Annotated in this window: 114 protein-coding genes, 1 tRNA gene, 1 other RNA gene and 2 riboswitches (2 of these 118 cut by a window edge); of the genes, 92 read left to right on the forward strand and 24 right to left on the reverse strand. The window is 45.4% G+C overall.

All coding sequences use genetic code 11. The features are described from left to right. From lplA to CXF70_RS14555, 7 genes are all read left to right on the forward strand, one after another. Positions 1–539, forward strand: partial view of a lipoate--protein ligase gene (lplA, locus tag CXF70_RS14525; protein ID WP_101803269.1) — the 3' portion only. Its footprint begins 454 nt before the window's first position; only the last 539 of its 993 coding nucleotides appear in the window; its start codon lies beyond the left edge, outside the window; it ends in the stop codon at positions 537–539. 72 nt (positions 540–611) lie between these two features. Then, positions 612–1,316: a response regulator transcription factor gene (locus CXF70_RS14530; protein ID WP_084242566.1), complete on the forward strand. Its 705-nt coding sequence runs from the start codon at positions 612–614 to the stop codon at positions 1,314–1,316. Beyond that, entirely contained in the window at positions 1,316–2,311 is a 996-nt protein-coding gene (locus CXF70_RS14535; RefSeq protein WP_101803270.1) for a sensor histidine kinase, read from the forward strand. The genes CXF70_RS14530 and CXF70_RS14535 overlap by 1 nt, the downstream gene beginning before the upstream one ends. 10 nt (positions 2,312–2,321) lie before the next feature. Further along, the gene (locus CXF70_RS14540; RefSeq protein ID WP_084242564.1) at positions 2,322–3,095 is read left to right on the forward strand and encodes an ABC transporter ATP-binding protein; all 774 of its coding nucleotides are present in this window, start codon (positions 2,322–2,324) and stop codon (positions 3,093–3,095) included. Beyond that, the gene (locus tag CXF70_RS14545) at positions 3,067–5,004 is read left to right on the forward strand and encodes an ABC transporter permease (RefSeq protein ID WP_101803271.1); all 1,938 of its coding nucleotides are present in this window, start codon (positions 3,067–3,069) and stop codon (positions 5,002–5,004) included. Before CXF70_RS14540 ends, CXF70_RS14545 begins: the two co-directional genes overlap by 29 nt. A gap of 100 nt (positions 5,005–5,104) precedes the next feature. Beyond that, on the forward strand, positions 5,105–6,661 hold the full coding sequence (locus tag CXF70_RS14550) for a fatty acid--CoA ligase family protein (protein WP_101803272.1): 1,557 nt from the start codon (positions 5,105–5,107) through the stop codon (positions 6,659–6,661). Positions 6,662–6,822: 161 nt separating this feature from the next. Then, positions 6,823–8,799: a S9 family peptidase gene (locus CXF70_RS14555; RefSeq protein ID WP_101803273.1), complete on the forward strand. Its 1,977-nt coding sequence runs from the start codon at positions 6,823–6,825 to the stop codon at positions 8,797–8,799. A 487-nt stretch (positions 8,800–9,286) separates the two neighbouring features. Here the strand turns inward: CXF70_RS14555 and CXF70_RS14560 are convergent, their stop codons facing one another. After that, positions 9,287–10,063: an enoyl-CoA hydratase-related protein gene (locus CXF70_RS14560; RefSeq protein ID WP_101803274.1), complete on the reverse strand. Its 777-nt coding sequence runs from the start codon at positions 10,061–10,063 to the stop codon at positions 9,287–9,289. A gap of 102 nt (positions 10,064–10,165) precedes the next feature. Between CXF70_RS14560 and CXF70_RS14565 the strand changes: the two genes are divergently transcribed. Together CXF70_RS14565 and CXF70_RS14570 are read left to right on the forward strand one after the other, a co-directional pair. Next, entirely contained in the window at positions 10,166–11,782 is a 1,617-nt protein-coding gene (locus tag CXF70_RS14565) for an ABC1 kinase family protein (protein WP_101803275.1), read from the forward strand. Positions 11,783–11,947: 165 nt separating this feature from the next. Then, positions 11,948–12,313, forward strand: coding sequence for a YhjD family protein (locus CXF70_RS14570; protein WP_101803276.1), 366 nt, complete (start codon positions 11,948–11,950; stop codon positions 12,311–12,313). Here the strand turns inward: CXF70_RS14570 and CXF70_RS14575 are convergent. Next, positions 12,310–12,861, reverse strand: coding sequence for a competence protein ComK (locus tag CXF70_RS14575; RefSeq protein ID WP_101803277.1), 552 nt, complete (start codon positions 12,859–12,861; stop codon positions 12,310–12,312). The genes CXF70_RS14570 and CXF70_RS14575 overlap by 4 nt on opposite strands. A 178-nt stretch (positions 12,862–13,039) precedes the next feature. On the opposite strand from CXF70_RS14575, the gene CXF70_RS14580 reads away from it, so the two are divergent. The 4 genes from CXF70_RS14580 (at position 13,040) to CXF70_RS14595 (ending at position 19,532) form a co-directional block, all read left to right on the forward strand. Next, positions 13,040–13,279, forward strand: a complete 240-nt coding sequence (locus tag CXF70_RS14580; RefSeq protein WP_084242556.1) for an IDEAL domain-containing protein — start codon at positions 13,040–13,042, stop codon at positions 13,277–13,279. Positions 13,280–13,419: 140 nt separating this feature from the next. Then, on the forward strand, positions 13,420–15,402 hold the full coding sequence (uvrB, locus tag CXF70_RS14585) for an excinuclease ABC subunit UvrB (RefSeq protein WP_084242555.1): 1,983 nt from the start codon (positions 13,420–13,422) through the stop codon (positions 15,400–15,402). A gap of 5 nt (positions 15,403–15,407) precedes the next feature. Continuing rightward, the gene (gene uvrA / locus CXF70_RS14590) at positions 15,408–18,290 is read left to right on the forward strand and encodes an excinuclease ABC subunit UvrA (protein ID WP_101803344.1); all 2,883 of its coding nucleotides are present in this window, start codon (positions 15,408–15,410) and stop codon (positions 18,288–18,290) included. A gap of 75 nt (positions 18,291–18,365) precedes the next feature. After that, positions 18,366–19,532 carry a DUF4097 family beta strand repeat-containing protein gene (locus CXF70_RS14595; protein WP_101803278.1) on the forward strand — a complete coding sequence of 389 codons (1,167 nt, stop codon included), beginning with the start codon at positions 18,366–18,368 and terminating at the stop codon, positions 19,530–19,532. 62 nt (positions 19,533–19,594) lie between these two features. On the opposite strand, the gene CXF70_RS14600 is transcribed toward CXF70_RS14595, so the two are convergent. Both CXF70_RS14600 and CXF70_RS14605 read right to left on the reverse strand, forming a co-directional pair. After that, positions 19,595–20,209, reverse strand: a complete 615-nt coding sequence (locus CXF70_RS14600; protein ID WP_101803279.1) for a YIP1 family protein — start codon at positions 20,207–20,209, stop codon at positions 19,595–19,597. Between the two features lie 138 nt (positions 20,210–20,347). After that, the gene (locus tag CXF70_RS14605; RefSeq protein ID WP_101803280.1) at positions 20,348–20,782 is read right to left on the reverse strand and encodes a DUF1801 domain-containing protein; all 435 of its coding nucleotides are present in this window, start codon (positions 20,780–20,782) and stop codon (positions 20,348–20,350) included. A gap of 214 nt (positions 20,783–20,996) precedes the next feature. Here CXF70_RS14605 and hprK point away from each other — a divergent pair, with 214 nt between their 5' ends. From hprK to CXF70_RS14710, 20 genes are all read left to right on the forward strand, one after another. Further along, positions 20,997–21,923: an HPr(Ser) kinase/phosphatase gene (gene hprK, locus CXF70_RS14610; protein ID WP_084242551.1), complete on the forward strand. Its 927-nt coding sequence runs from the start codon at positions 20,997–20,999 to the stop codon at positions 21,921–21,923. Between the two features lie 21 nt (positions 21,924–21,944). Next, a complete protein-coding gene (gene lgt / locus CXF70_RS14615; protein ID WP_101803281.1) occupies positions 21,945–22,808 on the forward strand; it encodes a prolipoprotein diacylglyceryl transferase in 864 nt (287 codons plus the stop codon). Positions 22,809–22,850: 42 nt separating this feature from the next. Continuing rightward, the gene (locus CXF70_RS14620; RefSeq protein WP_101803282.1) at positions 22,851–23,786 is read left to right on the forward strand and encodes a nucleoside recognition domain-containing protein; all 936 of its coding nucleotides are present in this window, start codon (positions 22,851–22,853) and stop codon (positions 23,784–23,786) included. Continuing rightward, positions 23,783–24,436, forward strand: a complete 654-nt coding sequence (gene ppaX / locus CXF70_RS14625) for a pyrophosphatase PpaX (RefSeq protein WP_101803283.1) — start codon at positions 23,783–23,785, stop codon at positions 24,434–24,436. The genes CXF70_RS14620 and ppaX overlap by 4 nt, the downstream gene beginning before the upstream one ends. Then, positions 24,433–24,954, forward strand: a complete 522-nt coding sequence (locus tag CXF70_RS14630; protein WP_101803284.1) for an acyltransferase — start codon at positions 24,433–24,435, stop codon at positions 24,952–24,954. The genes ppaX and CXF70_RS14630 overlap by 4 nt, the downstream gene beginning before the upstream one ends. A gap of 488 nt (positions 24,955–25,442) precedes the next feature. Next, positions 25,443–26,606 carry an ATP phosphoribosyltransferase regulatory subunit gene (locus CXF70_RS14635; RefSeq protein WP_101803285.1) on the forward strand — a complete coding sequence of 388 codons (1,164 nt, stop codon included), beginning with the start codon at positions 25,443–25,445 and terminating at the stop codon, positions 26,604–26,606. Continuing rightward, positions 26,599–27,213 (forward strand): ATP phosphoribosyltransferase, encoded by a 615-nt coding sequence (gene hisG / locus CXF70_RS14640; protein ID WP_084242545.1) that lies wholly within the window; start codon positions 26,599–26,601, stop codon positions 27,211–27,213. Before CXF70_RS14635 ends, hisG begins: the two co-directional genes overlap by 8 nt. Before the next feature lie 8 nt (positions 27,214–27,221). Continuing rightward, entirely contained in the window at positions 27,222–28,502 is a 1,281-nt protein-coding gene (gene hisD / locus CXF70_RS14645) for a histidinol dehydrogenase (RefSeq protein WP_101803286.1), read from the forward strand. Then, on the forward strand, positions 28,502–29,089 hold the full coding sequence (gene hisB / locus CXF70_RS14650; protein ID WP_369916950.1) for an imidazoleglycerol-phosphate dehydratase HisB: 588 nt from the start codon (positions 28,502–28,504) through the stop codon (positions 29,087–29,089). Before hisD ends, hisB begins: the two co-directional genes overlap by 1 nt. Then, positions 29,086–29,739 (forward strand): imidazole glycerol phosphate synthase subunit HisH, encoded by a 654-nt coding sequence (gene hisH, locus CXF70_RS14655; RefSeq protein WP_101803287.1) that lies wholly within the window; start codon positions 29,086–29,088, stop codon positions 29,737–29,739. Before hisB ends, hisH begins: the two co-directional genes overlap by 4 nt. Beyond that, on the forward strand, positions 29,708–30,436 hold the full coding sequence (hisA, locus tag CXF70_RS14660; protein ID WP_101803288.1) for a 1-(5-phosphoribosyl)-5-[(5-phosphoribosylamino)methylideneamino]imidazole-4-carboxamide isomerase: 729 nt from the start codon (positions 29,708–29,710) through the stop codon (positions 30,434–30,436). The genes hisH and hisA overlap by 32 nt, the downstream gene beginning before the upstream one ends. Beyond that, positions 30,430–31,182, forward strand: coding sequence for an imidazole glycerol phosphate synthase subunit HisF (gene hisF / locus CXF70_RS14665; protein WP_101803289.1), 753 nt, complete (start codon positions 30,430–30,432; stop codon positions 31,180–31,182). The genes hisA and hisF overlap by 7 nt, the downstream gene beginning before the upstream one ends. Continuing rightward, entirely contained in the window at positions 31,179–31,805 is a 627-nt protein-coding gene (gene hisIE / locus CXF70_RS14670) for a bifunctional phosphoribosyl-AMP cyclohydrolase/phosphoribosyl-ATP diphosphatase HisIE (protein WP_101803290.1), read from the forward strand. The genes hisF and hisIE overlap by 4 nt, the downstream gene beginning before the upstream one ends. 80 nt (positions 31,806–31,885) lie before the next feature. Beyond that, entirely contained in the window at positions 31,886–33,412 is a 1,527-nt protein-coding gene (locus CXF70_RS14675) for a tetratricopeptide repeat protein (RefSeq protein WP_101803291.1), read from the forward strand. Positions 33,413–33,480: 68 nt separating this feature from the next. Next, positions 33,481–34,434 carry a thioredoxin-disulfide reductase gene (gene trxB / locus CXF70_RS14680; protein WP_084242538.1) on the forward strand — a complete coding sequence of 318 codons (954 nt, stop codon included), beginning with the start codon at positions 33,481–33,483 and terminating at the stop codon, positions 34,432–34,434. Between the two features lie 986 nt (positions 34,435–35,420). After that, positions 35,421–35,909, forward strand: coding sequence for an NUDIX hydrolase (locus CXF70_RS14690; protein WP_084242623.1), 489 nt, complete (start codon positions 35,421–35,423; stop codon positions 35,907–35,909). Next, the gene (rapZ, locus tag CXF70_RS14695) at positions 35,899–36,780 is read left to right on the forward strand and encodes an RNase adapter RapZ (protein WP_101803293.1); all 882 of its coding nucleotides are present in this window, start codon (positions 35,899–35,901) and stop codon (positions 36,778–36,780) included. The genes CXF70_RS14690 and rapZ overlap by 11 nt, the downstream gene beginning before the upstream one ends. Positions 36,781–36,784: 4 nt before the next feature. After that, positions 36,785–37,780, forward strand: a complete 996-nt coding sequence (locus CXF70_RS14700) for a gluconeogenesis factor YvcK family protein (RefSeq protein WP_084242536.1) — start codon at positions 36,785–36,787, stop codon at positions 37,778–37,780. Between the two features lie 23 nt (positions 37,781–37,803). Continuing rightward, positions 37,804–38,754 (forward strand): DNA-binding protein WhiA, encoded by a 951-nt coding sequence (gene whiA / locus CXF70_RS14705; protein ID WP_084242535.1) that lies wholly within the window; start codon positions 37,804–37,806, stop codon positions 38,752–38,754. 75 nt (positions 38,755–38,829) lie between these two features. Further along, a complete protein-coding gene (locus CXF70_RS14710; protein WP_084242534.1) occupies positions 38,830–39,087 on the forward strand; it encodes an HPr family phosphocarrier protein in 258 nt (85 codons plus the stop codon). Positions 39,088–39,129: 42 nt separating this feature from the next. Here CXF70_RS14710 and clpP read toward each other — a convergent pair whose 3' ends face one another. Next, the gene (gene clpP, locus CXF70_RS14715) at positions 39,130–39,744 is read right to left on the reverse strand and encodes an ATP-dependent Clp endopeptidase proteolytic subunit ClpP (protein WP_084242533.1); all 615 of its coding nucleotides are present in this window, start codon (positions 39,742–39,744) and stop codon (positions 39,130–39,132) included. Positions 39,745–39,912: 168 nt separating this feature from the next. Between clpP and CXF70_RS14720 the strand changes: the two genes are divergently transcribed. The 15 genes from CXF70_RS14720 to CXF70_RS14790 all read left to right on the forward strand — a co-directional run bounded on the left by CXF70_RS14720 (position 39,913) and on the right by CXF70_RS14790 (position 54,514). Next, positions 39,913–39,984: transfer RNA gene (locus tag CXF70_RS14720), tRNA-Arg, on the forward strand. A 444-nt stretch (positions 39,985–40,428) separates the two neighbouring features. After that, the gene (locus CXF70_RS14725) at positions 40,429–40,659 is read left to right on the forward strand and encodes a glutaredoxin family protein (protein ID WP_101803294.1); all 231 of its coding nucleotides are present in this window, start codon (positions 40,429–40,431) and stop codon (positions 40,657–40,659) included. A gap of 107 nt (positions 40,660–40,766) precedes the next feature. Beyond that, positions 40,767–41,810 (forward strand): sugar-binding transcriptional regulator, encoded by a 1,044-nt coding sequence (locus tag CXF70_RS14730; RefSeq protein ID WP_101803295.1) that lies wholly within the window; start codon positions 40,767–40,769, stop codon positions 41,808–41,810. A gap of 1 nt (position 41,811) precedes the next feature. Then, a complete protein-coding gene (gene gap, locus CXF70_RS14735) occupies positions 41,812–42,819 on the forward strand; it encodes a type I glyceraldehyde-3-phosphate dehydrogenase (protein ID WP_101803296.1) in 1,008 nt (335 codons plus the stop codon). Positions 42,820–42,933: 114 nt separating this feature from the next. Beyond that, positions 42,934–44,118: a phosphoglycerate kinase gene (locus CXF70_RS14740; protein WP_199172845.1), complete on the forward strand. Its 1,185-nt coding sequence runs from the start codon at positions 42,934–42,936 to the stop codon at positions 44,116–44,118. 47 nt (positions 44,119–44,165) lie between these two features. Beyond that, positions 44,166–44,927: a triose-phosphate isomerase gene (gene tpiA, locus CXF70_RS14745; RefSeq protein ID WP_101803298.1), complete on the forward strand. Its 762-nt coding sequence runs from the start codon at positions 44,166–44,168 to the stop codon at positions 44,925–44,927. Then, a complete protein-coding gene (gene gpmI / locus CXF70_RS14750) occupies positions 44,920–46,452 on the forward strand; it encodes a 2,3-bisphosphoglycerate-independent phosphoglycerate mutase (RefSeq protein WP_101803299.1) in 1,533 nt (510 codons plus the stop codon). The genes tpiA and gpmI overlap by 8 nt, the downstream gene beginning before the upstream one ends. Before the next feature lie 15 nt (positions 46,453–46,467). Beyond that, the gene (gene eno / locus CXF70_RS14755; protein ID WP_084242526.1) at positions 46,468–47,763 is read left to right on the forward strand and encodes a phosphopyruvate hydratase; all 1,296 of its coding nucleotides are present in this window, start codon (positions 46,468–46,470) and stop codon (positions 47,761–47,763) included. A 103-nt stretch (positions 47,764–47,866) separates the two neighbouring features. Beyond that, positions 47,867–48,094: a preprotein translocase subunit SecG gene (secG, locus tag CXF70_RS14760; RefSeq protein ID WP_008429540.1), complete on the forward strand. Its 228-nt coding sequence runs from the start codon at positions 47,867–47,869 to the stop codon at positions 48,092–48,094. A 501-nt stretch (positions 48,095–48,595) separates the two neighbouring features. Next, the gene (locus CXF70_RS14765; RefSeq protein WP_101803300.1) at positions 48,596–49,342 is read left to right on the forward strand and encodes an alpha/beta hydrolase; all 747 of its coding nucleotides are present in this window, start codon (positions 48,596–48,598) and stop codon (positions 49,340–49,342) included. A 23-nt stretch (positions 49,343–49,365) separates the two neighbouring features. Further along, positions 49,366–51,687 carry a ribonuclease R gene (gene rnr / locus CXF70_RS14770; RefSeq protein ID WP_101803301.1) on the forward strand — a complete coding sequence of 774 codons (2,322 nt, stop codon included), beginning with the start codon at positions 49,366–49,368 and terminating at the stop codon, positions 51,685–51,687. Positions 51,688–51,738: 51 nt separating this feature from the next. After that, positions 51,739–52,203 carry an SsrA-binding protein SmpB gene (smpB, locus tag CXF70_RS14775; protein ID WP_101803302.1) on the forward strand — a complete coding sequence of 155 codons (465 nt, stop codon included), beginning with the start codon at positions 51,739–51,741 and terminating at the stop codon, positions 52,201–52,203. A gap of 87 nt (positions 52,204–52,290) precedes the next feature. Continuing rightward, positions 52,291–52,644: a transfer-messenger RNA gene (gene ssrA, locus CXF70_RS14780) on the forward strand. Positions 52,645–52,789: 145 nt separating this feature from the next. Then, positions 52,790–53,332: a dihydrofolate reductase family protein gene (locus CXF70_RS14785; protein WP_101803303.1), complete on the forward strand. Its 543-nt coding sequence runs from the start codon at positions 52,790–52,792 to the stop codon at positions 53,330–53,332. A gap of 111 nt (positions 53,333–53,443) precedes the next feature. Further along, entirely contained in the window at positions 53,444–54,514 is a 1,071-nt protein-coding gene (locus tag CXF70_RS14790) for an aldo/keto reductase (RefSeq protein WP_101803304.1), read from the forward strand. A 75-nt stretch (positions 54,515–54,589) separates the two neighbouring features. Here CXF70_RS14790 and CXF70_RS14795 read toward each other — a convergent pair whose 3' ends face one another. After that, positions 54,590–55,384 (reverse strand): alpha/beta fold hydrolase, encoded by a 795-nt coding sequence (locus CXF70_RS14795; RefSeq protein WP_233208654.1) that lies wholly within the window; start codon positions 55,382–55,384, stop codon positions 54,590–54,592. 202 nt (positions 55,385–55,586) lie between these two features. Here CXF70_RS14795 and CXF70_RS18260 point away from each other — a divergent pair, with 202 nt between their 5' ends. The 3 genes from CXF70_RS18260 (at position 55,587) to CXF70_RS14805 (ending at position 58,762) form a co-directional block, all read left to right on the forward strand. Beyond that, complete coding sequence (locus tag CXF70_RS18260; protein ID WP_158241205.1) at positions 55,587–55,733, forward strand: hypothetical protein; 147 nt, start codon at positions 55,587–55,589, stop codon at positions 55,731–55,733. Positions 55,734–56,191: 458 nt separating this feature from the next. After that, positions 56,192–57,688, forward strand: a complete 1,497-nt coding sequence (locus tag CXF70_RS14800; protein ID WP_101803305.1) for a glycine betaine uptake BCCT transporter — start codon at positions 56,192–56,194, stop codon at positions 57,686–57,688. A 198-nt stretch (positions 57,689–57,886) separates the two neighbouring features. After that, on the forward strand, positions 57,887–58,762 hold the full coding sequence (locus tag CXF70_RS14805) for a 5'-3' exonuclease (RefSeq protein ID WP_101803306.1): 876 nt from the start codon (positions 57,887–57,889) through the stop codon (positions 58,760–58,762). Between the two features lie 353 nt (positions 58,763–59,115). Here CXF70_RS14805 and CXF70_RS14815 read toward each other — a convergent pair whose 3' ends face one another. From CXF70_RS14815 to CXF70_RS14825, 3 genes are all read right to left on the reverse strand, one after another. Next, positions 59,116–59,631: a C39 family peptidase gene (locus tag CXF70_RS14815; protein WP_084242622.1), complete on the reverse strand. Its 516-nt coding sequence runs from the start codon at positions 59,629–59,631 to the stop codon at positions 59,116–59,118. A gap of 33 nt (positions 59,632–59,664) precedes the next feature. Next, positions 59,665–60,123: an STAS domain-containing protein gene (locus tag CXF70_RS14820; protein ID WP_101803308.1), complete on the reverse strand. Its 459-nt coding sequence runs from the start codon at positions 60,121–60,123 to the stop codon at positions 59,665–59,667. 151 nt (positions 60,124–60,274) lie between these two features. Next, positions 60,275–60,601, reverse strand: a complete 327-nt coding sequence (locus CXF70_RS14825) for a thioredoxin family protein (RefSeq protein WP_425595417.1) — start codon at positions 60,599–60,601, stop codon at positions 60,275–60,277. A 489-nt stretch (positions 60,602–61,090) separates the two neighbouring features. Between CXF70_RS14825 and CXF70_RS14830 the strand changes: the two genes are divergently transcribed. The 26 genes from CXF70_RS14830 (at position 61,091) to CXF70_RS14945 (ending at position 87,428) form a co-directional block, all read left to right on the forward strand. Next, the gene (locus CXF70_RS14830; RefSeq protein ID WP_101803310.1) at positions 61,091–63,475 is read left to right on the forward strand and encodes a 3-hydroxyacyl-CoA dehydrogenase/enoyl-CoA hydratase family protein; all 2,385 of its coding nucleotides are present in this window, start codon (positions 61,091–61,093) and stop codon (positions 63,473–63,475) included. A 27-nt stretch (positions 63,476–63,502) separates the two neighbouring features. After that, the gene (locus CXF70_RS14835; RefSeq protein WP_101803311.1) at positions 63,503–64,678 is read left to right on the forward strand and encodes an acetyl-CoA C-acetyltransferase; all 1,176 of its coding nucleotides are present in this window, start codon (positions 63,503–63,505) and stop codon (positions 64,676–64,678) included. A gap of 439 nt (positions 64,679–65,117) precedes the next feature. Next, positions 65,118–66,899 carry an acyl-CoA dehydrogenase family protein gene (locus CXF70_RS14840; RefSeq protein ID WP_084242512.1) on the forward strand — a complete coding sequence of 594 codons (1,782 nt, stop codon included), beginning with the start codon at positions 65,118–65,120 and terminating at the stop codon, positions 66,897–66,899. A gap of 97 nt (positions 66,900–66,996) precedes the next feature. Next, complete coding sequence (locus CXF70_RS14845; RefSeq protein WP_084242511.1) at positions 66,997–67,350, forward strand: arsenate reductase family protein; 354 nt, start codon at positions 66,997–66,999, stop codon at positions 67,348–67,350. A 78-nt stretch (positions 67,351–67,428) separates the two neighbouring features. Continuing rightward, positions 67,429–67,809, forward strand: coding sequence for a glycine cleavage system protein GcvH (gene gcvH, locus CXF70_RS14850; protein WP_084242510.1), 381 nt, complete (start codon positions 67,429–67,431; stop codon positions 67,807–67,809). A gap of 179 nt (positions 67,810–67,988) precedes the next feature. Then, complete coding sequence (locus CXF70_RS14855; protein ID WP_084242509.1) at positions 67,989–68,327, forward strand: toprim domain-containing protein; 339 nt, start codon at positions 67,989–67,991, stop codon at positions 68,325–68,327. A 6-nt stretch (positions 68,328–68,333) separates the two neighbouring features. Beyond that, complete coding sequence (locus CXF70_RS14860) at positions 68,334–68,645, forward strand: thioredoxin family protein (protein WP_101803312.1); 312 nt, start codon at positions 68,334–68,336, stop codon at positions 68,643–68,645. A 49-nt stretch (positions 68,646–68,694) separates the two neighbouring features. Further along, a riboswitch (SAM riboswitch) is annotated at positions 68,695–68,799 on the forward strand. 87 nt (positions 68,800–68,886) lie between these two features. Further along, complete coding sequence (locus CXF70_RS14865; protein WP_084242507.1) at positions 68,887–69,912, forward strand: methionine ABC transporter ATP-binding protein; 1,026 nt, start codon at positions 68,887–68,889, stop codon at positions 69,910–69,912. Then, on the forward strand, positions 69,905–70,573 hold the full coding sequence (locus CXF70_RS14870; protein WP_084242506.1) for a methionine ABC transporter permease: 669 nt from the start codon (positions 69,905–69,907) through the stop codon (positions 70,571–70,573). Before CXF70_RS14865 ends, CXF70_RS14870 begins: the two co-directional genes overlap by 8 nt. Before the next feature lie 59 nt (positions 70,574–70,632). Next, positions 70,633–71,478 (forward strand): MetQ/NlpA family ABC transporter substrate-binding protein, encoded by an 846-nt coding sequence (locus CXF70_RS14875; RefSeq protein ID WP_101803313.1) that lies wholly within the window; start codon positions 70,633–70,635, stop codon positions 71,476–71,478. Between the two features lie 258 nt (positions 71,479–71,736). Then, positions 71,737–72,903, forward strand: coding sequence for a dicarboxylate/amino acid:cation symporter (locus CXF70_RS14880; protein WP_101803314.1), 1,167 nt, complete (start codon positions 71,737–71,739; stop codon positions 72,901–72,903). A 103-nt stretch (positions 72,904–73,006) separates the two neighbouring features. Further along, positions 73,007–73,540 (forward strand): hypothetical protein, encoded by a 534-nt coding sequence (locus CXF70_RS14885; protein WP_101803315.1) that lies wholly within the window; start codon positions 73,007–73,009, stop codon positions 73,538–73,540. 197 nt (positions 73,541–73,737) lie between these two features. Next, positions 73,738–73,896 carry a YuzK family famiily protein gene (locus tag CXF70_RS18600; RefSeq protein ID WP_179135667.1) on the forward strand — a complete coding sequence of 53 codons (159 nt, stop codon included), beginning with the start codon at positions 73,738–73,740 and terminating at the stop codon, positions 73,894–73,896. A 345-nt stretch (positions 73,897–74,241) separates the two neighbouring features. Next, positions 74,242–75,024, forward strand: a complete 783-nt coding sequence (sufC, locus tag CXF70_RS14890) for a Fe-S cluster assembly ATPase SufC (protein WP_280522381.1) — start codon at positions 74,242–74,244, stop codon at positions 75,022–75,024. 18 nt (positions 75,025–75,042) lie between these two features. After that, positions 75,043–76,347 (forward strand): Fe-S cluster assembly protein SufD, encoded by a 1,305-nt coding sequence (gene sufD / locus CXF70_RS14895; protein ID WP_101803316.1) that lies wholly within the window; start codon positions 75,043–75,045, stop codon positions 76,345–76,347. Further along, a complete protein-coding gene (locus tag CXF70_RS14900; RefSeq protein WP_101803317.1) occupies positions 76,347–77,576 on the forward strand; it encodes a cysteine desulfurase in 1,230 nt (409 codons plus the stop codon). Before sufD ends, CXF70_RS14900 begins: the two co-directional genes overlap by 1 nt. Continuing rightward, positions 77,566–78,006 (forward strand): Fe-S cluster assembly sulfur transfer protein SufU, encoded by a 441-nt coding sequence (gene sufU, locus CXF70_RS14905; protein ID WP_101803318.1) that lies wholly within the window; start codon positions 77,566–77,568, stop codon positions 78,004–78,006. The genes CXF70_RS14900 and sufU overlap by 11 nt, the downstream gene beginning before the upstream one ends. Before the next feature lie 21 nt (positions 78,007–78,027). Then, a complete protein-coding gene (gene sufB / locus CXF70_RS14910) occupies positions 78,028–79,425 on the forward strand; it encodes a Fe-S cluster assembly protein SufB (protein ID WP_084242498.1) in 1,398 nt (465 codons plus the stop codon). A gap of 132 nt (positions 79,426–79,557) precedes the next feature. Next, the gene (locus CXF70_RS14915) at positions 79,558–80,418 is read left to right on the forward strand and encodes a DUF72 domain-containing protein (RefSeq protein WP_101803319.1); all 861 of its coding nucleotides are present in this window, start codon (positions 79,558–79,560) and stop codon (positions 80,416–80,418) included. A 27-nt stretch (positions 80,419–80,445) separates the two neighbouring features. Then, entirely contained in the window at positions 80,446–81,789 is a 1,344-nt protein-coding gene (locus CXF70_RS14920) for a bifunctional metallophosphatase/5'-nucleotidase (RefSeq protein WP_101803320.1), read from the forward strand. A 66-nt stretch (positions 81,790–81,855) separates the two neighbouring features. Continuing rightward, positions 81,856–82,037: riboswitch (Lysine riboswitch) on the forward strand. Positions 82,038–82,148: 111 nt separating this feature from the next. Then, on the forward strand, positions 82,149–83,726 hold the full coding sequence (locus CXF70_RS14925) for a Na+/H+ antiporter NhaC family protein (protein WP_084242495.1): 1,578 nt from the start codon (positions 82,149–82,151) through the stop codon (positions 83,724–83,726). A 195-nt stretch (positions 83,727–83,921) separates the two neighbouring features. Next, positions 83,922–85,442, forward strand: a complete 1,521-nt coding sequence (locus tag CXF70_RS14930) for a sodium-dependent transporter (protein ID WP_101803321.1) — start codon at positions 83,922–83,924, stop codon at positions 85,440–85,442. A 13-nt stretch (positions 85,443–85,455) separates the two neighbouring features. Next, positions 85,456–85,578 (forward strand): MetS family NSS transporter small subunit, encoded by a 123-nt coding sequence (locus tag CXF70_RS18075; RefSeq protein WP_121636333.1) that lies wholly within the window; start codon positions 85,456–85,458, stop codon positions 85,576–85,578. Between the two features lie 196 nt (positions 85,579–85,774). Then, positions 85,775–86,134 (forward strand): YutD family protein, encoded by a 360-nt coding sequence (locus CXF70_RS14935; RefSeq protein ID WP_084242621.1) that lies wholly within the window; start codon positions 85,775–85,777, stop codon positions 86,132–86,134. 84 nt (positions 86,135–86,218) lie between these two features. Next, the gene (locus CXF70_RS14940; protein ID WP_101803322.1) at positions 86,219–86,677 is read left to right on the forward strand and encodes a DUF86 domain-containing protein; all 459 of its coding nucleotides are present in this window, start codon (positions 86,219–86,221) and stop codon (positions 86,675–86,677) included. Further along, positions 86,664–87,428 (forward strand): TIGR01457 family HAD-type hydrolase, encoded by a 765-nt coding sequence (locus tag CXF70_RS14945; RefSeq protein ID WP_084242492.1) that lies wholly within the window; start codon positions 86,664–86,666, stop codon positions 87,426–87,428. The genes CXF70_RS14940 and CXF70_RS14945 overlap by 14 nt, the downstream gene beginning before the upstream one ends. A 21-nt stretch (positions 87,429–87,449) precedes the next feature. On the opposite strand, the gene CXF70_RS14950 is transcribed toward CXF70_RS14945, so the two are convergent. Then, complete coding sequence (locus tag CXF70_RS14950; RefSeq protein WP_101803323.1) at positions 87,450–87,686, reverse strand: YuzB family protein; 237 nt, start codon at positions 87,684–87,686, stop codon at positions 87,450–87,452. Between the two features lie 150 nt (positions 87,687–87,836). Between CXF70_RS14950 and CXF70_RS14955 the strand changes: the two genes are divergently transcribed. Next, a complete protein-coding gene (locus CXF70_RS14955; RefSeq protein ID WP_101803324.1) occupies positions 87,837–88,904 on the forward strand; it encodes an NAD(P)/FAD-dependent oxidoreductase in 1,068 nt (355 codons plus the stop codon). A 45-nt stretch (positions 88,905–88,949) separates the two neighbouring features. Here the strand turns inward: CXF70_RS14955 and CXF70_RS14960 are convergent, their stop codons facing one another. Further along, a complete protein-coding gene (locus CXF70_RS14960) occupies positions 88,950–89,273 on the reverse strand; it encodes a YuzD family protein (RefSeq protein ID WP_101803325.1) in 324 nt (107 codons plus the stop codon). A gap of 83 nt (positions 89,274–89,356) precedes the next feature. Here CXF70_RS14960 and CXF70_RS14965 point away from each other — a divergent pair, with 83 nt between their 5' ends. The 6 genes from CXF70_RS14965 (at position 89,357) to CXF70_RS14985 (ending at position 93,542) form a co-directional block, all read left to right on the forward strand. Next, positions 89,357–89,593, forward strand: a complete 237-nt coding sequence (locus tag CXF70_RS14965; RefSeq protein ID WP_084242488.1) for a NifU family protein — start codon at positions 89,357–89,359, stop codon at positions 89,591–89,593. Positions 89,594–89,713: 120 nt separating this feature from the next. Then, a complete protein-coding gene (locus tag CXF70_RS14970) occupies positions 89,714–90,076 on the forward strand; it encodes a HesB/IscA family protein (protein ID WP_084242487.1) in 363 nt (120 codons plus the stop codon). Positions 90,077–90,301: 225 nt separating this feature from the next. Further along, complete coding sequence (locus CXF70_RS14975; protein ID WP_084242486.1) at positions 90,302–91,516, forward strand: NAD(P)/FAD-dependent oxidoreductase; 1,215 nt, start codon at positions 90,302–90,304, stop codon at positions 91,514–91,516. Between the two features lie 213 nt (positions 91,517–91,729). After that, positions 91,730–91,855, forward strand: a complete 126-nt coding sequence (locus tag CXF70_RS18265; RefSeq protein WP_158241206.1) for a YuiA family protein — start codon at positions 91,730–91,732, stop codon at positions 91,853–91,855. A gap of 177 nt (positions 91,856–92,032) precedes the next feature. Next, positions 92,033–93,115 (forward strand): YkvI family membrane protein, encoded by a 1,083-nt coding sequence (locus CXF70_RS14980; protein ID WP_101803326.1) that lies wholly within the window; start codon positions 92,033–92,035, stop codon positions 93,113–93,115. A 97-nt stretch (positions 93,116–93,212) separates the two neighbouring features. Continuing rightward, positions 93,213–93,542, forward strand: a complete 330-nt coding sequence (locus CXF70_RS14985; RefSeq protein ID WP_084242484.1) for a YuiB family protein — start codon at positions 93,213–93,215, stop codon at positions 93,540–93,542. 38 nt (positions 93,543–93,580) lie between these two features. On the opposite strand, the gene CXF70_RS14990 is transcribed toward CXF70_RS14985, so the two are convergent. After that, entirely contained in the window at positions 93,581–94,057 is a 477-nt protein-coding gene (locus CXF70_RS14990) for a divergent PAP2 family protein (protein ID WP_084242483.1), read from the reverse strand. Between the two features lie 150 nt (positions 94,058–94,207). Here CXF70_RS14990 and CXF70_RS14995 point away from each other — a divergent pair, with 150 nt between their 5' ends. Continuing rightward, complete coding sequence (locus CXF70_RS14995) at positions 94,208–95,701, forward strand: leucyl aminopeptidase (RefSeq protein WP_101803327.1); 1,494 nt, start codon at positions 94,208–94,210, stop codon at positions 95,699–95,701. 20 nt (positions 95,702–95,721) lie between these two features. Here CXF70_RS14995 and mnhG read toward each other — a convergent pair whose 3' ends face one another. The 8 genes from mnhG to CXF70_RS15035 form a co-directional block, all read right to left on the reverse strand. Further along, the gene (gene mnhG, locus CXF70_RS15000) at positions 95,722–96,105 is read right to left on the reverse strand and encodes a monovalent cation/H(+) antiporter subunit G (RefSeq protein WP_084242481.1); all 384 of its coding nucleotides are present in this window, start codon (positions 96,103–96,105) and stop codon (positions 95,722–95,724) included. Then, positions 96,089–96,370: a Na(+)/H(+) antiporter subunit F1 gene (locus CXF70_RS15005; protein WP_084242480.1), complete on the reverse strand. Its 282-nt coding sequence runs from the start codon at positions 96,368–96,370 to the stop codon at positions 96,089–96,091. Before CXF70_RS15005 ends, mnhG begins: the two co-directional genes overlap by 17 nt. Beyond that, a complete protein-coding gene (locus tag CXF70_RS15010) occupies positions 96,367–96,846 on the reverse strand; it encodes a Na+/H+ antiporter subunit E (RefSeq protein WP_084242479.1) in 480 nt (159 codons plus the stop codon). The genes CXF70_RS15005 and CXF70_RS15010 overlap by 4 nt, the downstream gene beginning before the upstream one ends. A gap of 5 nt (positions 96,847–96,851) precedes the next feature. Continuing rightward, positions 96,852–98,333, reverse strand: coding sequence for a Na+/H+ antiporter subunit D (locus tag CXF70_RS15015; RefSeq protein ID WP_101803328.1), 1,482 nt, complete (start codon positions 98,331–98,333; stop codon positions 96,852–96,854). Further along, positions 98,326–98,673, reverse strand: a complete 348-nt coding sequence (locus tag CXF70_RS15020) for a Na(+)/H(+) antiporter subunit C (protein ID WP_084242477.1) — start codon at positions 98,671–98,673, stop codon at positions 98,326–98,328. The genes CXF70_RS15015 and CXF70_RS15020 overlap by 8 nt, the downstream gene beginning before the upstream one ends. Then, positions 98,673–99,095, reverse strand: coding sequence for a Na(+)/H(+) antiporter subunit B (locus CXF70_RS15025; protein ID WP_101803329.1), 423 nt, complete (start codon positions 99,093–99,095; stop codon positions 98,673–98,675). Before CXF70_RS15025 ends, CXF70_RS15020 begins: the two co-directional genes overlap by 1 nt. Then, positions 99,082–101,493: a Na+/H+ antiporter subunit A gene (locus tag CXF70_RS15030; RefSeq protein WP_101803330.1), complete on the reverse strand. Its 2,412-nt coding sequence runs from the start codon at positions 101,491–101,493 to the stop codon at positions 99,082–99,084. Before CXF70_RS15030 ends, CXF70_RS15025 begins: the two co-directional genes overlap by 14 nt. 257 nt (positions 101,494–101,750) lie before the next feature. After that, on the reverse strand, positions 101,751–102,983 hold the full coding sequence (locus tag CXF70_RS15035) for an MFS transporter (RefSeq protein ID WP_101803331.1): 1,233 nt from the start codon (positions 102,981–102,983) through the stop codon (positions 101,751–101,753). A 130-nt stretch (positions 102,984–103,113) separates the two neighbouring features. On the opposite strand from CXF70_RS15035, the gene CXF70_RS15040 reads away from it, so the two are divergent. After that, on the forward strand, positions 103,114–103,836 hold the full coding sequence (locus tag CXF70_RS15040; RefSeq protein ID WP_101803346.1) for a peptidylprolyl isomerase: 723 nt from the start codon (positions 103,114–103,116) through the stop codon (positions 103,834–103,836). A 53-nt stretch (positions 103,837–103,889) separates the two neighbouring features. On the opposite strand, the gene CXF70_RS15045 is transcribed toward CXF70_RS15040, so the two are convergent. Further along, positions 103,890–105,059, reverse strand: a complete 1,170-nt coding sequence (locus tag CXF70_RS15045) for a MalY/PatB family protein (RefSeq protein WP_101803332.1) — start codon at positions 105,057–105,059, stop codon at positions 103,890–103,892. 75 nt (positions 105,060–105,134) lie between these two features. Between CXF70_RS15045 and CXF70_RS15050 the strand changes: the two genes are divergently transcribed. Further along, positions 105,135–105,395 carry a DUF1871 family protein gene (locus CXF70_RS15050; protein WP_084242471.1) on the forward strand — a complete coding sequence of 87 codons (261 nt, stop codon included), beginning with the start codon at positions 105,135–105,137 and terminating at the stop codon, positions 105,393–105,395. A 46-nt stretch (positions 105,396–105,441) separates the two neighbouring features. Here the strand turns inward: CXF70_RS15050 and CXF70_RS15055 are convergent, their stop codons facing one another. Both CXF70_RS15055 and CXF70_RS15060 read right to left on the reverse strand, forming a co-directional pair. Continuing rightward, the gene (locus CXF70_RS15055) at positions 105,442–105,660 is read right to left on the reverse strand and encodes a helix-turn-helix domain-containing protein (protein WP_084242470.1); all 219 of its coding nucleotides are present in this window, start codon (positions 105,658–105,660) and stop codon (positions 105,442–105,444) included. Between the two features lie 100 nt (positions 105,661–105,760). After that, positions 105,761–107,095 carry a sodium-dependent transporter gene (locus CXF70_RS15060; RefSeq protein WP_101803333.1) on the reverse strand — a complete coding sequence of 445 codons (1,335 nt, stop codon included), beginning with the start codon at positions 107,093–107,095 and terminating at the stop codon, positions 105,761–105,763. A gap of 151 nt (positions 107,096–107,246) precedes the next feature. Here CXF70_RS15060 and CXF70_RS15065 point away from each other — a divergent pair, with 151 nt between their 5' ends. Both CXF70_RS15065 and yugI read left to right on the forward strand, forming a co-directional pair. Next, positions 107,247–109,871: an RNA polymerase sigma factor gene (locus CXF70_RS15065; protein WP_101803334.1), complete on the forward strand. Its 2,625-nt coding sequence runs from the start codon at positions 107,247–107,249 to the stop codon at positions 109,869–109,871. 88 nt (positions 109,872–109,959) lie between these two features. Further along, the gene (yugI, locus tag CXF70_RS15070; RefSeq protein WP_084242467.1) at positions 109,960–110,334 is read left to right on the forward strand and encodes a S1 domain-containing post-transcriptional regulator GSP13; all 375 of its coding nucleotides are present in this window, start codon (positions 109,960–109,962) and stop codon (positions 110,332–110,334) included. A 267-nt stretch (positions 110,335–110,601) separates the two neighbouring features. Here yugI and CXF70_RS15075 read toward each other — a convergent pair whose 3' ends face one another. Then, a complete protein-coding gene (locus CXF70_RS15075; RefSeq protein WP_101803335.1) occupies positions 110,602–111,918 on the reverse strand; it encodes a sigma 54-interacting transcriptional regulator in 1,317 nt (438 codons plus the stop codon). A 140-nt stretch (positions 111,919–112,058) separates the two neighbouring features. Between CXF70_RS15075 and pruA the strand changes: the two genes are divergently transcribed. The 3 genes from pruA to CXF70_RS15090 form a co-directional block, all read left to right on the forward strand. Beyond that, positions 112,059–113,603, forward strand: coding sequence for an L-glutamate gamma-semialdehyde dehydrogenase (gene pruA, locus CXF70_RS15080; protein ID WP_101803336.1), 1,545 nt, complete (start codon positions 112,059–112,061; stop codon positions 113,601–113,603). 78 nt (positions 113,604–113,681) lie between these two features. Beyond that, positions 113,682–114,875, forward strand: coding sequence for an ornithine--oxo-acid transaminase (locus CXF70_RS15085; protein ID WP_101803337.1), 1,194 nt, complete (start codon positions 113,682–113,684; stop codon positions 114,873–114,875). Positions 114,876–114,957: 82 nt separating this feature from the next. Continuing rightward, a protein-coding gene (locus CXF70_RS15090; RefSeq protein WP_084242463.1) for a Glu/Leu/Phe/Val family dehydrogenase crosses the window boundary here: on the forward strand, positions 114,958–115,343 show its start. It continues 859 nt past the right edge of the window; only the first 386 of its 1,245 coding nucleotides appear in the window; it begins with the start codon at positions 114,958–114,960; its stop codon lies off the right edge, out of view.

A 115,343-nucleotide genomic window follows, 5' to 3' on the forward strand; every position in this document is an offset into this window, starting at 1 on the left:
TGTTTGATACAAATATGGACGAAGTCGTTTCGGCGCTTAAAGTCAGCAAGGAGAAAATCGAATCGAAAGGCATCAAATCGATTCGCAGCCGTGTAGCTAATATTTCAGAGTTTCTTGAAGAACCGATGACGGTTATGGAATTCCGATCTGCAATTCTTCATTCCATTTTCGAAGGAGAAGAAAATGTGAAACTTTGGGAACTGACAGATAAGGATTGGGAAGGCATCCATGAAATTTCACGCGAACGCTACGGAAACTGGGATTGGAATTACGGCAAGTCACCCAAGTTCAACGTGAAGCATTCCCACAGATTCCCTGTCGGGGGCATCGACGTCCGCTTGCAAGTTGAAAAAGGTTTGGTGGAAGACGCGAAAATCTTTGGCGACTTTTTTGGTGTGGGTGATGTAGCCGAACTTGAAACGGCGATTACCGGTGTGAAATACGAGCGCGCTGCTTTGGATGAAGCGATAGAAGGAATCGATATTCCAAAATTGCTCGGTGGAATTACAAAAGAAGAGTTTCTAAAATTAATTTATTAAGAAATAATGAAGAGCCTGCTTTTAAGCAGGCTCTTTTGTTAGAATGGAAAGAAAAAGGAAAGGGGGATCGTTATGTTGACGCAGCGAATATTTATCGTGGAAGATGATTTGAAAATTGCTGAGATGCTGGCGGAAACACTCCGTAAATATCATTATGAAGTGGAAACTGCCAAAGATTTCGACCGAATTCTGGAAGAGGCCGAAGCCTTCGATCCTCACCTGATTCTGCTGGATATCAATCTTCCCTCCTATGACGGCTATTACTGGTGCAGGCAGCTTCGTTTGACAACCACGTGCCCCATCATTTTCATCTCTGCACGCTCCGGTGAAATGGACCAGATTTTCGCTTTGGAAAATGGAGGGGATGATTTCATTACGAAACCTTTCCATTATGAAATCGTCCTTGCAAAAATAAGAAGCCATCTTCGCAGGGCTTTCGGTGAATATGCTTTGAAGCAGGAAGAGAGAACGGTGAAAGCAGGCCGTCTCACTTTATATATGGAACGGATGGAGCTGCACGTGAAAAACGAAGTGATTCCGTTGCAAAAGAAAGAGGCAGTGGTGCTTGGCCTGTTGCTCGCGCATTATCCGAAAGTGGTTTCAAGGGAACAATTATTGGAAGAACTTTGGGATGATCAGGCATTTGTGGATGAGAATACCCTTAATGTGAATATGACCCGCGTGCGCAAGAAACTGGCGGATTATAATGTTCAATCCGCCATTGAAACTGTTCGGGGGGCGGGTTATCGCCTGTTGATCGATGAGGGGGAACTTTAATGCTACGCCTCTTCCTCAAAGAACATGCAGCTTTTATGGTGTTTCAGGCAGTGCTGGTCGCTTTTATCACTATCCTTTATTGGCTGGACGGCTTTCGGAACATGGATACAGCCATATATTCATTTGTCATCAGCATCCTGTTGACTAGCGCGTTCCTTGGCGCCCGCTATATCAAGCGTTATCGCTATTACCGGAAAATCAGTGAAACGCCGGTTTCGATGGAGCATATGCTCCAAAAAGAAGGCAGGTCGCCCGAACAGATCCAAAACGATCTATACCTGCATAAGTTATATAAAGTTTATCAAAACGAAGCACAGGCGCTGTATGCTGCCCAGTCAAGGCATCTTCAATTCATGAACCAATGGGTGCATCAGATGAAAACCCCGATTTCGGTTATCCAGCTGTTGCTGCAAAATCCTGATGAACTGGATAAAAACAGTGTATCCGAAGAAATTGAGCGTCTCAAAGCCAGTCTGGATACGGTGCTGATGAATGCCCGGTTAGATACATTTGAACAGGATATGCAGATTGAAAAAGTGAATCTCCATTCTTTGGCCAGGGAAATCATTACTGAAAACAAACGTTTATTCATTTCCAAACAAGTCTATCCGGTTATTGAGGTCGATGAAAATTTCGTCGCCGCCACCGATCGCAAGTGGATGAAGTTCGTACTGGGCCAGCTTATTACAAACGCTGTCAAATATACATTTGAAAAGGATAAAAAAGTTTATATTACTGCTTCCTGCCACAACAGCCACATGAACCTTTCGATCAGCGACGAAGGAATCGGCATACCATCCACCGATTTAGCCAGAGTGACAAAAGCTTTCTTTACAGGTGAAAATGGCAGGAAAACAGCCGAATCCACTGGAATGGGACTTTATATCGCGAAGGAAGTATGCGAGAGGCTTGGCCATGAACTGACGATCGAATCCGCAGTTGGCCAAGGTACAACAATATCCATCCTGTTTTCAAATCAGGACACCGTTTCTTAGGAGGATAAAAATGCCGTTAGTAAAAATTGATGACGTCACTAAAGTCTATGAAGGTAAAGTCACGCATCGCGCTATAAATCAATTGGGGTTTGAAGTGGAAAAAGGGGAGTTCCTTGCAATCATGGGACCATCGGGCAGCGGCAAGACCACTTTGCTGAACCTGATCTCAACAATCGACGACCTTACGTCGGGAAATATTCTGATTGACGGCGTCAATCCCCATGAACTGGGCAAAAATGATCTGGCGCTGTTCCGCAGAAGAAAATTGGGTTTCGTTTTTCAGGATTTCAACCTTTTACAGATGCTGACGGTCGAAGAGAATCTGGTGCTGCCGTTGACGCTCGATTATGTTCCGCTGGATAAAATGGCGAAGAGAGTCATGGGCATCGCAGACCGGCTCAGCCTGAAGCCGATCCTCCATAAGAGGCCGAATGAGATCTCGGGTGGTGAAGCCCAGCGCACCGCAATCGGGCGCGCGCTGATTCATCAGCCGGATTTGATCCTGGCGGATGAACCCACCGGCAATCTGGATTCCAAAACTTCCCGTGAAGTGTTGGAGCTGCTGTCAGGCATTAATAAAGAGGAAGGCGCGACAATCATCATGGTGACACATGATCCGATTGCGGCCAGCTATTGCAACCGGGTGCTGTTTATAAAAGATGGTGAATTCTTCAATGAAATCTACAGTGATGAACGGCGCCAGACTTTTTATCAGCGCATCTTAAATGTACTGTCTTTGTTGGGAGGCAATGTGAATGACCTTTCGGCAGCTCGCTTACCGTAATGTGCTGCGCAATTTAAGGAGCTACGCGGCTTTTTTTCTTGCCAGTGTCGTTTCTGTAATGGTGTTCTTTGTTTACTCGATGTTCATCTTCCATCCATTGTTCGAAGAGGACGGGCTGGGAACGATGGCGGTCCGCGGAATGCTGATCGCGGAAGTCGTCCTGTATATCTTTACACTGTTTTTCCTGTTCTATTCGATGAGCGCATTTTTACAGGCGCGTTCGAAGGAGTTCGGGGTATTGGTGCATCTTGGGATGACCAAACGGCAGTTGAGCAAAATGATCTTTTTCGAAATGATGATTCTTGGCAGTATTTCTACAGCATCGGGCATCGCTTTCGGTTTTGCTTTTTCGAAATTCTTCTTTATGATCGGCCGTGAAATCATGGAACTTGAATCGCTTCCGCTGTATCTCAGCTGGGAACCATTCCTGTTGACGATTGGCGCCTTCGCCAGCCTGTTCATCATCATTTCATTTATCAGTGTGGGTTTTATCAGGACGAAGCGTGTCCTGAATTTATTGCAGGGTTACTGGCGTGCCGATGAAGTGGGGAAGAGTTCTTTCGCCCTGTCGGCAGCCGGCGTCATCTTTTTGGTGATTGCCTATACACTCGCCGCTTTAGTGGAAGACGATACCGTCTATATCATGGCATTTATCATTCCGCCGCTCGCGACGATTGGGACATACCTTTTCTTTACACACTCAATCCACGCATTCCTCAATCTGTATAAAAGAAATAAATCCGTTTTCTGGCATAAGACGCGGCTTGTTTCGATTGCGGATGCATCCGTCAAATTGAAAGACAGCGCTCAGATGTTCTTCATCGTAACCATCGTATCGACAATAGCCTTTTTGACAGTGGGGACGCTGGCATCGTTTACTTCATATACCGGGGATTTTAGGGAATCGAATCCCTTAAGCCTGATTTATATTTCTTTTGAAGACAATGCGGAAGAAGATGAACATATTTCATTGCTGGAGAATCAGCTGGAGCAAAAGGGGCTGGCATACGATGTCGCCCAATTGACGATTAAAAGGCAGACATCCGCTGCGAGCGGCAATGAAGTCGATATCCTGAAAGCATCCGAGTTCAACCGCCTTGCTTCGACACTCGGCCATGAGCCAGTCAGTCCGGCAGAAGGTGAAGGGGTCTTCGTGCCTTATTCGCAGGAGTCCCTTGCGGCGTTAAATGAAACAATGACTGAGACTGTGCTGCTCGAGAGTGGAGTACCGCTTGAAATCGCTTCAGCCTATCCGCATATCCTGTTTCCCAACCATACTTTGAATGCCAACAGCATCATCGTCAATGACAGGGATTTTGATGAAATCGATGAACCGCTGCTTGGTTTTACTGAAGATCAATCTTCCTTCAGCTATTATGCCTTCCACGTTTCGGATTGGACTGCTACCCTCGGCATCGGCACTTCGCTGTCAGAACAGATGGCTGCAGCATTCGATACCGGGGATTTCAATCAGATTTCCTATTATTTTGAAAACCCTGGTGAAGACTACCGATGGTTCAAATCTTCATTTGCGCTGATGTTGTTTATCGGGGTCATGGTTGCGCTGGTGTTCCTGTTGGCTGCGGGAAGCTTTATCTACTTTAAGCTTTACACTGGCCTGGAGAGGGACCGGAAACAATATGCTCTTCTGGTGCGTCTTGGCATGACGGAAAAGGAATTGCTTAAAGTCGTCAACCGCCAATTAGTGCCGCAATTCTTCCTGCCATGGACAATTGCGCTGTTGCACAGCAGTTTCGCTTTTATTTCACTGCAGGTTGTGTGGGATGAATTTGCGGAACTTTCCATCCTGGGCGAGATGGCCATTGTACTGGCAGGCTTCACGATTGTCCAATTGCTTTATTTTTATTTGATACGCTGGCGTTATATAACACATTTGCAGGCATCGTGATTTTCACGGTGTCTGTTGTATTGTCTGAAGATTTATTTTATAATGAAGAAAGCGACGATTATGAATGAGTATTCATTCAATATGAAAGAGGGATGCAAAGATGAACTTGGTTAAACGTGTGCACGAAATAGCAGGGCAAAATCCATCGAAAGCAGCTTACCACTTTATGGGTAAAGACACTTCTTATGGGGAATTTGAACAGACAGTAGGAAAATTTGCAAATGCACTTGAATCATTGGGAGTTAAAAAAGGGGATCATGTTGCCTTTCTTTTGAGCAATACACCTCATTTCCTGATTTCCTTATATGCGACTATGCGTCTTGGAGCTACTGCTGTGCCGATCAATCCTATTTATACCCCGGATGAAATCGCTTACATAGTGAATAACAGTGATGCGAATGTTGTCATCGCCCTGGATGCTCTGTTGCCGTTGGTTGAAAAAGCGCACATGGCGCTGCCGGCAGTAAAATCCTATATCATTTGTGAAACAGATCCAGCAGCGGCGGATAAGATGAAACAATTGCCTGATGCCGTCAAAGGAAAAGTTCATGCATTCAGCAGTTTGCTGTTCAATGCCTCGTCAGTTACATTGCCTGTGGAAGTTGAAGTCGACGACACGGCAGTGATCTTGTATACATCAGGAACGACGGGTAAACCGAAAGGTGCAATGCTGACACATGGCAACCTCTATTCCAATGCACGTGATGTAGGTGAATACTTGAAGATTTCATCAGCTGACCGTGTTATTGCTACACTGCCGGTATTCCATGTATTCGCATTGACGGTTGTTGTTAATGCTCCATTGATTCAGGGAGCTACAATCATTCTTGTACCGCGCTTTAACCCGAAAGATGTCTTTGATGCGATTAAATCGACAAAAGCGACAGTATTTGCGGGTGTACCGACCATGTACAATTTCATGTATCAATTCCCTGAAGCTCAGCCATCTGATTTTGATAGCATCCGTATGGCCATCTCTGGCGGTTCGGCACTTCCGGTTGCCTTGCTTCATAATTTCGAGGATAAATTCAATGTGCGGATTTCAGAAGGCTATGGTCTGTCTGAAGCTTCACCTGTTACATGTTTCAACCCGATTGACCGTGAACGCAAAGCCGGTTCAATTGGAACATCGATTGTCAATGTCGAGAATAAAGTCGTCAATGAGCTCGGAGAAGAAGTGGCTGTCGGTGAAGTAGGCGAATTGATCGTCCGCGGACCGAATGTCATGAAAGGCTATTATAAAATGCCTGAGGAAACGAATGCGGCCATCAAAGACGGATGGCTGTATACAGGGGACTTGGCTACAGTCGATGAAGAAGGTTATTTCTTCATCGTAGACCGTAAAAAAGATATGATCATCGTTGGCGGGTATAATGTTTATCCGCGCGAAGTCGAAGAAGTGCTGTTTGCGCATCCAGGAGTATCAGAAGCTGCCGTTGTCGGCTTGCCGGATGCAGACTTCGGTGAATCGATCAATGCCTATGTCGTTTTGAAGGATCCGGTTCATACAACTGGCGACCTGCATAAATACTGCTCGGAACATTTAGCGAAATATAAAGTGCCGAAGAATTTTGAAATCCTGGATGAACTGCCGAAAAACACAACAGGCAAAATCCTGCGGCGTTCTTTGAAAGATCAGGCATTGAAACAGCAATGAACAGAGAGGAACCCCCAGCGTAAAAAGCTGGGGGTTTTTGTTTTCGCGTCAAAAAAGATGTGATTCATTAATTTCGAAATACATTGAAAGTACTGACACTTTTCATTATAGTGAAAGAGTAAGTATTGCGAGAATCGAAATAGTTTCGAGGAGGAAACAATGTGGCTAAAAAAGCAGTGGAAGTAAAAGATTTAACGAAATTGATATCCGTGGCAGATCCGCATATTTCGCCGGACGGCACAGAAGCGGTATTCGTTAAGACTCATATCGATGAAGAAGAAAATACATACATAACAAATCTGTGGCACATTGAAATTGCGAATGGGGAATTGACGCAATGGACACACGGCAAGCAGCGCGTTTCTTCTCCTCAATGGTCGGAAGATGGTAAAGCTGTGGCGTTCTTGTCTGACCGCACAGAGAAGAACCAATTATATATCATGTCCGCAAAAGGCGGGGAAGCACGCGGGCTGACCGATTTTGAAAAAGGCGTAAACAGCTTCCGCTGGTCGCCATGTAATAAAAAAATCTGGTTCGACGCAATGGTGAAGGAAGGCAAGACTTTTACCGACAAGGAAGAAAAAGAAGAAAAGAAACAACCGGAACCTTACGTCGTGGATAAAATGAAATACAAAATGGATGGCATGGGGTTATTGCCGAAAGAATTTCATCGGCAGATTGGTGTCATCGACATTGAAACGAAAGAAGTGGAACAAGTAACGGAAGGATCGCATCACCATGGTTTGGAAGCTGTTTCGCATGACGGAAGCAAGCTTGTTTATGGAGTTACCCGCGAAGAGAATCTGGATTTTGTGTTCCGCCAGCCGCTTTTCATCTATGATGTTGAGAGTAAAAAAGAAACAGCCCTTGTCGATGAAGAAGGCTATTTCGGCGATGCCGTATTTTCACATGACGACGCATATATCGCTTACATCGGCAGCACACGCCAATTTCAAAATGCGACCCACACGGAACTTTATGTCCACACTCTTGCATCTAGCACGTCCATCTGCCTGACGGAAGGCATGGATGTTCCTGTCGGTGATTACGTTGTGGCGGATCATCAGCAAAGTGCAAACGCACCTGGCGTCGTTTGGACAAAGGACGATCATCTTTATTTCCAGGTGTCGACCATGGGCGACGTTCGCCTGTATTTCGCCTCGCTTGACGGCGCAGTTTATCCGGCTTCACCGGATATGGAACATGTCTATGGTTACGATATTGCGCGCAGCGGCGAGTTCGCGCTTGCGACAATTTCAAACCCTGTTGAACCGGGCGAACTTTATCTGTTGACGATTGCGACAGGCGAACGGAAAGCACTGACTTATTTCAATAAAGCCTATTTGGATGAAACAGAATTGGTGGCACCGGAATTGATCATTGCCAAAGGCGCCAAGGACTGGGCTGTCCATGGCTGGCTGATGAAGCCTCACGGATTCAAGAAAGGGAAGAAATATCCTTTGGTGGTTAACATCCACGGCGGTCCGCATGCGATGTATGCCAACTCATTCTTCCACGAAATGCAATTGCTCGCAGCCCGCGGATTCGGAGTATTATACGTCAACCCACGTGGCAGCCACGGCTACAGCCAGGAATTTGTCGATGCTGTGCGCGGTGATTACGGCGGTGGTGATTACGAGGATATTATGAAATCACTCGACGGTGCAATTGAAGCCAACGACTGGATCGACTCAGATCGTCTCGGGGTTACAGGCGGCAGTTACGGCGGCTTCATGACCAACTGGATTGTCGGCCATGACAACCGTTTCAAGGCAGCTGTAACACAGCGTTCCATTTCCAACTGGATTTCATTCTTTGGCGTCTCTGACATCGGCTATTATTTCTCTGAATGGCAGATGCAGGCAGATATGACAGACGTTGATAAGCTGTGGCAGCATTCTCCTCTGAAATACGCGAAAAACGTGGAAACGCCTTTATTGATTTTGCATTCTGAAAATGATTACCGTTGCCCGATCGAACAAGCGGAGCAATTATATATTACTCTCAAGAGCATGGGGAAAGAAACGGAATTCGTCCGTTTCCCTGAGGCTGACCACAACCTGTCCCGCACAGGCAAGCCGAACTTGCGCTTTGCCCGTCTGGAACAGATCACAGGCTGGATGGAAAAGTACTTATAATAAAACTATATAAGTTTAACTAATAGTTTTTAATAATCGATATTCCGCAAAACAGCTTCGCTTGCCGGGGGCTCGCGCTGAGCTAACTCGGTCTCGTTGCACTTCACCCGAGTGGATCTCAGCACTTTGCTCGAACTGGAGTTGGAAAGCCAACTCCAGTTCTGCCCCCCAAGGCGTCTTCGGTGTTTTGCTCCATATCTCTAAACGTTTTCTATATAGAGAAACAGTTAATTGCAATATCTCTTTAAAAAGCAGGGACTTCAATTTTAGATGATTCGAGAATGAAGCGGCAGGTGGCGACTCCTGCGGGAAACAGAGCGAGTCCTGAGACCCCGCAAGAGCGTCAGCGATGAGGAGGCTCAGGCCGCTCCCCGCGGAAAGCGTCCACCTAAAGCGTAATGATTAACAGAAGCTGACCGTTTCACAATAGAATGCGTAAAAAAGCCATCCGGTTGACGGATGGCTTTTATTGATTATCTAAGTATTTTTATTTCCCTTTAAACACAGGTTTGCGCTTTTCACCGAAAGCAAGCAATGCTTCGACGCGGTCTTCTGTTGGAATCGTCAATTCGTACGCTTTTCTTTCGATGTGAAGTCCCGTTTGCAGGTCTGCATTCATCCCGTTTTTAATGGCGAATTTTGCTTGCTGCAGCGCAATCGGTCCATTTGCCAGCATCGAATCGGCAAATTCACCGGTTACTTTTGCGAGCTCTTCAAGTGGCGCAACCCGTGTAACAAGTCCATAATCGAGCGCTTCAGCCGGTTTCAGCCGCCGAGCGGTCAATATCAGTTCCATCGCTTTCGATTCACCGATCAGCCTTGGCAGGCGCTGCGTTCCACCTGCCCCTGGAATAATGGCGAGACTCGTTTCAGTCAGGCCAAGCAGTGTGTTTTCAGCGGTAATACGGAAATCACACGCCAGCGCCAGCTCCATGCCGCCGCCGAAAGCAAAGCCGTTAATCATGGCGATAGTGGGCTGCGGAAGATTTTCAATGGTGGAAAAAACTTCACCGATTTTATAAATATTCCGTTTTACGTGCTGATCCGTCAATGTTTTCCGTTCTTTCAAATCAGCGCCGACACTGAATGCTTTTTCACCGGCACCGGTAAAGACCACGACACGGATGTCTGGATTGATGCGGATTGCTTCGACCACCTGGCCGAGTTCCGTCAGCATGTCATAATTAAAAGCGTTCATCGCATCCGGGCGGTTCAATGTGATGAAAGCCAGATTCCCTTTTTGTTCGTAATGGATTGATTCCATTTCCATCCCCCTTTTTCTGATTGCCATCCATATAAAAACATACCACTTTTTGGACTATTCCGCCATCAGTCCCTATAATGAACTCAAGGAGGGACCCCGCTTATGAATCAGATTACCTTTATACGTGTTTATCGAATCGTTTTTATGGCTGTAAAATTCTTTATGCGGGCAACGTTCTTCCAGAAGCGCCACCGCGGCAATTGGAATCCGCTGGTTGAAGAAAAGTGGACCAAGCTGGTTACCGGAATGGCCAAGGAGTATAAGATTCTCGCTCTCCAACTCGGTGGACTGATGATCAAGCTTGGACAGTTCTTGTCGACCCGGGCAGATATCATGCCGCCAAGTTTCCTGGCTGAATTGGAAGGCCTGACAGACCGTGTACCCTCCGTGGACAGGGAAAAAATCGTCGCTGTCCTCGAACGGGAATGGAATACTCCGCATACCACCTATTTGACACATCTTTCTGATGAAGCAATCGCTTCAGCATCAATTGGAGAAGTGTACAAGGGAATACTGAAAGACGGCACCGAAGTAGCGATTAAAGTGCAACGGCCGGGTACTGGCCGCATCTTACGCGCGGATTTTCAGGCGGTGCGCATCGTAATCTGGATGGCAAGAAGGTTTACCGGCTTTACGAAACAAGTCGATTTCACGAAATTATACTTAGAAATGACAGAGACCATCGGCGCTGAATTGAACTTCCAGCAGGAATTACAGAATGGCCGAAGCTTTGCTGAACGTTTTGATGAAATGGACGGCATCGAGTTTCCCCGTTATTTTGATAATTTATCCACTCGCCATGTGCTGGTCATGGATTGGATCGAAGGCGCCCGGATCACCGATCTTGCTTTTATCGAAAAATATAACCTGGACCGTTTTGAAATCTCGGAGCGGTTGTTCATCCTCTTCCTGGAACAGGTTCTTTACGGCGGGCAATTCCACGCCGATCCGCATGGAGGAAATATTCTCTTAAAAAGAGACGGCACGATAGTGCTGATTGATTTCGGCATGACCGGTGTTATCCGGAAATCCGACTCGCAGTCGGTCCTTCGGATAGCGGAAGGCATCATCTTCAAAAATTATGATCAGGTTTTAAATGGACTGGAAGAACTCCGCTTCCTTTTGCCGCATGCCGACCGCGAAGTGTTGAAAGATGCAATAGCGCGTCTGGTTACAGCCTATGAGTCGAATGAGCTGATGGCGATGGATAGCTTTGTAGTCGAAAGGCTGATGAAAGATCTGCAATCAATTGTCCGTACCCAGCCTGTCCAGCTTCCTTCTGAATTCGCCTTTTTTGGTCGGGCCGTTTCAATCTTTGTCGGCGTCCTGCATGTGCTGAATCCAAAAGTGGATTTGATGGCGTTGGCACGGCCGCGTATATTGGAATGGGCATCGTCACAAAAAGAAGGGGAGAAAGTATTCGGAAGAGGCGATGTGTTGCGTTGGTTGCTGAATTCGACCGGCCCACTCCGTGTGTTCCCGCAAAAAGTCATCAATTATCTTGAGGAACCGGAACGGATGCGCAATTATCTTGAAAACCGCGATGGACGTATTCGGGAATATCGGAGAGATCTTCAGAGCCGGATGTTCGCCGGCATCTTCAGTATTTTGTCTTTCACCGGAATTTCCATCTCCGTTTGGTTTTCGCACGAACCGTATTTATGGGTTTCTTCCGCAGCCTTCGTGGCGTCATTGATTGTCTATCGTTCCATAAAATAAACCTCCGCGCATCCTGCGCGGAGGTTTATTATGTTTAGCATATTGCAATTTCGGAAATAGGGAGTACAATTATAAATAAGAACAAACGTTCCCTTCGTGTGTTTATCGTCAAAGCCACATAGCAAGGGGTCTGCATCAAGGCTAATTCGTAAAGGTGGTGAAGATATGCCTTTGATTCCGCAGGAAGAAATCATCCATTTCGAAAACATGATTTATCTGCCCATGGTATTTTCTGTACTGGAACGTGACAGGAGCATATTTGAAAATGGCTCTTTTAAACTTAAACGTCCCTACCTGGAATTGGTGGAAGGGGCAATCAGTCAGGTGCAGAAGGAATTGAAAGAAACCAAAATACATATGCGGGAGCGCCAGATGAAAGTGATGCGCGGCACAGGCGATGATACTTTCACCGAATATGTATTTTATCATGGTGGATATGAGGATCATCGGCGTTACCTGAATCTGCGCTTGCGCAACCGGGTGGAAGAATTGATACGCATCTATTTATCAACGGCGGAAATGAAAGTTTAATCAGAAAGATGCCTTGGCCGGATAGGCATCGGCCGTTTGGTTATGTAGGTCAGCTGCTGTTTATGCTGATTCTGCGCTTTTTTAAAATAGCGCCTCAAAGATCCGGCAAACGAATGCTGGTTGCGAAGGGCGACGGGTGAAACGTCCAAACAGACGGATTGCCCATTTCCAAGATAGACTACGCTGCCGCCGCGCTCATCGCTTTCGATCAAGTCGATGGCATCATAATTGAACCAGACAGACTCTTTATTCTTCGGTGAATGGGTAGGGAAGAATATTAAGGGATTGCCATAATATTCGTCGATGATGATGGGCGGTTTGTGCTTTACTCCTACAGCTTTTTGGGCGTATAGGGTAGCACTTTCAAGGGAGCCGCGGTAAAAAGAGCAGGAACCTGTAATAGTCTTGTATGCAGTTTGTTCAATCAGAAATTCACTGCGGTCTTCAAGTACCCGAGTCACCAGGCGTGAACCTTCCACATGTGGAAGCAGCGCGTATGTATTATTGCAGACTGTGTAGGAAAAGGGATTATAAATCTTTCGGCCCATGCTAAAACACCCCCAAAATTTACTGTACTCTACCTATTATAATAATAATTGGAAAATATACAATCTTTTTAATTTTTGAACATAGTCCCTTTTAATTATCGTTGGAATTTTCAAAATAATTATTGTTCTTTTATTACTTATCATGTATACTAATGAAAAGCATTCGGGGTGAGGTAGAATGGAAAACTATTATTCTTATGCTGATTTCATGAAGGCGATGGCTCAAACAAAGAAAATTTCTGAAGCGGAAAAATTGCTGAACGAGATTTATCTCGATCTTTTCCTAAAGCATGTGCACCGCTCACAGCAGGAAGAACAACTCATGAATCTTATAGATGAAGCCCTGGACACTAACGACCGCAATGCATTTAATCGATACAGCCAGCAATTGCAGGCTTTAAAATGTGATGAATCCTGATTGAAAAAGAACCGCTCCTAGGAGCGGTTCTTTTTTTTGCCTTAATATAATCATTGAAAAAACATACGTTCGCTTTTTGTTAGGGGAATTTTAGGGCATATGATAAAATAAAGGTATTGAAAAACGGGAGGACTATATACATGAAACAGGAATTCAATTTGCAAGCACCATACGAACCTGCCGGCGATCAGCCGCAAGCGATTGCTGAATTGACTAAGGGAATCTATAATGGCAAACGGTTCCAGACCTTGCTCGGTGCCACTGGTACAGGTAAGACCTATACAATGTCAAACGTTATCCAGCAAGTGAAGAAACCGACTCTGGTAATGGCTCATAATAAAACATTGGCAGGACAATTGTACAGCGAGTTCAAAGAATTTTTTCCGGACAATGCGGTTGAGTACTTTGTCAGCTACTACGATTATTATCAGCCGGAGGCATATGTGCCGCAGTCGGATACTTATATAGAGAAAGACGCGAGCATCAACGACGAAATCGATAAGCTTCGCCACTCGGCGACATCTTCGCTTTTTGAACGGGATGATGTAATCGTTATCGCTTCGGTGTCTTGCATCTACGGTTTAGGTTCCCCGAAAGAATACCGGGAACTTGTGGTATCACTGCGCAAAGGGATGGAAATTGAACGAAACCAGCTTTTGCGCAAACTTGTCGATGTTCAATATGAACGAAATGACATTAACTTCATACGCGGGACATTCCGTGTACGCGGAGACGTTGTTGAAATCTTCCCGGCTTCGAGAGATGAAAGGTGTTTGCGTGTCGAATTTTTCGGAGACGAAATTGACCGCATCCGGGAAGTGGACGCATTGACTGGTGAAATAATCGGTGAACGGGAACATGTCGCGATTTTCCCGGCGTCCCACTTTGTTACGCGTGAAGAGAAGATGGTTAAAGCCATTGAAAATATCGAAGCGGAATTGGAAGAACGCCTGAAAGAAATGAGGGCTGAAGATAAATTACTGGAAGCACAGCGGCTTGAGCAACGGACTCGCTATGATCTGGAAATGATGCGTGAAATGGGCTTCTGTTCAGGGATCGAAAACTATTCCCGTCATCTGACTTTGCGTCCCCCAGGCGCGCAGCCTTATACATTGATCGATTATTTCCCGGATGACTTCCTCTTGGTGGTCGATGAAAGCCACGTCACGCTGCCTCAGGTTCGCGGAATGTTCAATGGTGACCAGGCCAGAAAGAAAGTGCTGGTTGACCATGGTTTCCGTCTGCCTTCAGCAATGGATAATCGTCCGCTGACTTTCACTGAGTTCGAGGAGCATATCGACCAAGCGGTATTTGTTTCGGCAACGCCGGGTCCATATGAACTGGAACATACACCGGAAATGGTCGAGCAGATCATCCGGCCGACTGGTCTGCTGGATCCAACAATCGAAATCCGTCCGATCGAAGGGCAGATCGATGACCTGATGGATGAAATCCGGCAGCGCTCAGAACGGGATGAGCGTGTGCTTATCACGACATTGACAAAGAAAATGTCAGAAGATTTGACGGCCTATTTAAAAGAAGCTGGAGTCAAAGTGAATTATCTGCACTCCGAGATCAAGACACTGGAACGCATTGAAATCATCCGCGAATTGCGGATGGGTGTCTACGATGTATTGGTCGGGATCAACTTGCTGCGTGAAGGACTTGATATTCCGGAAGTCTCACTTGTGACGATTTTGGACGCGGATAAAGAAGGCTTCCTGCGTTCCGAGCGGTCACTCATCCAGACGATGGGCCGAGCCGCGCGGAATGCAAATGGCCAGGTTATCATGTACGCTGATAAAATAACGGATTCAATGCAAAAAGCGATAGATGAAACAACGCGCCGGCGTACGATACAGGCGGCATATAATGAAGAGCACGGCATCACGCCGATTACCATACAAAAGAAAATCCGCGATGTTATCCGGGCAACAGTGGCTTCGGAAGAAGCGGAGGAATATGTATCAAAAGCGACTTCAGGCAAAAAGCTCAACAAGGAAGACCGCCTGAAGCTGATCGCTTTATTGGAAACAGAAATGAAAGAAGCGGCAAAAGCGCTCGATTTCGAACGGGCGGCCGAGCTGCGCGATACTGTGCTTGAACTGAAAGCGGAAGGGTGATCGGATTGAGAAATCAAGAGATAAAGATACAGGGTGCGCGTGCACATAACCTGAAAAACGTTGATATAACCATCCCTCGCGATAAATTGGTCGTTATGACAGGTTTATCGGGATCAGGGAAATCTTCACTTGCCTTTGATACAATCTATGCGGAAGGACAGCGTCGCTATGTGGAGTCGCTGTCTTCTTATGCACGTCAGTTTCTGGGACAGATGGATAAGCCTGATGTGGATTTGATCGAAGGTTTGTCGCCGGCAATTTCAATCGATCAGAAAACGACAAGCAAAAACCCACGTTCAACGGTGGCAACCGTTACGGAAATCTACGACTATATGCGCTTGATGTATGCCCGCGTCGGCAAAGCGATATGCCCGAACCACGGCATTGAAATTTCTTCGCAGACCATCGAGCAAATGGTGGACCGTCTGGTTGTCTATCCGGAACGAACCAAAATGCAGATCCTGGCTCCGCTTGTTTCAGGCAGAAAAGGGACGCACGCCAAATTGTTCGAAGACATCAAAAAACAGGGTTATGTCCGTGTAAGAGTCAATGGCGAATTATTCGACCTCGACGATAATATTGAACTTGATAAAAACAAGAAACATTCTATTGAAGTGGTTATAGACCGCATCGTCATGAAGGAAGGCATCGCACCGCGCCTCAGTGATTCGCTTGAATCCGCTTTGCGCCTGAGTGACGGGCGTGTGCTGGTGGACGTTATGGAACAGGAGGAACTGCTGTTCAGTGAACATCATGCCTGTCCGATTTGCGGATTCTCCATCGGGGAATTGGAACCCCGTATGTTTTCATTCAACTCGCCGTTTGGAGCCTGTCCGGAATGTGATGGACTCGGCCATAAATTGGAAGTTGATCCGGACCTTGTGGTACCGGATTGGAGCCTGTCGTTGAATGAGCATGCCATTGCTCCTTGGAAACCGACCAGTTCCCAGTATTATCCGCAATTACTGAAAGCGTTGTGCAAGCATTATAAAATCGATATGGATGTGCCTGTCAGCGAACTTCCGGAAGAGCACATGAATTTGGTTCTGCGCGGTTCGGGAAGTGAAAAAATCCGTTTCCGTTATGAAAATGATTATGGGCAAATCCGGGACAATCATATCAATTTTGAAGGCGTCCTATCGAATGTGGACCGCCGCTACCGGGAAACTTCGTCGGATTACACGCGCGAACAAATGGAAAGATATATGGCTGAGCAGCCTTGTCCTGCGTGCACGGGCTATCGCCTGAAACCGGAATCGCTGGCAGTGAAAGTAAATGGCCTGCATATCGGGAAAGTTTCGGAATTCTCGATTGTTGAAGCGGATGATTTCTTCAAAAATCTGGAGCTTTCGGAAAAAGATATGCAGATTTCTTTATTGATTCTGCGGGAAATTAAAGAGCGGCTTGGCTTCCTGATCAATGTCGGCCTCGATTATCTGACGTTGAACCGTGCTTCCGGAACCATGTCCGGCGGGGAAGCGCAGCGCATCCGCCTGGCGACACAAATCGGTTCACGTTTGTCGGGTGTCCTCTATATATTGGATGAACCATCAATCGGACTGCATCAGCGTGATAACGACAGGTTGATCAATACGCTGAAAAATATGCGGGATATCGGCAATACGCTGATCGTAGTAGAGCATGATGAAGACACGATGCTTGCTGCGGATTATCTGATTGATATCGGTCCGGGTGCAGGGGTGCACGGAGGAGAAATCATCGCCGCAGGAACTCCGGAAAAAGTGATGAAAAACAGAAAGTCGCTTACCGGGCAATATTTGAGCGGCAAAAAATTCATTCCGCTTCCTGCAGAACGCAGAGAGCCGGACGGACGCTCCATTTCCATACGAGGCGCAAGTGAAAACAATCTCAAAAAAGTGGATGTCGATATACCGATTGGCGTATTTACAGCCGTCACCGGCGTATCCGGTTCCGGTAAAAGTACGCTGGTCAACGAAATCCTCTATAAAACTTTGGCGAGTAAACTGAACAAAGCGAAAATCAAACCCGGCAAAACCGAATCGGTAAAAGGATACGAGCAGCTGGAGAAAGTCATCGACATTGACCAGTCGCCGATCGGACGCACGCCCCGGTCAAATCCTGCGACCTATACAGGGGTTTTCGATGATATTCGCGATGTCTATGCAAAAACGAACGAAGCGAAAGTTCGCGGTTACCAAAAAGGCCGATTCAGCTTCAATGTCAAGGGTGGTCGCTGTGAAGCTTGCCGCGGAGATGGTATTATAAAAATAGAAATGCACTTCCTGCCTGACGTTTACGTGCCATGTGAAGTGTGCCATGGCAAGCGTTATAACAGGGAAACTCTGGAAGTGAAGTACAAAGATAAAAGCATCGCTGATGTTTTGGCGATGACAGTCGAGGATGCATATTCATTTTTCGAAAATGTCCCGAAAATCAACCGCAAGCTTAAAACGATTGTTGACGTGGGCCTTGGCTATGTTACGATGGGCCAACCGGCTACGACCTTATCCGGTGGTGAAGCTCAGCGTGTGAAATTGGCTTCAGAGCTCCACAAACGGTCAAACGGCAAATCTTTCTATATTCTCGATGAGCCGACAACGGGATTGCATGCGGATGATATATCCCGCTTGCTGAAAGTGCTGCAAAAATTGGTTGATAATGGGGATACTGTCCTGACGATCGAGCACAATCTGGATGTCATTAAAACAGCGGATTATCTAATCGATCTCGGACCGGAAGGCGGCGACAAAGGCGGCACGATCCTGGCGACAGGAACGCCGGAAGAAATCGCCGAAGTTGAAAATTCATACACCGGCAAGTATTTGAAACCGATCCTGGAACGCGATCGGGCTCGAATGGAAGAAAAAATGAATAAAGCAAGCCGCCGGAAAAAAGCAGCAAAATGAAACCTTTTCAGGCACCGAACGTATCAATGATAAGAATATTATTTTTATAAACGAACGATGAGGAGGCCGCACTACATGCAAAGTGAAAAAGAACGCATATTGGATATGGTTGAAAATGGTACGATTTCGGCACGTGAAGCTGTCGAGCTGTTGAAAGCGATCGACGGCGGAGGAACTTCAGGCAGAGAGTCCTCTTATGGCAGGGAAGATTATGGCCGCCGGGAAAAACGCGGAAAGCGCGGATTCTTCCGTCCTGAAGATATGGTCAAGAAATTCTCTAAAGATTTTTCGAAGGATTTTTCGAAAAATGTCTCAAATGATATCAATCAAATCGGCGACCGGATGATGCAGTTCATGCAGACATCCGTCGGCAAATTAAAGACGATGGAATTCGATTCACCTTTCGGCGAAGCTTATCAATTCAATGAAACCTTTGCAGAAGAAGGAACGGAAGTCAGCACGGTGATTGCAGATATCGCAAATGGCCAGCTGGAAATATATCCTTCCCAAGACGGTATGCTGCGCGCCGAATGCAGCGTAAAAGCATATCGGGCAGAATCCGAGGAGCAGGCAAAACGTGATTTCCAGGATAAATTTGTATTTATAGCGGATGACAATAAGCTGCGGATCATCAGCGAGTTGAAAACGACCCAAGTCAATGTTGTTCTTTATGTGCCAGCGAAGCAATTCAATCAGATTACTGTCCGTCTGTTCAACGGTGGATTCTCAATGAAGCGCATAGATGCGTCTTTATTGAAAGTGAAAACGGCGAACGGCAAAATCGAACTGAAGAACGGTGAATTTGATGATGCCGAACTTGAGACTGCGAATGGCGCGATCCAAGTTCAGGACGTAAAAGGGAAAGTGCTTGAAACTGAGACCTTGAACGGCCGGATCTACGTGGATGGCGATATTCAAACGATTGAAACGAAGTCACTTAACGGCAATGTCGTAGTCACTTCCCGCTGCAAAGAAGCGCGGAAAGTGGAAGCGAAAACCCTGGCCGGCAATGTGGAATTGTATATTCCTTCCCATCTGCCGGTGAAAGGGCAAGTATCCTCGAATCTAGGGAAAATGGATGTGCTCCTATCAGACGTCGACCATACCCACGAGCAAGGGCAGTTCATGCAGAAAACGGTCCGTTTCTCCAAAGAAGACGGAGCAGCAACAGCGGCACCAATGCTTGTCTATGGCGAAACGAAAACAGGATCTGTTTTGGTCCGCTATCTGACGGTCGAATAAAATAAATAAAGCGGATGCCTCCAGGGCATCCGCTTTTTTCTGTTCAATTCGTTAAAAGAAGGTCAAAACATGAACATGATGACACCGATCACAATGATCAATGTGACCAGAATGACAATGCCGAGCAGGGTCATAAGAACTCCAAAACCGCGCCAGCTCGAAAAGCCATGAACCACTCCAATCGCTTTGGAAGAAATGACGATTGACCAGATGGAAGCTGTCGCCGTGAGCAGCGTCAAGAATAAGTAAGCTCCGAGAGATATGGAAGTTATACCGAAAGCTTCTGGCACCATGAAAAACCTTTCACCGTAATAAAGTGCGAAAATGACTAGGACGGGCACGACAAATACTTGTGGAATCATCATAGGACCTATGGCGATCGCCATATCCCGCAGTTTCCCGTGGCCCCCGTATAATTTACCGATACCGGTATATAAAAGAGTGCTGATTCCTAAATTCAGTAAACCGCTTAAGAGGCCGGTAATCAATATCCCGATTATCAATAATATGGGAGACAGGTCAAGAAACCAGCCGGAATCCTGCAAAGCGGTAATGACTCCTCCGATTCCTGCAATCATGACAAGCAGCACCGACAAGCCGATTTTATTTACTTCGATAAGCTGCTGGACAGTTTCTTTTGGCTGTGTCCAGATTGTTAATAAAGGATTCAATTTCATGTCTGTTTCCCCCTTGGTCTGTTCTTGATCACCTGAAGCAATCAAGTTCTATATGTAAAATTGTACCATACGGTATCCTAGGAAAATAGGAGCTGCAGAAGAAAATAATAAGAGAAAACCGGTGGGCAGAACAGCTGCTCACCGGTTTTCAAGATTTTGCGGATATAGGTCCTGTAAAAAATGGATGGAGCGGGTGATCAATTTGTTCAGCACATCCACGTCGATGTCATCGACTTTGTTGATATAAACGCAAGCCTTGCCCGAAGTATGTTTGCCGAAATCGTCCAATAGCGCTTGGCGGTCCTCGTCACCTGTTGCGAAGTAAAGGCTGATTTTCGCTTTGCGGGGAGAAAACCCGACCAATGGTGCATCACCTTCATGACCGGTTGCATATCTATAATGGTAGGAACCGAAACCGATAATGCTGTCTCCCCACATTTTCGCTTCATAACCTGAAGTTTGTTCAAATATCTCAAGCAGCCGGTATGCGTCTTCACGTTTTTTGGGACTGTCGACACTTTCAATAAATTCGAGAACATCTGCATCCGTTTCTTTTGTTTTTTGCTCGTACACAACCATCCCTCTTTTCATTTGTATTGGAAGAATTAAAGATTCTGTTTTTTTATAGTTTAACAGATTTGGCCTGTGTATAATCGAAAGAACGGGAAAAGGGGAGCGTTTGCTTTAATTTCAATATTTCCATGTTAAAATAATATCATTAATGCTTGAAAACAAAGGGACCCTGTAAAGTACAGGGATTCCCGCAGAGAAGGAATGAGGGGAAAAGATGGGCCAGGTAACAACGAAACAGGTAATGGAAACATTCGATTTGAATTTGATCAGCGGCGAAGAAGGAATTGGCCGCCATATACCGATCAGTGACATCTCACGGCCGGGACTTGAAATGGCCGGGTATTTCACTCATTATCCGGCAAATCGGGTGCAGTTGCTTGGGAAGACCGAATTATCGTTCTTTGCGATGCTGGATGCTGCTGACCGAAAAGACCGCATGATGAAATTATGTACGGATGACACGCCGGCGATTATCGTTTCCCATGATGAGAAAGTACCACAGGAACTGATCGACGCATCGTCGAAGCGGCATGTGCCGGTCATGAGCACGAAAATGTCGACGACAAGATTTTCAAGTTTGCTGACGAATTATCTGGAAAGCCAATTGGCTCCAACAACCGCAGTCCACGGAGTGCTGGTGGATATTTACGGTGTAGGCGTATTGATCACAGGGAAAAGCGGAGTCGGTAAAAGTGAAACTGCGCTGGAACTTGTTAAAAAAGGACATCGCCTGGTAGCTGACGATTGCGTCGAAATTCACCAGGAAGGCGAGAACACGCTTGTTGGACATCCGCCGAAACTGATCGAGCACCTGCTGGAAATACGGGGAGTCGGCATCATTGATATCATGACTTTATTCGGTGCAAGCGCCGTCCGTACATTCAAACGAATTTCACTGGTGATTGACCTGGAACTCTGGGATGCAGAAAAAACGTATGATCGATTGGGATTGGAAGAAGAAAAAATGCGCATCATCGATACGGATTTGACCAAACTTACTATTCCTGTACGTCCAGGGCGGAACTTGTCGGTTATAATCGAAGTTGCTGCGATGAACTATCGTCTGAAACGGATGGGCGTCAATGCAGCCGAAGAATTTTCAAAACGCCTGGACGATGTAATTTCGATGGATACAAATTAAAGGAATGGGTAGGTGCGGGACATGTTTTCAGTTTTAGGATCGATTGATCCGGTTGCTTTCAGCTTAGGGCCGATCGATGTTCATTGGTATGGTGTAATCATCGCCACCGGTATTGTGATAGCGTTTTTAGTAGGACAGCGTGAAATGATCAAACGCGGAATGCATCCGGAATTTCTGACGGATCTGCTGATCTGGGCAGTGCCTTTGGCGATTGTCGGCGCGAGAATCTATTATGTAATATTTGAATGGGATAATTATAAAGACAATCCCGGAGAGATTATAGCGATTTGGAACGGTGGGCTGGCGATTCACGGTGCTTTGATCATGTCGGTCATCGTTGCCTATATTTTTACGAAAAAACGCAATACGCCGTTCTTGAAAGTCGCGGATATTCTGGCACCAAGCATTTTGATTGGACAGGCAATTGGCCGATGGGGGAATTTCATCAACCAGGAAGCGCACGGCGGAGAAGTTTCAAGGGCGTTTCTGGAGAACCTCTTTATACCGGATTGGATCATCAATCACATGTACATAGATGGAGCTTATTATCACCCGACATTCCTGTATGAATCATTATGGAGCTTTGTCGGTATCATCATTTTACTGTTGTTGCGCCGGGTCAATCTTGTCCGCGGGGAAATGTTTTTCTTCTATATGATATGGTATTCTGTCGGCCGTTACTTCATCGAAGGAATGCGGACAGACAGCCTTTATGTATTTGGGATAGAAGGTTTAAGGACAGCGCAGCTGGTCTCTATACTGGCAATCATCATCGCGGTCGTGCTGATCATCTATCGACGGGTAACGATTAAAAATCCGCCAAGATATCTGGACGAACCGGCAGAACCCAAAAAGAAATCAAATAAGAAGCCGAAAAAGAAATAAAGACTCACATCAATTTGCCGAATAGAAAGAAGAGATAAGCGAATGTCGACTTTGAAAAATGGCCTGATGGCAGGTTTGAAAACAACATGGGCATTGGGGAAAATCATTTTTCCGATAACACTCTTGGTGACAATGCTCCAATTTACACCCGTTTTGCCCTTTATCGTCAATCTGGTAGCGCCGTTCATGAGCATATTCGGATTAAGCGGCGACGCGGCGATCCCGTTGGTTTTAGGGAATGCGTTAAATCTGTATGCGGGGATTGCTGGTATTCTGTCGCTTGAACTGACAGTGAAGGAAGTATTTATCCTTGCGGTCATGCTGTCCTTTTCCCATAATATGTTCATCGAAACCGGGGTGGCTTTGAAGGTTGGTGTTAAGCTATGGGTAGTGCTTGTTGTCCGTTTCGGGCTGGCGGCGCTTTCCGGTATCATCATCAGTCTGGCTTGGCCTGGCGGCGGTGAAATCGCTCAATACGGTTTTACTCCTGAAGCAGTGGCTGCGCCTGAAGGATGGTTAGCTATTTTCTTATTAGGGTTGGAGAAAGCCGGATTCGGAGTTCTTCAATTGGCGATTATTGTAATACCATTGATGCTGGCAATTCAAATCTTAAAAGATACAAAATACCTTAACAGGATTTCAGATATGATGGGACCGCTCACAAGGCTGCTCGGCGTTCAGAAGAACGCTTCACTGACATTGGCGTCCGGCTTGATTTTCGGCTTGGCGATGGGAGCGGGCGTCATGATCCAGGCGGTTCAGGAAGATGGAGTCAGTAAAAAAGATGCGACGCTGGCCTTTATCTTTTTGGTTGCCTGCCATGCGATTGTAGAGGATACGCTGATTTTCATCCCGCTGGGCATTCCGATTTGGCCGTTACTCGCGATACGCGTTGTTACCGCGCTTGCTTTGACGATCTTTGTATCGTATCTCTGGCGCAAAGCTGAAGAAAACCGAAAGGAAGTGTTTTCTGCATGACGAAAAATATAACGACTTTATTATTTGATTTCGATGGAACATTATTGAATACGAATGAATTGATCATCCATACATTTTCAACGGTACTGGAGAAGCATTTTCCAAACAGCTATGAAAGAGAAGATATTCTCCAGTTCATCGGACCGTCTCTGAAACAGACATTTGAAACGATTGCCCCTTCAAGAACAGAGGAGCTGATCAAAGAATACCGCGAGTTGAATCTTGCGCTTCACGATGAAATGGTTTCAGTCTACGACGGAGTGGAAGAAACACTGTACCTCCTGAAGAACAGAGGATTGAAAATGGCGATAGTTTCCACCAAGAAAAGGGATACTATCCTTCATGGGCTTCGGCTTATGGGGGTATCGGAACTATTCGATACAGTTATCAGCCTGGATGACGTAGAAAATCCGAAACCGGATCCAGAGCCGATTTTGAAAGCATTGAAGGAATTGTCTTCAAGTGCGGCCGAATCCCTGATGATCGGAGATAATTCCCACGATATAGAAGGCGGCAAAAATGCGGGAGTCCGGACAGCGGGAGTTGCCTGGTCGGCTAAAGGCGAGGATTTCCTTGCGACGTTCAAACCGGATTATATGCTGCAGCACATCAGCGACCTTCTGGAACTGGTGAAAGAGGAAACGGCATGAGAAGGACCGAACGCCATTTTGTGACGGGTCCGAATTCACTTTGGCATGTATACAAGACAGTTCCATTTTGGAAAGTCGCAAAAAATTTCATTGTTATCCAGCTGGCGCGATATACACCATTCCTGCCGATGAAAAATTGGCTCTATAAAAATTTTCTTGGCATGGAAATTGGGGAACATTCATCATTCGCGTTAATGGTGATGCTGGATGTCATGTTCCCGGAACGGATTACGGTCGGCAGAAATTCAGTGATCGGCTATAACACCACAATTCTGGCCCATGAATATCTGATCGAAGAATACCGTCTGGGTGATGTTGTTATCGGCGACCGCGTCATGATCGGTGCAAACAGCACGATTCTGCCAGGTATAACGATAGGCGATGGAGCAATTGTTTCCGCCGCTACACTTGTGCACAAGGATGTGCCGGCCGGAGCGTTTGTCGGAGGCAATCCGATGCAGATCATTTACACAGCTGAACAGATGGCAGAACGCGAGGAAAAATCCCGGGAGCAGTAGCTCTTGGGATTTTTAAAATTTTCGAGAAAACGAAGAACTCTTTAAACATTACGCTATAGGTGGACGCTTTCCGCTTCGTTCTGGATTAGCGTAGAGTTTAAGTGCTTACTTTATTAAACGGATATTGAAGTTAAATGTTTCTCATTTAAGAAAGCTATTTGAGATATGGAGCAAAACAGCGAAGACTCCCAGGGGAATAGAAACGGAGTTGGCTTTCCAACTCCGTTTCGAGTGAAGTGCTGAGATCCACTCGGGCGAAGTGTAACGAGCACGAGTTAGCTCAGCTCGAGCCCCCAGGAAAGCACAGCTGTTTTGAGCAATATCGGTTTTCACTTTATTTTTTCAACAAGCCAAAAATCCTAGGAGCAATAGCTTCCGGGATTTTTTTGCCTTATTCTTGACCTTCAACCATAATATACGATAAAATAATAATTACTTTATTACATTAGCGAACTAAAGTAAAATATCCATAAATAGGAAGTGAATTTATGACAATCCAAATGTTCGAAAAACCGCTGGGCATGCGTGATGATTTTCCCTCAATCGTAAAAAGGAAGTCTAAGCTCAGCAAAGTGGGTATAAAGATAATGGAGCAATTCGGCTATGAGATGCTGCAGACGCCGAGTTTGGAATACTACGAAACAATCGGCAAGATTTCGGCAATCGCTGACAATCAATTATTCAAATTGCTGGATAATCAAGGGCAGACACTAGTGCTGCGGCCGGATATGACATCACCGATTGCACGCGTAGCCGCATCCAAATTATTAAAAGAGAAGATGCCTGTGCGGCTCGGCTATTATTCAAACGTGTTCCGCGCCCAATTGAGAGAAGGCGGACGCCCAGCGGAGTTCGAGCAGATGGGTGTCGAGCTGATTGGTGATGAATCACTGTACGCAGATGCGGAAGTCATTTTACTGGCGACAGAAATCCTCCGCGGCCTGAATGTCGGATCAGGACGCATCGTCATTGGCCACACACAATTGCTTCAGCAAGTATTACGGGGCTACGGACTTGATGACGCGCTCGCTGAAAAGCTGCGCGCTGAAATGGTGGCAAAAAACAAGGTGGCCTACGAAAATATGGTTGACAACCTGGTCGATGATACGGCTGCGAAAAATTCGCTTAAATTGATCATGAATACGACGCGTCTCGAAGACTGGGAGCAGTGGATCGATCAAACAGACACGGTTCAGCAGTCGCTTTATGAAGACATGAGTAAATTGAAAACCTTGCTTGACCGCAATGGTTTGGCGGATTTCGTCACTTATGACCTTTCGTTTACGAGCCATATGACGTATTACACAGGCATGGTTTTTGAAATCTACGGAGAAGGCAGCGGATTTCCGCTGGGGAACGGCGGCCGTTATGACGGCTTGATGAAGCAATTCGGATTGCATGTCGGGGCTACCGGCTTTGGCCTGCGTGTTGATCGGTTGCTGGAAGCAATGCCGGCTGAACAGGAAAATACGGAGCAAACCCTGATTTTATTTAATGAAGAAAATGAAGAGAATGCGCATATCGAAGCAAACAAATTAAGAAAAGCGGGCGAAAGAGTGACACTTCAATTCGCTTCAGCTGTAAAAGCCCAGGAAGAGTTCAGTTCACTGTTCTCAAAAGTGATTCGAATGGACGGTGAAGAAAATGGATAAATTGACGATTGCGATGCCGAAAGGCCGCATCTTTGAGGAAGCTTATGAACTGCTTGTTAAGGCGGGATTTGATTTGCCGGAGGAATTGGACGACTCCCGGAAATTGATAGTGGAAGCGCCAAATGAAGGATTCCGGTTTATTTTGTCGAAACCGATGGATGTGCCTGTTTATGTGGAGCATGGCGTCGCCGATATCGGAATTGCCGGCAAAGATGTGCTTCTTGAGCAGGCGCGTGATGTACATGAGCTGCTGGATCTCGAAATCAGCCGCTGCTATATTGCGACTGCCGGTTTGCCGGATACGAAAATGGATGAGATGACTCCGCGTATTGCCACGAAATATCCGGATATCGCTTCTCAATTTTTCCGCAGCCGGGGGGAGCAGGTTGAAATCATCGAGCTGAATGGTTCGATCGAGCTGGCACCTATGATCGGTTTGGCGGAACGGATTGTCGATATTGTTTCGACAGGCAAAACCCTGAAAGAAAATGGATTGGTTGAATACGATAAAATTACAGACATCACTTCACGGCTTATTGCGAACCCGGTCAGCTACAGGCTGAAACAGAAGAGGATCGATGAAATCGTGGAGCGTTTAAGAAAGTAGGCGTTAATATGAACATCACACGATTGTCGTCGGCGGTTTCAATTAGAAGAACTGGTGGAAATGCGACGGCCGATCAATTAGAGGCGGTAAAAGCAATTATCCGAACGGTCCGAAGCGAAGGTGACGCTGCATTGATCCGCTTTGCGAAAAAATGGGATCAGGCGGAATTGACCGATTTGCGGGTGTCCCGGCAAGAAATTGAGCAAGCAGTAAAACGGTTTGATCCGCAATTATTAAGTGATCTTGCAGAAGCTGCTGAAAATATCAGGGCATACCATGCAAACCAAAAGCAGGAAGGATATAAAGTAATCCAGACGAACGGTTCTTATGTCGGCCAGCGGGTGACGGCCATTGAATCAGCCGGCTTATATGTTCCAGGCGGCACGGCAGCGTATCCTTCCTCGGTGCTGATGAATGTCATACCGGCTCAAGCGGCAGGCGTCCAAAGAATTGTGCTGATGTCACCTCCCGCAGCAGACGGTTCGCTGTCGGACGGTGTATTAGCGGCAGCACATATTCTTGGCATTGAGGAAATCTATAAATCCGGCGGAGCACAGGCGATTGCGGCATTGGCTTATGGCACTGAATCCATTTCACCGGTCGATAAGATAACCGGGCCGGGCAATATCTTCGTGGCGCTGGCCAAAAGCGAAGTGAATGGGGACGTGGCAATCGATATGATTGCAGGTCCGAGTGAAATTGCCATCATAGCCGATGCAACGGCTTATCCGGACGAAATCGCTGCAGATCTGCTGTCGCAGGCTGAGCATGATCCAATGGCGAGTGCGGTGCTGTTGACGACGGATGTAGCCTTGGCTAAAGCGGTGTCTGAAGAAGTGGAGAGACAATTGATGGAACTGCCACGGCAATCCATTGCCCGAGCGGCGATCGAGGATTTCGGTGCAATTTACCTCGGGGAAACAATGGAAGAACTGATAGCCGCGGCCAATCAATTGGCACCTGAGCACCTTGAAATCATGACAGCTAACGCAGTGGAAGATGCCGAAAAGGTTAAACATGCGGGCGCCATCTTCATCGGACGCTATTCTTCAGAGCCGATCGGTGATTATTTTGCCGGCACGAACCATGTATTGCCGACCAACAGCACGGCGAGATTTTCAAGTGCCCTGTCGGTCTATGACTTTTTAAAACGGACGAGCATCATCCATTACAGCGAGCAGGCTTGGCAGGACAATAAAGAGAAGATTGCCCGACTGGCCAGGCTTGAAGGTTTGGAAGCCCATGCACGGGCAGTGGAATCACGGCAATGGAAAAAGGAGAATCGGTGATGAGAAAAGCGGAATTGAAACGGAATACAAATGAAACAAAAATAGATATCGCATTTTCAATTGACGGAGAAGGCAAAGCAAATATAGAAACCGGTGTGCCGTTCATGGACCACATGCTGGACCTGTTCATCAAGCACGGTTTATTTGATGGGGACATTAAAGCGGATGGTGATACGCACATCGATGACCACCATACGACGGAAGATATCGGAATTGTACTGGGACAGGCTGTCAGAGAGGCGCTTGGCGATAAAAAAGGCATTCGCCGTTACGGTAATGCATTTGTGCCGATGGATGACGCGCTTGCACAGGTGGTCATAGATTGTTCGAATCGGGCTCACCTGGAGTTCAGAGGTGACATTCCGAATGAAAAAGTGGGCACATTTGATACTGAACTGGTTTATGAATTCCTATGGAAATTTGCGCTGGAATCACGCATGAATGTCCATGTTATCATCCATTATGGAAAGAACACGCACCACATCATCGAAGCTGTTTTCAAAGCTTTGGCACGCGCACTTGATGAAGCGACCCAAATAGACCCGCGGGTCAAAGGGGTGCCTTCGACAAAGGGGCTGTTGACATGATCATCGGAATCATCGATTACGGCATGGGCAATCTTTTCAGTGTCGAACAGGCATTGAAAAAACTCGATTGTACAGTCATTCTTTCCGATGACCCGGAAACGCTGCTGGAAGCGGAAGCGATTCTGCTGCCTGGTGTTGGGGCTTTTCCCGACGCGATGGAGCTGCTGGATTCAAAAGGATTGTCGGAATTCATCCGTTCGCTGCCTGAAAAGGGCATACCGCTGCTCGGAATTTGTTTGGGCATGCAATTATTATATGAAAACAGTTCAGAAGTGCGGCTGACAAAAGGTCTTGGACTGCTTAAAGGCAAAATCCGGCGTTTTGAAAAAGGGACCTACCGCATCCCGCATATGGGATGGAACCGCCTCGACTTTTCCACAATGCCATTTTGGCTGAAAAGCCTGCAAGTCGATACGCATGTTTATTTTGTGCATTCATTTTACGTTACGGAAGCAGAGGAAACGGAAATTTTTGCCTCAGCCGAATATGGCAATATCAATGTTCCGGGAGTTGTAGGCAAGGGACTTGTTACCGGAATGCAATTTCACCCGGAAAAATCAGGTGATTTCGGCCATTATTTATTGGAACAATGGATCGCGAATGTCAGGGGGAACAATAATGAGCAACTTTCAGATCTATCCGGCAATTGACCTGAGAGGCGGCAAATGTGTCCGCCTGTTCCAGGGGGATTACGGACAGGAAACGGTATACGGTGATTCGCCAGTCGAGATGGCGAAAAAATTCGCGGAAGCGGGAGCGGAATGGCTGCACATGGTCGACTTGGACGGCGCAAAGGCCGGTCATCGGATTAATGATGAATCTGTAATCGGAGCTGCAAAACTGGGCTTGAAAGTGCAAGTCGGCGGCGGTATCCGGACAGCTGAAGATATCCGTTTTTATCTGGACAATGGTATAGCCCGCGTCATTATCGGAAGTCTGGCAATTCGTGAACCGGAATTGGTTGTTTCTTTCATTGAAGAGTTCGGTGCAGACCGCATTGTGATCGGCATCGATGCAAAAGATGGACTGGCTGCCACAGAAGGCTGGACGGAAACATCTGTGCAGCCGGCTGCTGACGTCGCGCGTTTTTTTGTCTCAAAAGGGGCACGCCATTTTATCTACACTGATATCGCGACGGATGGAACGCTGGCGGGACCGAATATTGATGCCAACAAACAATTGGTCGAAGATGGTTCAGCAGAAGTCATCGTATCCGGCGGCATCGGCACTCTTAACGACGTGCTGAACGTCAAAGAGGCAGCTGGCAGCAGTTCGATTACCGGCGTCATTATCGGAAAAGCGCTGTACGAAGAGCGGTTTACACTGGAGGAGGCTTTGTCATGCTGACAAAACGCATAATTCCCTGCCTTGACGTGAAAGAGGGGCGAGTTGTAAAAGGGGTCAGTTTCGTTTCTTTGAGAGACGCCGGCGACCCTGTCGAACTCGCCAGATTTTATGACAAGCAAGGAGCCGATGAACTGACATTCCTCGATATTTCAGCTTCACACGAAGGAAAAGAGACGATGGTTGAAGTCGTGAAGATTGTCGCTAGTGAATTATCGATTCCATTCACAGTAGGCGGAGGCATTCGTACACTTGAAGACATCAAGCGCATGCTTCGCGCCGGTGCGGACAAGGTTTCATTGAATACAGCCGCTCTTGACCGTCCGGAATTGATCAAAGAAGGTGCTGACTTTTTCGGATCGCAATGCATCGTCGTAGCGATAGATGCCAAGTGGAACGGCAATGGGTGGGACGTCTACACACACGGCGGCCGCAATAAAACCGAATGGGATGCTGTGGAATGGGCGAAACGCAGTGTTGAACTTGGTGCAGGCGAATTGCTGCTGACGAGCATGGACAAGGATGGTGCTAAAAACGGATTTGATCTGGCTTTGACAAAAGCTGTAAGAGATGCAGTCGAAGTGCCCGTCATTGCCAGCGGCGGTGCAGGTAACAGGGAACATTTCAAAGAGGTTTTTGAAACAGTGGATGCCGACGCGGCGCTGGCCGCATCGATCTTTCATTATAAAGAAACAAGCATCGCAGAAGTGAAAGACTACCTGCGCACAGAAGGAGTGAATGTCAGATGACGCAATTGAACTTTGACCAGGACGGCTTAGTGCCGGTAATCATACAGGACAGTGAAACAAAGCAGGTGCTGACTTTAGCGTACGCTAATCAGGAAGCGATCGACAAGACGATGGAGAACGGGGAAACCTGGCTCTATTCAAGAAGCCGTCAGGAATTATGGAATAAAGGGGCGACCAGCGGGAATACACAAAAAGTAATTTCTGTGAAAGTGGATTGCGATGCCGACGCAGTGATCTATGAAGTGATTCCGAATGGACCAGCCTGCCATACAGGCGAACAGTCATGCTTCAATGAAACGATTTACGGAGAAAGCAAAACTTCAGCAGGAGATATGCTTGAAGAGCTGAAAGTATTGATCCGCAACCGCCAGAGCGAAATGCCGGAAGGCGCTTATACGACTTATCTTTTTAAAGAAGGCATCGATAAGATCTGCAAGAAAGTCGGAGAAGAAGCGGCGGAAGTGATCATTGCCGCGAAGAATCGTGACGCTGAAGAACTGTCGATGGAAACAGCTGACCTATTCTATCACGTAATGGTCCTGCTGCAGGAACAGGGAGTGGATCTGGACAAGGTGATGGCTGTTTTAAAGGAGCGCCACCAGACAAAAACCACAAGTAAATAAGTGCCGAATATGCTATACTTAAAGGATATTAAAGGGAAGGGCGATCAAGGTCGATCCTATAACTTTTTCGGAGGCTTATTTTGGAGAATAAAAAGAAAAACAATCACGAGAATGTACTGTCATTCATTCCTACAGGTGAATATTACTATAAGAAAGCGCTCAAGGAATTGCAGCGCGACAATTACCCGAAAGCTCATAAGTATCTGCAGCGGGCCACGGAATTAAGTCCGGAAGATCCGCTGATCATGATGCAGTTTGGCATTGTACTGATGGAGATGCAGGAATTTGAACAGGCAATGGACGTATTGCGGACAGCCCAGGAGCTGGATCCGGAAGAAACGGACATCCTGTTTTTCCTGTCTGAAGTACATGCCCATATGGGTTTATTTCTTGATGCACGGAAATACGCAAAAAGATACGTTGAAGCGGATGTGAATGGCAAATATGCGGAAGAAGCGATGGAAATCATCGATTTTGCCGAACAGGAAGATTGGCAGCTGCTGGATGATGAAGGTGAAGCGCAGGACAGCGAATACTTCTATCTTCAGGAAAAAGCCCGCCGACTGATGGAACAGGGTAATTTCACGGACGCCATCAGTATGCTGGAGGATCTGGTAGCCGATAAACCGGATTTCTGGGGAGCGCATAATAATTTGGCACTTGCTTATTTCTATATTGGTGAAACCGAAATGGCAAAGGCATTGCTGCATGATGTTCTGCGCAGAAACACGGGCAACCTTCATGCTTTGTGCAATTTAGCCGTCTTTCATTATTATGAAAAAAATGATGAATTGGATGATATATTGGAACTTCTTAAAAAGATCCAGCCATACGTGTTTGAACACCGTTATAAATTAGGGGCGACTTTTGCGCTTGTCGGTAAGTATAAAGAGGCTTACCGCTGGTTGAGAAGTTTGCAGAAAAGAGGTTTTGACGGAGATCCGGCATTTTACTTCTGGCTGTCACATGCCGCTTACCACTCAAACCATGAAGATGTGGCAAGGCAGGCATGGAAACAACTGACTGCGATGGACCCAGGCAAAGAAGGGTACGAGCCGTGGCAGGAGAATATGACAATGCCGCATTCCGACGCACTGGAGCATGACCGTGATTATCTGGTCGAGAAGTTGGACCACTCACATAGAAGTGAAAGATTGTACGGGATGTTCCTTCTTGGAAAATCATCACATAAACAGGAAATCATCGCGCATCCGAAATGGCTGAAAAGTGAGCAGCCGACCATTATTGAAACATTTATGCTGGGCTATGCTTTGGGGCACCCGTTTAAGGAAACAGTTCCTGAAGAACGGGCATTTCTGCGGGCGATGACAGCGACTGAAATCCTTTATGAAAAAGAAGGGATGGTAACCCAGCAGGGATCATATGCTTTTCAAATGTGGTTTATGCTGGTGGATAACGCCTTCCAGCGAAATTATCCGTTCAAAAATCCGAAGGCGCTGGCAGCTTCCGTGGATTATATGGTGAAGTCCTCAAGAGACCAAAGCATCACTAAAAAAGCGACTGCTGAAAATTACGGAATTTCAACAGCCACTTTGACAAAATACATCAATGAAATGATTGAATTTCTGCCATTGTTTGAGTCTTAAGCATAAAAGTTGATGCAACTGGCGGAATCTTATACGATTTAGCTATTGAATGTTAGGAGGACTTGACTATGACTGAAGCTGAAAAAATTTATGATGTAATTATCATCGGGGCTGGACCAGCCGGAATGACGGCGGCTGTATATACTTCCCGAGCTAATTTATCCACATTGATGATTGAGCGGGGAATCCCGGGCGGCCAAATGGCCAATACGGAAGAAATTGAAAACTATCCTGGTTTTGACCATATCCTTGGCCCAGACTTATCGACAAAAATGTTCGATCACGCCAAGAAATTCGGCGCAGAATATGCTTATGGCGACGTAAAAGGCATTGTTGACGGGGAAGAGTACAAAACCGTCACAGCGGGTTCGAAAGAATACAAAGCCAGAGCTGTCATCCTGACAACTGGTGCTGAATACAAGAAAATGGGCATCCCAGGCGAAACCGAACTTGGAGGCCGCGGCGTCAGCTATTGTGCAGTCTGTGATGGCGCGTTCTTTAAACAGAAAAACCTGATTGTAGTCGGAGGCGGAGATTCCGCAGTCGAAGAAGGTGTCTACTTGACACGTTTCGCCGATAAAGTGACTATTGTCCACAGAAGAGATGAGCTGCGTGCACAGAAGATCCTTCAGGACCGTGCATTCGCTAATGATAAAATCGACTTTATCTGGAGCCATACTGTAAAGGAAATAAAAGGTGACAATGGTAAGGTTTCCGGCGTAACTCTGGTTTCCACAAAAGATGGGGAAGAAACAGAAAAAGAAATCGATGGCGTATTCATCTACATCGGCATGCTGCCTTTGACGAAGCCATTTGCTGATTTGGGCATTCTAAACGACGAAGGTTATGTCGTGACAAATGAAAAAATGGAAACTTCAGTTCCAGGCATTTATGCGGCAGGCGACCTTCGCGATAAAACATTGCGCCAAGTAGTGACTGCTACTGGTGATGGAAGCATTGCAGCACAAGCTGCACAGCATTATATTGAAGAATTAGTTGAAAAAATCGGTCAAAACGTTTAATTTAATCCTTTCTTAATGTAGCTGTAATACATTTGACATGTATAAGAGGTATAGTAAGAATAGTAAATTGACCCCCTTTTTATAGAAGTTTTGAAAGGCTGTTTTCCGAATCCTCGGGAAGCAGCCTCTTTTTTTGTGCTTATAAAAGCGAGTGAACAAAATGTAGTAAAGAAGCCAGTTTGTATAAACGCTTCGTCGCTTTGGAAAGGGAAAAGACTATGCTCCTGCGCACTGCTCGTCGCAAAGGCGGGCCATCTCCGTATGGCTCAGCTTAGCTCCTTCTCTGGAGTCAACTTCTCGACAAGAAACAGCAAGAGAGATTTCTTTGTGAGCCAGCGAATTACAGAACCCCACTCGGGCGATGGCCCGAGTTAGCTTTGCCACAAAACAACCTTGCGTAGTAAAGGCAGCTCTTGACTCTTCAATACTTATCTCTCACTCATTTTAAAGTAATAACTTAGATGTGGAGCAAAACAGCGAAGACTCCCAGGTGAGCAGAAACGGAGTTGGCTTTCCAACTCCGTTTCGAGCGAAGTGCTGAGATCCACTCGAGCGAAGTGGAACGAGCTCGAGTTAGCTCAGCGCGAGCCACCAGGAAAACGGAGCTGTTTTGCGGAATATCGGTTTATATTTTTCATTCTCAACAAGCAAATTTGTATTCCTTTTCTTTTTTTGTCCAGACTCCAGTGGCCCCGTTCTTCGGGTCATAAGCCACTCTGGCTCTGCGGCAAAAGACGCCGCTCCGCCAGATCGTCTTATGCCTGTCAGAGCTAAACGGGCACTTCCGCTTTTCCTTTCTCCAGACTCCGGCGACCCAGCCCCTCGAGTCGCTTCGGTCTTGCCAGTAATGGCAAAGAACGCCATTACTTTCAAGTCCTCCAGCGCTTGTCGGGGCTAAACGGGTGCCGTCGCTTTTCTTTTTTTGCATGACACGCCAGGAAAGTTGTATAATGGAGAAAGTTTATAATAGATACGGAGTGTCGAGTGTGCAGCGAATCGCAAATTTATTAGTTATTAAAAATGGCAAGGTCCTGTTATTGAAAAAACCCCGACGCGGTTGGTACGTTGCACCCGGCGGAAAGATGGAAGCCGGGGAGTCCGTGTATGAAGCGGCAATCCGTGAATTTAAAGAAGAAACGAACGCAGAACCTTTGGACACCCATGTCAAAGGGATCTACACCATGATGATTGAAGATGAAGGCGAAGTGGTCGATGAATGGATGCTCTTTACATTTGTCGCCCATGATTTGAATGGAACCCCTTTTGTTGAAACAAGAGAAGGTATACTGGAATGGCATCCGATTGAAAGCCTGGCGACATTGCCGATGGCAGAAGGCGACCGTACCAATTTGATGTTCGCCGTAAGCAAGCCGGGTGTCCAATATGGAACCTTCCATTATACGATGGAATTCGAACTGCTGAAAGAAATGATACAAACTTCAACAGAAGAGGTGAACCGCCAATATGGACAATAAAACAGAAGAAACAGAATTGATCGTCATCACCGGAATGTCGGGTGCCGGTAAGACGGTAGCCATCCAAAGCTTCGAAGATCTCGGCTTTTTCACCATTGATAATCTTCCGCCGGCTTTGCTGCTGACATTCATCAAATTGATGCGCGATTCGGGGAAATCGATGAAGCGGGTTGCAGCTGTAATGGATTTGCGGGGAGGCGACTTTTTCGACAGCCTCGTCGACGCCATCGATAATCTGTCAAAAGAACCGAAAGTATCTGTAACGATTCTGTTTTTGGATGCAGACAATCAAACACTGGTCAGCCGCTACAAGGAGACGCGCCGTTCACATCCTTTATCACCTGGTGGACTGGTTCTTGGAGGCATCAAGAAGGAACGCGATATGCTGAATGACCTTCAAGGCCGTGCAAAATATATCTACAACACTTCACAGATGAGTCCCCGTGAACTTAAAGAAAGAATCATAACCGACTTCTCCACCCACACAAGCAACGTCTTTACGGTGAACGTCATTTCATTCGGATTTAAACATGGGATCCCGATTGATGCCGATCTGGTTTTCGATGTCCGATTCCTGCCGAATCCATATTATATAGAAGACTTAAAACCGTTATCGGGACTTGATGAACCGGTCTCAAGCTATGTACTCCAATGGAATGAAACACAGATGCTCATCGAAAAATTAACCGATCTTCTTCAATTTATGATTCCCCGGTATAAAAACGAAGGCAAGGCGCAACTCGTCATCGCGTTCGGATGTACCGGCGGCCAGCATCGTTCAGTCACCTTAGCGGAGTATTATGGAAAACTTTTTGGTGAAAAAAATAAAACCATTATTACGCATCGTGATGTCAAAACGAGAAAGGTCTGAGTGCATGGAAAAGGAAACCCAACGTAAAAAACTGGTCATTATCGGCGGGGGGACCGGATTATCCACATTGCTGCGGGGGCTGAAAAAGCTTCCGCTGGATTTGACTGCGATTGTCACGGTCGCAGATGATGGAGGCAGTTCAGGCAGGCTCCGCAACGATCTTAATATTCCGCCGCCAGGGGATATACGGAATGTCATGGCTGCGTTGTCCGATGCAGAACCATTAGTAGCGGAGATGTTCCAATACCGTTTCAGTAAATCGATCGACCTCGGCGGCCATTCACTCGGAAATCTGATGCTGGCAGCATTGACGGATTTAACGGGTGATTTTTCACATGCGGTAAGAGAAATGAGCCGTGTGTTAAGTGTCAATGGCACAGTCATACCGGCTGCAAATCAGATTGTCACGTTAAATGCGGAATTCGAAGATGGGACGATCGTCAGCGGAGAGTCAAAGATTCCGGCTTATTTACAGCCGATTAAACGTGTCTTCATCGAACCGGTCGATGTCAAGACTTTGCCCGATACCATAACCGCTATCCGCCAGGCGGATATTATCGTTATTGGTCCGGGCTCGCTTTATACGAGCATTCTTCCGAATTTATTGGTTAAGGATATAAAGAAAGAGCTGCTGGCAGCGGAGGGCAAGAAAATTTACATTTGCAATCTGATGACACAGGCTGGCGAGACGTATATGTACTCAGCATCCGATCACATTCAGGCATTGTATGACCATGTCGGGGAGCCCTTTTTGGATGCAGTGCTCCTGGACAAAGCGGAAATGCCGTCTAATGTAGTTCAGCTATATGAGCAGGAACGGGCAAGGCCGGTGGCTTACGATGAAGACCGTCTGTCAGAATTCGGTCTGGAAATTCACCGGGAAGACATCGCCAATATTTTTGAGAATGCGGTTCGCCATGAACCAAGAAAAGTGGCGGAATGGCTCTTCCACTATGCTGGAGGCCAAATGAAAGAAGATACGAAACTTCGGTTTTTTTAAAGGGTTGAAAGGAGGGGAATGAATTGTCGTTCGCTTCGGAAACAAAAAAAGAAATGACGCAAATTGAAGTGGATGAATGCTGTGGCAAGGCTGAATTATCGGCATTGATCCGGATGAATGGCACGCTGTCTTTCTCAAGCAGGCAATTAAGCGTAGACATACAGACAGAGAACGCAGCGATTGCCCGCCGGATCTACACATTATTGAAACGCTTCTATACACCATATCCAGTGGAATTGCTGGTGCGGAAAAAGATGCGTTTAAAAAAGAACAACGTTTATATTTGCCGGATTCGGGATGGCTCCAAACATATTCTCGAAGATTTATTGATCATCACGGAAGGCTTTCAATCCCAGCAGGAAATTGATAAGAAGCTGATCGAAAAGAATTGCTGTAAACGGGCATATCTGCGCGGAGCTTTTTTAGCTGGAGGTTCTGTCAATAATCCGGAAACATCCTCTTATCATCTTGAAATCTATTCATCGGATCGGGATCATGCGGACTCCCTTACAGAATTGATGAACTTTTTCCATCTGAACAGCAAGACCATCGACCGGAAAAAGGGCTTTGTCACCTATTTGAAAGAAGCTGAAAAAATTTCTGACTTTCTTAGCATCGCCGGAGCGCACTCAGCTTTACTGAAATTCGAAGATGTTCGGATTATCAGGGACATGCGGAACAGCGTCAACAGACTGGTCAATTGCGAAACAGCCAATCTGAATAAAACCATCGATGCGGCTCTTCGCCAAGTGGAAAATATCCGCTTTATCGATTCAGTCATCGGCGTGGAACAGCTGCCCGACCGCCTGCGTGAAATAGCCAGGCTGCGTGTTGAGTATCAGGATGTTACACTGAAGGAGCTCGGTGAAATGGTTTCAACCGGTAAAGTCAGCAAATCCGGTGTCAATCACCGTCTTCGGAAGATTGACGAAATCGCTGAATCATTGAGAAAAGGCGAAACGATCGGCGGTTAACTGCCGCGGTTCTTTCATATAAAGAAATAGAGACATTTTTCCAGCAGTACAGTCAATTTTCTGAGGAGGATATGCATGGTTGAGAAACAAGTGAATGTTCAATTGAAATCAGGTTTACAAGCAAGACAGGCAGCGTTATTTGTTCAGGAAGCAAATAGATATAATTCAGATGTCTACCTTGAAAAAGAGGAAAAGAAAGTAAATGCAAAAAGTATTATGGGCATCATGAGCCTGGCAATCAGTAAAGGGACCGCTGTAACGATTTCAGCGGATGGCTCTGATGAAGAGTCCGCGGTTGAAGCACTGGCCGCGCTGATCGAAAAAGAAGCATAAGAAAACCCCGCAGCTCAATGCTGCGGGGTTTTGACTTTAAGATTAGATATCTTCTTTTGTATGGCCATCAGGCAATTTGCTGCGCGTGATGATTTGATCGATCAAGCCGTATTCAAGAGCGCGTTCTGCAGTCATGAAGTTATCGCGGTCAGTATCTTTCGAGATGACTTCAAGCGGTTGGCCAGTGCGTTCTGACAGGATCTGATTCAATTTTTCACGCAGGAACAAGATACGTTTTGCTGCAATCTCGATTTCGGTAGCTTGGCCTTGTGCACCGCCAAGAGGCTGGTGGATCATGACTTCAGCATTCGGAAGCGCATATCGTTTGCCTTTTGTACCTGCTGCAAGAAGGAAAGCACCCATTGAAGCTGCCATCCCGATGCAGATTGTCTGAACATCCGGACGGATGAATTGCATCGTATCGTAGATAGCCATACCGGCTGTAATGCTGCCGCCCGGGCTGTTAATGTAGATGGAAATATCTTTGTCAGGATCTTCGGCTTCTAGGAACAGAAGCTGTGCAACGATTGAGTTGGCAACGTTATCGTCGATGCCGCTGCCGAGCATGATGACACGGTCTTTCAACAAACGCGAGTAAATGTCATAAGCGCGCTCGCCTCGGCTCGTCTGTTCAATTACTGTTGGAATTAAATTCATAGAAAATCCTCCTTGTGTAAGTGATAACATTCAGCACTGAAATACATTTCAGCTGTATTATTATCATACACATCTTGGTCAATGAAGGTCAAATCTAACGAATTGAAAATATCAACTTGATAAGTACCGCCATATTTTGTATACTGGTAAAGTCGCTAAGATAGAAACGCCCTCGTAGTGTAATGGATAACACCCAAGATTCCGATTCTTGTAATGGGGGTTCGATCCCCTCCGAGGGCATATTGACTCAACCCGCTTTGCCATTTATGGCGGAGCGGTTTTTTTTATAGACAATCTTAAATAATCGATATTCCGCAAAACAACTTGCTTGCCGCGGGCTTGCAAAAACCCGTGCTCCTGCATCGCTGCGCTAGCTTCGTCGCAAAGAGCCGGCCTTGCAGGCTACGGCCAACTCTTAGCTAACTTGGACTCGTTCCACTTCGTCCAAGTGGATCTCAGCACTTCGCTGGTCCCGCAGGCAAGGTTTTCTGTGCTGTTTTGCTCCCTATCTTAGATACTTGTTCAGCAAAAATAATTATCCCAGCGCCAGCGCGGCTCAGGACGGAGCGGAGCAATAAGACGAGTGTTCTTCTCGGCTTATTGCGGGAGCTTAGTCCAAAGCGCCGAAGCGAAATATCGAGTACTACGAACTATATGTAATCCTAATAAGAAAGAAGGCCAATCATGCTGACACTTTACACCCGACCGAATTGCCCTCTTTGCGAAGAGGCGAAACTGATGCTCAAGCTGGTGCAGGAAGATTTTCCGCTTGAGTTTAAAGAAGTGAATATAGAAGAGGATGACCGGCTGCATGAAAAATACATGCTGATGATTCCGGTTCTGGAGCAAGATGGGGAAGTATTGATATATGGCAATATCGGTTATGCCGAAATTCTGGAAGCGTTGGATTACTGACGCTTCTTTTTTGTTGCATTCAGATTTATTATTAGGTAGAATGAATTTAGTGGGACGGAAAATTACCTAGCGGGATAAATTTCGTCCAGCTGGAATGGAGTGAATCTATGGATGCTTTATCTTCAGCACAGAATAAACTGTTGCCGGAAATGTCCGTGCTCCTGAAAAAACGTTATCAGATCCTGCAGACCATCAATCAGGAACAGCCGATTGGCAGGAGAACCTTGAGTGAATTTTCCGGAATGACGGAACGCGATATCCGAAAAGAAACGGATTTGCTGCGCGAACAGCAATTGATCGAGATGAAATCTGCCGGCATGGTGATCACCAGGCAAGGCGAGGAAGTCCTCGATTCCTTGAAATCCTTTATGCAGAAGCTGACAGGAATCGCTGATCTGGCAGACAGATTGAAAAAGCATTTGGGAATTTCGGATGTCATCGTAGTTCCTTTGGATTCTGATAAAGCAGTGACTGTTAAACATCAGATCGGTAAAGAGGCTGCACGTCTTCTTGAAGCGAATTTCATCGGTGAAACCAAAGTTGCCGTAACCGGGGGCAGTACAATGGCGGCAATCGCCAAAGAACTGAAAGGCGATAAAGCTTATCCCTCTTTGCAATTCATTGCAGCACGCGGTGGACTGGGAGAAGATGTTCTGCATCAGGCGAATACTATTGCATCCGCTTTTGCTGAAAAAACCGGCGGTTCATTTAAAACCCTGTATTTGCCCGATCATCTCAGCGAAGAAGCATATGCGATGATGATGAAAGAGCCGCTCATCAAGGAGATGATGGACCTTTATGAACAGACGGATCTGGTTGTGCATGGAATCGGCAATGCCGAAGAGATGGCTTTAAGGCGTCAGTCAACCGAAGAAGAAGTTCAGATGATAACTGAAGGCGGTGCCGTCAGTGAAGCATTTGGCTATTATTTCGATGCAGAAGGCAATGTTGTTTACCGCATCCGTTCAGCGGGAATCCAATTGGAACAAGTGCATAAAGCTCCAGTGATCATTGCAGTAGCTGGTGGGCACTCGAAAGCGAAAGCGATACTTTCTTATTTCAAAAATGCACCTGAACGATCAGTGCTTGTAACTGATGAAGGTGCTGCGACAGAAATTAATAATCTTATAGAAAACCTAGGAGGAAATTGATATGACTTTAAAAATGGCGATTAACGGCTTTGGCCGCATTGGACGTATAGTATTCCGTGAAGCATTGGCAAACCCTGAAGTGGAAGTAGTGGCAGTAAACGATCTGACAGATGCAGCGATGCTTGCACATCTTTTGAAATACGACTCAATCCACGGCACCCTGGATGCAGAAGTTTCTGCAAGCGGCGAAAACATTGTCGTAAACGGCAAAGAAATCAAAGTATTCTCTGAAAAGGACCCAGCACAATTGCCTTGGGGTGAACTGCAGGTTGACATCGTCCTGGAATCTACAGGAATTTTCACAACAGAAGAAAAAGCTTCGAAACATATTGAAGCAGGCGCTAAGAAAGTCATCCTTTCAGCACCTGGCAAAAATGGTATGAAGATGCTTGTTATGGGCGTCAACGAAGATTCTTATAACCCGGAAGAGCACCATGTCGTTTCAAATGCATCGTGCACTACAAACGGTTTGTCTGGAATTTCTAAAGTCCTTAACGATAAATTCGGCATCAAGAAAGCCATGATGACGACAATCCACTCATACACAAACGACCAAGCTTTGCTTGATGCACCACACTCCGACTACCGTCGTGCGCGTGCAGCAGCAGAGTCGATGATCCCAACGACAACTGGCGCAGCGAAATCAGTTGCAAAAGTCCTGCCGGAACTTGAAGGCAAAATCGATGGCATGGCAATCCGTGTACCAACACCTAACGTTTCACTAATCGACCTGGTAGCTGAACTTGATACAGATGTTTCTGTTGAAGAAGTGAACCAAGCGCTTAAAGAAGCGACTGAAAACGAGCTTAAAGGCTACCTGGCATACAGCGAACTTCCACTTGTGTCTCGTGATTATAACGGCAACACAGCTTCAGCAACAGTTGACGGATTGTCTACAATGGCACTTGGCGGAAACATGGTCAAAGTCCTTGCATGGTACGACAACGAATCAGGCTATTCTGCACGCTGTGTAGACTTGGCTGTATATATGTACAACAAAGGGCTGTAATCCCAAAATCATAGCTTAATTACCAATGAACCTCTATAATAAAAGAGGGTAAAAGGGGTGGGGAATTTACCCCACCCCTTATTTTTTTGAATACAAATAGGAGGTATTTTCATGCTGCAGAAAATGACCATGAAAGATTTGGATTTGAAAGGAAAGCGCGTATTTTGCCGCGTCGATTTCAACGTACCGATGAAAGACGGAGAAGTGACGGATGATACACGGATCCGGGCAGCTGTTCCGACCATCGAATATTTGGTTGAAAATGGGGCGAAAGTGATATTGGCAAGCCATTTGGGGCGCCCAAAAGGCGAAGTCAATGAGGAAATGAGGCTGGCCGCGGCCGGATCGCGGTTAAGTGAATTGCTACATAAAGAAGTGAAAAGCCTGAAAGAATCAATCGGGGAGTCGGTTGAAAAAGAAATTGGGGAAATGCAGCAAGGCGACATTATCCTTTTGGAAAATGTCCGTTTCCATGCAGGTGAAGAAAAGAACGACGATACGTTGGCAAAATCCTTTGCTGAACTCGCAGACGTGTTTGTGAATGACGCTTTCGGAGCAGCACACCGTGCGCACGCTTCTACAGCAGGCATTGCAAAACATCTTCCTTCCGTTTCAGGACTTTTGCTTGAAAAAGAACTGGACGTGCTTGGAAAAGCATTGTCTGAACCAGAACGGCCATTTACCGCTATTATTGGCGGAGCTAAAGTGAAAGATAAAATTGGTGTCATCGATCATTTATTGGATAAAGTGGATAATCTTTTGATCGGCGGCGGCTTGTCATACACATTCATCAAAGCGCAAGGCCATGAAATCGGCAATTCGCTCGTGGAAGAAGATAAATTGGAGCTGGCACGATCTTTCATCCAAAAGGCTGAAGAAAAAGGCGTGAAATTCTATCTGCCTGTCGATGCTACAGTTGCAGACGAGTTTTCAAAAGACGCGGAAACCAAACAAGTGAAGATTGAAGAGATCCCTTCAGATTGGATGGGTCTTGATATCGGACCTGAAACCGCAAAATTATATGCGGATGTCATCAAGAATTCGAAATTGGTCATCTGGAATGGGCCGATGGGAGTTTTCGAAATGGAGCCATTCGCAAACGGCACACGTTCGGTTGCTGAGGCCATGGCTGAAACAGAAGCATACACAGTCATCGGCGGCGGAGATTCCGCAGCCGCAGTTGAAAAGTTCAATGTAGCTGACAAGATGGACCATATCTCGACAGGCGGCGGAGCATCGCTTGAATTCATGGAAGGCAAGGAATTGCCTGGTGTCACTGCATTAACTGATAAAAAATAAAATTTTTTTACAATAGTCAGTTCGAAAATCAGAAAGGGAGTGTCTGTTTGAGAAAACCGATTATCGCTGGAAACTGGAAAATGTATAAAACAGCTGCTGAAGCAAAAGCGTTCGCAGAGGAAGTAAAAACAGCAGTTCCATCGGCTGACAAAGTTGATGCCGTTATCTGTGCACCTGCTTTATTTCTTCAAGGTTTAGTGGAAGCCGCTGAAAACACGGATTTGAAAATCGGCGCACAAACAATGCATGCAGAAAAAGAAGGGGCGTTTACCGGAGAGATCAGCCCTGTGCAATTAAAAGATCTGGGTGTGGAATATGTTATTATCGGCCACTCGGAACGCCGTCAATACTTCAATGAAACTGATGAATCGGCGAACAAGAAAGTACTATCGGCTTTTGAGTTCGGTTTGAAACCGATTTTATGTGTCGGTGAATCGCTTGAACAACGCGACAACGGCGATACCGGCAATGTAGTGGAAGCGCAAGTGGAAAAAGGCGTGGCTCAATTATCCGCTGAACAAGTTGCTGAACTGGTGATCGCGTACGAACCGATCTGGGCGATTGGCACGGGTAAAACCGCTACATCAGAAGACGCCAACGATGTATGCGGCGTGATCCGCAACAAGATCGAATCCATTTACGATGAAGAAACAGCTGGTGCAATCCGCATCCAATACGGCGGCAGCGTTAAACCGGCGAATATTGAAGAACTTTTGAATATGGAGCATATTGACGGTGCTTTGGTTGGAGGAGCAAGTCTCGAAACTGAGTCGTTCCTCAAATTATTGGAGGCTGGTGCAAATGCGTAATACGGAAAACCCGGTGGCTTTGATCATCCTGGATGGCTTCGGCTGCCGAAAAGAAACGTTCGGCAACGCAGTGGCTCAGGCTAAAAAGCCGAATTTCGATAAACTATGGAATAATTATCCGCATGAACTGTTGACTGCTTCAGGCGAAGCGGTCGGTCTGCCGGATGGCCAAATGGGGAATTCGGAAGTGGGACACTTGAATATCGGCGCAGGAAGAATCGTCTATCAAAACCTGACCCGTATCAATAAATCGATCAGGGATGGGGATTTCTTTCAGAATACAGCATTTCTGGAAGCTATCGCCAAAGCGAAGTCGAACGGATCAGCCCTCCATCTGATGGGCTTACTGTCAGACGGAGGCGTTCACAGCCATTATGAACACCTTTTCGCTTTATTGGAACTGGCCAAACAGCAGGGGCTTGAAGAAGTTTATGTACATGGATTCCTGGATGGCCGCGATGTCGGGCCGCAAACCGCATTGCAGTACATCGAAAGAACGGAAGAAAGAATGGCTGAAATCGGTGTAGGTAAATTCGCATCGATCAGCGGCCGCTATTATGCCATGGACCGTGATAAACGCTGGGACCGTGCAGAAGTTGCCTATCGTGTATTAGTGGATGGCACCGGACTTAATGCTTCCACTGCAAGTGAAGGAGTCGTTCAATCTTATGATCAGGGAGTAATGGACGAATTCGTAGTGCCGTTTTATATAGAAGAAAACGGCGAACCTGTAGCGACAATCAGATCGGAAGACTCTTTGATTTTCTTCAATTTCAGGCCGGACCGTGCAATTCAGCTGACATCGACATTGATCACAAATGAATTTAACGGCTTCCCATTGAGTCCAAACCACCCCATTGACTTGACGTTTGTGTCATTCACTTCCTATAGTGATGTCCTGCCGACAAGGATCGCTTTTGAATCACTCAATCTTGAAAACACGTTGGGAGAAGTGATTTCAGCGAACGGGCTGACGCAATTAAGAATTGCGGAAACTGAAAAATATCCTCATGTCACCTTCTTCATGAGCGGTGGCAGGGAGAATGTATTCCCAGGTGAAGAACGGATTCTTGTGGATTCACCTAAGGTGGCGACATACGATCTGCAACCGGAAATGAGCGCATATGAAGTCACTGACAAACTTGTCGAAAAAATAGAAGCAGAGGCTCATGATGCAATCATCCTTAACTTTGCCAATCCGGATATGGTCGGGCACAGCGGATTATTGGAGCCGACCATCCAGGCAATTGAAGCTGTGGATGAATGTCTCGGACGAATCATCGAAGCATTGCGCGCAAAAGGCGGAACGGCAATTGTTACTGCCGATCATGGTAACTCCGATGAGGTGCTGACGATTGAGGGCTTGCCGATGACGGCGCACACAACCAATCAGGTGCCGGTCATCGTGACCAGATCAGGTTTAGAACTGAGAACGGACGGCATTCTGGCCGACCTCGCGCCAACCGTATTGAAATTACTGGATATCGAACAACCGGCAGAAATGACCGGAAAATCACTATTTTAAAGGGAGCTGTTTATATTGCCAATCATTACAGATATTTTAGCACGCGAAGTTCTTGACTCACGTGGGAATCCGACAGTAGAAGTTGAAGTTTTCACTGAAAGCGGCGCTTTTGGACGCGCAATCGTACCATCCGGTGCATCTACTGGTGAACACGAAGCAGTAGAATTACGTGACGGCGACAAAGGCCGTTACTTGGGCAAAGGTGTTCTGAAAGCAGTTGAACATGTAAACAATGAAATTGCTGAAGAACTTGAAGGGAACTACTCCGTTTTGGATCAGGTTTCCATCGACCAGGCATTGATTGAACTGGATGGCACTGAAAACAAGGGCCGTCTGGGAGCCAACGCAATTCTTGGCGTCTCCATGGCTGTAGCCCATGCAGCAGCAGATTATCTGGACCTTCCGCTTTATCAATATCTTGGAGGATTCAACGCGAAGCAATTGCCGGTTCCAATGATGAACATCTTAAATGGCGGCGAACATGCCGACAATAACGTGGACATCCAGGAATTCATGGTTATGCCGGTTGGAGCTGAATCTTTCCGCCATGCACTGCGCATGGGAGCTGAAATCTTCCATAACCTGAAAACGGTATTGAAAGAAAAAGGCTATAACACTTCTGTTGGTGATGAAGGCGGCTTCGCACCGAACCTTGGTTCGAACGAAGAAGCTTTGGAAACAATCATGACAGCAATCGAAAAAGCCGGTTATAAGCCAGGGGAAGATGTACTTCTTGCAATGGATGTAGCGGCTTCTGAAATCTACAATAAAGAAAAAGGCATTTACACTCTTGCCGGTGACAATACGACGAAAACTTCAGCTGAAATGGTCGACTGGTACGAAGAGCTTGCAAACAAATACCCGATCGTTTCAATCGAAGACGGTTTGGATGAAAATGACTGGGACGGCTTTAAATTATTGACGGACCGCATTGGTGAAAAAGTACAGTTGGTCGGAGATGACTTGTTCGTAACGAACACGAAGAAACTCGCTCAAGGAATCGAGCAGGGAATCGGCAACTCAATCCTGATCAAAGTAAATCAAATCGGTACATTGACTGAAACCTTCGATGCAATCGAAATGGCTAAGCGCGCTGGCTATACTGCTGTCATCAGCCACCGTTCAGGTGAATCTGAAGATGTAACAATTGCGGACATCGCTGTTGCGACAAATGCCGGACAAATCAAGACAGGTGCTCCGTCACGTACGGACCGCGTTGCGAAATACAACCAATTATTGCGCATCGAAGATCAATTGCACGATACTGCTAAATACCTCGGCGTGAAAACTTTCTACAACTTGAATAAATAGAACAAAAGAGGCATTGCCTCTTTTTTCTATTGCTATTGTCATAGGTCGCAATTTTTGGTAAACTTATTCTTGTTGTGAAGGTTTTATTCAGGAGGTGGAATTTATGCATACGTTGTTAATGACATTACTCGTCATCGTATCGCTCGCATTAATCGTTGTCGTATTATTACAATCAGGTAAAAGTGCAGGTCTTTCAGGAGCCATCTCCGGTGGAGCTGAGCAACTTTTCGGCAAGCAAAAAGCACGGGGACTTGATCTTGTCCTTCATCGTGTAACGATTGTACTTGCTGCCTTATTCTTTATTTTGGCTATCGCCGTAACGAAAGTATAATGTAGATGACTAAATCGCCTGACCAATAAACTGGTTGGGCGTTTTCTTTTATAAATTACTATAAAACGTTATATACCGATATTCCGCAAAACAGCTCCGCGTTCCTGGGGGCTTGCGCTGAGCTAACTCGTACTCGTTTCACTTCGTCCGAGTGGATCTCAGCACTTCGCTCGAACTGGAGTTGGAAAGCCAACTCCAGTTCTGATCCCCTGGGAGTCTTCGCTGTTTTGCTCCATATCTAAACTATATATATAAATTGAATAGACATGTTATTTTCTTTGATTGTAGTGGAAGGTGGCGAAGGGCAAAGAGGTGCTTCTGCATCGCTATGCTGCTTCGTCGCAAACGATTTGCGCAAGCGCAAACCGTTTCCTGCGGGAATAAGAGCGTGTCCTGAGACCCCACAGTGAGCGAAGCGAATGAGGAGGCTCAGGCCGCTCTCCGCGGCGTCCGCCTGGGACGTAAATCAGAATATTGATATTAATTTCTGGAGGGATTTGCATGAGGATTACACCGCCAAAACCATTTTTCTTCAAAGCAGGACCACGGGCGGTACTGCTGCTTCACGGCTTTACCGGCAATTCCGCTGATGTGCGGATGCTTGGGCGTTTTCTTGAAAAGAAAGGGTATACATCTATTGCCCCACATTTGGAAGGGCACGGAGTGGAGCCTGAAAAATTAGTGAAAAGCGGACCGGAAGGCTGGTGGCGGGAAGTTGAACAGGCTTACCAGCAACTGAAAGATGAAGGCTATACGGAAATTGCAGTCGGTGGATTGTCGCTCGGCGGCGTATTATCACTGAAAGCAGGGTATACATTCCCTGTGAAGGGCATATTTACGATGTGCTCACCGATGATCATGAAAACGACAGACCTTCTGTTTGAAGGGGTTATCAATTATGCCCGTAATTACAAAAAGCTTGAAGGAAAAGAAGACGATGTTATCGAAGAAGAAATACAGGGCTTGCGTGAACATGGCATGCCGTCTCTTTCAGACTTGCGCGATTTGGTGCAGGATGTTCGGAAGCATGCGGATCATGTCTATGCACCGACATTTGTCGTGCAGGGTTCGTTGGATAACGTTATTGATACCGATTCAGCTAATATCATCTATGATTCAGTTGAATCGTTTGATAAAAAGATTAAGTGGTACGAGAAATCAGGGCATGTAATCACCCTTGATAAAGAAAAAGAACAATTGCATGAAGATGTTTTGGAATTTCTCGAATCGCTCGATTGGAGCGTGTGAGAACGCCAGAAGGAGGAAATTTAATGGGAAATAATGAGATGTCATTGGACCAGCGTTTATTGGCTTTTATGCGAGAAGATGCTTATAAACCCCTGACTGTTCAAGAGATTGAAGAGCAATTCGGGTTTGAAGATGCTGATGAGTTTAAAGAGCTGGTAAAAACTTTAGTTAAATTAGAAGAAAAAGGATTATTGGTGCGTTCACGCGCCAATCGTTATGGGGTCCCTGAACGCATGAACCTGATGAGCGGAAAATTCATCGGCCATCCAAGAGGCTTCGGTTTTGTAGCTTATGATGAAGCTGGACAGGATGATATCTTCATCCCGCCGACAGAAGTCAACGGCGCGATTAACGGAGACAGAGTCATGGTGAGGATTTCTGAGTCATCAGGAGGAGATCGCCGTGAAGGTGCCATCATCCGCATTTTGGAACGCGGCACTACTCAAGTTGTCGGAACTTTCCAGGACAACCGTGGCTTCGGTTTTGTCATTTCAGATGATAAAAAGATGAATATGGATATTTTCATTGCCAAAGATGATACACTCGGTGCGATTGACGGCCATAAAGTGGTCGTGGAAATCACAGGCTGGCCGGAAGGCAGAAAGTCGGCTACCGGAATGGTCAAGCAGATTCTCGGACACAAGAATGATCCCGGTGTCGATATCCTTTCGATCATCCATAAACATGGCATCGAAGTTGAGTTTCCGCCGGCTGTATTGGATGAAGCAAATGCAGTCCCTGATGAAATCGATCCTGAAGATATAAATGACAGAAGAGATTTGCGCAATGAACAGATCGTCACAATTGACGGTGCAGACGCAAAAGATTTGGATGATGCTGTTCAAGTGGTGAAAATGGAAGATGGCACGTATAAACTCGGCGTCCATATTGCCGACGTCAGCCATTATATTACGGAAGGTTCAGAAATGGACCGTGAAGCCTATGACCGCGCGACGAGCGTATATTTGACTGACCGCGTGATTCCGATGATTCCCCATCGCCTTTCAAATGGGATCTGTTCTTTGAACCCGCAGGTCGACCGTCTGACCTTATCCTGCGAAATGATTTTCAATGACCAGGGCGAAGTAATTTCGCATGAAATCTTCCAGAGTGTCATCCGGACTTCAGCACGCATGACGTATACGGATGTATACGAAATTCTGGAACAGGACAACCAGGAATTGAAAGAGAAGTACAGTGAATTGGTGCCGATGTTCGAATTGATGAAGGAATTGGCAAGCATCCTTCGTGACAAACGCATGCGCCGTGGCGCCATCGATTTTGATTTTAAAGAATCGAAAGTATTGGTTGATGAAGACGGCAACCCGACGGATGTAGTCGTTCGCGAGCGTACGGTTGCAGAGCGCTTGATCGAAGAGTTCATGCTGGCGGCCAACGAAACAGTGGCGGAACATTTCCATCACATGGAAGTGCCGTCCCTTTACCGGATCCACGAAGATCCGAAGCCTGAAAAACTCCAGCGATTCTTTGAATTCGTAACGAATTTTGGTATCGTTGTAAAAGGTACCGGCAATGAAATCCATCCCCGTGCCCTGCAGGAAATCGTGGAATCGATTGAAGGCACACCGGAAGAACCGGTTATATCGACGATGCTGCTCCGTTCGATGCAGCAGGCGAAGTATTCAGCGGAAAGTCTTGGGCATTTCGGTCTGTCGACTGAATTCTATACCCACTTCACATCTCCGATCCGCCGTTACCCGGATTTGATCATCCACCGGCTGATCCGCACATATCTGATTGAGAAAGACCTTTCGAAATCGACGCTGATGCACTGGGAAGCCAATATGGATGATATAGCGACGCATACTTCTGAGCGTGAAAGACGCGCGGTGGAAGCTGAGCGCGATACAGACGCTTTGAAGAAAACCCAGTTCATGGCCGATAAGATCGGTGAAGAATTTACAGGAATCGTTTCTTCTGTGACCAACTTCGGTTTGTTCATTGAATTGCCGAATACAATTGAAGGGCTGGTCCATGTTTCCAATATGACGGATGATTTTTACCGTTTCGATGACCGCCAGATGATGATGATCGGTGAACGCAGCAACCGCCAGTTCCGAATCGGCGATGAAGTGGAGATCAAAGTCATCGGTGTCAAACCGGAAGAATCGGCTATCGATTTTGAAATTGTCGGCATGACGCAAAATGTCCGCCGCACAAGAAAAGACGCGCCGAAAGTCATCCGTGCTTCCAAAAAAGAAGGCGGAGGCAAAGTAGGGCGTGATGGCAAGAAACAAGACGGAGGACCGACCCGCAAGGGCAAGAATCCGAAAAAGAAATTCTATGAAGGCGCAGCGAAGAAGAATAAGCGCAAAAAGAAATGAGCAAGGAGCGGCTCACGGGCCGCTCTTTTCAACTAATTTGAGGTGGAATCAATGGCAAAAGGATCAGGCAATGTAATTGCCCAGAACAAAAAAGCCGGCTTTGATTATTTTATTGAAGAAACGATGGAAGCCGGGATTGTGCTGCAAGGCACGGAAATCAAGTCTGCAAGAAACGGCAAAGTGCAGTTGAAGGATGCTTTCGTCCGAATACGCGGCGGGGAAGCGTGGATTTCCAATATGCACATCAGTCCGTATGAGCAAGGGAATATCTTCAATCACGACCCGACACGATCACGGAAACTGCTGCTGCATAAAAAACAGATCCGGGAACTGGAATCCCATTCGAAAGAGCAAGGGGTCACGATCGTCCCTTTGAAGATGTATTTGAAGGACGGTTTCGCCAAAGTCCTGATTGGTGTGGGTAAAGGTAAGAAAAACTATGATAAGCGTGAAGATCTGAAGAAGAAAGACGCCAAACGGGAAATTGACCGTGCGATGAAAGAGCGCAGCCGTTAGGCTTGAAGTCTGACCTTCTTTGCCTTATAATGGGTTTATAACACAAGCACGATTGAGTCATACTCTCTCCGTGTCTTCTTATAATGAGGGGACGTTACGGATTCGACAGGGATGGCCAGGGCTTGGGTTGCGCGTCGGAGGGTCGGCTTCGTCATCAACGCACTTATAACAACTGGCAAAACAAACCAAAACCTAGCATTCGCAGCGTAAGCTCGGATCTGCTCTATGTATCCATCGCCCATGTGGCTATGTAGAGCTCAACTTTAGTGGGATACGGTCGGCAGTGCAACTTGAGCTGCCGGCAGGAGATTTTCAAGTTAGCGCACATGACGCCTGCTTATCGGCATAGTGCTGCGCGAAACTCAAATCGATAAGCTACACGCGTAGATGCTCAAGTAGCTGAATTTCTGGACGCGGGTTCGACTCCCGCCGTCTCCATAGATTTTATGGAGCTACATAAGAACGCCAAAACCTTTAAAAGGGTTTTGGCGTTTTTTCATTTCAACGAAAAGCAGGAACTCTTCTTATATAGAAGGAATTGTAATCATCAGAAGCAAAACTTTCATCAAAATAGGAGGGAAGCAAAATGGCAAAAGTAATCTGGGGCATGATCATGTCGGTTGATGGGTTCATCAATGATCGGCACGGAAGTTTGGGTAAATTGTACGCCAGTTTTGAGCCGAACGACGAAATCAATGCGGCGATGGGCAATACCGGAGCGGTTGTAATGGGTCGCAATAGTTTTGAGAGCACGGAAGACACGGATGCTTATGCAGATAATTATGAGTCTCAAGTGGCGTTGTATATATTGACTCATCATCCGCCTGCCAGGCATCCGAAAGAAAACGACAAGTTGACAATTACTTTTGTCACCGACGGAATCGAGAATGCCATACGCCAGGCAAAAGCCTCAGCCGGTGACAAAGACGTGGTGGTGCTCGGCGCGAATACAGGGCAGCAGGCGCTGAAAGCGGGACTGGTCGATGAACTGCAGATTGCGATTGCTCCGATACTTCTTGGAACAGGGCTCCGTTTTTTCGAACATCTGGATGACCTTGAGATTGAACTGGAAAAAATAAAAACGGTCGAGACGGGCAGACAGGTGGAGATATGGTACAAGGTAATTTGATTTATCGTGAGCAGACTCATCCCAAAATAATCTATTCTGTTTTAGTGATCAAAATGGCGGGTAGATAACTACTGTCAACAAATAGTAAATAGACATTTTGAGGAGGATTCGATGGAATATATTTATCTTGGCAACTCAGGTCTCCGGGTTCCTAAATATATACTGGGAACCATTCCTTTCAGTGGAACAAACGGTTTTGAAGCAGCGGGCAACGTGAAGGAAGATGAAGCGCGGCGGATGGTGGACATATCTCTGGAAGCGGGCATTAATATGTTTGATACTGCAAATTTATACTCGCAGGGAGATGCGGAAAAAGTTCTGGGTTCGGCGATCAAAGGACGACGGGACGAAGTGCTTCTGACATCAAAAACGGGATTTCCTCTGGGTGAAAATCCGAATGGCCAGGGAGCTTCACGCAATAACATCCTGACTTCCATTGATCAGTCATTGGAGCGTCTCGGCACGGATTATCTGGATTTATATTTTGTGCATTTATGGGACGGGCAGACGCCGGTCGAAGAGACGGTCGAGACGATGGACAGCCTGGTGAAATCAGGCAAGATCCGTCACTGGGGTGTTTCAAATTACAGCGGCTGGGCGCTTGCAAAAACGCATACTTATGCAAAACTGGCCGGGTTTATTCCGCCAATTACACAGCAGATCTATTATACGCCGGAAGCGCGTGAAGCGGAGTATGAACTGCTGCCGGCAGGTACCGAATTGGGTGTCGGTTCCATGATCTGGAGTCCGCTTGGTGAAGGATTATTGAACGGCAAAATCGGCAGGGATAAGGAAGCACCGGAAGATACGCGTCAAGGCGGCGGATGGCCGGAGCCTTGGGTGATGGACCAGGAGCGGCTTTACCAGGTGATTGACGCGCTGGAGGAAGTAGCTAAGAATCACAATGCCTCCGTGCCGCAAATCGCTTACTCATGGGTCAAGGACCGCCCGAACGTCGGACCGATTGTCATTGCAGCGCGAAATGAAGAGCAGCTGAGAGAAAATATTGCATCTTTTGACATTCAGCTGACGAAAGAAGAGCATGATAAGATCGAGTCAGTCGCGCGACCTACACCGATTTATCCGCATTGGCACCGGGCGATGAGTGCTCCGCAAATGGGCAGTCCGTCTGAAATCGGCTACTTACAGGCTTATAAAAAATCGATGGGGATGGACGATTAATATTACTGTCACGAATAAAAGGCACGACTGTGTTCCGAAATGGAAGCGGCCGTGTCTTTTATTATTTTCTCCTGATTAATTTTGTTCACCGACCCAACTTGTAATTATTGCTGCTGCTTGATGGGGATGATCCCATTGGAGCAGATGGGCAGACTCAGGAATTGAAAAGACTGTCACATCCTCGATCGACTCTTTCATTTGAACGATTCCTTTATTCCTTGCTTCGTTCAATTCCTTCGGCAGTTCTGCACGGATCAGGATGACGGGAACTTGTATATAGGGATAGGCATCAGTAAAAGGCTCTTCGAAAAAAGCTTTGATGATGGACAGGGCTGTGTGCTTCGACGCAATCAATCTGTATTGGCCGTCACGGCTTTTTGTAAAAATAGAGCGGACATATTGTTCTTTCCGGTCATTCCAATCTTGGGTGAAATTTCGATATTCATTAAAAATATCGGCTTCAGTTTGATAAATTGATCCATCCATATAGTTGCTCCATCCCGAATAGGCATAGTCAAAAGTCATTTCCGGCTGGTTTTGTGGAAACGTAAATGCGCCACCAAGCAGGATCAATCCCTGAACCTCATCAGGGAATTGACGAGTGAAATGCAATGCAACATCCGTTCCCCAGGAATGGCCCATGACAATATAAGGTTTTTGTATAATATGAGTAAGAACATAGTGCAGCCACTTCGCCAGATTTGAAAACAGATAGTCTTCTTCATTCGGCAGAGGTTTTGTTTTCCCGTGACCCGGCAGATCCAAAATGATGAGATGGAAATCATCTCTTAACCGGTCAGCCAGTTCCGCAAAACTATAGAAACCATTTCCCGCAAGACCGTGCAGACAAACGATGGCAGGCTTAGCCACATCCCATATTCGATATAACTTACTTTTCCTGATTGCGTGTTAATTTCACGTTTTTGCATGTGCAAGCCTCCGGTTGGCGGGTCTATGGATATCTCTCATTTCATTATACAAGAAGACAGCGGCATCAGATGGAATTTTGACAAGGCAATGTATATAGTTGAATTATCGATAAAATCGTTCAAAGATATAAGGAGGTGCAAGTTTGCTTTACAACTCCAGAAAGCATCCGGAATGGCTTGAGCCGCATTCCCTCCAATGGTACCAGCAGCTCGGGGACAGCCAAAAGGCTTATTTGTATCCATGCTCATTCACTAAAGCAGACATTGAAATCATCGAAACGACAGAATAACTTCATGAGCCATTGGATGTAATCCGATATGGCTGTTTTGGCCAGTCGTTGAATCTCATTTCTGCTGTGGAAAAAGAAGGACTCATAAACATAAAAAGAATTTTTGAGAAAGAAACTGGCCGGAAAGGCCTGTCAATCGCCCATTCCCGTTATATGATCAGAGTGGAATTATGAAGAGGTTAAAAAATTTTGAAACGCATAAAGGTGTATACAGTCTGTGTGAGAAGACTGGAATCAATGGGTTTTGATAGAAAATGTTTAGGGTAATTAATACAGTGGACTCATAAAGATGTATACATAATTCAACAGTTCTTTAGAGCTTGTTTGCATCGCTTGACTTCAAGTTCTATTTTCCGTAGTCTTGAATATTGTTGAATAAATCTGAGATTCTGTTTCGATTGGTACGGCTGTGAAATGATCAATCGACTAAACAGAGAATTGAAAAGGGGGACAATAATATGAAAAAAGTTACCAATGTTTTTTGGATAGCACTGGCGCTTGTGTTGCTTGCAGTAGCATACGGAGCGATGGCGCCGGAAAATTTTGCGGAAGTCACAGGTAACATTGAAGGATTCCTGACAACTTCATTCGGCTGGTATTATTTATTGATCGTTTCTGTCATGGTTCTATTCTGTCTGTTCTTCCTGATCAGTCCGATGGGGCAGATCAAATTGGGGAAAGACACCGATAAACCCGAGTTTTCATTTGCTACATGGGTTGCCATGCTCTTTTCAGCGGGTATGGGGATCGGGCTGGTATTCTGGGGAGCGGCTGAACCGTTATCCCACTTTGCAATCGATCCGGCTACCGCCGAACCTGGAAGCAATGAAGCCTTCCGTGAATCGATACGATTTACATTCTTCCACTGGGGGATACACGCTTGGGCAATTTATGCTGTAGTTGCTCTGCCGCTTGCTTATTTCCAATTCCGAAAAGGTGAACCTGGCCTGATTTCTGCAACTTTGAAACCGTTGTTCGGTGATCGCATGAACGGTCCGCTTGGCACACTTGTTGATGTCATTGCCGTATTTGCTACAGCGGTCGGTGTTGCGACGACATTAGGATTCGGGACAATCCAAATCAATGAAGGACTCGCTTTCCTGATTGATGGAATCCCAGGCGATAACTTTGTGGTCCAATTGATCATCATTGCAGTGGTGACGATCTTATTCATGATTTCTGCTTGGAGCGGGTTGAGTAAAGGGATCAAGTATCTTTCAAATACGAATATGGTGCTTGCAATCACTCTGCTTGTACTGGTCATCATTTTGGGGCCGACTTTGCTTATCATGAACATGTTCACCGAAAGTTTGGGTGCATATTTCCAGAATTTAGTTAAAATGAGTTTCCGTGCAGCGCCTATCGATGGAGAGAACCGGGCATGGATCGACGGCTGGACCATCTTCTATTGGGCATGGTGGATTTCTTGGGCGCCGTTCGTGGGAATCTTTATCGCACGTGTTTCCAAAGGACGCACCATCCGCCAGTTCTTGTTCGGTGTATTGATGATACCGACATTGATCAGCTTCATCTGGTTTGCAGCATTCGGTTCAACAGCGATTGATGTGCAAAACAGCGGTGTTGATTTAACCGGATTACTGACATCCGAAGTTCTGTTCGGCGTATTCAATGAAATACCGCTTGGCGTCATCCTGTCGATCATCGCCATTTTACTGGTGACGACTTTCTTCATTACATCTGCCGATTCTGCGACATTTGTTCTGGGGATGCAGACAACAAACGGTTCATTGCATCCGGCAAATGCCGTCAAACTGACTTGGGGAGTCGCGCAGTCGTCGATTGCAGTCATCCTTCTGTCAGCCGGCGGACTGGATGCGCTTCAGACAGCTTTGATCATTGCGGCATTCCCATTCTCCTTTATCATGTTATTGATGATGGGCTCGTTCTACAAAGCATTGAATCTGGAATACAAAGCAATTAAACGCAAACGATAAAGAGAAACTGTTTTAATGGAAAACCTCATTGAATGCCAGTTCATCTAATCAGGTTTTAACAGTCAGTAAATTTCCATCTTTATTTAAGGGGAGCTATACTGACTGTTATAACGGGATAAAACCGCCGATCAGGCGGTTTTTTTCTGTTTAAGAGCGTATAATAAGGTATGGGATCAATTGAATGGAGGAATTATTGTTATGGAAAAACCGCACGTATTATTGGTAGATGGAATGGCTTTATTGTTCCGTTCTTTCTTCGCGACTTCTGCAGTCGGCCAATATTTCAGAACAACAGATGGACTTGCGACAAATGGCGTCCAGGGCTTCACCCGTCATGTACTTGCTGCTAAGACGATGATGAAACCGACACATATGGCGGTATGCTGGGACATGGGTGCCCACACTTTCCGCACAGAGATGTTTGATGGCTATAAAGCCAATCGTCCGGCACCACCGGAAGACATGCTGCATCAATTCGATATGGCAAAAAACATTTCGGAGCAATTGGGTTGGCAGAACTTCGGGGAAAAGGGCATCGAAGCGGATGATTTCATCGGTTCCTTTACGAAACAATGGCAAGACGAAGTGGATTTCACCATTATCACTGGCGATAAGGATATGCTGCAATTGCTCAAACCCTCAGTGAAAATCGCTTTCATGAAGAAAGGTTTTCATATATATGATGTCTACACGGATGTCAGGTTCAGGGAAGAGTATGGCATCGAACCGAATCAGTTTGCAGATGTCAAAGCGTTCATGGGGGACGCGAGTGATGGTTACCCGGGTGTCAAAGGAATCGGACCTAAGACAGCTTTGCAGCTGATACAAAAATACGGTTCAACTGACGGCGTGCTTTCTGCAATTGATGAACTTAAGCCCGCACAGAAGAAAAAGATTGAAGAAAACAAAGAAATGCTCATGTTATCCAAGGAACTTGCAGTCATCAAATGTGACATTGAACTTGATATTCCGCTTGATAAAATTATGGTTCAGCAATACACCGAAGAACATATCCGCATTTGTGAAGATCAGCAACTGAACCTTTTGGCCAGGCAGCTTGAAAAGAGTTTATAAGCAATAAGGAAATATAATTTGCTTAAATCAATTTACTGAAAATGTTTATTGTATCCTATTATGCAACGCTATTTAGAGAAGGCAATTAGAGATATGGAACAAAACAGCGAAGACTCCCAGGTGAGTAGAAACGGAGTTGGCTTTCCAACTCCGTTTCGAGCGAAGTGCTGAGATCCACTCGGGCGAAGTGGAACGAGTCCGAGTTAGCTCAGCGCAAGCCAAGAGTTGGCCGAAGGTAGTGTGGCCGGCTCTTTGCGACGAAGCTAGCGCAGCGATGCAGGAGCACGGTTTTTGGAAAGCGAAGCAGTTTTGTGAAATATCGGTTTCTAAATTATTACTAACTAATAAAAAAATCATCCCGATTTTCTCGGAATGATTTTTACAAATCTCAATACAGAGCGTTGTTCATTATAAGAGACCGTCCGGACTTTACTCGGGCGGTTTCTTTTTCCGTTGTCATGAAAATAGAGGATCACATCATCGCCCTTATCTTCAAAGCCGATAAGTGGAACCCAATGATAATTGAACATCGGTTTTGAAAACCAGCGGAACGTGAAGTAGCGGTCAAATTTCATCGCCAATGGCCTGCCATTCAACAGTTCGCGTTTCACCTCAGATATGGAGCGGGTTTTTTGGATGGCGTATTGGCTGCCGGCTATCTTGTGGAAATTCCGCACAAGCCGCCATGTGAAAAGGCCGATTCGTGTAGTACCAAGCAGCCGGTAAACATCGTTGATGCCCAAGGGTTCATTTTCGTGATAATTGAAAATGGCGGCTGCAGTGACAGGACCACAGGCAGAGCCGCGTATAGGGCTGTCAATCGCTTCATCGTACTGGGACATTCCTTTGAACGGGAGAAGGATTTTCAAGATGTTCGCCTCCAAACTCAATTTAACTCATTATTAAGAAAGGCTTTCTTTCTTTTCATCCAGCAATTCTTTTAAAGCTGCACGGAATGTCTGGTAAACTTCCAGATCCACTTGAATGCCGGCATGGACTATTTCACGGACAAAACGGGGATTGAATCCCACATAGATCGGTCGCAGCCCCATCAGTTTTAATCCGCTGTTCAACGCCGTCAACTCATTCGCCAGTTCGTTGTAGTCGAAGGTCTGGATATCCTCAGATTGGACGCCGGTAAAGTCAAAAATGACACATTCCGTTTCGCGGTGTTCGCCCGCATGCTGAAGCGCTTTGCTGCGGATCAATTCGAATCGTTCACTTGAAATCAAGCCGGCGATCGGCATCAATATCGTTTTAGGCACGATTGATGGAATGATCGGGGCAGACATATTCTGGATGACCATTTCGTAATACTTCACAAGATCTTTTAACTCACTTATTTCTTTCTGCAGATCCATGGTGCCACCTCACTGAATTTGGTAATTCAAGTATACAATAATATGCGCCTATATGCCCGTGAAGATTAAAAACAGTTTGGCATTGGCAATAAACTGATAGAAGATGATAGCTGCATCGGTCAATTGCAAAAAAAAAAGAATAGGCATGTGCCTATTCCGGTTGGTTTGATAAAAAGTCTGTAACATCTTCAGGTGATTTGGCATTTGCACTATGGAGATGAGCTGTTTTCTCGCCATTTTTGAAAATAAGAAGGCTTGGAATTCCCATGACTTCATATTTATCAGCGATTTCAGGTAAATCATCACGGTTCAGATCGAACCATTGATAGTTATTGTACTCAGCTACGATGGGGTCGATGAACATATCCATGCGTGTGCAGTCCGGGCACCATCCTGCCTGGAATTTGACGATAACGGGCTCATCGCCTGTAATAGCTTGTTGAAATTCTTCATTGGTAGTTATGGATTTCATAAAAATATTCCTCCTTTTGTTTCTATATTATAATAGTTGAATTAATAAACCTTTATTAATCGATATTTCTCAAAACAGCTTCGAGAATATGTTCTTCGGAACAAAGCAGCGAAGCGGAGCAGGAACACGATTTTCCCTTTTCGCACCCACGACATCTTCGCTGTTTTGCTCTATATCTTTAGAGAGTTTTCTTTACGCCGGTGCGGCTTAGGACTGAGCGGAGCAATAAGGCGAGTGTTCTTCTCGGCTTATTGTGGGAGCTTTGTCCATAACACCGAAGTGATATTTAAATGCTAGTTCTTTAATTCAACTTTTATAGTGTATCGTTCATAAGCATTTTCGAAAAGAAAAGAAACTTGTCAGTTAAAAAATTAAGGATTAAATATTGCGAAAAAAAGGAAAATAACTTACACTAATGGATATAGAGAACGTTCTATTTTTTTTAGCTTAAAAATGAATGAGGATTCATTCAAAAAATATGAGGAGGGTTTGCTAGTGGCATACCAAATAAGAAAAGCAGCGGTAATCGGATCCGGAGTCATGGGATCAGGGATTGCGGCGCATCTTGCAAACATAGGAATTCCAGTATTATTACTAGATATCGTTCCGCGTGAAGTGACGGAAGCGGAACAGGCGAAAGGCCTTACGCTTGAAGATCATGCTGTTCGCAACCGTATCGCAACAACTTCAATCCAGAAATTATTGAAACAGAAACCGGCTCCTCTGACAGCCAAAAAGAATTTAGACCTTATCACACCCGGAAACCTGGAAGACGATCTGGAAAAACTCGCAGACGTTGATTGGATCGTTGAAGTTATCGTAGAGAATCTTGATGTTAAAAAATCTTTGTATGAAAAAATTGATGCTGTAAGAAAACCTGGCACAATCGTTTCTTCAAACACTTCAGGCATCTCAATCGATGCAATGGCTGAAGGGCGTTCAGAAGATTTCAGCAAGCATTTCCTGGGGACGCACTTCTTCAATCCGCCACGCTACCTGAAACTTTTGGAAGTAATTCCAGCGGCATCGACTGCAACTGAAGTTGTCGAGTTCATGACCGTTTTCGGCGAAGATGTTCTTGGCAAAGGGGTAGTCATCGCAAAAGATACACCTAACTTTATCGCAAACCGCATCGGAACTTATGGTTTATTGGTTACACTGCGTGAAATGCAGAACCGTGGCTATTCCATCGGTGAAGTGGATTCCGTAACCGGACCTTTAATCGGACGTCCAAAATCGGCGACTTTCCGTACATTGGATGTAGTTGGCCTCGATACATTCATGCACGTGGCGAAAAACGTCTACGATAAAACTGAAGGCGAAGAGCAAAAAGTATTTGAGGCTCCAGAATTCATGAAAAAAATGGTTGAGAACGGATGGATCGGCGCTAAATCCGGACAAGGCTTCTTCTTTAAAAAAGACAAGGAAATCCTTGAACTGGATCCTGAAACTTTGGAATACCGTCCTGCCGGCAAATTGAAAACGCCTTCACAGGAAATGGCTAAAGCACAAAAAGGTTTTTCTGCGAAGATGAAAACGCTTGTTTATGCCGATGACCGCACAGGTGAATTATTATGGAACATCCTGGCTCCGGTTCTTCGTTACTCGGCTGAATTGAATGGCGAAATCGCCGATGACATCGTCTCTATCGACAATGCCATGAAGTGGGGCTTCGGCTGGAACCAGGGACCATTCGAAATCTGGGACGCAATCGGCGTTGAGAAGTCTGTTGCAAAAATGAAAGAAGAAGGACATGACGTTCCTGCTTTCGCACAAAGCCTGCTGGACAGCGGTAACGAAACTTTCTACAAGGAAGTTGACGGCGATCTTCATTTCTTCAATGGTTCCGATTACGAAGCTGTTCCGGTCAATGAAAAAGTGATCGACTTGAAACGCTATAAGAAAAAACACGGCGTCATCAAATCGAACTCAGGTGCAAGCCTGATCGACCTCGGTGATGGCATTGCGCTTCTGGAGTTCCATTCACAATCAAATGCAATTGGTCTTGATATCATGCAGATGATCAATTTTGCGATTGATGAAGTCGAGAAGAATTACAAAGGGCTTGTCATCGGTAATCAGGGCAAAAATTTCTGCGTCGGTGCAAACCTCGGCATGATTTTAATGGAAGCTCAGGACGATAATATTTTCGAACTTGATTTCACGATCAAAACATTCCAGAACGCAATGATGAAAATCAAATACAGCTCAAAACCTGTAGTAGCGGCACCATTTGGAATGGCACTTGGCGGCGGAGCGGAAGTGGCTCTTCCAGCTGCACATATCCAGGCTTCAATGGAAACTTATATGGGCTTGGTTGAAGCGGGCGTCGGGCTGATTCCTGGCGGCGGCGGAAACAAGGAACTTTATATGAAACACTTGAAAGGTATGCCGAATGGCATCGACTTCGACTTGCAGAATGTTGCAAGCAAAGTTTTCGAATCAATCGCGATGGCAAAAGTTTCGACTTCTGCGGAAGAAGCGCGTGAAAATAACTTCCTGAACTTTGTGGATGGCATCAGCGTCAACAGCGACCATCTGATCTATGATGCGAAACAGGCGGCATTGTCCTTGTATGAAAATGGCTACAAGGCACCTAAACGCGAAAAAGTGCCTGTAACCGGTGAACCGGGATACGCGACTTTATTGCTAGGAGCGGAAGGTATGTTCCTGTCAGGCTATATCAGCGAATACGATTTGAAAATCGCCCAGAAATTGGCGTTTGTCCTATCGGGAGGAAAAGTTCCTTATGGCACAAAAGTCGATGAGCAATATTTGCTTGACCTTGAACGCCAGGCGTTCCTTAGCTTAGTGGCACAGCCGAAATCGCAGCAGCGCATGCAGCATATGCTGGTTAAAGGCAAACCGTTACGCAACTGATCGAAAGATATTAAAGGAGGAAAAAATATGCGCGAAGCAGTAATCGTGGCCAGTGCCAGAACACCGGTCGGAAAAGCGAAAAAAGGTTCTCTTGCATCGGTGCGTCCGGATGATTTCGGCGCACTCGCTGTACGGGAAACATTAAAACGGGCAGGCGGATACGACGGCCCGATAGATGATTTGATCATGGGCTGTGCAATGCCGGAAGCCGAGCAGGGCATGAACATCGCCCGTAACATCGGAGCGCTTGCAGGCTTGCCGGATACGACACCGGCTGTAACAGTCAACCGTTTCTGTTCTTCAGGCTTGCAGACAATCGCCTATGCAGCAGAACGCATCATGGTTGGACACGCTGAAGCGATCATCGCCGGCGGTGTTGAATCGATGAGTATGGTGCCGATGATGGGGAATGTCATCCGTCCAAACGCGAAATTAGCTGAAACAGCTCCTCAGTATTACATGAGCATGGGCCACACAGCTGAGCAAGTAGCTACTCAATACGGCGTCAGCCGTGAAGATCAGGACGCTTTCTCGGTGCGCTCCCATGAAAAAGCGGCAGCTGCCATTGAGAAAGGGCATTTCGATGAAGAAATCGTGCCTGTTGAAGTTACGAAAAGATATGTAGATGAAAACAATAAATACCAGGAAAAATCTTTCATGTTTGAAATGGATGAAGGCGTCCGCCACGGTACAACTGTTCAGACACTGAACAAATTGCGCGCAGCATTTTCTGCACGCGGTTCCGTCACAGCAGGGAACTCTTCACAGACATCCGACGGCGCAGGAGCATTGCTTGTCATGGAACGTGAAAAAGCGGAAGCGCTCGGCCTCAAACCGATTGCGAAATTCCGTTCTTTCGCTACAGGCGGCGTGCCGCCGGAAGTAATGGGAATCGGTCCGATTGAAGCGATTCCGAAAGCTTTGAAACTAGCTGGCTTATCGATCAATGATATTGATGTCTGGGAATTGAACGAAGCTTTCGCTTCACAATCACTTGCAGTCATCAGAAAACTGAACATCGACATCGATAAAGTCAACTTGAACGGCGGAGCAATTGCACTTGGACACCCACTGGGTGCAACCGGTTCCATCCTGACAATCCGTATGCTGAGTGAACTGAAACGCCAAGGCAAACAATTCGGCGTAGTTACAATGTGTATCGGCGGAGGAATGGGCGCAGCAGGCGTCTTTGAAATGCTGTAGTCTTTCTTATTCGTGGAACTAATGAAATGACTTATATACCGCTTTGGCGCTATGGACATGGCAAAGATTATGCTCCTGCGCACTGCTCGTCGCAAAGGATGCGCCATCTTCGTATGGCGAACCTCGCCTCCCGCAATAAGCCGAGAAGACCACTCGTCTTACTGCTCCGGTCGGCATTCGCCTGTTCCTGAACCGCGCCTTTGCTGAGAGAAATCTCTTGAGATATGAAGCAAAACAGCGCAGACGCCCAAGGGAATAGAAACACAGTTGGCTTGCCAACTGTGTTTCGAGCGAAGTGCTGAGATCCACTCGGGCGAAGTGCAACGAGTCCGAGTTAGCTCAGCGCAAGCCCCCAGGCAAGCGAAGCTGTTTTGCGGAATATCGGTTACTAGTATTATTCGTCTAAATGAAAAGCTTTATAAAATAGGAGGAATATAAAATGTCAGAATCAAAAACATTGATCAAAGGCGGAAGTTTCCTAATTGAAGACGCGGATCTTTCACGCGTATTTACACCGGAGGATTTCACAGAAGAACATAAGATGATCGCCAAGTCCACGGAAGATTACGTAAACACTGATGTAATGCCTGTGGTTGAAAATCTTGAGAACCACGAATTCGAACATTCTGTACGCCTTTTGAAAAAAGCAGGCGACCTTGGCCTATTGGGTGCAGACGTTCCTGAACAATACGGCGGTTTGGGTCTCGATAAAATAGCTTCAGCTTTGATTGCTGAAAAAATGTCCAAAGCAGGCGGTTTCTCGATTACTCACGGTGCCCACGTCGGCATCGGTTCATTGCCGATCGTTCTTTTCGGTAATGAAGAACAAAAACAAAGCTATCTTCCACGCCTTGCAACTGGTGAAATGATTGCTGCCTACGCATTGACTGAGCCAAGCTCCGGATCGGATGCACTTGGCGCTAAAACGACTGCCAAGTTGAACGAAGCAGGCACACACTACGTATTGAACGGTGAAAAACAATGGATCACAAACGCTGGATTTGCGGATGTATTCGTAGTTTACGCTAAAATCGACGGGGAGCAGTTCTCTGCATTCATCGTTGAGCGCGAATTCCCAGGCGTTTCTGTAGGACCGGAAGAGAAGAAGATGGGGATTAAATCATCTTCAACTCGTACATTGATCCTTGAAGATGCAGAAGTACCGGTTGAAAATCTGTTGGGAGAAGCTGGCCGTGGACACATCATTGCCTTCAATATCCTGAACATCGGACGTTACAAATTGGGAGTAGGTACAATCGGAGCTTCCAAACGCGCAATGGAAATCACGATTCCATACACGAACCAGCGCCAGCAATTTAAAACACCTATTTCATCATTCAACCTGACTCGTGAAAAACTTGCGACGATGGCTTCACAATTATACGCACTTGAAAGCTCGGTTTACCGCACTGTCGGTTTGTTCGAGGACCGCATGAGCGGCTTTACGGATGAAGAACATGCTAACGGTAAACTGGTTGCGGATTCTATCGCAGAATTTGCGGTTGAATGTTCAATGAATAAATTCTTCGGTACGGAAACGCTGGACTTTATCGTTGATGAAGGCGTTCAATTGCACGGTGGATATGGCTTCATGCAAGAATATGAAATCGAGCGCATCTACCGTGACTCACGCATCAACCGTATTTTCGAAGGCACGAACGAAATCAACCGTTTGCTGGTTCCGGGTACATTGCTGCGTAAAGCAATGAAAGGCGAATTGCCATTATTGCAGCACGCTCAAAAACTTCAGGAAGAGTTGTTGATGATGATGCCGGAAGAAGTCGGCACTGAAGCTTTGGCTCAGGAAAAATACCTGGTAGGCAACGCGAAGAAAATCGCGATCCTTGCAGCTGGACTTGCTGCTCAAACTTACGGTACGAAATTGGAACAGGAGCAGGAAGTTCTTGTGAACATCGCTGATATCGTCAGCAATGTATTCGCGATGGAATCTGCAGTTCTGCGTACTGAAAAAGCGATCGCTGCTTCAGGTGAAGAAAAAGCGAAGCAAAAACTTCTTTATACGCAAATCTATTGCCAGGAAGCATTCGATAAGATCGAAAAGGATGCGAAGGAAACTTTGATCGCTGCAATTGAAGGCGACAACCAGCGCATGATGCTTTCAGCGTTACGCAAATTGACTCGTTCAACTCCATACAATGTCATCGCTAAAAAACGCGAAGCTGCTGTTAAGTTGATCGATGTTGAAAAATACGTAGTTTAAAAGATCTTATGAAGGGCCGCCAACTTTTGGCGGCTCTTTTTTATTCGCCGGTATAGCAGAGCTTTGCTAGAATGGTCATAAGAAGGAGGTTTTAAATATGGTGGATTTTTATTGGTACCCGAAATGCAGCACTTGCCAGAAAGCGAAAAAGTGGTTGACCGCGAACGGGGTGGACTTCAAGGAAATACATATTGTTGATAACCCGCCTACAAAGGATGAGTTGAAAAAGATGGTGGATGCCAGCGGAATCGATTTGAAGAAGTTTTTCAATACGAGCGGCCAGCAGTACCGTGAACTTCAATTGAAGGATAGGCTCCCTGAAATGTCCGAAGATGAAAAGCTGACGCTGCTTGCTTCAAACGGCATGCTGGTCAAGCGCCCGATTGCATGGGACGGTCAAATGGCGACGCTTGGGTTCAAGGAAGAGACTTATAAAAATACCTGGTCTTAAGCAATGTGCAATCTTGTAATTGGTCAGGTAATATGTCAAACTGAAATTGAAGCTACTACATATTTTGGAGGCGTTTGGATGAGCACACCACAAGAACTTCGTTATTCAAAAGAACATGAATGGGTAAAACTTGAAGATGGTAAAGCACGCATTGGCATCACTCATTTCGCACAGGCTGAACTTGGTGACATCGTATTCGTCGAATTGCCGCAAGTCGGCGACGAACTGAAGAAAAACGAACCATTCGGCAGCGTTGAGTCTGTTAAAACGGTATCGGAACTTTACGCTCCAGTCAGCGGTAAAGTGGTTGAAGTCAACTCTGAACTTGAAGACAGCCCGGAATTCGTTAACGAATCTCCATACGAGCAAGCATGGATGGTAGTCATCGAAGCTCCTTCTGAAGATGAAGTGAACGAATTGATGGATGCTGACCAATACAAAGAAATGACAAACGAGTAAGTTCCAGTAAGCGCCTGTTTTTCGGCGCTTTTTTTTATAAGTTTTTATTATTCATCAATCCTTCTCCGTCTCTGTAATAGCAACGCCAGGCAAATCAATTGATTCGCGTGAAACGGGTATATAATATAAATAGATATCAACATGCTCTCTATTCCAATTAATCAGCGGGGTGTTGGATAATGGACAAAGTGATCGTAGTTGAAGGGATATCGGATAAGAACAGGATTGCGCCGCTCATTGCGGAGAACGTGACCATTCTTTGCACAAATGGCACAGTAAGTGCTACAAGGCTTGAAGAACTGTTGCTGCCTTTTGAAGGACAGGATATCATCGTATTGGTCGATGCAGATAAATCAGGTGAAAAGCTGAGGAAATTGGTGAAACGTGAGTTTCCGGAAGCCCGGCATTTTTATATCGACCGGAGCTATAAGGAAGTGGCCACCACGCCTCTCCGTATACTGACGGATGTTCTGATTGCAGCAAATATCCGGGTCAATAACCTATTAGCCGAAGGATGAAGATATATGAAAGAATGGAACCATAAAGAATGGAGCAAAGCCAAAAACACCAATAAGCTGGCGGCTTATTACCTTTATACGCCTATGTGCGGGACTTGCCAGCTGGCTTCGAAAATGCTCGAAGTAGTTGTCGCTGCGATGCCGGATTTGTCTATCGGCAAGGCTAACTTGAATTATGTGCAGGAAATTGCTTCTTTATATGAAGTCGAAAGCGTGCCATGCCTGTTGATCACAGAAAACGGCAAGCTGAAAGAAAAGGTGTATGCCTTCCATTCCGTACCTTATATTTATGAAAAGTTAAAAATTGTTGACGTATAAAACAAGCCGTGATAAATTAATATCCTGAACAACAAACTTAATAACGTAACTCTTATAAAGAGTGGTGGAGGGAAGTGCCCTGTGAAGCCCGGCAACCGTCATGAAAATGAAATGGTGCCAAGTCACACAAAGCGAAAGCTTTGGAAGATGAGAGAACGGTTGACGTATATATTTTTGCGTGTGCCCTTCTGCTCATTTCTGAGCGGAAGGGTTTTTTATTTTGAAGTGGGAGAGTGTAGCAATGATTGAGTTAAAGCAATTGACGAAGACATTTGATGTCGGCAAGACTGCATTGACAGCTGTAGATGACGTTAATCTGACCATTGCCGATGGGGAAATTTTCGGGATCATCGGCTACAGCGGTGCAGGCAAGAGTACGTTGATCCGCATACTGAACGGTCTGGAAAAACCGACTTCAGGTACTGTCGACATCAACGGTCAGAAAATAACCGATATTAAAGGCGCCGAATTGCGTAAGGCACGCCAAAAAGTTAGTATGATATTTCAGCATTTCAATCTACTATGGTCCCGTACAGTGCAGGAAAATATTGAATTTCCGCTGGAGATCGCCGGGGTTCCAAAAGCTAAGAGAGTGGAAAAGGTAAAGGAACTCGTTGAATTGGTAGGCTTGGCAGGCCGTGAAAATGCTTATCCTTCACAATTGTCCGGTGGACAGAAGCAGCGCGTCGGTATTGCCCGCGCATTGGCAAACGATCCTGAAGTGCTGCTGTGCGATGAAGCCACTTCAGCTCTGGATCCGGAAACAACCGACGCTATTTTGGACTTATTGGTTGATATCAATAAACGGCTCGGCTTAACTATTGTGCTGATTACTCACGAAATGCATGTAATCCGGAAAATCTGCCATCGTGTGGCAGTGATGGAAGGCGGCAAAGTAGTGGAACTCGGTGACGTACTTGAGATTTTCCAGACGCCGAAGCAGGAAATCACCAAACGCTTCGTGGCTCAAGTCACAGAGTCGGAGGATTCGAGCGAAACCATCAAGCATTTGCGTGAATTGTATCCGACAGGCGAATTGGTGAAGTTGGTGTTTGTTGGCGAACAGGCAGAGCAGCCGATCTTGACACAGCTGATCCGGAAGTTCCCTGTGGAAGTCAATATTGTCCAAGGGAAAGTATCACATACACAGCGGGGAGCATATGGAACATTGATTTTACAGTTTAAAGGCACGGACGCTGATATCCGTCAGGCCCTCGACTTTCTCAATCAGGAAAATGTACAGGCGGAGGTGATGGCAAATGATTGAGTCATTATTTCCGAATGTCGACTGGGACAAGATGTGGGAAGCGACACTTGAAACAATCTATATGACAGCAATGTCGACATTATTTACGTTCATCATCGGACTTGTACTTGGCATCATTTTATTTCTGACAGCGCCAAAGCAATTATGGGCGAATAAAATCGTTAACTGGCTCACTGGGGTATTCGTGAACGTTTTCCGCTCCATACCATTCATCATCCTGATCATTTTGCTGATTCCTTTTACAAGCTTCCTGATCGGCACGATTCGTGGACCGAACGCTGCACTTCCGGCACTGATTATAGGTGCGGCGCCGTTTTATGCGCGTCTGGTACTCATCGCTTTCCAGGAAATCGATAAAGGCGTCATTGAAGCAGCTCGTTCAATGGGAGCAACAACAGGCACCATTATCCGTAAAGTCCTGTTGCCGGAATCAAAACCTGCTTTGATCTCAGGGATTACAGTCACTTCGATTGCTTTGGTCGGTTATACAGCTATGGCTGGCGTCATCGGTGCCGGCGGACTCGGAACGCTTGCATTCCTGGATGGTTTTCAGCGCAGCCGTCCTGATGTCGTATTGATGGCAACCATTCTAATTCTGATCATCGTATTTATCATCCAGTTTATAGGTGACGCATTAACCAAAAAAGCAGACAAACGTTGATAACGGAAATTTCGTTGACATAAGAAATACAACTACAGAGAAAAGGGAGACTACACACTATGAAAAAACTACTTACAGGAACTTTATTGGCAACATTAGCTTTAGCAGGATGCGGCAGCGACAGCAATGAAGCTGGCACTGACTCAAGCAACGGCGGATCTGGAGAAGGCGAAACAAGCACGATCAAAGTGGGTGCATCAAATGTGCCGCACGCGGAAATTTTGGAACAGGTCCAGCCGATTCTTGAAGAACAGGGAATCGAATTGGAGATCGAAACGTACCAGGATTATATCTTCCCGAATGAAGATCTGGATTCAGGCGAAATCGATGCAAACTATTTCCAGCATATCCCTTACTTTGAATCTCAAATGGAAGAGCACGGCTATGATTTTGCAAATGCCGGCGGTATCCATATTGAACCAATCGGCGTCTACTCCCAGGAATATGATTCACTTGAAGAGCTTCCGGAAGGCGCGACAATTTTAATGAGCAGTTCAGTGGCTGACCACGGGCGTATCCTTTCCATGTTGGAAGCACAAGGCTTGATCACGTTGGCTGATGACATCGATAAAACAAAAGCTGAAGTAAGCGATATTGTTGAAAACCCTAAAGATCTGCAATTTGAAACAGATTACGAAGCAGCATTATTGGTGCAAATGTATGAACAGGGCGAAGGTGATGCAGTGTTGATCAACTCCAACTATGCGATCGACGCAGGCATCAACCCGCAGGAAGATTCTATTGCACTTGAAGATTCAGATTCACCGTACGTAAATATCATTGCGGTCCGTTCAGGTGATGAAGACAATGAAGCAGTACAAGCATTGGTAGAGGCACTTAAATCAGAAGAAATCCAGGATTTCATTCTAGAAGAGTGGGGCGGATCTGTAGTCCCGGTTGATTAAGAGAAACGACAGTAAATTACATGCTCCATATCCAAACAGGTTAAAAGCATCCTCCGGGATGCTTTTTCTTGTTAATGTAGGATTTGGTAAAAAGTATACATAAAGTTAGGAAGTTCAAACCAGTAGCTATGATTATTTCGATATAGTAAATTAATCTAATATTCCGTGTATTTTCGAAAAGCTTATCTTATTTCATCAACTATGGTAATTTGATAACTATTAATAAAAAAACATTTGTACACATAGGGGGGACATGCAGTGAAGTTTAAATTCGGTTTATTGCCCAGAATTATTGTGGCCATTGTATTGGGAGTTTTAATTGGTTCCATCGCTACGGAAAACATCGTGAGGATTTTTGCTACATTCACATCCATCTTCGGTAATTTCCTGAACTTTGTTGTGCCGTTGATTATTCTGGGTTTTATCGCACCAGGGATCGCAAAATTGGGCAAAGGTTCCGGCAAGTTGCTTGGCATTTCAACGCTTGTCGCGTACAGCTCAACCGTAATTGCAGGAGTTTTTGCTTTTGTTGCGGCTATGTTCGTTTTGCCCGGATTCATGGAAGGGCGGGCACTTACAAGCCTTGATGATCCTGAACATGCGCTGGCTCAAACTTTTATCGATCTGGAAATGGCTCCATTATTTGGCGTAATGTCTGCTTTGATTTTGGCATTCCTGCTTGGTATCGGAATGGCATCGACAGGAAGCAAAACCATGATTGCCTTTTTTGATGAATTTCAGGCTATTATCGAGAAAACAATTTCTGTCATCATAATTCCGCTATTGCCCTTTTACATCTTCGGCATTTTCGCCAATATGGCATACGGCGGAGCGGTCATGGAAATCCTGTCGCTGTTCGGAATTGTTTTTGTCCTGATCATCATCCTGCATTGGTTGATGCTGTTGCTACAGTACAGTACTGCCGGCACTTTAAAGAAAAAGAATCCTTTTGTCTTGCTTAAGACAATGATGCCTGCCTACTTCACGGCACTGGGCACTCAGTCTTCTGCAGCCACGATTCCAGTGACATTGAGACAAACCCGAAAAACAGGAGCAGATGAGCGCATAGCTGATTTTTCGGTTCCGTTGTTTGCAACTATCCATTTGTCTGGGAGTACGATTACTCTGGTTTCCTGCGCGATCGGTGTAGTCCTCTTAACAGGACAGTCACCTGATTTCGGATCGTTCTTTCCATTCATCCTGATGTTGGGTGTTACGATGATCGCTGCTCCTGGGGTACCAGGTGGAGCTGTAATGGCGGCAATCGGTTTATTGCAAAGCATGCTGGGGTTCGATGAAACAATGGTCGCTTTAATGATCGCTCTCTATATGGCCCAAGACAGTTTCGGGACAGCCGCAAACGTCACGGGTGATGGAGCTTTGGCCAATATCGTAGATCGTTTCACAAGCGGACGAAAAGTTTAGAATTATTTTTTGATTCAGTACATTCCGGCTATTTCCTATTCTCTATACTCTTCTGTAAAGCTATGCTAATATATCAAAGTATTGAGAATAAGGAGGAAACACCATGAAAAAATTATTAGTAATTGGATTATCATCTTTGCTTTTTTTAGGTGCCTGCAGTTCTGAAGAATCCGGTGATACAAGTAAAGAGACGGATTCATCGAACAGCGAAACAGCTTCAACAGATAACGCAGAAGTGAAAAAAGAATTGATGAGATTTTATATGGCAGTCCCGAACACGATCAATGAAGTGGACGGCGATCTGAATACATTTGAACAGCAGCAGGCTGAAGAGATTCTGCCTGAGGGAGACGAATTGACAGCATTGAAAGAAGCGGCGGCAAGTTCTGCAGAAGAAGCTTCACAAGCTGTTGAAGGAATCGAAATTCCGGAAGCTTTGAGCGATAAAGAAGAAGATATCCAGTCAGCACTTGGCATGATTTCTGAATCCTACGATATGAAAGCAGCTGCGTTGGCTGAAGAAGAAACTTCTTTTGAAGCTGCCAATGAAAAATTTGCTGAAGCGGACGAAATTTTCAATTCCATTCTTGAAGAATATGAATTGATTCCTTCAAGCATTCAAAATGAAGTAAACTAATGAAAAACCTTGAGCCCGGCATGCAAATGTCGGGCTTTTTCTTATATTTTCCAAAAACTATGACGATAGGTCCATTTTCAGACAAATTACCCTTTATTACGTTTAGCGCTAAATCATTGGGGTATAATTGATATTGAAAGATAACCTGAAAGGAATGATTCATTATCGAGTCAAACGGTATCGAGCATACTGAGAAAATGGAACAGGCATTTAGAAATGCACATGGATTTGGAATCAATGAGTATCAGAACGATCCGGGAAAAATTATTGAAGTGGAACAACGGAGAGAACAGGATTATAATGACAGTCAAAGAATCGTTTCTCAGTTAGAGCGTCAAGTACACCGTGATATATAAAATAAGCAGTTGAAAACTGACAGGAAGCCGATGCGTTTAGCATCGGCTTTTTCTTATGCTTGGACCTATGCCATGCTTTACTGAATATACTGCCAGCATTGCAGCTGCCGCATAATATTTTACTTACTGAAAGCCATTCTCAATTATGTGGCTTTCATTGAAAATGAAATACACTATTTTTTTGGGTAAATAATCGCTTTTCACTTTAGAAATACTGATTTTTAAATTGTTTTCCCGCAGCCGCAGAACCTGGTTTAATGATTTGCCAGAGCAGTCGATATCGGTTAAGATTAGAATGATACTAATTAAGAATGGTTATCCGTTCAACATTAACTATATGGAGGTATTTACATGTCAACTTTGGTCATCAAGGATTTACACGTTGAAATCGAAGGTAAAGAGATTTTAAAAGGTGTAAACTTAACTATTAATACAAGCGAGATTCATGCAATCATGGGTCCGAACGGTACAGGTAAATCAACATTGGCTTCAGCTATCATGGGCCACCCGAAATATGAAGTGACTTCTGGTTCCATCACATTGGATGGCGAAGATGTTCTTGATATGGAAGTTGACGAACGCGCGCGCGCAGGACTTTTCCTGGCTATGCAATATCCGAGTGAAATTTCTGGCGTAACAAACGCTGACTTCATGCGTTCTGCCATGAACGCACGCCGCGAAGAAGGCGATGAAGTTTCATTGATGAAATTCATCCGCGAGCTGGACAGCAAAATGGAAGTTTTGGATATGGACCAGGATATGGCACAGCGCTACCTGAATGAAGGATTCTCAGGCGGGGAAAAGAAACGCAATGAAATTCTTCAAATGATGATGATCAAACCGACAATCGCTGTTTTGGATGAAATTGACTCCGGTTTGGATATCGATGCATTGAAAGTCGTTTCCGAAGGGATCAACCAAATGAAAGGCGAAGATTTCGGATGCCTGATCATCACTCACTACCAGCGTCTGTTGAATTACATCACGCCTGACCATGTCCACGTCATGATGCAAGGCCGCGTTGTTAAATCCGGCGGAGCAGAACTTGCGCATAAATTGGAAGCTGAAGGCTATGACTGGATCAAACAGGAACTTGGAATTGAAGACGAGACTGTAGGACAAGCATAATTGAAGGGAGAGACTGGCATGACGGTTGAAACAAATTTAAAAATGACCGAGCAAGAGCTGCGCTCCTTTTCAGAAATGAATGGTGAACCTTCATGGTTTACCGAGCTGCGCCTTCGCTCGTTTGCAGAAGCGGAAACATTGCCGCTACCAAAACCAGACAAGACAAAAATCCTGAACTGGAATTTTACAGACTATCCGGTTCATACAGTAAAAAGCTCAACATTCGGTTCAATTGAAGATCTGACTGAAGATATCAGAACCATTGTGGATCTTGAGCAAAAGAACCTTTACATCCAGCACAATAATACACCGGCGTTCTCGCGCATTTCAGAAGGTCTGGCTGCTAAAGGCGTCATCTTGACGGATATTTTCACAGCTCTTCGCGAACATGGGGACTTGGTGAAAAAATATTTCATGACGAACGGTGTTAAAGCTGATGAGCATAAATTGACTGCCTTGCACGCAGCACTGATGAATGGCGGAGCTTTCCTTTACGTTCCAAAAAATGTTGAGGTTGAAGAGCCTGTGCAAGTCGTGTTCTATCACGATGATGCAGATGCCTCACTATTCAACCATGTGATTGTCGTTGCAGACACGAGCAGTAAAGTGACTTACGTGGAAAACTACTTCTCTACAGTAGCTAAATCAAACGGTTTGGCAAACATTGTTTCAGAAGTATTCGCCGAAGACAATGCGCAAATCACTTATGGGGCGGTTGATGTTCTTGCTGAAGGGTTCACTACTTACGTAAATCGCCGCGGTGTTGCTGCGCGTGACGCGAAAATCGAGTGGGCTTTAGGTTTGATGAACGACAGCGATACGATCTCTGAAAATGTTACGCATCTGGTTGGGGACAACTCAATCGGCGATACAAAAACGGTAGTTGTCGGCAGAGGCAGCCAGAAACAGAATTTCACAACGAAAGTGGTTCATTGGGGCAAGAATTCCGATGGCCAGATTCTTAAACATGGTGTTATGAAAGATTCTGCTTCTTCCATATTCAATGGAATCGGCAAAATTGAACATGGTGCCACTAAATCGAACGCTGAACAGGAATCTCGTGTATTGATGCTTAGCCCGGATGCCCGCGGCGATGCCAATCCGATCCTGTTGATCGATGAAGATGATGTCACTGCCGGCCACGCAGCATCTGTCGGACGTGTGGATCCGCTTCAGCTCTATTATCTGATGAGCCGAGGGATTACTAAACAAGAAGCTGAACGTCTTGTTATTCACGGTTTCTTGGCGCCAGTAGTTAATGTGCTGCCAATTGAAGGCGTTAAAAAGCAATTGACGGAGGTTATCGAAAGGAAAGTCCGCTAATGATCAGTAAAGAGATAAAAAGCTATTTTCCTATATTGAACCAAGAAATCAATGGACATCCGCTAGTCTATCTGGACAGCGCAGCAACTTCACAGAAGCCTGTGCAGGTAATCGAAGCACTTGAAAATTATTATAAATTCGATAATTCCAATGTGCATCGAGGCGTCCATACGCTGGGCAACCGTGCCACAGAAAAATATGAAGGTGCCCGTGAAAAAGTCCAAAAATTCATCAATGCCAGTTCCACGGAAGAAATTGTATTTCTTCGTGGGACAACAACGGCTATAAATCTTGTAGCGCAAAGCTACGGGCGTGCCAATGTCAATGAAGGCGATGAAATCGTCATCACTTACATGGAGCACCATTCAAATATCATTCCATGGCAGCAATTGGCCAAGGAACGTGGAGCGATCCTGAAATATATCGAACTTGAAGAAGATGGCACCATTTCACTTGAGCAAGTGAAGGCCGCAATCACTGAACGGACAAAAATCGTTTCAATGGTCTATGTTTCAAATGTCCTTGGAACGATGAATCCGGTTAAGGAAGTTGCGCAGATCGCCCATGAAAATGGAGCGGTGATGGTAGTGGACGGTGCACAGGCTGCACCCCACCTGAAAATTGACGTCCAGCAATTGGACTGCGATTTCTTCGCCTTCTCAGGCCATAAAATGGTCGGACCGACTGGCATCGGAGTATTATATGGAAAGAAAGCATTATTAAATGAAATGGAGCCGGTTGAATTCGGCGGCGAAATGATTGATTTCGTCGGCCTTTACGATTCCACCTGGAAAGAGCTGCCATGGAAGTTTGAAGGCGGAACACCTATAATCGCCGGAGCAGTCGGACTTGGCGCAGCCATCGATTTCCTGAATGAAATCGGATTGGACGAAATCGAAAAGCATGAACATGAAATGGCAGCATATGCCATGGAAAAAATGAGCGGAATCGACGGCCTTGAAATTTACGGTCCGAAAGATCCGGCCAAGCGTGCAGGCATTGTCACATTCAACCTGAATGACGTCCATCCCCATGATGTGGCGACAGTGCTCGATATGAGCGGTATTGCTGTCCGTGCAGGGCATCATTGCGCACAGCCGTTGATGAAATGGCTGGAAGTATCCGCTACGGCCCGTGCAAGCTTCTACCTTTATAATGGTGAATCGGATGTCGACCGCCTTGTAGAAGGATTACGCTCTGCAAAGGAGTATTTCAACGATGTCTTTTAATAACTTAGATCAATTGTATCGGTCCGTAATCATGGACCATTATAAAACGCCAAGGAATAAAGGCACTATCGAGAATGACAGCATCAACATCGAAATGAACAACCCGACGTGCGGAGACCGCATCCATCTGACTTTGCAGGTTAAAGACGGAATCGTCAAAGACGCAAAATTCAATGGTGAAGGCTGTTCCATTTCGATGGCTTCCGCTTCAATGATGACACAGGCAGTAAAAGGTAAAGATGTGGATACAGCTCTTGGGCTGTCCAAAACTTTTTCTGACATGATGCTTGGCAAAGAGTATGATGATTCTGTAGATCTGGGTGATATTGAAGCGCTGCAGGGGGTATCACAATTCCCAGCACGCATTAAGTGCGCTACACTAGCCTGGAAAGCCATGGAAAAAGGTGTGCACGAGCAAGAAAAATCGTAACACAAGAACGGAGGAACGATAATGGCTAAAAAAATGCCTGAAATCGGTGATTATAAATATGGGTTCCATGACAAGGATGTCTCGATTTTCCGCTCTAAACGCGGTTTGACAGAAGATATCGTCAGAGAAATTTCTAATATCAAAAGCGAACCTGAGTGGATGCTTGAATCACGTTTGAAAGCCCTAAAATTGTTCTATTCAATGCCGATGCCACAATGGGGCGGCGATTTGGCGCCTTTAAACTTTGACGAAATCACTTATTACGTCAAACCATCTGAAGCAAGCCAAACTTCATGGGATGAAGTGCCTGATGAAATTAAACAGACTTTTGATAAATTGGGTATTCCTGAAGCTGAACAAAAATACCTTGCAGGTGTCTCTGCACAGTATGAATCAGAAGTTGTCTACCACAACATGAAGGTTGAACTTGAAGACATGGGCATCATCTTTAAAGATACTGATGCTGCACTTCGTGAAAACGAAGACCTGTTCCGCGAATACTTCCAGACAGTCATTCCGGCTGCCGACAATAAATTCGCCGCTTTGAATACAGCTGTATGGTCAGGTGGTTCATTCATCTATGTACCGCCAGGCATTAAAGTGGAATCGCCGCTGCAAGCCTATTTCCGCATCAACTCGGAAAATATGGGGCAGTTCGAGCGTACGCTGATCATCGTTGATGAAGGCGCAAGCGTCCACTATGTGGAAGGTTGTACAGCACCGGTTTACACAACGAATTCACTGCACTCTGCTGTAGTTGAAATCATTGTTAAAAAAGATGCTTATTGCCGCTACACAACTATCCAGAACTGGGCAAACAACGTCTATAACCTGGTTACAAAACGTTCATTCGTTGATGCCAACGGCACAATGGAATGGATCGACGGCAACATCGGTTCCAAATTGACGATGAAATACCCTGCAGTTTACCTTCGTGGTGAAGGCGCACGCGGTATGACATTATCGATTGCAATCGCAGGTAAAGGACAGCATCAGGATGCTGGCGCGAAAATGATTCATATGGCACCGAATACTTCATCTTCCATTGTTTCGAAATCGATTTCGAAACAAGGCGGTAAAGTATCGTACCGCGGGATTGTCCGTTTCGGCCGTAAAGCTGACGGCGCCCGTTCAAACATTGAATGTGATACGTTGATCATGGACAACTTGTCCACGTCTGATACGATCCCATACAATGAAATCCTGAACGACAATGTATCTTTGGAGCACGAAGCGAAAGTTTCGAAAGTGTCCGAAGAGCAATTGTTCTACTTGATGAGCCGCGGCGTTTCTGAGCAGGAAGCTACTGAAATGATCGTTATGGGCTTCATCGAACCATTTACAAAAGAACTTCCGATGGAATACGCGGTTGAAATGAACCGTTTGATCAAGTTCGAAATGGAAGGTTCAATCGGTTAATAAATTCTTATACAAATCCCCATTGCTTAATTGCAGTGGGGATTTTTTCTGCGTTTTACGGGTAAAGCTCAGGTAGGACGTTCTATTTTTTCTGTGCTATCATTTAACTAACAGTATCTCGGAGGTGGCAGAATGATTTATGCGGGATTGACGGGGTGGGGAGACCATCCGGATGTCTATAGTCCAGGCTCGAAGCAAAAAGACAAGTTGACCGATTATACAGGACATTTTCCGATCGTTGAATTGGATTCTTCATTTTACGCCGTACAGCCGGAAAGAAATATCCGGAAATGGATTGCCGAGACACCAGATTCTTTTCAATTCATCGTGAAGGCGTATCAGGCAATGACCGGACATTTGCGCGGAGAAAACCCGTTTGATACAGAAGAAGAAATGTATGAGGCTTATATTAAATCCATCAGACCGCTGAAAGAAGCGGGCAAGCTCGCGATGGTGCTGCTGCAATTTCCTCCATGGTTTGATTGTGTCAAAGAAAATGTGGATGAAATCAGGCGAATAACAAGCAAGATGAGTGAATTCGATTTGGCAATCGAATTCCGGCATCAATCCTGGTATGCAGAAGGGTTCCGTGAGAAAACGTTCGAATTTCTGCAGGAGCTTAACTTGATCCATTCAGTTTGTGATGAGCCGCAAGCGGGTGATGGCTCGATTCCGCTGGTGCCAGTCTCAACCCGAAAAGATAAGGTACTGTTCAGGCTGCATGGCCGCAATGTTCACGGATGGCAGAATGTAGGGAACTCGAAAAAATGGCGTGAAGTCCGTTATTTATATGACTATAACCAGGAAGAGTTAACAGAAATAAGCAGAGCGGCAAATAAGCTGGCTGAACAGGCCGACAATGTCTATGTCATTTTTAATAATAACTCCGGCGGGCATGCAGCAGGAGATGCAAAGCAATTCCAGCAGATGAATGACTTGACCTTCGAAGATCTGGCTCCCAAGCAATTGGATCTGTTTGAAGGGGAATTTTAACGAGAGGCGATAAAGAGGTGTTTTAAAATGGCTGAAACTATTCATATCTATCACACAAATGATCTGCACAGCCATTTTGGCAATTGGCCAAGTATCCATGCTTTTTTGGCTGAACGGAAGCAGTGGCACGAAGAAATGGGCGATTTCTGTCTCATTTTGGATATCGGTGACCATGTGGACCGTTCGCATCCGTTCACTGAAGGCACAGCGGGGAAAGGTAATGTGAAATTGTTGAATGAAGCGGGTTACGATGCAGTGACAATAGGCAATAACGAAGGCATCACTTTATCGAAAGAGGAATTGGATGAATTATACAGGGATGCGGATTTTGATATCATCCTATCCAACCTCATAGCTGAAAACGGCGAACGGCCGGATTGGGCCAAGCCGTATAAAATCATCAGGACACCTGAAGGCAAACGGATTGGCCTTGTCGGTGCCACAGCCGAATTCACACCTTTTTATGAAAGGCTGGGCTGGAAAGTGACTGCAGCCCGGGACTCCATTCTGCAGGCCGTCGAAGAGGTCAAGTCTGAAACAGATTTTATTGTCTGCTTGTCGCATCTGGGGATAAGAGAAGATGAACTTCTAGCCGAAAGCTGTCCGGAAATCGATTTGATATTAGGGGCGCACACCCACCATATTTTTCATGAAGGAAAAGAAATTGGCAATGTACTGCTCGGAGCTGCAGGCAAGTTCGGCGCTTATCTGGGGCACGTTATTATAGAAGAAGATCTGAAAAAGAAAAAAGCGTATTTAATTGAAACAGAGAAATTAGAGAATCCTGACGAAAATTATGACCAGAAGCTTCGGGAACACGGGAAAGAATTGATGAGGGATGCTGTGTTTTATAATGATGCAGCCCTTAAAGCCGAATGGTTTAAGGAATCTGAGATGGCCCAGTTGTTCGGCAAGGCCATGATCGAGTTCTCGGGGGCGGATTGTGCGCTGTTCAACGCCGGCTTGTTTATGCAGGACATGCCGCTTGGTGAAATAACACGCTACGATTTCCATCAGATGCTTCCTCATCCCATAAATCCGTGCATGATCGAACTGAGCGGTGCTGAGCTGAAGGAGATATATCTTCAGTCAATGAATGCTGAATGGCCACAGCTTGAGTTGAAAGGATTGGGTTTCAGAGGTGCAGTTTTCGGTAAGATGATCCGTACGGGAATGGATCTGGACAATCATCAATTATATATAAATGGGCACATTGCTGACAGTGATCAAATTTATAAACTCATCACTTTGGATATGTTCACATTCGGATATTTCTTTCCGGAATTCAAACGTTCAGCCAAAACTTATTTTATGCCGGAGTTCATCCGGGACGTATTCAGCGGTTATTTTTCGCGGAACATGGTGCGGTAGGAGAACTGGATGAAATTGACCTTGATTTCAAAACAATTTTAGTATATGCTAACAAAGAATTGTATATCGATGGGTAGAGGCTGCAAAACTGATGAGTAAGATATGTGAGCGTGACAGCGATGATCATATTTGAAAGGCGGTTTTGCCGAAGTCCATTTTCCGTTGTCACCGGAAAGTGAGGCTGGGGGCATCCTTAAAAGGGATGTCACTGTCATTTATGCTTGCATAAATGGAGAGCTACAGGGTTGTTTGATGTTTTACCGCACAGACGAATTGTAGGAAGCCGACTTGTCCCTTAGGATAGAGCCGGCTTTTTTTTTCTCCATTCTATTCCATCAAAAAATAGGAGGAAACTATTCATGGAAAACACGATCTTCTCGATCCTGCCGCCGATTATCGCAATCGTCATGGTATTGCTGACCCGGCGGGTATTATTATCATTGGGCGTAGGTATCATTTCAGCGGCGCTCATTCTAACGTCATTCGCGCCGGTTGGTGCAATGCAGGAATTATTTACATCATTTCAAGTGATCTTCTGGGATGAAGGCTTTAATGCATATAATGTCTTTATTCTTCTATTCCTATTATTGCTTGGCATCATAACTGCTTTCGTCAGTTTGTCCGGAGGAAGCCATGCTTTTGCTGACTGGGCATCAAAACGGGTCAAATCACGCCGCGGAGCAAAAGTTCTTACAGTAGCGCTCGGCATTGTCATTTTCATCGATGATTATTTCAATGCATTGGCGGTCGGACAGGTTGCTCGTCCAATAACGGACCGTTATAAAGTATCTCGAGCGAAACTCGCTTATTTCATCGATTCTACGGCAGCTCCTGTCTGCGTGGTTTCACCGGTATCGAGCTGGGGCGCCGCAATCATCGGGATCATCGCTACGATTCTGGCCGGGCAGACATTCGTAGAGTATTCGGCTTTGGAAGCATTCCTATGGATGGCGCCGATGAACTTCTACGTGATTGCTGCACTGGCGATCGTCTTCTTCGTTGCCTACCGTGATGTCGATTTCGGGGAAATGAAAAAACACGAAATCAATGCAATCGAAAACGGTCAGCTTTACGATCCGGATAAATCGATTCCTGGAGAAATGAAAGAAGAATTTCCATCCCATTCCCACGGACGTGTTCTTGATTTACTGCTTCCAATTCTTGTATTGGTTGCCGGCACCATCGCCGCAATGTTGTGGACGGGTTATCAGAACGCAGGCCAGCAAATGGATGTCTGGCTGATTTTTGAAAATACGGATGTTCCTTTATCGTTATTGGTGGGTGGACTTCTTGGGACCATCACATCCATCGTGCTTTACTTGCTGCAAATGAATAAAAATGAAACTGCCAATGCCGGATGGATCGGCAAAGGAATCTGGGCAGGGATCAAATCAATGATCGGTGCTGTCCTGATTCTGATCTTCGCCTGGTCATTGACTTACCTGATCGGAGCGCTTGAAACAGGTACGTATCTTGCAGGGATTGTAAGTGAAGGAAATATACCGGTTTCAGTTCTTCCGGTATTATTATTCCTGCTGGCTGGTGTCATGGCATTCTCAACAGGCACATCATGGGGTTCTTTCGGTATTCTATTGCCGATTGCCGGAACCATCATGATTGAAGCCGCACCGGAATTATTATTGGCGTCATTGTCTGCAGTTCTTGCAGGTGCGGTTTTCGGTGATCATTGCTCACCGATTTCTGATACAACGATCTTGTCTTCGACGGGAGCCGGAAGCAATCACATGGACCACGTCGCTACACAGCTTCCATATGCGCTCACAGCGGCAGCAATTGCTGCAATCGGGTATTTAGTCATAGGCCTGACAGGGTCGTTGATATGGTCGTTGCTGGCTGTTGTTGTTATCCTTGCAATACTATTCGTTGTTTGGTCACAGCGTACAACCATACTCGAAAAAACCAGAAATGCTCAATAAAACGGAAGCGGAGAGAATTTCTCTCCGCTTTTTTATTATTGCTGCAATAGTTTTTTGAAAAAAATATGAGAAATCGTCTTTACTTTGAACAACCTGCTCGGTATACTATTTTTAGATTAGATAATAATCTGAAAATATACAAACTTCCCATTTTTCTGTAAGAGAATTGGAAGTTCGTAAAGAGGGGGAGAAATTATGGAACGTTCGCAATGGGGGACACGCGCCGGTTTTATCATGGCGGCAGTGGGCTCGGCAATCGGTTTGGGAAACATTTGGCGTTTCCCGTATGTGGCCTATGAAAATGGTGGAGGAGCATTCTTTATACCGTACTTATTCGCTCTGTTAACCGCAGGGATACCGATTCTAATCTTAGAATTCACCATCGGTCACAGATACCGGGGATCAGCACCATTATCATTCTTCCGCATGAGCGGCAAGAAAGCGGAATGGCTTGGCTGGTGGGCTGTACTTGTATCATTCGTCATATCCGTTTATTATGCTGTCATCATCGCTTGGGCAATGCGTTATACAATATTCGCAGTCAACCAGGCTTGGGGAGATGACACACAGGCCTTCTTATTTGGAGATTTTCTCCAACTGGGAGACGTCCCGGGGCAAACCGGCGATATCGTATGGGGAGTCTTTATCCCATTAGTACTGGTTTGGGCAATTACACTTGGTATATTACTTGCTGGTGTCAAGAAAGGGATTGAAGCTGCCAACCGGATCTTTATACCGACATTGGTTGTGATTTTCCTGATTATTGTCATCCGTGCTGTTACGTTGGACGGAGCAATGATGGGTCTGAACGCATTCTTCGAACCGAATTTTGATGCAATCATGGATCCTTCGGTTTGGGTTGCTGCATACGGACACATCTTCTTCAGTTTATCCGTAGCATTTGCAATTATGATCACTTATTCAAGTTATCTTCCGAAAAAATCGGATATTACAAATAATGCTTTCATTACCGGATTTGCCAACTCAAGCTTTGAGTTGCTTGCAGGGATTGGGGTATTCGCTGTACTCGGCTTCATGGCCGCGCAATCCGGAGTTGAAGTTTCTGAAGTGGCAACTGCCGGCGTCGGTTTGGCGTTCGTCGTGTTCCCGCAGATCATCAATGAATTCCCTGGATTGAATGGACTCTTCGGCGTCCTGTTCTTCCTGTCATTGACGTTGGCTGGATTGACTTCGTTGATGTCGATCACTGAAACATATGTAGCAGCAATTGCTGAAAAATTCGGCACATCACGCCGCAAAGCGGTTGCATTCGGTGGGGGATTGGCTGCAGTCATTTCCATCTTGTTCGCTACTCAAGGCGGTCTTTACTTCCTTGACCTTGCAGATTACTACATCAACCAATTCGGTGTTGCAGCAGTCGGGCTAGTGGAAGTTATCATGGTTGTATGGATTCTACGCAAAGCAGATAATCTTAAAACACATGCGAATGCAATTTCTGACATCCAGCTTGGCGGATGGTGGAAATTCAGCCTTGGCGTCATAACACCGATCGTTTTGGGCTATATGATGTTCGGATTGCTGAAACTAAACATTCTTAAAGAGTTCGATAATGATACAGGAAACTACGAAGGCTATTCCGATATGTTCACATTATTCGGAGGAGTTGCTGTAGCAGCTGGTGCTCTGATCTTAGGAATCTTGTTCTCACTCGGCAAATGGCATAAGAGCCACGCGCAATTCGAGGAAGAAAAATAAGGGGGTTAACGCTATGGAAGTAAGCGCAATCGTAGTTATGATTATTGGTATCGTGCTTTTATGGGGCGGCTTGGCTGCCAGCATATTCCATGCAGTACGAAGCGGCAAAAAGAATAAGGCTGATAACGCAGCTTGATAAAGGCTCCGGAAACTAAATGTTTCCGGGGTTTTTATTTTGACAGGACTGTTCCTTGTTCGGGTAACGGCTTTATGGTACATTTGGGAAAGAGAATGGTTGACAGGCTTCCTGGTTTCATATGGCGATCAACTGCAATGCGCCAGTGAAACGCAAGCCTTTGCCTGAAGGCTAATGTAAATGGATGGTGAATGTTTTGATTACTATAGACCAGTGGAATTATGAAATCGTCATTGATTACCGTGAAGGATTTCAGGAAGAAGCGATCAATAACCGTTATAGCGAGATTTTAGGCAAGTATGATTACATCCTTGGAGACTGGGGCTATGGCCAGTTGCGCTTAAAAGGTTTCTTCGAAGACACCAACCATAAGGCAAGCTACGACACAAAAATCAGCACGCTGCAGGATTATCTATATGAATACTGCAATTTTGGGTGTGCTTACTTCGTCATCAAAAAAGTCGGAAAAGCTCCTGTAGCTGAACCGGATACAACAGATACAGAAGCTGATACAACAGATCACTTGAGTGAGAAAAATCCCGTTGCGGAATCATGATGCAGCGGGGTTTTTTTGTGCCATTATGCTATTATAGGAAATGATATCAGATAGAAAGAAACTATACCTGTTGGAGGGTTACAAATGTACTTTATTGATCGCAGCAAAATTACAGAAACTATCGCATATATGAATTCCTTGTTGGAATTATATAAAACCAAATCGGGCTGGAGCAGCCTCGAAGATCAATTGGCGTTGGAGCGGCTGACGCATAATGTGATTGAATCCATAATTGATGTCGGCAACAGTATGATTGATGGGTTTATCATGAGAGATCCAGGCAGCTATGACGACATCATTGACATTCTGACAGATGAAAAAGTCATTTCCCCTGAAATGGATGCACCTTTGAAGAGTGTGATCGGGTTAAGGAAATCATTGGTGCGTGATTTCATGAAGATGGATCATGCGGCTATTATTGAAGTTCTGGACGGTGCGTTAACTGAATTGGAAGCATTCGGGCCTAAAGTGGAATATTACCTTGTCCACGAACTTGGACCTATATCTGCATTCATCCCGGAGACAAAAAATGAAGGACTATAAAGTATATTGCCTCGACTTGGATGGTACGGTATTCAGAGGCAGTGAAGTGATACCTGAAACTGCTGATTTTATTCAACGTTTGCAACAGAAAGGCATTGAACCTTATTATGTAACGAATAATGCCTCTATGACACAGCTGCAATTTGCTGAAAAACTGAAGTCTTTTGGTATTTCAGCACCTGCTGAACACATCATGACTTCCTCCATTGCAGCAGCAAAATATATTAAAAGATGGTATCCGGATAAGAAGGTCTTCATGATCGGCACTGATGGCGTGGAAGAAGCCTTGAAGAGCGAAGAGATTGAAAGGGTTTATGAAGATGCTGATATCGTGCTGATGGGCATTGACCGGAACATCAACTTTCAAAAACTGGCGACAGCCTGCCTGGAAGTCCGTAAAGGGGCGGTCTTTTTATCGACGAACAGGGATTTGGCTTTTCCTTCGGAAAAAGGTTTCATGCCTGGAAACGGTGCTTTTACAAAGGTGGTTTCTTCATCAACAGGTGTGGAGCCAGTCTTTATCGGCAAGCCGGAAATGCATATGCTGGAAGCGATCCAATATGAAATCGGATGCGAGAAAGAGAACATGGTCATGATCGGAGATAATTACGATACCGATATACAAGCGGGAATCCGTTTTGGTGTTGAGACAATCCATGTCAATACTGGCGTAACGCCAATGGAAGATGCGGTAAAAAAAGAAATTCCTCCCACGTATGCGGTCGAAAACCTGAGCTTCTGGGAAATATAAAAAAGCCATCGGAAGGATGGCTTAAAATAAAGGATTTTCTTCTATAAACTCATACACTTTTTGTGTAAGTTCTTCAGGTGTATCCGCCTCGACAATTTCGCCATTCACTAAGGCATAAAGGGTCTCGGAGCATTTAGTGCAATAACTCAGGCAGCCATATTCCAACACGTCGAGATTTGGGTCCCGAACTAGTTTTTCAAAAGCATCCTGGGCTCCATTTACGATATTGCTGACGCAAAATTCAACAATCGGATTCATTAAGGTCACCTCGCTACTTCGAAATCCTACCTTTTTTCAGGGGGAAAGTCAATTATTTGATTTCTTCTGGAGATATTGTGAAAGTTATCACAATCCTTTATAATTTGATGTGGGAAAGCAGTAGACAGAAGAAAGTTAAAGGAGATATTTATGCGAAAACTAGTCTTATTAGGCGGCGGTTACGGCAATATGAGAATATTGCTTCGTTTATTGCCAAGCAGTTTACCACAGGATGTCGAAATCACGCTGATCGATCGGACTCCGTTCCACAGCATGAAAACTGAATTTTACGCTTTGGCAGCCGGTACGGAGTCAGATCAGGATGTTCGGGTCGATTTTCCGGAACACGAGCGCCTAAAAATCGTAAATGGCGAAATTTTGGAAATCGGAATCGATGAAAAATGCGTCTTCATGGAAAACGGACAACGGATCGACTTTGATGACCTCGTTATTGGACTGGGTTGTGAAGATAAATACCATAGTGTTCCTGGTGCTGACGAATACACTTATAGTATTCAAACCATCGGGCAATCAAGAAGGACATACCAGGCGTTGCTGGGTTTACCGGCTAATGCGGTTGTCGGTATAGTAGGAGCGGGACTAAGCGGAATCGAACTGGCAAGTGAACTTCGTGAAAGTCGCGAAGATCTCCAGATTAAGTTGTTTGACCGCAGTCCGCGTATTTTACGTGATTTCCCGGAACGCTTAAGCAACTTTGTGAAAAAGTGGTTCGACAGCCATAATGTTGATGTGGTTTCAAACTCCAATATCACAAAAGTGGAGCCGAATCTTCTATATAATCATGAAGAGACGATCCCGGTTGATGCGGTCGTATGGACAGCAGGCATTCAACCGGTTAAACCGGTGCGGAATTTGGGGCTTGAGAGTGATTCAATCGGTCGCGTAGTCATTAACCAGTATCACCAGCTGCCTGCCAATGAAAACGTCTATGTTGTTGGCGACTGTGCAGCTTTGCCGATGGCGCCTTCTGCGCAGCTTGCTGAAGAGCAGGCGGAACAGATCGTCAAAGTGCTTAAGATGCGTTGGAAAGGTGAGGCTCTTCCTGAAACGATGCCTGAGATCAAGCTGAAAGGTTTCCTTGGCTCACTCGGCAAGAAACAGGGCTTCGCTTACCTTGCGGACCGGACAGTTACAGGCCGTATTGCACGTCTGATGAAATCCGGCGTATTGTGGATGTACAAATGGCATAATGGCTGATATAAAAATTCAAAACAAAAAGCGCTCAGCAATGAGCGCTTTTTTTCATTCTGCCGTAAAACCGTGTTTTTCGAGTTCTTTATAAATCGGTTTTAATTGGACGTAGCCTTCTGCTGCAACTTCATCTTCAACAAGTACCAAAGGATAAAAGAATTCATCATTTTGGATGCGTTCGATATAATCTTTTTGGCGATCATTCTCCGGCTCTTTCTCAATATCGATGTAAGTAATTGAAAATGGCTGATCTTTATATTTTCTTGGTATGGCAGCCTGGAGCCACTCGAATGTATCGAGTGAGGATGGGGCATTTACACAGCTGGCGCAGATTACTTCTGCCCCATATACTTCGATGGCAATATTTTTTGTCATAAACTTGGACCTCCTGGAAATTCAATAGTGGCTTTTTCTCTCTAATCACATTATAATGATTATAATGAAAGGAGTCGATATAAATGACTGAAGCTTTGATGGAAGAGCAAGTAATGGAAGTCTTAGATAAATTACGTCCATTCCTTTTACGTGACGGAGGAGACTGTGAACTCGTCGACATAGAAGATGGCATCGTGAAACTTCGTCTGCTTGGAGCATGCGGAAGCTGCCCGAGTTCGACAATTACATTGAAAGCTGGAATTGAACGCGCATTAACGGAGGAAGTTCCTGGCATAGTGGAAGTAGAACAAGTATTTTAAAGCCAAGGGACCTGTTGCAGGTCCCTTTTTCTGTTTGTATAATAGAAGAAAGTAAGCCGGTTTTCTGGAATGCTGGCGGGATTTATTGATATGATAATCGAAAGGAAAGGGTGACAGGTAATGGAACAGATAGTCGAAATTACAGAAGCCGCTTCTTTTCAGGTAAAAGAAATGATGCGACATAACGAAGAGGAAGATTCTTACTTGCGTGTAGCCGTTAAAGGCGGAGGCTGCAGCGGTTTGACGTACGGTATGGGATTTGAAAAAGAACAAGGGACGGAAGACGACCTTTACGAACAATTCGGTATTCCGATCCTCATTGCGAAAGACGATGCGCCGATATTAAAAGGCACGGTAGTCGATTATAAACAATCGCTGATGGGCGGAGGCTTTACGATTGAAAATCCGAACGCCATCGCTTCATGCGGATGCGGGACATCATTCCGCACTGCGAAAAAAGCAGGCACACCTGAAAGCTGCTGATTCAAAAATGGGAAAACCTTCTGCTCACGCTGGTGATGCAGAAGGTTTTTTTATGAAAAAAGGGAATAATCTGTTTACTCTTATAGGAGGATTATCTGGTACTATCCAGTTGAAATCACTAGTTAAAAAGGCTAATATAGAGTGTAGGAGTAAATTGGAAACATCAACAAACATTAATTAGGGTTTTCCGATTTAAAAAATGACTCGAAGGTGGTTGCGATTAGATTGAAAAGACCGTCAATTTTAGTATTAGGAGCAGGCTATGGTGGCTTGACTACCGTAGTGAATCTGCAAAAAATCATGGGTACAGACGAAGTCGACATCACGTTGATCAACAAAAACGAATACCATTACGAAAGTACATGGCTTCATGAAGCTGCAGCAGGGACAATGACTCCTGAACAGGTCCGTTATGATATCAAAGAAGTAATCGATCCTGTCAAAGTCAGATTTGTTCAGGCTACTGTTGAAGAAATCGATGTTAAGGGCAAAAGAGTTCTTACTGATAATGGCGAATTTACATATGATTATATCGTCATCGCTCTTGGTTTCGAAGGTGAAACATTCGGTATCGAAGGACTTGATAAATACGCTTTATCAATTGCGAATGTCAAAGCGGCACGTTATATCCGCGAACATATCGAATTCCAATTCGCTACATGGTCTACGGAAGAAGTCAAAGACGACAGCCGCTTGAACATAGTAGTTGGGGGAGCAGGTTTCACTGGAATCGAATTCCTGGGCGAACTGGCTAACCGTGTGCCTGAACTCTGCAAAGAGTTTGATGTGCCTCGTGAAAAAGTCCGCGTGATTTGTGTAGAGGCTGCACCGATGGTATTGCCTGGATTTGATCCTGAGCTTGTCAACTATGCAGTTGGCCATCTTGAATCCAAAGGAATAGAGTTCTCGATCGGAACTCCGGTTGTTGAAGCGACTCCAGAAGGCGTCAACATCAAGAAGAGCGACGATGAGTTTGAATTCATCAAAGCTGGCACAGTGGTCTGGGCTGCCGGAGTCCGCGGCAACAGATTGATTGAATCCACACCTATTGAAAATATGCGTGCCCGCGTTAAAGTTGAAAAAGATTTGCGTGCTCCAGCTTTCCCTGACGTATTCATCGTCGGTGACTGCGCATTGATGATCAACGAAGAAACAAACCGTCCATATCCACCGACAGCACAAATCGCTATGCAGCAAGCAGAAACAGCAGCTGCCAACATCAAAGCCTTGATTCAGGGCGGTACAACTCAAGAATTCATTCCTGACCTTAAAGGTACAGTTTGTTCTCTTGGTGATGATGATGCGATTGGTGTCGTATTCGGCAAAAAAGTGACTGGCAAGAGAGCTTCTTTCATGAAGAAAATGATCGATAACCGTGCACTATACATGGTTGGCGGACCGAAACTGGTCATGAAAAAAGGAAAGTTCAACGTATTATAATCTCTGATTTAAGAAGCCTCCTGATGGAGGCTTCTTTATTTTGCCAAGATTGGGATCGAAAAGTTAATAATTGCGAAAATTGTGTCCATTTTATGATATTGTTAAAGTATTTTTAATGTATCCGCTTACATTCAGTTCTTTCTCTTGCCAGTTTTAAAACTCCGTGTTATATTATCAGAATATTAAAAACAATAGCAGGAGGAGGTGTTTCGGATGAAGAATTTCAAACAAGTCAAATCAACGAACCAATGCCCATATTGTGCAGGCCAAGGTTATTTCCAATTGCGTTTGGGCGGATCGGAAACGTGCTCTTGCTGCTCAGGATCAGGAAAAAAATAACATAGTCAATTCTAAAAAGCACGGCGCTGACTTGCGCCGTGCTTTTCATTTTGTAGTCATGGAAATCAAAGAATTGTTTGATGACATCTCTTTTTAGGGTATTTTAAAACCATCTATATATATTGTAGATTTACATATCACCCAAGTATAAGACCATCAGGAAAAGGAGAGGATATTATGAAAAGAAGCTTAAAAATAGCCAGTGCCTTTATCGGGATTGTTGTAGGCGCTGGTTTCGCTTCAGGACAAGAAATTTTGCAGTACTATACAAGCTTCGGTTATTGGGGTCTGGGCGGTGTTCTTGTAGCCACAGCGCTATTCGGTTATATCGGAATGATTCTGACTCGGCTTGGGAGCCGCATGCAAACGACTTCCCATGAAGATGTCGTCTATCGCATCAGTGGGAAATGGCTTGGCAAAGTGATTGACTATACATTGATTTTGACCTTATTCGGTATTTTGGTCGTCATGATTGCCGGAGCCGGCTCAATTTTCTCCCAGCAGTTCGACCTCGCGCCAGCATTCGGCCGTGGAATCATGGTCGTGCTGGTCATCGTGACAATCATGATGAACGTGAAAAAAGTCATCACTGTCATTTCCAGCATCACCCCATTCTTGATCTTGATGGTCGTAGGTATCGCCATCTATAGTGTTATGACGATGGACAGCAGTTTCAGTTCACTGGATCCGGTGGCTAAGGAGCAGCTGTCAGCAACGCCGAACTGGCTGTTATCAGCAATCAATTATGTATCGCTTGCGATTGCGTTGGGTGCCTCGATGTCGCTTGTCATGGGCGGTGCAGAAAAAGATGAGAAAGTGGCTGCCCGCGGTGGTTTAATTGGGGGACTCGGATTTGGCGTCCTTATCCTGCTGAGTTATGTGGCAATATTTGCGAAAGTCGATGTTGTCGGAGGAGCGGATCTGCCGATGCTCGCCATCGGAGATGATATTTCACCGGTACTCGGCATTATCATGGCAGTTGTCATCTTCGCAATGATCTATAATACTGCAGTGAGTATGCTGTTATCATTTTCTGCCCGTTTCACGGAAATCGGTACAAAGAAATTCCGCATTTTCGTAATCATTGCTGGACTTATTGCTTTTGCACTCAGCTTCCTAGGCTTTACATCACTAGTGAACTGGCTCTACCCAGCAGTAGGCTATCTTGGCTTATTGCTGATCGGTGCATTAATTTTGGCAGATATCCGCAAAGTAGGTAAAAACGACAGAGCAAACAATAAAAAAGCAACGAATGAGTAAAAGCTTGTGTCAATGTCATGAACTATGGGCAAGCGGATTGAAAGGCTCTGATATTTCGGGTAAACTGATGTAGGGAATATCGGAGGTTAGAATTACTATGAATAGTTCATTCACTATTGTTCAATTGATCATTTCAATGCTTTTATTTTACGTTATGTTTTTCGGCATCGGCTTTTTGCTGAATATGCTGTTGCGGATGACCTGGCTGATGGCCATTGTCTATCCGATTGTCATTCTTCTTGTAATAGATGATGTAGGTGTTTTTGATTATTTCACCAACCCTGGAGAATCTTTCAGTATGCTGGGTGATACAATCACATCTCTGACAGGAACGGATATTGCTGTTCTGTTGTCGGGATTTGCTGGTGCCATAACAGCTGGCTTTGTAATGAAAGTCCTTCGTAAAATGGGCTATCAAATGTTTTAAAAAAATCCGTGCGGGCCAAAATGGCCCGCACGGATTTTCTATAGGATCAGACTGTAGACGATCGCGGATATTGCAATCCCTGTCAATGCGCCCATAAAGACTTCACTGGGTTTATGGCCAAGCAGGGTTTTCAATTCTTCTATTTTTTCTTCTTCTTTTTTCTTTGGCCAGTTTCTGGTTTCGTTCATGAATAATTGCAGGTCCATCCGCATCTTATTGATCGTCAATGCCTGCTGTCCAGCTTGGAATCTTACGCCTGTCGCATCATACATGGTAATGACGGCGAACATGGTTGAAACCGCAAAAATAGTTGACCCTACACCATGCTCGTATGCGACTGCGGTTGTGAGAGAAGTAACGGCAGCAGAGTGCGAACTTGGCATTCCGCCTGTAGAAGTAAAGAGCCTCCAGTCCAGCTCCCTGGTCACTGCATATTGAATGGGGATTTTTATGAACTGGGCAAAGATGATGGCAAACAATGCGATCATTAAAGGGGTATTCGAAAATAACTCCATCCAATTATCAACCTTTCAAAATAAAATCTGTTGCTTCAGTATAGCATACTCCCTTTTTTCTACGTGCTTGAAACAATTTCGACTGTCGAACTACTAAGCTTTTGGATTACGTGCTAAACTTAAATAGAACAGATATTGAGGAGGAGAAAAATGAATATATCGGTGCAAAACAACGAACAGAAAAACAATGCAGAAATTTTGATTGTCGGACTTACCCGTCATCCTGAAAATACAAAAGGATGGGATGGTTTCGCAGAACGATTCGAGGGGAAATTGCAGGATTGGGTTAAAAACGAACTGTCTTTCGATAAAAAAAACATCATTACATATCCGGCTTTGGCGGGTGACATCTCGAGAATTATGTTTATCGGCATGGATGACCGCAAGAAAATGAATGAAGATGACGTCCGTGCAGCTTTCGGTTTAGCGGGTAAAGAGCTCGTAAAGAAAAAAATCAAAAACGCTGCGATATACCTTGATTCATTCCAGAACGAGGACATCACTGCAGAAGATGCGGCTTATCTTGCAGCTGAAGGAATCGGTATGGGCATGTACAGTTTTGCCGACTACAAGACATCATCCAATGAAGTGGAAGTGGAACTTGAGACTCTCTCTCTTCTTACAGAAGTAAACGCCGAAGACATCGAGGCAGCCGCACGAATCGGACAAGTATTCGGTGAATCAGTTAACGAAGCACGCACCTTGGTCAATATGCCAGGTAATATCCTGACGGCTACGGCTCTCGCTGATTATGCCCAGGAACTCGGTGAGCAATATGGATTTGATATGGACATCCTGGACAAAGCACAGATGGAAGAGCTTGGGATGGGTGCCATTCTGGCAGTCAACCAAGGGTCTGTAGAAGAACCACGCTTGATTGTAATGAAATACAAGGCGACAGAATCCTTTGAAGATCCGCTTGCGCTTGTCGGGAAGGGAATAACTTTTGATACTGGCGGCTATTCATTGAAACCGAAAGACGGCATCGTCGGCATGAAAGGTGATATGGGCGGAGCGGCAGCTGTTCTTGGTGCGATGAAAATCATAGGGGAGCTGAAACCCGATAAGAACGTGATTGCTGTCATCGCATCAACGGATAATATGGTATCAGGCAATGCATTCAAGCCGGATGATGTCATCACTTCGTTAAGCGGTAAAACAATTGAGATCCTCAATACGGATGCTGAAGGAAGACTTGTACTGGCGGATTCCGTTACATACGCCAAGCAAATGGGTGCCACACGCATCATAGATGTGGCGACTTTGACAGGCGGCGTTATCGTTGCTCTCGGTATGGACAAAACGGGGGCACTTACAAATGACGAAGCATTTTTCGAAGAATTTTTGGAAGCCTCCAATGAAACAGGGGAATTTGTCTGGCGTTTGCCGTTAACGGAAAATGATAAGAAGCGCTTGCGTAAAAGCGATGTCGCTGATTTGAATAATTCACCGGGACGCGATGGCCACATGATTTTCGGAGGCGGATTCGTAGGTGAATTTGTTGAAGATACACCGTGGATCCATTTGGATATTGCGGGTACATCATTTACATCAGCAGCCCATGATCTTGGCCCTAAAGGCGGGACAGGGGCGATGGTAAGGACATTAGCAATGATGGTCGAAAGTTTGGCTGACGGGAAATAAGCAAAAGAAAACCTGCAGACTCAATTGTCTGCAGGCTTTTTTAATGCATATCTTTTTTTCTTGCGATCGACTGCAGGGCCTAAATCGTCCCGTACGGTCTCCTCAGCCACTTTGGTGCCTGAAAGATAGGCAGCCCGGCCAATCAGGTGGCCTCCCACCGGCGCGGTAATAAACAGGAACGCGATGGCAATGAGCATTTGTGTATTGAAAATGCCTTCAATCAGCCAGAAGTGGATGAAGGTACCCGATAGGATAGCCAATACCCCCAGTGTGGAACTCTTTGATGCGGCATGTGTGCGCGTATAGACATCTGGCAGCCGCACAAGCCCAAGAGCTGTTACAACACTGAAAAGGACACCTATGCTGATAAGAATTATGATGAGGATGTTAGCGATTGTTGTCACGATCGAAAATCTCTCCTCTCTCGATGAATTTAGCGAATGCTGCTGTACCGATAAAGGACAGGATACTCAGCAACAGGATAATTTCCAGGAAGAATTCCGTTTCGATAATCAGTGAAAGAAGGGCTACGATGGACACCAGGCTGATTCCAAGTGCATCCAGGGCTACAACCCGGTCTGCTACTGTAGGTCCTTTCACTAATCTGACCAACAAACCGGCGAAAGCCACACTGATGATAGCGAGTGAAATCCAATAGAACATCATCATGGACGGCTCACCTCCATAATCGCGCGCTCAAAAGTATTCTTAATGGAAGAAACAGCTTCTTCAATATCATCGAAATCAAGCGCATGGATATAGAGTCTTTTTTGGTCATCGGAAATTCCGACGACCAAAGTGCCAGGTGTCAGCGTAATCAAAGCTGAAAGCAGGGTTATTTCCCAATCTTGCTTCAACTCAGTCTCCATTTCGAAAATGGCTGGTTTAATGTTCATTTTAGGGCGAAGAACGATGCGCAATACCTGAAGACTGGACAATGTCAATTCCTTCATGAAGAGGATGATCAATGAAATGACAGCCCATACCCTCGTCAAATACAATCTCCCTTTAAAGAATCGGCGCATCATGATGATGATTCCCAAGCCGACCAAAAAGCCGATGGCGAATCCGGAAGGAGTAAAGGACACAGAGATGAACATCCAAACGATTGCCAGAAAGAAGTTCAATAGGATTTGTGAAGACATATCATCTACTCCTTAAATACCGCTTCAATATAAAGCGTTGGATTCAGCAGCACTTCAGCCGCACCAGAAACGAATGGCATGAAGAGTTCCGCACCGACTCCGAAGAATACCGTAATGGCAACCAATATCATCGAAGGAATCAACATAGCTTGATATGCTGATTTTTTTAAAGGTTTTGTTTCGACAGGTTCACCCCAGAAAGCGTAGATGAATATGCGAACCGCACTTAACAAAACAATAAGGCTTGTTGCAAGAATGACAATGCTGCCCCAGAATTGAGGGCCTTCAAAGCCGCCTTGTACAATCAATAATTTACCTGGGAATCCGCTAAGGGGCGGGATGCCCGCTAAGCCGAATGCAGCAACCAGATAAGTCCAGCCAAGGACCGGATAGGTTTTCATCAATCCGCCCATTTTGCGCAAATTGGAAGTACCGAATATCACAGCTACAATTCCTACAAGGAAAAATAACACCGCTTTAATCATCATGTCATGAATGAGGTATAGAATCGAACCTTGAACGCCGGCTTCATTCAGCTGTGATACGCCGAACAGGATGACTCCGACCGCAATGATGATGTTGTAGATGATGATTTTCTTTACATCGAAATAGGCAAGTGCACCGACACAGCCGGCCAGAATGGTCAGAATGGCAATGATGGCCAATAACTCATGAGTAAATCCGACATTCATGGTAAAGAACAGCGTATATGTACGCATGATGGCATAGACGCCTACTTTAGTCAGCAACGCTCCGAATAATGCAAGAATAGGCATCGGAGGCGCATGATAAGAAGCAGGAAGCCAGAAGTACAATGGAAAAATCGCGGCTTTGAAGCCGAAAACCACCAGGAACAATACAGCAATAACCGTCAGGATACCGGTGTTCTCGATCTGCGGTATTTTGATGGCCAGATCCGCCATATTCAATGTGCCTGTCACTGAGTACAGCAGCGCGACAGCAACCACAAATAATGCGGATGAGATAATATTGACCAGTAGATACTTGATCGATTCACGAAGCTGCTGGCGTTCACCGCCGTGGACGATCAGTGTATACGAAGCCATCAGCAGCACTTCGACAAAAACGAATAAGTTGAATATATCACCCGTGGTGAATGCGCCGTTGACACCTGTCAACAGGAACAGCACTGCAGGGTAGTAGAACGACTGCTCACGTTTTATGCCGATGGTCGGGAAGCTGTAGAGTACCACAAACAGCACAATCAGCGATGTCGTGACGACCAGTAACGCCGAGAACAGGTCGGATACCATTGATATACCGAATGGCGCCGGCCAGCTGCCGAGCGTCACCACTTGTATCCCGTCGTTATAGACTTTGAACAACAGGAATAGAGAAGAGGTCAGAGTGGCCAAAGCACCGAGTAATGCGAATAAACGCTGCATTTTGATTTTATTTGGAAACAACATCAGGATTGTAGCCATTATCAATGGAATGATGATCGGGAACAATAATAGATTACTCATGGTCTTCAGTTCCTTTCAGCAATTCCATATTGTCAGTACCAAGCTCCTGATAAGCCCGGTATGCAACAACCAGAAAGAAAGATGTAACAGCGAATGAAATAACGATCGCTGTCAATATCAGCGCCTGCGGCAGTGGGTCTGCATAATCGGAAACAGACACGCCGTCCGCAACAACCGGCGGCGATTCCCCGCCAAGGCCGCCCATCGTCAATAGAAGCAAATGGGCGCCATGGCTGAGGAGGCCGGTACCGATGATGATGCGGATCAGGCTTTTTGAAAGCATTAGGTAAACAGCTGCCATAAATAGAAAACCGATGACAACCGACATGATAATTTCCATTATTCATCCTCTCCAATCGTTTGAATAATGGTCATCGTAACTCCAACAACAACCAAATAGACACCTGCATCGAACAGCATAGCTGAATGCAGGGAAGTTTTGCCGAATAGCGGCAAATCGAAATAATCATATGCGTGTGTAAAAAAAGGAACATCAAACAGGATCGATGCGGCAGCTGTTGCAATCGCCAACAGCAAGCCGACAGAAGTCATTACGACATAATTGACCGGAACGATTTTTTTGACTTTCTGGATTCCGAAAGCAAGCATCAAGAGAACAATTGCGCTTGCTGTCAGCAAACCGCCGACAAATCCGCCACCCGGTGTATAATGGCCGGCGAAAAAGATATGGACAGCGAACATCAGAATGATGAAGGTTACGACTTTTGTAACCGTTTGAAGCATGACATCATTTGTTTTCATGCTGACCCTCCTTTTTCGCAAGTCTCAGCTTGATCAGAGTTATGATGCCGATTCCTGCAATTCCAAGAACACCGATCTCAAACAATGTATCAAACCCTCGGTAATCGACAAGAATTACGTTAACGATGTTTCCGCCGCCCGCTTCCGTATAAACAGTCTCTTTGTAGAATTCTGAAATGGAAGGGAGGGCTTTGCCGGAATGTGCCGCCAAAGCGACGAGTGTCATGGTAACACCTACGCCGAAAGCAATCACGGCATTACCGAACCGGAAACGCATTCGCTCTTCTTTTCTGCTGATTTGCGGTAGATGATAGAAAGCGAGCAGGAACAATGCTACAGATATCGTTTCAATGACTAATTGGGTCAACGCAAGATCCGGTGCACGGAAAATGACGAAGAACAATGCCACCGAATAACCGACTGCCCCGAGAGCGATGATCGCAGTAAGACGGGATTTCGAAAATAAGATCGTCAATGTTGAACCGAGCAGGGCCAGCATGATCACGATTTCGTACAAACCGACCGGAGCCAAGTTATTCATATCAATCGCGAAAGCGTCATTTAAAACAAATGTACCGAGTACGATAATGACGAGGAAACTGAACATATAAACTAAATATGAGCGGATAAACCCGGTCATATAAGTTCTGGAGAAGCGATTCGCTCCTGTATCGCTTAGGAACATCCCTTTATCGTAAAGGCTGTTCAAAGTATTCGGGAAGCGTTCATATAGGTGCTGCCATTTGCGCAACGACCAGAACATCAGGCCGCCCACTGCAAAAATACCAATGGTCATCCAAAGTTCAGGTGTAATGTAACCGTGCCAGGCTGCGACGTGCACATCAACTGCTGCCGGAGAATCATACATAAACGGCTGAATAGCGGCTACGGCTGGTTTGACGAGCCATTCGCCGACAATATTCGGGATGAAGAAGATGACGACTGCCAATATAGCCAGGAAGACAGGCGAGATCAGCATGCCTTTAGGCGCTTCATGTGCCGGTTTCGGCAATTCTTCCGGTTTATGTTTTCCGGCAAATGTATGGAATACAAAATAGAAACTGTAGATGAATGTGAAAACAGAGCCGATCCAAGCAATAACTGGGAACATGATTCCCCAAACATCCATTGACAATAAATCGAATTCAGTTAGAGCGACCATGCCGGTCAGGAACATTTCCTTACTCAGGAAACCTCCGAACGGCGGCAAACCGGCCATCGAAAATGCACCGATCATAGCTACCGTGAAACTGATCGGCATCAAACTCATCAAACCGCCGAGTTTCCGGATATCGCGTGTTCCGGTTTCATGGTCCACAATTCCGGCGATCATGAACAGGCTGCCTTTAAATACAGCATGGTTGATTAGGTGGAAAATCGCCGCAAAGCCTGCGTAATTCAAAGCGATTTCTGTGGCGTTTTCAACATGGAATCCAGCAGCAGATACGCCGAGCAGCGACATGATCAAACCAAGCTGGGAAACAGTGGAGAAAGCCAGAATGCCTTTTAGATCTTTTTGCTTCAAAGCGAAGAATGAGCCCCAAAGCATGGTGAACAACCCGATTCCTGTCACCAGCCAAACCCACGTGCCGGATGCGGCAAATATAGGCGTGAAGCGGGCAACCAGGTATAGGCCTGCTTTTACCATTGTTGCGGAGTGCAGATAAGCACTGACCGGAGTCGGCGCTTCCATGGCATCCGGCAACCAGATGTAGAACGGGAACTGTGCGGATTTCGTAAACGCTCCGAGAAGAATCAGCACGAGTGCCCAGACGAAAAAGTCATGGCCAACCAATTCCGGTGCCTGTGAAATAAGCTCTCGGATTGAATAAGTGTTGCCCATGATTCCGAGCAGCACAAAGCCCCCAAGCATCATCAATCCGCCGAATACGGTGATCATCATTGACTTCAGCGCTCCGAATCGTGAACGGTCGCGCGTATACCAATAACCGATGAGCAGGAAAGATGAAATGGAGGTCAACTCCCAGAACAAGTACAGCGAAATCAGGTGGTCAGATTGAACAACCCCGAGCATCGCTGTCATGAACATCAGGAGATAAACGTAGAAATTATGTAGTTGTTCGCGGTACTTATCCAAGTAAAATATGGAATAAAGTACAACAAGTGCTCCAATGCCCGTGATAAGCAATGAAAACAATAAACTCAATCCGTCGATATAGGCGATGAATGCAATATCAAGCGAAGGAATCCATTGCAGTTCGGACACACGATTGCCGCCTTCTGCAATTGAGGGTAGCAAAGTGGAGTAATAGATGAATAAAGCTGCCGGGACCAGCAAAACAAACCAGCCCGTGTGGATCTGTCCGATTTTTTTAAATAGCAGTGGAATAAATAACGCTGCAATTATGGGCAGAAAAATTAATAAGACGAGTGACAATTGAATCCTCCTTCCGAGCATAAACATGATGAGTTGCTAAAAAAATTATAACGTAAATTCAGCCGCTTTGCATTGTTGGGCGTTTAGTTGAAAGGAAACAGACGCATTTCCAATGATTTATAAAGATAGGAAGAAACTCGATCGAAATAACGAAAATTTTTTATGGAAAAATCATTTTTTTGCATAAAAAAAGGCGGATTCCATATGGAAATCCGTCTTTCGAAAAGAGAATGTGACAAAATTTTAAAAAGTAAAAGTTACATCGACTTCATTTCCTGCTCAAGCAGTACGTCTTCGAAATCCTGGTCGGGTTTTGCCAGAGTGAAGCGCAGGAAGGCAAATGCCAAAACGAACAATACGCCGGTAACAATAAACACAGATGAGATTCCGATAAAACCACTGACGATACCGCCAAAAACCGGGCCGATTATATTCCCGAGAAAACGGAAACTGGTGTTATAGCCCATAATCTCACCTTGGATTTCAATAGGAGCTTCCCTGCGCATCAGTGCGGTGGTGGTCGGGATCATGCCCCCGACTGCTACACCAAACAACAGGCGCAGCACCATCAATTGCCAGAGTTCTGTAACGAAAGCCTGTGGGACGATGAAAACAAATGAAAGAAGCAGCAAAAAGCCGAGCACTTTTTCGTAACCGATCGAATCGCCAAGGCGTCCCCAGCGACGTGCGAAAAGCAGATTGCCGACACCGGCGGCACTGAATGTTACACCTGCCAGGAAAGCTACCTGTGAACTGTCGACTGTCAGCTCTGCCACATATAATGATAACAATGGCTGGATACTGAAATTTCCGATTTGAATTAATGAGGTGATTATCATGACGTTGATCAGCAGCCGGTGGTGGAGAATCCCTTGGATAATCGTTTTGCGTGCATAGACATGTGCGTCTTTATTTGGAGTCTTTTTAATTTCCTTGATTCCGAGGGCTACAAGCAATGCCGCAATACCGATAACAACCGCTGTAATTATGAAGGTATAGTCAAAACCGAACGAGTCGGCCATGAGACCTCCGATTACCGGACCGAATAAAGTGCCGGAAACACTGCCCATCTGTAGAGTGCCAAGCGTTTTACCTGCAATTTCCTTCGGAGTCTGTGTGCTGACAAATGCCAGTGAAGTGGGGATGAATCCCGTCACAACCCCCATGAACAGGCGGATCATGAATAGTTCGTGGACAGAATCTGCCGCTCCCATGAGATAAATGCTGATGGCAATACCGAAACCGTTGATGATGAGTATCGGTTTGTAGCCGTACCGGTCTGCGATGCGTCCCCAAATAGGCGACATGAACAGAGCAGCAACAAAGGTGACGCCAAATACCAGCCCTGCCCAGCGCTGGACATATTCAGCTGAAAAGTCGCCGAGCGATTCTATATATAAAGATAGAAAAGGCATAATCATCGTAGTGCTTCCCGCTACCAGGAAGTTCGTGAACATGATTATCATGAAATTTCTTTTTTGCACATCCATAGCGGATACCTTCTTTCTGAAACGTGCATCTGCCTCTATTATATATTATTTCGTCACTCGAAAAAAGAAAGATAAATTACCAGTGAATTCCGAAATCTATTGTGCTAGAATAAAGCGGGGTGAATACAAAATGAAAAAATTATTGATGCCTTTATTTATGACGGCAGCCCTGCTGGCCGCATGCGGATCGCAGGAAGCAGATAAAGAAACAAATGAAACAGACAAAGAACCGACCGAACAACAAACTGCTTCGACTGCGGAATCCAGTGGAGATTTTCCGCAATTGACGGATGAAATCGCAGAAGACGAAGCACTGGTGGATATGAACACATCCATGGGGACGATCAAGATCAAATTATTTCCGGAACTCGCTCCCAAAACAGTGGAGAACTTCCTGACTCATGCAAAAGATGGTTATTATGACGGCGTGATTTTTCATCGGGTCATCAAAGATTTCATGATTCAGGGTGGAGATCCTGAAGGAACAGGCCGAGGTGGAGAAAGCATTTACGGTGAAGGCTTTGAAGATGAAATTTCTGACAGACTTTATAATTTCCGCGGTGCATTATCTATGGCAAATGCTGGCCCTGGAACAAACGGCAGCCAGTTTTTCATTGTCCAGCTTCCGGAATTGCCTGAAGAAGGAATGCCTTCTGCCGAAGTTCCTGACGAAGTCAGGGAAGAATATGCCACAAATGGCGGAACACCTTGGCTTGACGGGAAGCACACTGTATTCGGGCACGTGGTCGAAGGCATGGATATCGTCGATGCCATCGCTGAAGTTGAAACGATTCACGGAGATCGTCCGGTTGAAGATATAGTCATCGAATCAATCGACATCATCCAGGAATAGCAAAAAGGAAGATCCCGAGTGGATCTTCCTTTTTCTTGCTTATAGGAGCACTTTCATCCAAGTGCTTTAATAATGCGGTTGACTCCGTCTTCGAGGACTGATGGAGGACATGCGACATTCAGACGCAGGAATCCCGTGCCGGCTTCGCCGTATTTCGAACCAGGTTCCAACGCCACTTTGCCGACGTTCAGCAGTTTATCCATAATTTCGGATTCTTTCATTTCAAGTCCCCGGCAGTCCAGCCACATCAGATAGGTAGCTTCAGGTTTAGGCGCTTTAATTGCAGGGATGGCCGCATTCAGTTTGTTGATCACCATATCCATATTGGAAGAAAGGACATCCAGTAATTCATCGAGCCAGACATCTCCTTCTTCATATGCCGCTTTTAAAGCGACCGGAGCAAAGGCGTTCATCATGCCAGTGCCATTTGCAGCGGCATGATTTTCCAGGCGCATCCGTTTTTTTGGATCTGTAACGATCAGCATCGAAGCTTGAATGCCGGCCAGATTGAAAGTTTTGGTTGGTGCGATGCAAGTGAAAATACGGTGCGCCTGATCACCTGCTAATTTGGCCAATGGAATATGCAGATGTGGTTTCAGAACCAGGTCTGAGTGGATTTCATCCGAAATGATAAGTACATCATGTTTTTCTGCCAGGCGAAGTATTTCTTTCATTTCATCCTCTTTCCATACTTTTCCGCCGGGATTATGCGGATGGCAGAAGATGAAGAAGGTGGCTTTTGAAAACTTTTCTTCCAAATCAGTGAAGTCGAAACTGAATTCGCCGTCTTTTTCTATCAATTCGCTGTAAAGCACTTTTCTTCCCTGGTTTTGCGGAATTGAAAAGAATGGCGGGTAGACGGGCGGTGTAACAACCACTGCGTCTCCTGGATTGGTAAATACTTGCAGAATGGCGGCAATCGCAGGAATGACTCCGGTTTGGAACATGATTTCATCATTTTTGATTTGCCAGTCATTGCGCTTGGACTGCCAGGCTGCCACCGCGCTCTTAATCTCTTCATCCATGTACGTATAGCCAAGGATCGGATGCTCAAGCCTGTTTTTAAGCGCTTCCGTAACAGGGGGAGGAGCTGGGAAATCCATGTCTGCGACCCATAGTGGCAATATTTCTGATGCATCTTCCACTTCGTAGATCATCTCCATCAGATCCCATTTGACTGAGCGGGTTTTTCTTCGTTCATGCACGTCTTCGAATAAACTCAACACAATCTCCTCTTTTCTTTTAGGTTTCTATGATATTATAGCTGTTAGCACAACAGAATGTTAGGTGAAAAACTTATGGTTAACGAAGAAATGAATAAGCAGGCTGGAATTATAATGGAAGAATGGGACCCTCTCGCTTTGGGCGGAGGTATGTATAGTAATCCGATTATTGATGTGATTGAACAGCTGCAGCTGCTTGATGATCCGAGTGGACTGGCGAAACAGATTCAAAGCATCTATCAAATCTCATTCGGGATCTGGATACCGCTGGAGAAATGTGTGGCTGTTTCCTATAAACTGTTGGCATTGAAATTTGAAGCGAAAAACATCATATAATTAGAAAAAGAGTTTCCGGCTATTGATGGCCGGAAACTCTTTTTCTTTATTGTTCTACAGGTTCCATTCCGTCCAGCAGATTGGAAGCGGGAACTTCAAGTGCATTCGAAAGCTTCATGATGGTCTGGACAGAAGGGATTTCCTCTCCTGTTTCATATGAGTGAAGTCGCGCCACTCCGACTCTTGTTTTTAAGGCAAGATCGTCGAGGGACAAATTGCGCTCTTCCCGCAGGAATTTAAGCTGGGCGTGTAAATCTTTACGCATATTCATACACTCCTTTTTTAAATGGTACTTTCTTCTAAATAAAGCATAACATAAAGCAAGCGTTTCGTTTTGCGAAATTATGTCATTTTCAGAACAGTTATCAGAAGATACCGATGATTCCCTGCACAAAGACAAAAATAATCGCCACTGGCGCAACATAGCGTAAAAGTACACGCCAGACATCCACGAGCCGTTGCTGTTCGTGCATTTCAGCATGCGCGTCTTGCTTGGTCAACACATAGCCGGCAAATAACGAGATGAATAGCGCTCCCATCGGCAGGCCGATTCGGCTCGTCAAAATATCAATGAAATCGAAGAATGTGTAGCCGAAGAATATTGGATCTGAAAAGACGCCGTATGATAATGCGCTTGGAATCCCGACAATGAAAATCGCGAGTCCCGCAAGCCATGAAATTTTACCGCGTTTATCATATTTATCCTTGACTGCTATCGAGACAGTGATTTCAAGCATTGAAATGGAAGAAGTCAATGTTGCGAAAAGAAGCAGGATAAAGAATAGGATGATCAGGAACTGGCCCATGAATAATTCATTGAATATTGCCGGCAAGATGATAAACACAAGACCTGGTCCCTGGTCCGGCAGATAATCCAAAGCAAAGACGGCCGGAAAGATAATCAGTCCCGCCATAATCGAAATGACGATATTCAATGTCACAACACTTACCGCGGAACGGCCCAGATTTTCTGTCTTCGGCAAATAGGAAGCATAAGTGATCATCCCTGCAACTCCGACACTCAGTGAAAAGAACGCCTGACCAAGAGCGGTCAATGCAGTATCAAAATTAAAGAAAGACCAATCCGGCACAAACATGAACTTTACGCCTTCCATTGCGCCGTCCAATGTCAATGATCTGATCATCAGAATGACGAAAAAAATCAGCAACGCCGGCATCATGATTTTGCTGGCACGTTCAATACCCGATTTGATGCCGCCTTGTACGATGAAAATCGTCAAGAACATGAATGCGGCTTGTGCTATCAGGACTTCTAAAGGATTCGAGATGATATTCGTGAACAATTCCCCAAAGCCGCTGTCGCTGTAATCGGATAATTGGAATAGAATCGCCCTCACCAGGTAGGAAAGGATCCATCCGCCGACTACACTATAGAAAGACAGGATCAGGAATGCGAAGATGAATCCTGACCAGCCGATCAGAAACCAAGGTTTACCCGGAGCCTGTTTCTTAAGACCGGTGACGGCATCAGCCTGTCCCCGGCGTCCGATAACAAATTCTGCGAGCAAAATCGGCAGTCCGATGAATATGGTGCTGATGATGAATAATAATATAAAAACACTGCCTCCGTTGGCACCTGTTTCATAAGGGAATTTCCAGATTGCACCCAGTCCGATGGCACTGCCGGCAGCTGCCAGGATGAATCCGAGTTTTGATGCCCATTGCTCACGTTTCTCCATTGTTTTCACTCCTATTTCAAGTAGATTTTTTCATTCTACACGAGCAACCCGCAAAAAAATAGATAAATTTGAAACTTCACTGATTTCGTAGCGTATAATAAACATATAAAGGAAGAGATTGAATATTTCAATTTTAAAAGGGGTTCTTCGAATGCAAACAGATGATTTGTTAAATAGAGCAAAAGCGGGTGACAAAGAGGCGTTGATTGCCTGGAGCAGGAGCTTTGCGCCAGCGATTGCCCAGTTCGCATACCAAGCCGGCATTGCAGAAGAGAACATCAGCTATTTTCGGCTGCAAGTCCTCAAGGATTTCAGCAACAACATTAAAGCCATTGAAGCAAATAACGCTGACAATAAAATATACGAATCGGCATTTCGAATATTGAAAGACGAACAGCTGGCTCAAAGTGAAAGGTCCAATGAACTTGCTTTGAAGTTCGAGGAAGATAAAGAAACACATAAAGCGATCCAAGAGATTTCGCTAATTGAAAAATTGGCGCTGATCCTTTTTCAATTCCATGGGAAAGATCATCACGATGTTGCGGACATCCTAGGTTTATCTGAAAGCTCCGCTGATTCGGCTATAAGTGAAGCACAATCTGAATTAAAAAAGTCCCTCATTATTGAAAGTGATGGAGATGTGCAAAAGCGGCTGGACTTACTTGCAAAATCCTATAGCAGAGTCCAATTCATCGAAATGGATGAGATTATACCTGAAGAAGTAATCGTGGCAGAAGAACTGCCTGCTGAAATGAAAAGAGAAGAGAAAACATCGGTCAATAAGAAAACATTGGCTACTTTAGCTGGTATAAGTTTATTTCTGTCGACAGTAATCGGCGCTTCCTTTTTATTCAACGAGCAGCCTGTCGAAACTCAACAGTCAGCCGCAGAAGAAGAGAATCCGACGACCGTCACCAAGGCGATGGTCCAAAAATGGGAAGCTGAGTACGAAGAGATCCGTACAGCAGCACCTGAAAGCCTTGGTTTATCGATGGAAACTTTCGAACAGCTGGAATATGTCAAAAAAGCGGATGCTCTAAAAGAGCGTACTTTCAGCCGCCAAAATGTAAAGCAGCTTCAGGATGATCCTGAACGGATGCAAGAACAGGTCGATGTCCTGATGTGGAATATCCATACGCCGAAAGGGATGCTTGATTCTGTTGAGAACTATAGAATCTTAAGTTCAGAAACCAGTAAATTCCTCGTGATTTATACGGAAAAAACAGAGCAGTTGATGACAATAGCCGACGGTTTGCTGGAAAAATATAAAGACGAACTGATGACGGCGGAAGTGAACGGTCTGCTGTCTCCGGAAAAACTCATGCATAGCCGTCAGGACTATCCGGAGGAAATTGAAAATCTGACATCTTCTTTAAGAGAATATACTTTCCAATATTCAGTCCATCCCAACGAAGAGCGCTTCCGTACTATGAGGGATATCACCAAATTCTATCAAGTACATCCATTTGGGTCGGATATGATAAGCAGTCAATACCTGGACATTCTGTGGAGTACGCCAGTTTTTGACGAGACGGGTATGCTATGGCCGGTGGAACTGTTGCCCCAAACGATCGTTACGATGTCGGCATTCATGAGTGATCCGCTTGCAGATCCGGTATTGAAAGGTGAAGTTGAGCCACAATTGCTGACTGCTTTCTTTACATTATTGAAAGGGGACGAACATATCGAAGTTTTTGACGATAAAGCAGTGGTGAAAGAAGAATTCCAGATTGCCTGGGAAAGTTTGCTTCAGTACAACAGCAATCCGGTCACTTTTTTGATGCTGCCGATTCTGGAAGAATTCGAAGAAAGCGGCTGGAGAGAATCCGCGCATTACGACCAGCTTGCATACCCGGATATTCTTTATGCAATTGACCTGGAAAACAGCGGCGAACTGGCTGCAAAACTGCCAAATGGCGATTTGCAGATAGAAACAATGAGATTTGATTTGGAAGACTACGATTACAGCGATATTCAACCGCTATATGAGGAATTCTCAGCAACATACGATCCTCAACTTCTGTCTGGAGTTGAACCGATGGACATCATCAAGCTGTATTATTATGCCAATAAAATTGAAGATATTGAAACGATGTGGCATCTGACAGCTGATGATGAGCTAAAGCCATCTTTAGAGGAGTACACCAAAAAGTGGAGAGAACAACCAGAGATTACGGAGACCATGCGAAACATAGAGATTTTCAGTGATAATTTGCACCGACAAGGCAGAAAGATTTATATTACAGCTTTTGGACAGCCTGTCGAAGCCGGCATAGAATACCAGATGGGAGCCAATTACTTTACCCTAATAACTGAACGGGACAAAATTTGGCTGATGCAGCATCAGATAAACGAGCATTACACTAAAGAAGAGAATTTCGAAGGTTATGACGCCAAAGTCCAGAACTACTATAAGAACATTGCGGAGAGCGGAAAAAGGGATGCCATCCAACTGGCTACTCCAGCAGAAATTGCTGGAATTTTCCTGCTGGCTCTCGAAAATGAAGATGTTAAAACGATGAGATTGCTGGTGAATGAAATGGACGATACCATCAGCGACGACATGTTTAAGCAACGATGGATGAATGGCCATCTGATAGCTTATTCGAAAATGACCGGTATTTCGTTTACTGCAGATGCTATTAACGCTGGCTCTAATCGAATACATGGCGGCGTCGATATCAGTATGAAATCAGATTCAATGGATGACAGGCGCTATTTACAGATGGAAAAAGTGGAGGATTCCTGGATGATTTTAGACATGTTCGGCTATTAATTTTACGCAGCTCATCTATCTGTGCTATAATATACAGATGCCAATAGGTGTATAGGATAATATAGACAAGACTAGGAGCGGGTAGAACATGACAAAAGCATATCAAACAGGTGACACAGTATCAGGTAAAGTAACAGGAATCCAGCCATACGGAGCTTTCGTGGCACTTGACGAACAGACTCAAGGCTTGGTCCACATCTCTGAAATTACTCACGGTTACGTAAAAGAAGTAAGCGAGTATCTGTCAGTTGGACAGGAAGTTGATGTTAAAGTTTTGGAAGTTGATGAGAAATCGAAAAAAATCAGCCTTTCAATCCGTGCATTACAGGAGCAGCCACCAGCGGCTCAACGCACAGAAAAGCCGAAACAATCACTTCAGTCACATGTAAACGAAAATGATTCAGAAGGATTCAATTCGTTGAAAGACAAAATGCAAGAGTGGATCAAGCGCTCTGGACAGTAAGAAAAGTGAAAGCGCCCGTTAAGCTCTGAAAGGCATAAGACAGAACAGCGGCGCGGTCCTGACCGCAGAGCTGGGCTGGCTTATGACCCGAAGAGCTGGGTGCTGGAGTCTGGACAGTTAAGAAAAGCGAAAGCGCCCGTTAAGCTCTGAAAGGCATAAGACAGAACAGCGGCGCGGTCCTGACCGCAGAGCTGGGCTGGCTTATGACCCGAAGAGCTGGGTGCTGGAGTCTGGACAGTAAGAAAAGCGAAAAATGAAGCACAGACATCACGTCTGTGCTTCATTTTTTTTTATTTTCCGTAAGCGGTACTGCAAGTTCTGCCGGCTCATGCCAAGTGACGCAGCAGCTTTCGTGACATTGCCGTTATGCAGGTCCATCGCTTTTTGCAGGTAATAGATTTCAGCTTCAAACAAATACTCTTCCAGTGGAAGCAGTTCTTTATTGGATTGCACAATAAAATCCTCCGGCTGAAGAGTTCCTATCTTTTCCGTTTTCAACTTGAAATGGTAGGGGAGCAACTCCACACCGACCGTTTCTTCAGTCGTCAGCATGGAAGTGATTTCATCGAGCAGCAACTCCAATTCCTTCAAATTCCCCGGCCATTCATATGATAGCAGCAATTTTTCAACCTGTCCGTCAACCCGCCGCACCATGGAACCGAATTTCATCCGGTGCCGCGAGAAATAATCAGTGACGAATGGCAGGATGTCTTCTTTTCTTCTGCGAAGCGGCTGAATGGGAATAGCTATCGCTGAAAAGAAATAATACAGTTCCTTCAATAATTTCTGAGCCGCTATCAATTCAACGGGATCTTCACCGACACTGGCGATGAAATAAACATCGCTGCCAGAATGTTCCTTGACCATTTCAAGAAGTTTCAATTGCAAAGGGATCGAAAGCATATCAATTCGCTCGCAATATACAGTGCCGCCAGCCCGGTTCTTCATTTCCGCTGATAACTGAGTGATCGAATCCGTTGAAGTGCCGTGGGAAAAGAGGATCGACATCTCTTCAGACCCATCGTGGTGTGCACGGTGTATTGCCTCAGCGATCAATTCCTTGCCTGTGCCTGATTCGCCAACCAACAGGACGGGCAGTTTTGCCAAAGCCGCTTTCTCGGCTGTAGCAATCACTTTTTTCATGCTTGCCGAAACTGCCGTGATGCTATTGAACGTAATCGGTTCCTCGTATTTCTTCAATGGCTGATAGACGACCTTCTCTAAAGTCGTCACATCGCGCGCCAATTCGATGGCGCCGATCATTTGGCCGTTTTCGTACACGGGATATGTGTCGTTGATTGTTGTGATTTCCTGTCCTTTGCGATTCCAGTACGTCTGTTTGGAATTCAGAACCGGAGACCCGCTTTGCAGAACTTTCAGCAAAGTGCTTTCAGCTTGGTCAAAACGGAACATTTCCAGCAGCGACCGATCAGCCAATTCCTCAAAATCGAATCCTTCGATATCTTTCATCTTTTTATTGTACAAAATCGTCTTCCCTTTCGGATCAACAGCATGGACACCTACTCCCACATGCTCTGAAGCGAATTTATAAAATGGGTTAAGATCCACTTTCACTTGCTTCATGTTAGCCACCCCAAAATTTTTTTAATATTTCAAATGAAAATGCTTGAATTATGCAGAGATCTTTTGCATTATTATAAGTGGAAACGCTTTATAAGTGCAAATTTTTTTTGCGCTTAAACCATATTCAAGGAGGATTTATAATGATTCCCTACAAACACGAACCATTTACAGATTTCTCGATCGACAAGAACCGCAACGATTATTTGGAAGGCTTGAAAACTGTCGAGGCATACCTTGGCCAGGACTATCCATTGATCATCGGTGGAGAGCGAGTTACGACTGATGATAAAATTGTTTCATTCAACCCGGCAAATAAGGAAGAGATTATCGGCCGCGTTTCAAAATCAAACAGAGAATTGGCTGAAAAGGCGATGCAGTCTGCTGATGAAGCCTTTAAGACTTGGAAGAAAGTAAAACCTGAAGTACGTGCAGATGTATTGTTCAGAGCAGCGGCAATCATCCGCCGCCGCAAGCATGAATTCTCAGCTTTGCTGACAAAAGAAGCAGGCAAACCATGGAACGAAGCGGATGCAGACACTGCAGAAGCAATCGATTTCCTTGAATATTACGGCCGCCAGATGCTTGAAATGAAAGATGGCAGACCAATGGAAAGCCGTCCAGGCGAATACAACCGCTATGACTATATTCCTCTTGGAGTAGGCGTTGTCATTTCACCATGGAACTTCGCATTCGCGATTATGGCCGGTACGACTGTTGCGGCAATGGTTGCCGGCAATACAGTCCTATTGAAACCAGCTTCTACAACACCTGTAGTAGCATATAAATTCATCGAAGTGCTTGAAGAAGCAGGTATGCCAAAAGGCGTCGTTAACTACATTCCAGGACCAGGTTCTGAAGTAGGCGACTACCTTGTTGACCACCCGAACACTCGCTTCATCTCATTCACAGGTTCAAAAGAAGTAGGTCTTCGCATCGCGGAACGTTCTTCAAAAGTCAACGAAGGCCAAATCTGGATGAAACGCCTGATTGCCGAAATGGGCGGTAAAAACACGATGGTCATCGATTCTGACGGCGACCTTGAACTTGCAGCGCAGTCGATTGTAAAATCAGCATTCGGTTTCAGCGGACAGAAATGTTCTGCAGGATCCCGTGCAGTTATAGTTGAAGATGCTTATGATCAAGTTCTTGAGCGTGTAATTGAATTGACGAAAGAATTGACGATCGGTAATCCGGTTGATCAGAACAACTATATGGGGCCGGTCATTGACGGCAACTCTTATAAAAAAATCATGGATTATATCGAAATCGGCAAAGGTGAAGGCCGTCTGGTAGCAGGCGGAGACGGAGACGATTCAAAAGGTTTCTTCGTAAACCCTACAGTTTTTGCTGATCTTGATCCAAAAGCCCGCATTATGCAGGAAGAAATTTTCGGGCCGGTTGTCGGATTGATGAAAGCGAAAGATTTCAAAGAAGCGATCGATATCGCCAATAACACCGAGTACGGTTTGACTGGTGGCGTAATCACGAACAACCGCGAACATCTTGAATACGCGCGTGAAGAATTCCACGTAGGTAACCTGTACTTCAACCGTGGATGCACTGGCGCAATCGTCGGCTATCAATCTTTCGGCGGATTCAACATGTCAGGTACAGATTCAAAAGCGGGCGGACCTGATTACATCGCGCTTCACATGCAAGCAAAAACAACTTCCGAAATGTTCTAATCAGCATTTTAATGGGTAGGTAAATATAGATGAGAAGGCAGACTGATGGTCTGCCTTTTTCAAAAGGAGGAATTTTAAATGACTAAGACTCAAGAGATTATCAACCAAACTGAAAAATACGGTGCACCGAACTACCATCCGCTTCCAATCGTCATTGCGGAAGCTGAGGGTGTATGGGTGAAAGATCCGGAAGGCAATAAATTTATGGACATGCTGTCTGCGTATTCCGCTGTCAACCAGGGCCACCGCCATCCAAAAATCATACAGGCGCTGAAAGACCAGGCTGACCGTGTGACGTTGACTTCGCGTGCTTTCCATAACGATATGCTGGCGCCGTGGTATGAAATGATCTGCAAAGTTTCCGGCAAAGAAATGGCTCTGCCGATGAATACTGGTGCAGAAGCAGTCGAAACGGCTGTGAAAGCAGCTCGCCGCTGGGCATATAATGTTAAAGGCGTTGAAGAAAACAAAGCGGAAATTATCGCCTGCGAAGGAAACTTCCACGGCCGTACGATGACAGCTGTTTCATTGTCATCAGACCCTGAATACCGCAAAGGATTCGGACCGATGCTTCCGGGCATCAACATCGTTCCTTACGGTGATTTGGACGCTTTAAAGAATGCGATTACTCCAAATACAGCTGCATTTTTAATCGAACCGATCCAAGGCGAAGCGGGAATCATCATTCCGCCCCCAGGATTCATGAAAGCTGCAAGAGAACTATGCCGTGAAAACAACGTGCTTTTCATTGCTGATGAAATTCAGGCTGGTCTTGGCCGTACTGGTAAAATGTTCGCTTGTGAATGGGAAGATGTTGACCCGGACATGTATATTCTGGGGAAAGCACTTGGAGGCGGCGTATTCCCGATCTCCTGTGTTGTAGCAGATCACGAAATCCTTGGTGTTTTCAATCCGGGATCCCACGGTTCAACATTCGGCGGAAATCCATTGGCATGTGCGGTATCCATTGCGTCAATCGAAGTTCTGCAGGACGAGAAGCTGGCTGACCGTTCACAGGAACTGGGCGAATATTTCATGAATCAACTGAAAGAAATTTCACATCCTTCTATTAAAGAAGTTCGTGGACGCGGTTTATTTATTGGAATGGAATTGAGTGAAGCTGCACGGCCATATTGTGAAGAATTGAAAGAACTCGGTTTATTGTGCAAAGAAACACATGATACGGTTATCCGATTCGCGCCGCCGTTGATTATCAGCAAGGAAGACCTTGACTGGGCTTTGGAGCGGATCCGCAAAGTATTCACTAAATAAGATCTATATGGCAAACGCTTACTGAACTGTGTTACACTGTATGCGGAGTAATTACTAAAATACAAAGAGGCGAACTAATAAAATGGCTGAAAACTTGAACTTGTTGACGTCAACGCAGAACGTTATCAGAACTGCATTGGAAAAGCTTGGATACGAAGAATCGATGTACGAACTACTGAAAGAACCTATGCGAATCATGGAAGTCCGTATTCCAGTTCGTATGGATGATGGAAAAACGAAAGTATTTACAGGATTTCGTGCACAGCATAACGACGCGGTAGGACCTACTAAGGGGGGCGTACGCTTCCACCCGGATGTCAATCGTGAAGAAGTTATGGCTCTATCCATGTGGATGACTTTGAAATGTGGTATTGTCGACCTTCCATACGGCGGCGGTAAAGGCGGGATCATTTGTGATCCGCGTGAAATGTCCATGCACGAGATTGAAAAGTTGAGCCGCGGTTATGT

Source organism: Planomicrobium sp. MB-3u-38 (assembly GCF_002836425.1).
GTDB classification, from domain to species: Bacteria; Bacillota; Bacilli; order Bacillales_A; family Planococcaceae; genus Planococcus; species Planococcus okeanokoites.

Excerpts from the sequence above, each read along its gene's own strand:
- CXF70_RS15075 (WP_101803335.1), bottom strand. The coding sequence starts at position 111,918 with ATGAAGCAAGTGAAAGTGGATCTTAACCCATTTTATAAATTCGCTTCA.
- CXF70_RS14960 (WP_101803325.1), bottom strand. The coding sequence starts at position 89,273 with ATGACAAAAAATATTGCCATCGAAGTATATGGGGCAGAAGTAATCTGC.
- lgt (WP_101803281.1), top strand. The coding sequence starts at position 21,945 with ATGTTTTCAGTTTTAGGATCGATTGATCCGGTTGCTTTCAGCTTAGGG.
- CXF70_RS14765 (WP_101803300.1), top strand. The coding sequence starts at position 48,596 with ATGAGGATTACACCGCCAAAACCATTTTTCTTCAAAGCAGGACCACGG.
- CXF70_RS14940 (WP_101803322.1), top strand. The coding sequence starts at position 86,219 with ATGTACTTTATTGATCGCAGCAAAATTACAGAAACTATCGCATATATG.
- CXF70_RS14545 (WP_101803271.1), top strand. The coding sequence starts at position 3,067 with ATGACCTTTCGGCAGCTCGCTTACCGTAATGTGCTGCGCAATTTAAGG.
- CXF70_RS14840 (WP_084242512.1), top strand. The coding sequence starts at position 65,118 with ATGTCAGAATCAAAAACATTGATCAAAGGCGGAAGTTTCCTAATTGAA.
- CXF70_RS14885 (WP_101803315.1), top strand. The coding sequence starts at position 73,007 with ATGAAAAAATTATTAGTAATTGGATTATCATCTTTGCTTTTTTTAGGT.
- gap (WP_101803296.1), top strand. The coding sequence starts at position 41,812 with ATGACTTTAAAAATGGCGATTAACGGCTTTGGCCGCATTGGACGTATA.
- CXF70_RS14560 (WP_101803274.1), bottom strand. The coding sequence starts at position 10,063 with ATGGAATCAATCCATTACGAACAAAAAGGGAATCTGGCTTTCATCACA.
- CXF70_RS14980 (WP_101803326.1), top strand. The coding sequence starts at position 92,033 with ATGAAAAGAAGCTTAAAAATAGCCAGTGCCTTTATCGGGATTGTTGTA.
- CXF70_RS14535 (WP_101803270.1), top strand. The coding sequence starts at position 1,316 with ATGCTACGCCTCTTCCTCAAAGAACATGCAGCTTTTATGGTGTTTCAG.
- CXF70_RS14540 (WP_084242564.1), top strand. The coding sequence starts at position 2,322 with ATGCCGTTAGTAAAAATTGATGACGTCACTAAAGTCTATGAAGGTAAA.
- CXF70_RS14710 (WP_084242534.1), top strand. The coding sequence starts at position 38,830 with ATGGTTGAGAAACAAGTGAATGTTCAATTGAAATCAGGTTTACAAGCA.
- CXF70_RS14530 (WP_084242566.1), top strand. The coding sequence starts at position 612 with ATGTTGACGCAGCGAATATTTATCGTGGAAGATGATTTGAAAATTGCT.
- sufU (WP_101803318.1), top strand. The coding sequence starts at position 77,566 with ATGTCTTTTAATAACTTAGATCAATTGTATCGGTCCGTAATCATGGAC.
- CXF70_RS18075 (WP_121636333.1), top strand. The coding sequence starts at position 85,456 with ATGGAAGTAAGCGCAATCGTAGTTATGATTATTGGTATCGTGCTTTTA.
- CXF70_RS14985 (WP_084242484.1), top strand. The coding sequence starts at position 93,213 with ATGAATAGTTCATTCACTATTGTTCAATTGATCATTTCAATGCTTTTA.
- hisH (WP_101803287.1), top strand. The coding sequence starts at position 29,086 with ATGATCATCGGAATCATCGATTACGGCATGGGCAATCTTTTCAGTGTC.
- trxB (WP_084242538.1), top strand. The coding sequence starts at position 33,481 with ATGACTGAAGCTGAAAAAATTTATGATGTAATTATCATCGGGGCTGGA.
- sufB (WP_084242498.1), top strand. The coding sequence starts at position 78,028 with ATGGCTAAAAAAATGCCTGAAATCGGTGATTATAAATATGGGTTCCAT.
- sufD (WP_101803316.1), top strand. The coding sequence starts at position 75,043 with ATGACGGTTGAAACAAATTTAAAAATGACCGAGCAAGAGCTGCGCTCC.
- ppaX (WP_101803283.1), top strand. The coding sequence starts at position 23,783 with ATGACGAAAAATATAACGACTTTATTATTTGATTTCGATGGAACATTA.
- gpmI (WP_101803299.1), top strand. The coding sequence starts at position 44,920 with ATGCGTAATACGGAAAACCCGGTGGCTTTGATCATCCTGGATGGCTTC.
- CXF70_RS14945 (WP_084242492.1), top strand. The coding sequence starts at position 86,664 with ATGAAGGACTATAAAGTATATTGCCTCGACTTGGATGGTACGGTATTC.
- yugI (WP_084242467.1), top strand. The coding sequence starts at position 109,960 with ATGACAAAAGCATATCAAACAGGTGACACAGTATCAGGTAAAGTAACA.
- CXF70_RS14730 (WP_101803295.1), top strand. The coding sequence starts at position 40,767 with ATGGATGCTTTATCTTCAGCACAGAATAAACTGTTGCCGGAAATGTCC.
- hisIE (WP_101803290.1), top strand. The coding sequence starts at position 31,179 with ATGACGCAATTGAACTTTGACCAGGACGGCTTAGTGCCGGTAATCATA.
- hisF (WP_101803289.1), top strand. The coding sequence starts at position 30,430 with ATGCTGACAAAACGCATAATTCCCTGCCTTGACGTGAAAGAGGGGCGA.
- CXF70_RS18265 (WP_158241206.1), top strand. The coding sequence starts at position 91,730 with ATGAAGAATTTCAAACAAGTCAAATCAACGAACCAATGCCCATATTGT.
- CXF70_RS14955 (WP_101803324.1), top strand. The coding sequence starts at position 87,837 with ATGCGAAAACTAGTCTTATTAGGCGGCGGTTACGGCAATATGAGAATA.
- CXF70_RS15060 (WP_101803333.1), bottom strand. The coding sequence starts at position 107,095 with ATGGAGAAACGTGAGCAATGGGCATCAAAACTCGGATTCATCCTGGCA.
- CXF70_RS14865 (WP_084242507.1), top strand. The coding sequence starts at position 68,887 with ATGATTGAGTTAAAGCAATTGACGAAGACATTTGATGTCGGCAAGACT.
- CXF70_RS14950 (WP_101803323.1), bottom strand. The coding sequence starts at position 87,686 with ATGAATCCGATTGTTGAATTTTGCGTCAGCAATATCGTAAATGGAGCC.
- CXF70_RS14565 (WP_101803275.1), top strand. The coding sequence starts at position 10,166 with ATGAATCAGATTACCTTTATACGTGTTTATCGAATCGTTTTTATGGCT.
- CXF70_RS15005 (WP_084242480.1), bottom strand. The coding sequence starts at position 96,370 with ATGATGATGTTCTATTGGATTTCACTCGCTATCATCAGTGTGGCTTTC.
- CXF70_RS14900 (WP_101803317.1), top strand. The coding sequence starts at position 76,347 with ATGATCAGTAAAGAGATAAAAAGCTATTTTCCTATATTGAACCAAGAA.
- CXF70_RS14630 (WP_101803284.1), top strand. The coding sequence starts at position 24,433 with ATGAGAAGGACCGAACGCCATTTTGTGACGGGTCCGAATTCACTTTGG.
- gcvH (WP_084242510.1), top strand. The coding sequence starts at position 67,429 with ATGAGCACACCACAAGAACTTCGTTATTCAAAAGAACATGAATGGGTA.
- uvrB (WP_084242555.1), top strand. The coding sequence starts at position 13,420 with ATGAAACAGGAATTCAATTTGCAAGCACCATACGAACCTGCCGGCGAT.
- rapZ (WP_101803293.1), top strand. The coding sequence starts at position 35,899 with ATGGACAATAAAACAGAAGAAACAGAATTGATCGTCATCACCGGAATG.
- CXF70_RS14805 (WP_101803306.1), top strand. The coding sequence starts at position 57,887 with ATGGAAAAACCGCACGTATTATTGGTAGATGGAATGGCTTTATTGTTC.
- CXF70_RS15015 (WP_101803328.1), bottom strand. The coding sequence starts at position 98,333 with ATGAGTAATCTATTATTGTTCCCGATCATCATTCCATTGATAATGGCT.
- CXF70_RS14800 (WP_101803305.1), top strand. The coding sequence starts at position 56,192 with ATGAAAAAAGTTACCAATGTTTTTTGGATAGCACTGGCGCTTGTGTTG.
- CXF70_RS14575 (WP_101803277.1), bottom strand. The coding sequence starts at position 12,861 with ATGGGCCGAAAGATTTATAATCCCTTTTCCTACACAGTCTGCAATAAT.
- CXF70_RS14550 (WP_101803272.1), top strand. The coding sequence starts at position 5,105 with ATGAACTTGGTTAAACGTGTGCACGAAATAGCAGGGCAAAATCCATCG.
- CXF70_RS14855 (WP_084242509.1), top strand. The coding sequence starts at position 67,989 with ATGGACAAAGTGATCGTAGTTGAAGGGATATCGGATAAGAACAGGATT.
- CXF70_RS14580 (WP_084242556.1), top strand. The coding sequence starts at position 13,040 with ATGGAAAACTATTATTCTTATGCTGATTTCATGAAGGCGATGGCTCAA.
- CXF70_RS14820 (WP_101803308.1), bottom strand. The coding sequence starts at position 60,123 with ATGGATCTGCAGAAAGAAATAAGTGAGTTAAAAGATCTTGTGAAGTAT.
- CXF70_RS14595 (WP_101803278.1), top strand. The coding sequence starts at position 18,366 with ATGCAAAGTGAAAAAGAACGCATATTGGATATGGTTGAAAATGGTACG.
- CXF70_RS14785 (WP_101803303.1), top strand. The coding sequence starts at position 52,790 with ATGGCAAAAGTAATCTGGGGCATGATCATGTCGGTTGATGGGTTCATC.
- CXF70_RS15020 (WP_084242477.1), bottom strand. The coding sequence starts at position 98,673 with ATGGAAATTATCATGTCGGTTGTCATCGGTTTTCTATTTATGGCAGCT.
- CXF70_RS15035 (WP_101803331.1), bottom strand. The coding sequence starts at position 102,983 with ATGGATGTGCAAAAAAGAAATTTCATGATAATCATGTTCACGAACTTC.
- hisB (WP_369916950.1), top strand. The coding sequence starts at position 28,502 with ATGAGAAAAGCGGAATTGAAACGGAATACAAATGAAACAAAAATAGAT.
- CXF70_RS14930 (WP_101803321.1), top strand. The coding sequence starts at position 83,922 with ATGGAACGTTCGCAATGGGGGACACGCGCCGGTTTTATCATGGCGGCA.
- CXF70_RS14570 (WP_101803276.1), top strand. The coding sequence starts at position 11,948 with ATGCCTTTGATTCCGCAGGAAGAAATCATCCATTTCGAAAACATGATT.
- CXF70_RS15085 (WP_101803337.1), top strand. The coding sequence starts at position 113,682 with ATGACTAAGACTCAAGAGATTATCAACCAAACTGAAAAATACGGTGCA.
- CXF70_RS14995 (WP_101803327.1), top strand. The coding sequence starts at position 94,208 with ATGAATATATCGGTGCAAAACAACGAACAGAAAAACAATGCAGAAATT.
- CXF70_RS14860 (WP_101803312.1), top strand. The coding sequence starts at position 68,334 with ATGAAAGAATGGAACCATAAAGAATGGAGCAAAGCCAAAAACACCAAT.
- smpB (WP_101803302.1), top strand. The coding sequence starts at position 51,739 with ATGGCAAAAGGATCAGGCAATGTAATTGCCCAGAACAAAAAAGCCGGC.
- CXF70_RS15025 (WP_101803329.1), bottom strand. The coding sequence starts at position 99,095 with ATGAAAACAAATGATGTCATGCTTCAAACGGTTACAAAAGTCGTAACC.
- CXF70_RS14845 (WP_084242511.1), top strand. The coding sequence starts at position 66,997 with ATGGTGGATTTTTATTGGTACCCGAAATGCAGCACTTGCCAGAAAGCG.
- CXF70_RS15065 (WP_101803334.1), top strand. The coding sequence starts at position 107,247 with ATGCAAACAGATGATTTGTTAAATAGAGCAAAAGCGGGTGACAAAGAG.
- hprK (WP_084242551.1), top strand. The coding sequence starts at position 20,997 with ATGGGCCAGGTAACAACGAAACAGGTAATGGAAACATTCGATTTGAAT.
- CXF70_RS14620 (WP_101803282.1), top strand. The coding sequence starts at position 22,851 with ATGTCGACTTTGAAAAATGGCCTGATGGCAGGTTTGAAAACAACATGG.
- CXF70_RS14790 (WP_101803304.1), top strand. The coding sequence starts at position 53,444 with ATGGAATATATTTATCTTGGCAACTCAGGTCTCCGGGTTCCTAAATAT.
- CXF70_RS14835 (WP_101803311.1), top strand. The coding sequence starts at position 63,503 with ATGCGCGAAGCAGTAATCGTGGCCAGTGCCAGAACACCGGTCGGAAAA.
- CXF70_RS14920 (WP_101803320.1), top strand. The coding sequence starts at position 80,446 with ATGGCTGAAACTATTCATATCTATCACACAAATGATCTGCACAGCCAT.
- rnr (WP_101803301.1), top strand. The coding sequence starts at position 49,366 with ATGGGAAATAATGAGATGTCATTGGACCAGCGTTTATTGGCTTTTATG.
- CXF70_RS18600 (WP_179135667.1), top strand. The coding sequence starts at position 73,738 with ATGGAACAGGCATTTAGAAATGCACATGGATTTGGAATCAATGAGTAT.
- clpP (WP_084242533.1), bottom strand. The coding sequence starts at position 39,744 with ATGAATTTAATTCCAACAGTAATTGAACAGACGAGCCGAGGCGAGCGC.
- pruA (WP_101803336.1), top strand. The coding sequence starts at position 112,059 with ATGATTCCCTACAAACACGAACCATTTACAGATTTCTCGATCGACAAG.
- CXF70_RS14970 (WP_084242487.1), top strand. The coding sequence starts at position 89,714 with ATGGAACAGATAGTCGAAATTACAGAAGCCGCTTCTTTTCAGGTAAAA.
- CXF70_RS14600 (WP_101803279.1), bottom strand. The coding sequence starts at position 20,209 with ATGAAATTGAATCCTTTATTAACAATCTGGACACAGCCAAAAGAAACT.
- CXF70_RS14635 (WP_101803285.1), top strand. The coding sequence starts at position 25,443 with ATGACAATCCAAATGTTCGAAAAACCGCTGGGCATGCGTGATGATTTT.
- CXF70_RS15010 (WP_084242479.1), bottom strand. The coding sequence starts at position 96,846 with ATGTCTTCACAAATCCTATTGAACTTCTTTCTGGCAATCGTTTGGATG.
- CXF70_RS14700 (WP_084242536.1), top strand. The coding sequence starts at position 36,785 with ATGGAAAAGGAAACCCAACGTAAAAAACTGGTCATTATCGGCGGGGGG.
- CXF70_RS14870 (WP_084242506.1), top strand. The coding sequence starts at position 69,905 with ATGATTGAGTCATTATTTCCGAATGTCGACTGGGACAAGATGTGGGAA.
- CXF70_RS15040 (WP_101803346.1), top strand. The coding sequence starts at position 103,114 with ATGAAAAAATTATTGATGCCTTTATTTATGACGGCAGCCCTGCTGGCC.
- CXF70_RS15050 (WP_084242471.1), top strand. The coding sequence starts at position 105,135 with ATGGTTAACGAAGAAATGAATAAGCAGGCTGGAATTATAATGGAAGAA.
- secG (WP_008429540.1), top strand. The coding sequence starts at position 47,867 with ATGCATACGTTGTTAATGACATTACTCGTCATCGTATCGCTCGCATTA.
- CXF70_RS14915 (WP_101803319.1), top strand. The coding sequence starts at position 79,558 with ATGATTTATGCGGGATTGACGGGGTGGGGAGACCATCCGGATGTCTAT.
- CXF70_RS14925 (WP_084242495.1), top strand. The coding sequence starts at position 82,149 with ATGGAAAACACGATCTTCTCGATCCTGCCGCCGATTATCGCAATCGTC.
- hisA (WP_101803288.1), top strand. The coding sequence starts at position 29,708 with ATGAGCAACTTTCAGATCTATCCGGCAATTGACCTGAGAGGCGGCAAA.
- hisD (WP_101803286.1), top strand. The coding sequence starts at position 27,222 with ATGAACATCACACGATTGTCGTCGGCGGTTTCAATTAGAAGAACTGGT.
- CXF70_RS14875 (WP_101803313.1), top strand. The coding sequence starts at position 70,633 with ATGAAAAAACTACTTACAGGAACTTTATTGGCAACATTAGCTTTAGCA.
- CXF70_RS14725 (WP_101803294.1), top strand. The coding sequence starts at position 40,429 with ATGCTGACACTTTACACCCGACCGAATTGCCCTCTTTGCGAAGAGGCG.
- CXF70_RS14990 (WP_084242483.1), bottom strand. The coding sequence starts at position 94,057 with ATGGAGTTATTTTCGAATACCCCTTTAATGATCGCATTGTTTGCCATC.
- CXF70_RS15055 (WP_084242470.1), bottom strand. The coding sequence starts at position 105,660 with ATGCGTAAAGATTTACACGCCCAGCTTAAATTCCTGCGGGAAGAGCGC.
- hisG (WP_084242545.1), top strand. The coding sequence starts at position 26,599 with ATGGATAAATTGACGATTGCGATGCCGAAAGGCCGCATCTTTGAGGAA.
- CXF70_RS14965 (WP_084242488.1), top strand. The coding sequence starts at position 89,357 with ATGACTGAAGCTTTGATGGAAGAGCAAGTAATGGAAGTCTTAGATAAA.